This window comes from Rathayibacter sp. AY1C7, from assembly GCF_002931865.1.
Classification (GTDB): Bacteria; Actinomycetota; Actinomycetes; order Actinomycetales; family Microbacteriaceae; genus Rathayibacter.
This window is the reverse complement of the sequence record NZ_PSWB01000005.1, coordinates 1-111,823: the sequence shown is the minus strand read 5'-3', so window position 1 is coordinate 111,823 and position 111,823 is coordinate 1. Positions and strand designations below refer to the sequence as shown.

The following is a 111,823-nucleotide window of genomic DNA, read 5'->3' as shown; positions in this document are numbered from 1 at the left end:
CCTGCTCTGGGACTACCTGGAGCGCGCCGCCCACGCGATGGTGAACACCTTCGAGGAGTAGCCGCTCAGCCCGGGGTGCGGACCAGCACGTGTCCGCGCCGTGAGGTGAGGCGGCGCCAGGCGCCGCTCTCGAGCAGGGCGACCGGGTCGTCGGCGCCGAGGAACCCGAGCGCGAAGAGGGCGAACGCCGCTCCCGCCGGGACGTCCTCGAGGCCGTCGAGCGGGCGGCCCCAGACGCTCGACCGCACGCGGCCGACGATCTGCTCGCCCGTCTCGGAGCCGACGGCCGCCGCGATCTCGTCGATCCCCTCGCGCGCGACGCGCTCCAGGAAGCCCGGGTCCACGGGCTCGCGCCGGGTCCAGCCGCCGCGGGGCGGGGAGACGCCCGCCCAGGGCCCCGCCGTCGCGTCGTCGCCGTCGGGCAGGACGACCGGCTTGCCGTCCGCTCCGCCCGGCTCCCACTGCAGGCGGGCGAGGCGGTCCGACAGCGCACGGATCGGCACGACCCGGTCGAAGCCGGCGGGCTCGTCGAGCGCGAAGACGCGCAGGCCCAGCACGGTCGCGGAGCGGTCGAGCAGACCGCGGGGCTGGAGGATCGGCGTGTAGGCGGCCAGCACGTGGTCGTCGGCGAGGAGCCGGACCGCACCGTCCTCGACCCGGGCCGAACGGCCGAGGAAGACGCGCAGATCCGACAGGCTGGGCGGATCCGCCAGGGAGAAGGACGAACTCATCGCGTCGATAAACTTACCCGAGGCCGCTCGCCCGACCGCCCGACACCCCGGAGGTACCGTGCCCGATCCCCTGTCCTCGTTCCTCACCGCGCTCGACCTGACGGACACCGGCGCCCGCACCAGCGAGGACATCTCGACGGGTCCCTCGCAGTGGATGCCCGAGGGGCGGGTCTTCGGCGGCCAGGTCCTCGCGCAGTCGCTCATCGCGGCCGGTCGCACCGTCGAGGGGCGCTCCGTGCACTCGATGCACGGGTACTTCCTCCGCCCCGGGGACGTCTCCCTGCCGATCACGTTCTCGGTCGACCGGATCCACGACGGCCGCTCCTTCTGCACCCGTCGGACGCAGGCCTACCAGAACGGACGCCCCATCCTCTCGATGATCGCCTCGTTCCAGACCGAGGACGAGGGCCTCGATCACCAGGCGCCGATGCCGGAGGGGATCCCCGACCCGGAGTCGCTGCCGAGCACCGCTGAGATCCTCGCGGGGGTCGACCACCCGGTCGGCAGCTTCTGGGCCACGCAGCGCCCCTTCGACGTGCGGCACGTCGAGCAGCCGGTGTACCTCCGGGCCGACCCCGAGCGGGTCGCGCACCAGAGCGTGTGGATGCGCTCGCTCGGACCGCTGCCGGACGATCCGATGCTGCACCGCGCCGCCCTCGCCTACGCGAGCGACTACACGATCCTCGAATCCACGCTCCGCCGGCACGGTGCGGCGTGGACGACGCCGGGCCTGCGGATCGCGAGCCTCGACCACGCGATGTGGTGGCACCGCGCCGCGCGCGTGGACCAGTGGCTCCTCTACGTGCAGGAGGCGCCGAGCGCGTCCGGCGGACGCGGGCTCTCGCTCGGGCGCATCTACACGCAGGAGGGCGTGCTCGTGGCGAGCGTCGCCCAGGAGGGCATGGTCCGCGTCCCCCTGGGCTGAGCTCAGCCCCGCTTCGAGAAGGTGATGGGCTCCTCGACGTAGGGGCCCCACGCCTCGCGGAGCTCCTCCGGGATTCGCTGGGGCCTGCCCGTCGCGGCCGTGACCAGCACCAGAGTGGTGGCCGCCCTCGTGAAGAGCACCCGCGGGACGACGCCGGCGGGCGAGTAGAGCTCGTAGCAGACCTCGAGGCTCGCCCCGCCGATCCGCCCGATCCACAGCTCCACGTCGATCGGCGCGCGCATGTACGGGATCGGCGCGAGGTACTCGATCTCCTGCCGGGCGATGAGGCTGATCGACTCGGCGCCCGGGCGTGCGTCGAGTACCGCCGTCGCCATCCCGCCGGGCTGCGGCGAGTCCGGCTTCCAGAACGCCTGGATGCGCGCCTCCTCGAGCAGGCGCAGCATCTCGGCGTTGTTCACGTGCGCGTAGGCGTCGAAGTCCGACCAGCGCAGCGGGATGGCGACGTGCAGGCGCATCAGTCGCGGGTGAGCTTGCGGTACGCGGAGCGGTGCGGCTTCGCCGCGTCCGGGCCGAGGCGCTCGATCTTGTTCTCCTCGTACGCCTCGAAGTTGCCCTCGAACCAGTACCAGTTGGCCGGATCCTCCTCGGTGCCCTCGTAGGCGAGGATGTGGGTCGCGATGCGGTCGAGGAACCACCGGTCGTGCGTGATCACCACGGCGCAGCCCGGGAACTCGAGGAGCGCGTTCTCGAGGCTGCCCAGGGTCTCGACGTCCAGGTCGTTGGTGGGCTCGTCGAGCAGGAGCAGGTTGCCGCCCTGCTTGAGCGTCAGCGCGAGGTTGAGGCGGTTCCGCTCGCCACCGGAGAGGACGCCGGCCTTCTTCTGCTGGTCCGGGCCCTTGAAGCCGAACTGCGAGACGTAGGCGCGGGAGGGGATCTCGGTCTTCCCGACGGTGATGTAGTCGTGCCCGTCGGAGACGACCTCCCACAGGTTCTTCTGCGGGTCGATGCCGCCGCGGCTCTGGTCGACGTAGGAGATGTCGACCGTCTCGCCGATCTTCAGGTCGCCCGAGTCGAGCGGCTCGAAGCCCACGATCGTCTTGAAGAGCGTTGTCTTGCCGACGCCGTTCGGGCCGATGACGCCGACGATGCCGTTGCGGGGCAGCGTGAAGCTGAGGTCGTCGATGAGGACGCGCTCGCCGAACTGCTTGTGCAGCTTCTTCGCGTCGATGACCTGGGAGCCGAGACGTGGGCCCACCGGGATGACGATCTCCTCGAAGTCGAGCACGCGCGTCTTCTCGGCCTCGGCCGCCATCTCCTCGTAGCGCGCCAGGCGCGCCTTCGACTTGGCCTGACGGCCCTTGGCGTTGCTGCGCACCCAGTCGAGCTCGGTGGTGAGCCGCTTGGCGAGCTTGGCGTCCTTCTTGCCCTGGACCTCCAGGCGGGCGCTCTTCTTCTCGAGGTACGTCGAGTAGTTGCCCTCGTAGGGGTAGAGGTGGCCGCGGTCGACCTCGGCGATCCACTCCGCGACGTTGTCGAGGAAGTACCGGTCGTGGGTGACGGCGAGCACGGCGCCGGGGTACTTCGAGAGGAACTGCTCGAGCCAGAGCACGCTCTCGGCGTCGAGGTGGTTGGTGGGCTCGTCGAGCAGCAGCAGGTCGGGCTTCTGCAGGAGGAGCTTGGTGAGCGCCACGCGGCGCTTCTCGCCACCCGAGAGGTTGGTGACGAGGGAGTCCCCCGGCGGGGTGCGCAGCGCGTCCATCGCCTGCTCCAGCTGCGAGTCCAGGTCCCAGGCGTCGGCGGCGTCGATCGCCTCCTGCAGGGTCCCCATCTCGGCGAGGAGACTGTCGAAGTCGGCGTCCGGGTCGGCCATCGCGAGGGAGATCTCGTTGAAGCGGTCGATCTTGCCCTTGATCTCGCCCACGCCCTCCTGGACGTTCTCGAGTACCGTCTTGGTCTCGTCGAGCTCGGGCTCCTGCATAAGGATGCCGACGGTGTAGCCCGGGCTGAGCCGCGCCTCGCCGTTGCTCGGCGTGTCCAGCCCCGCCATGATCTTCAGGATCGTCGACTTGCCGGCGCCGTTGGGCCCGACCACGCCGATCTTCGCTCCCGGCAGGAACGACATGGTGACGTCGTCCAGGATCAGCTTGTCGCCGACCGCCTTCCGCGCGCGCACCATCGAGTAGATGTATTCAGCCATGCCCAGTCCTCAAGTCCGTCGGTCTGCGCGGAGTCGGGTCGCCCGCCGGTCCCCTGCTCCGCGCGGAGGCGCTGACGGAGGCTCGGACCGGGGCGGGACGCCGGGCCCCGGCCGACGCGGAGCGCAGGCCGCGGGACCGTCCGCACCAGTCGAGGATAACGGGAACTCGCCGGTCCGCGTCGGAGGGAGCGCCTGAACGCGGACCGCCCTCCGCTCCGGCCGGGCCGGTGGGGAGGGCGGATCGCGTCAGCGGACGACGGTGCGGATCAGCTGCAGGGCGTCAGGCGCTCCACCGCCTCGGACAGCGTGTCCGTGCTGCCGAGCAGGATCACCTGCGTCGCCTTGGACGCGGTGATGTCGGCGAGGACCGCCCGGGGCACGCAGGTGGGCTGGACCGCGAAGAGCGGGCTCCGGGTGTAGCCCGCCGCCGTGGCTCCGGCCAGGGCGTCGGGGAACTTCTCACCGGTCGCGAGGTAGACGGTCGTCGCCGAGGTGAAGGCCGCCTTGTTCAGCTTCTCCGAGGTGTCGTACCGGTCGGTCCCGCCGATGCGGGTGATCACGGGGCCCGTGATCGAGCGCTCGATGCCGGCGCTGACCGAGAGCGTCGAGCCCGCGATCGTCAAGCTACTGACCTTGAGGCCGCTGATGATCTGCTGGGTGAGGGGGTCCACCGTGGAGCCGGTTCCATTGGTCAGCACCACCGGAGCGCGATTCGCGCCGGCTGCGGCGCTGGCGCTCAGGGCGTCGGGGAACTTCTCGCCCGTGGCCAGCCAGGCCATCGGGGAGCCGCCCCTGAAGGCGTCCTGGAGGATCAGCTTCGAGGTGTCGTAGCGGTCGACTCCGCCGATGCGCGTGGTCTTCCCCTTCGGCGCATACGCGGCCAGGTCGTTGTAGACCTGGCTGCCGACGCTGAGCTCGGAGCCGACGACGACGATCTTCGCGGGCTTGAGACGCGTCAGCTCGGTGCGGACGACCTGGCTCATCGAGTCGCGGTCGACCAGGAGCAGCGGCCCGCCCGCCTTGGCCGCGGCGGGTCCGGCGCTGAGCGCGTCCGGGAAGTTCTGCCCGGTGGCGACGTAGACGACGGGGACGTTCGCCGGGAAGGTGCGCTTGGACACCTCGACCGCGGTGCCCTGACGGTCGGTGCCCGAGATGCGCGAGACGACCGGCGAGCCGGCGGGCGGGGCGGTCGGCGTTGCGGTCGGCGTGGGCGTGACCGGAGGAGTGGTCGGGGTCGGCGTGACCGGCGGGGTGGTCGCGGTGGCCGTCGGGGTCGGCGTGACCGGCGGGGTGGTGGCTCCGCTTCCCGTGACGCGGACTGCGGCGTCCGACGTGATGGTCGCTCCGCGGGGCTGCTCCACCCTGCCGTTGCTGATGCCGGTGACCTGGAGCAGGCTGCTCACGCGGTCCTTGTAGGCGTCGTAGGCGCTGGACGGGATCGTCACGGTGACCTTGGACTGATCGTTGTCCGCGACCACCTGGGCGGGGATCCGCTCGGTCCTGCTGGGACCGACGTAGGCGGCGAGCCCCTGGAGGTCGTAGAAGCCGTCCCGGTTGGACTCGAGGACGACGGTGTCGCCGCCCTTGACCTCCACGACGTCGACGTCCTTCTTGTACGCGAAGTACGCGGCGCTCCGCTGCAGCGTCTGCGCGGTCCCGCTGAGGTCGACCCCGCCGACGCCGCCGCTGCCGGAGGCTTCGGCGACGGAGAGGGTGGCCGACGTGGTCAGCTCGTAGCCGCTGTCGACCGGCTGGCCGATCGGCTCCTCGGGGTTCTTGATCGGCTGCTTCTGCGCAGTGATCTGCAGAGCGACGGTTCCACTGCCGAACGAGGCGAGGGGCTGCTTCAGGTCGATGCGGAAGCTGCGACTTCCGGACGCGAGGGTCGCCGACCCGGCGAGGTCGTAGTCCCCGATGGCCCAGTTGTAGGTCGTGAACGCCGGGTACGGTCCCGTCGGCCGAGCGGAGTCGGAGAGCGTGACGTCGAGCCCGGTGACGTCGCCCGCGACGGCAGCGGTCTGGGCGGCCGAGAAGGTCTCCGTCGTCGACCAGTTATAGGGACTGACCTGCGCGGACAGACGCTCCTGCTCGGCGGCGGCCGCTCCGGCTCCTGTCGTCACTCCGAGGACGACGGCTGCCGTGCTCGCGACCGCGATGGCGGCGCGCCTCCACCTCGCTCGCGTCGTCGTCTGCGGTCGGGATGTGGTCATGGCGAGTTCCCCCTCGTCGTGGTCCTCGTGCCGAGCACTCCCGTCGGCACGTCCGTCGCGGTGCCCGCGCTGGGGCCCACGTGTCGGTCAGGGCAGCCTAACCGTGCGGAGCGGCGTCCCGGGGAGGGGAGGGCGCCGCCGACCACCGGGATCGTCGACCGGTCCGCCCGCACGAGGCTGTGCTCACGCTCGGATCCGCACCGGTCGGAGTGGTCCTGCAGGAGCGTCGGGCCAACACCGGGCGCTCTCGGACTCGACGGGCGAGGGGCCCTGTCGAGGATCCTTTCGTCCTTTCCGACCCCGACGGGGGCGCATGGCGGAGCGGACCCCGGTCGAGGCGAGCGCGTCAGCGCTGGATCGGTACGGTCCGGCCGACCAGGCACGCGCCGGTCGCGATCGGTGCCGCGATCACCGCCCGCACCCCGCCGCTCTTCGGGCCGTACTGGCCGATGAGGCACGACTCCCCGAGCTTGACGGAGACCTGCACCGAGTCCGCGTCGAGTCCGACCGAGGTCTCGTCCGCTGTCAGCTGCATCGACTCGCGGGAGAACCCCGCCGCGACGAGCGCGTCGACCACGCTGGAGCCGCTCACCTCCGGATCGGGCTCGGCCGCCGCGCGAAGGGTCTGCTCGAACACGGGGAGGTTCTGCTCCGTCGTCCCGCCCGGCACGAAGGCGACGGGTGCGGCGGACTCCGCCGGTGCCGGCGCCTCGGCCGCGGAGGAGGACACCACGGCGTCCGGCGCCGACGGCGACGTGCAACCGGAGAGGCAGACGGCGAGACCGCCGAGCACGAGCGCGATGCGGGCCGCTCGGTTCCGTGTCACGCCCGGCTCCTCCCGACCGGGACGGCTCTCGCTCCGGTCCCCCGGATCAGAACGGGGTCTCCCCGGATCCTACCGAGAGACCGGGAGCGCCTCCGCCGACGCCCGCCGCCACCGGCGGCTCGGGCACGGCATCACCGCGGTCATGGCCCGACGCGCTCCAGTCCCCCGCCGCGGCGCCCTCGCGCGGCGCCTCCTCGCTCCACGCGGGCTCGGCGGCGGGGGCGGGAGCAGAGGCGCGCCCGACGGTCTTCGTGAAGCTGCTGGTCCCCCAGGCGAGGTCGTGCCCGATGCCCTCGGCCGTGAGGACCACATCGGTACCGGCCTTGCCTCCCGCCTCCCAGGCCCTCACCCCGAGCCGCCCGGTGACCAGGATCCGGTCGCCGCGCGACAGGGAGGACAGCGCGTTGCCGGCCAGGCCGTTGAACGCGGTGACGGTGTACCAATTGGTCGAGACGTCGACCCAGCGCTGCTCCGAGCGGTCGTAGCGCCGCTGCGTCGAGGCGAGCCGGAAGCTGGTCATCGCGGTGCCGCTGGAGGTGTCGATGCTCCGGGGCTCGGTGCCGATGGTCCCGATGACGGTCAGCGTGTCGGTCATGGTCGTGTCCTCTCTACTCCTGCCCCGCCACGGCTGCGACGGGCACGGCGCCCGGGCGGAGGGGGCTGGTACCGCTCGGGCGCCGCAGGGCCAGTGTCGCGACGAAGGGCCCGCCTCCGAGGTGGAGGCGGGCCCTTCTGGGGAGAGGACGAGCGATCGTCCCCTGTGGAGGAGCGTTACGACGCGGTGATGTACCTCGAGTAGGACTTGCGGATCTTGTTCACCTTGGGCAGTGCGACCGCCATGCAGTAGCCCTGGCCCGGGTTCTTCGCGAAGAAGTCCTGGTGGTAGTCCTCGGCGGGGTAGTAGACGCCCAGCGGCGAGATCTCGGTGACGATCGGGCCGTCCCACCACTCGGACGCACGGTCGCGCGCGGTCTCGAACAGCTCCTTCTCCTCGTCGGAGGAGTAGAACATCGCCGAGCGGTACTGCGTGCCGACGTCGTTGCCCTGGCGGTTCAGCTGTCGCGGGTCGTGCAGGGTGAAGAAGACGTCGAGGACGACCTGCTCGGGGATGACCTCGGGGTCGAAGGTGACGGCGACGGCCTCGGCGTGGCCGGTGCGCCCGGAGCAGACGTCCTCGTAGTCGGGCTCGGTCGTGCGGCCGCCGGTGTAGCCGGAGACGACGTCGGTCACGCCGTCGAGGACGCGGTAGACGGCGTCCAGACACCAGAAGCATCCTCCGGCGAGTACGAATGTGCGCATTGCGTGTGACTCACTTCCTGTCGCGTCGACGCGTCCGGGGTGCCGGAGGCGTCAGTCGGTCCAACACGCTCACCGCCCCCTGCATTCCGCGGATCCGCCCCCTGCAATAGAGTCGCGGCGTGAGCTACGACGCCGCCCCCGCCCGCTACGACCGCATGGACTACCGACGCACCGGACGGAGCGGCCTGCTGCTGCCCGCCCTGTCGCTGGGCCTCTGGCACAACTTCGGATCCGACCGCTCCCTCGACACGCAGCGCGCGATCCTCCGCCGCGCGTTCGACCTGGGCGTCACCCACTTCGACCTCGCGAACAACTACGGACCGCCCTACGGCGCCGCCGAGACGGCCTTCGGCCGCATCCTCGCGGAGGACCTCCGCCCGTACCGCGACGAGATCGTCATCTCGTCCAAGGCCGGATACGACATGTGGCCCGGCCCGTACGGGGACGGCGGCTCGCGCAAGTACCTGCTCTCCTCGCTCGACCAGAGCCTGCAGCGGATCGGCGTCGACTACGTGGACGTCTTCTACTCGCACCGGCCGGACCCGGAGACTCCGATCGAGGAGACCATGGGCGCTCTCGTCTCGGCGGTGGAGTCGGGCAAGGCGCTCTACGCCGGCATCTCGAACTACTCGCCCGAGCAGACCCGGGCCGCGCAGGCGGCACTGGCGGGCAGCGGAGTGCCGCTCCTCCTGCACCAGCCCCGCTACTCGCTCTTCGACCGCGGACCCGAGGACGGCCTCTTCCCCGTGCTCGACGAGCTCGGCACCGGCTGCATCGTCTTCTCGCCGCTGGCGCAGGGGCTCCTGACGGACCGCTACCTCGACGGCACCGTGCCGGAGGGGTCCCGTGCGGCGACGTCGCGCTTCCTCTCCTCCGACCGGATCGACGAGGCGTACCTGACGCGCGCCCGCGGCCTGAACGCGATCGCGCAGCAGCGCGGCCAGTCGCTGGCCCAGCTCGCCCTGAGCTGGGTGCTCCGGGTGCCCACCGTCACGAGCGCCATCATCGGAGCGTCGAGCGTCGCGCAGCTCGAGCAGAACGTCGCCGCGCTGGACGCCGGCCCCCTCTCGCAGGAGGAGATCGACGCGATCGAGGAGTTCGCGGTGCACGGCACGACCCTGCGCTGACGCCCCGGCGGGGATGTCGGTGGTCGGCCGTAGTCTGCGACAGCACTCGGCCGGTGGGTGCTCCGAGACTCGAGCAGGAGGAACCGATGTCCCTGTCCACGCTGCACGCCACCCGCACCCCGCCGACGCTCACCCGGGTCAACGCCCGGCTGTGGCGCGTGAGCACCGGCTCGGGTGCCGTCGTCGGCCACATCGAGCTGGTCGAGGATCCGCTCGGCGAGCGGTACCGCGCCCGGCTGCTGCGGGCGGGCATGCCCGCCGGCGCTGAGCTCGGCGAGTTCTGGAGCGTCGACGACGCGATCGAGGTCTTCCGCGTCGCCTGACGCGCCGATCCGCCCGGTCGGCGGCGTGCCGACCGGGCCGCGGCGACCGCCCCGGATAGCGTTCGCCCCATGCAGTGGTGGAACGAGTTCATGTCCTGGATCCGCACGAGCGACGGACACCAGGCGGTCTTCACGGCCGCTGTGGTCCTGCTGGCCGTGGTGGTCGGAGCGATCGTGATCGCCTCCGTCTTCCGAGCGTCCATCGCGCGCCTCATCCGTCAGCAGGATCACGAGCGGAAGAACGCGGTCATCGCGACGCTCGTCGACGCCGCGGTCGACGCCTCGGCCTGGAACGTCCTCAGCAGCCCGGAGCGCGTCCTCAGCGACCGCGCTTCCGCGCAGGCCGAGACGCACCTGCGCCTCCTGCCCGTCAAGGGCTCCGGAGTCGCGGCCAACTGGGTCGCTCACGAGCTCGCCGAGCTGAAGCACACGTCGAGCACCGGCGGCTACCAGACGCAGGCGAGCGTGGGCGAGTTCCGCGACCGCCTCGTGCAGTGGCGGGACAAGCCCGGGCGCGCCCGGAAGGCCTTCCTCGCCGACCTCGAGCGCTGGCGCTTCTCGGAGACGGGTCGAGACCGCTCCGCCGAGTCCGCTCCGTCGTCCGATCGGGCCGCGAGCACCGCCGAGGCCGCTCCCCAGCGCACCGCTCCCCCGGCCGCCGCACCGACCGCCGTCGCACCGGTCGTCGTCGGCGCGGGCTCCGCCTCCGGCTCTGCAGCCCCGCAGACGCCCACGATCGTCCTCCCCGCGTCGGCCGGGGACGCCTCGCAGGAGGAGACCCGCCGCCTGCTCGCCGACGTCGACCGCCTGGAGGTGCCGTCGCGCGGGCGTCCCGTGGAGGAGCTGCCGCCCGTCGACCCGCAGCGCTCGGCTCCTGCCGCCCAGCCGCAGCCGGACGCGGAGCACGACGCGACGCCGTCGGCTCCGGCCGACGGAGACCGCGACGGCGTGCCGGTCGACGACGAGGCGGTCGTCCGGGCGGACGAGGCCCGGTTCGAGCGGTCCGCCTCGGACGACGACCGAGGCCAGGAGCGCAGCTCGGTCTGAGTGCTCCCGACCACGAGAAGAAGGCCCCGATCGCGAGTGCGATCGGGGCCTTCTCCGTGGTGCGGGCGGTGCGTGTACTGACTAGCTGTGTGCATCACGTGCACGGGCGACTCGGCCGACCAGTACGGCGAGGGGCGCCGCGACGATCGTCCACGCGACGGCGATTCCACCGAGGATGGCGAGGAGCAGCATGGTCGTACCTCCGTTCGTTACGTCGTTGTAATTCCGGACACCCCAAGACTAGGTGCCTGAATGACACTCAAACGACTTCGGGTGGGAAACACGCCGGTGTTGCCTCCGATTTGCCGGTGTGTTACTGGTGGAGCGACCGCGAGTCCTCGTCCGAGGGTCACCGGAGCGGAGGAAAACCCCGTGAGTGCCGGGCGTCACTCCTCGGAGGAGCGCAGCGCCGCCCGAGGAGAGGCCGCGACGCGGTCGAAGGACGGGCGCGAGGCGTCGACGCTGATCCGCACGCCACCGGGACAAGACTAGGGACGGCGACCGGCGCGCTCCCGATCCGATGGTGCCCCCGGCAGGAATCGAACCTGCGACCAAGAGATTAGAAGGCTCCTGCTCTATCCGCTGAGCTACGGGGGCGGACTGCGACCACGATACCGAAGCGCAGAGGCCGCGCCCGCCGGGGCCTAGGCGCCCCGGACGAGTCCCAGCACTCCCACGACCAGGGAGACCACGGCGAGGGCGAGCGACACGCCGATGAGCACCGTGTGCACGCGGAGGAAGGTCGTCGCGCGGCCGTCCGCGTCGCGCGCCCGCGGGTCCTTGCGGACGCGGCGGAGGAAGGGCGGCCAGACGATCGCGTTCCACACGGCGTTGACGATCAGGAGGCAGCAGGCGAGCGTGATCACGAGGGTCCAGTGTAGGAGGAGCGGGACGGCCGGACCGGGTGTCGGCGGCCGCCGATAGACTGCCCCGCATGAGTAGCGCCCCCGACCGTCTTGTCTGGATCGACTGCGAGATGACGGGGCTCGACCTCTCCGTCGACGAGCTCGTCGAGATCGCCGTCGTCGTCACCGACTTCGAGCTGAACCCGCTCGACGAGGGGCTCTCCCTCGTCATCCGGCCCGACGCGACCGCGCTCGAGAACATGGGCGACTTCGTCCGGTCGATGCACGAGACCTCCGGGCTGCTGGTCGAGATCCCCTCCGGCGTCAGCGTCGCGGAGGCCGAGTACGAGGTGCTGGAGTACGTGCTGAAGCACGTCCCGGCGGACCAGCAGGCCCCCCTCGCCGGCAACTCGATCGGCACCGACCGCGCCTTCCTCGCGAAGTTCATGCCGCGCCTCGACGGCCACCTGCACTACCGCAACGTCGATGTCAGCACGATCAAGGAGCTGGCACGGCGCTGGTTCCCGCGCATCTACTTCAACGCGCCCAAGAAGCACGGCGGACACCGCGCTCTCGCCGACATCCTCGAGAGCATCCGAGAGCTGCAGTACTACCGCCGTGCCGTGTTCGTGGAGCAGCCGGGGCCGAGCACCGCCGAGGTGCAGGCCGTGTCGGCCGCCGTCGTGGACGAGTTCGCCTCGCGGATGTAGTACTCTCGTACAGTTGCTTCGGCGGGTCACCCCGCCGGAACACGCTCCTGGTGGGTATAGCTCAGTTGGCAGAGCGCCTGGTTGTGGTCTAGGAGGTCGCGGGTTCGAGCCCCGTTACTCACCCCAGTGGCTGTGCATGCAGCGGAAGAGGCCCGGAGTTCCGACTCCGGGCCTCTTCGCACATCCGGCGACCGGCAGCGATCGCCGACGCAGAGAGGTCCCGGATGCTCGAGCTGGACGAGGACGCCTTCGAAGCCCTGGTGATCTCCGAGCTCGACGCGCTCCCGGACGACATGGTCGACGGGCTCGACAACGTCGTGTTCGTCGTGGAGGACCGGCCCGAGGACGGGACCCTGGATCTGCTCGGCTACTACGACGGCGTCGCCCTCACCGAGCGCGAGCGCTACGGCTTCGGCGAGATGCCCGACCGCATCGTGCTGTTCCGCGAGCCGCACCTCGCCGCGTGCGACGATCTGGACGCGCTGCGCGACGAGATCCACGTCACGCTCGTCCACGAGATCGCCCACTTCTACGGCATCGACGACGACCGGCTGCACGAGCTCGGCTGGGCCTGATCACCGCCGAGGGCGAGCCTCTCACCGGCATCCGCGCGTCGCAGCGCTCGGAGTGGACCCCTCAGCCGCGCACCGCTCCCCCGCCGCCCGTGTCCAGCACGAGGTCGGCGTTCTCCCGGGGCCGCTCCCGAGCGCAGTAGGAGCGGAAGTCGCGGTCCCAGGCGTCCCAGTGCGGAGCGAAGAGCTCGCCGTCGCGCTCGAGCGCGCGCACGCGCCGCACCTCGTCGTCGGCCTCGAGCCAGACCACCAGATCGGCGTAGCGACGCGCGGCGGCGCCGGCCGACCCGCAGCCCTCCAGCACCAGAAGCGTCTCGCGGACGACGCGGCGCCCGGCCGTCGTCCCCGCGGCCCAGTTCCAGGGCCGCCAGTGCGCCGCGAGGCCGAGGCCGTGGGGGCGGACGAGCGTCGCGGCCGTCTCCCGCGACGCCCGGTCCAGGCCCGTCCAGCCGGGGTAGAGGTCGTCCATCCGCACGAGCGCGACCGACGATGCCGCCGGCGCGAGACGGAGCTGCTCGACCAGCGCGCGCGCGAACGTCGACTTGCCGGAGCCGCTCGGTCCGTCCAGCAGCACCGTCCGACGACGCCGCGCGATCACGGAGCGGGCGAGGTCGCCCGCCGTCCGATCCGTCAGCGGCAGGATCCGCTCAGCCATGCAGGACGAAGCTCCAGGAGCCGGTGACGACGGCGGCGGTCACGGCGACGGCAGCGATCAGCACTCCGCCCGCGAGCAGCAGGAGGTCGCCGGCTCCGAGGCGCGACTGCCGCGCCCAGGTGCGCGGGACGCCGGAGCCGAAGCCCTTCGCCTCCATCGCCGTCGCGAGCCTGCTCCCCCGCCGGATGGCCAGCACGAGCAGCGAGAACGTGCGGGCCGCGAGGCTGCGGAGCGCCTCGATGGGCCCGCGGCCGTCGGCGACCCCGCGGGCCCGGCGGGCCATCGACAGGGTGCGCCAGTCGTCGACGAGCAGACCGACGAGCCGCATGCCGGCGAGAGCGCCGAGCACGAAGCGCGAGGGCAGGCGCAGGATCTGCGCCAGGCCGTCCGCCAGGTCCGTCGGGTCGGTGGTGGCGATGAGGACCACGCTCGGCAGTCCGATCGCCAGGACGCGCAGCGCGATGGCCAGCCCGAGGGCGACGGATCCCTCTGTGACCGAGACGATGAGGAACTCCGCGAAGACGGCGCCGGTGTCGCGACCGTAGAGAACAGTCGAGAGGCCGGCGAGCGGAGCCGCGATCCAGACGGGAGCCGTCCGCCGCACGAGCTCGCCCGCCCGGAGCCCCGCGAAGGGCAGAACCAGCAGCTCGAGCGCCAGCGCCGTCGCCGCGGAGACCGCATCGACCGTGAGGAGGAGCGCGAACGCGATGACCAGGCTGGCGAGGAGCTTGGCGACCGGGTTGGCTCGGGCGATCCGGCTGCGCGCGGGAACGGAGTCGAGGAGCGTCATCCCGACACCGCCTCGCGGGCGCCGAGGGTGACGACCGAGTCGGCGAGGGCGGCGACCAGCGCCTCGTCGTGGGTGACGGCGAGCACCGCCGTGCCCGCGTCGCGCTGCTCGGCGAGGAGCTCGACGAGCACCTCCCAGGTCAGGCGGTCCTGCCCGAACGTCGGCTCGTCGAGGACGAGCACGGACGGCGACCGGGTGAGGGCGGACGCGACGGCCAGGCGCCGCTTCTCGCCTCCGGAGAGGGTGAACGGGTTGGCGTCGGCGAGGTGCGCGAGGCCGAGGCGCTCCAGGAGCTCCTCCGCCCGATGCCGCTCCGCCTCGTCGCGGGCGCCTAGCGCGAGCTCGGCGCGCACGCGAGCGGTGAGGAACTGGTGCTCCGGCTCCTGGAACACCATCGCGATCCGTCCGGCGAGCTGAGCCGAGGTCCAGCGGATCGGCTCGGGGCCCGCACCGGCGCGGAGCGACTCGGAGGCGGTCACCCGCCCCGCGACCGGCGGCAGGAGACCGGCCAGCGTGAGCGCGAGGGTCGACTTCCCCGCGCCGTTGGGTCCCAGCACGGCCGTGGCCCGCGCGGAGTCGACGGCGAGCTCGAGCCCCGAGGCCACGATGGTCGAGCGGCGGCGCCCGAGGACGGGCCGGCCGATGGCGAGGTCGTGCGCGCTCAGGGCGGCGGGCGAGGGCAGCACGCTCGCCCCGCGCCGGGCGGGGGTGTCACCGGGCAGCCAGACGCCGGAGGCGCGGAGCACGTCGTGCGTTCGATCGAGGACCTCGACCGGAGCGCCGTCGGCGACGACCGCGCCGTCCCGCCCGAGCACCACGACCCGGTCGACGAGGCCGACCCACACGTCGACCCGGTGCTCGACGACGATCAGCGTCGCCCCCGTGCGGGCGGCCGTGCGCTCCACCGCCGCCCGCACCTCGCGTACACCGTCCGGATCGAGGTTGGCGGTGGGCTCGTCGAGGAGCAGGAGCCGCGGACGCATGGCGAGCACACCCGCCAGGGCGAGCCTCTGCTTCTGCCCGCCCGAGAGCGCCGAGGTGGAGTGGTCCAACGGCACGTCGAGACCGACGTCGCCGAGCGCCTCCCGCACCCGCGCGGGGATCTCCTCGCGCGGCACGCCGAGGTTCTCGCAGGCGAACGCGACGTCGTCGCCGACCCGCGCCAGGACCGCCTGAGTGTCCGGATCCTGCAGCACGAGCCCCGCGACACCGCGCCGGGTGAGCGGCGCGGCTCCGTCGATCTCGAGCTCGCCCGCCGCGGAGCCGTCCTCCTCCCCGCCGAGGACGCCGGCCAGGGCGTGCAGCAGCGTGCTCTTTCCCGCGCCGGAGGGGCCGAGGAGCAGCACGCGCTCCCCCGGCTCCAGCGCGAGATCGAGGCCGGAGAGGGCGTCGCGGGAGCGTCCCGCGTGCCGCCAGCTCCAGCCCCGCGCCCGGACGGAAGCGCCGCTCATCGAGCGCCCGCGCCGGCTCCCTCGACCGTCCGGCCCTCGCGCCCGGAGGCGAAGCGGTCCAGCGCTCCCGAGGCCGCGAGCCCCCGCACCGCGAACCAGGACAGCAGCCCGGCCAGGAGCGCGCCCGAGACGATCGAGGAGGCGACGTAGACGGTCTTGAAGAGCGCGTCGTTGACGGCGTAGTACGACAGCAGGTCGTTGATCGCGAGGGCCAGCCCGGCACCGGCACCGGCCAGCATCGCGACGAGCGGACGGCCGCTGCGGTAGAGGAAGAGCGCCAGGACGATCTCCGCGCCAAGTCCCTGCACGAGTCCGGAGATCAGCACGGTGAAGCCCCACTGGGTGCCGATCAGAGCCGACACGGCCGCGGCGACCAGCTCGGTGTAGAGCGCGGCTCCGGGCTTGCGGATGATCAGGCCGCCGAGGACGCCGGCGAAGAGCCAGCCGCCGCCGAGGAGCCCGCCGAGCCCGGGCAGGAACTCGAAGGCGAGGCCGAGGACGTTCGTCGCCAGGCCCCAGGCCCAGAAGACGATCCCGCTCGCGACGGCGACGACGCTCGCCACCACGATGTCGACGACCCGCCAGCGCAGATCGCGCCGAGCCGGGGCGGAGGAGGTGAGGTTCTGCGCGTTCGTGTTCTGCGCGTTCGTGTTCTGCGCGTTCGTGTTCTGCGCGTTCGTGTTCTGCACTGACGTGCCCTTTCGTGGAAGCGAATGGAGGGCACGGGTTGGTAAGAGGAGATCGAAACGTTCCTTCGCTGGCATGACCCAGATCAGGTTCGACGGTCGAAGGCTGCTGCCTTCCTCTCAGCCCGGTGCACCGGACTCCCGTGTTCGTCGGCAATCATAGACGTCATGTCGTGGTCGGTGGTCGTCGTCCTGGCCGTGCTGCTGATCGTCCTGCTGCAGGCCCTGCTCTGGCAGCGCCGTGCGCGGATCCGCCGCGAGCTGCTCAGCTACGGCACGCGGGTGCCGGCGCGCGTCGTCGGGCCGGATCCGGCACGCGGCGATCGCGATTCGGCACGGGATCTGGGCAGGCTCCTGGTCGTCTACCGGACCGCCGAGGGTGTGGAGAAGCGCGCGCAGAAGTACCCGCTGAAGCGGGGGGACGCGTGGATGGCCGGTGAGCCCGCCGCGGTGATCTACGACCCCCGCCGGCCGGACGACGCCGAGCGTCTGATCGTCGGCTTCGGCCGGACGAAGAAGAAGTGGTACCCCGCGCGCCAGCAGCGCGCCAGCTGACGCGGGGCCGTTCCGGCTACTTCTTGAGGGCGCGGATGATGCGCGCGAGGGCCTTGCCGGTCACCCACACGAAGGGGATGCCGACGGCGAGGACCGAGATAACGTTCGGCTGGAACCGCAGGCCGAGGTCGTCCTTGATGTACGCGCCGATCGGGATGACCGTGGCGCCGCCGCCTCCGCCGCCGCCCTCCTGGCCGTCCTCGGAGCCGCTTCCTCCGCCGAAGCCGAACCAGCGGAGGGCGACGGGGACGAGCGAGACGCCGTCGACGGTGACGGGCTCGCCGTAGATCGTCGCGGTACCCGCGGTGGTGACGGTGTCGGCCAGGGAGACTGCGATGTTGGGCATGGTGCGACGGTACTCCGCGGCTCTCCGCGGCGACAAGCGGCCCGCCGGGGCGCACAGGACTCGTCCATGGACCTCCGGGCACCTGCTGTCATGATCGACGGATGTCCGCCCGCACCCGCCGCCGCCCCGTGCGCTCGGCCGCGGTGGCGGTCGCGAGCCTCGTGCTCGCCGCCTTCCTCGCCTTCCACCGCGCACTGCCCGATCCGATCGGCTGGCTGTCGGTCCTCGAGGTCGGGATCCCCTGGACGGGGCTGCTCGTGCTGCTCCTCATCGCGGCCGCGGCGGCCCTCCGGTCGCGCCGGACGGCGGCCGCGGTCACCGTGCTGGCGATGGTCTACGGCGTGCTGGTGCTGCCGGTCGCGCTTCCGGCGCCGGCCGTGCGCTCCGGCTCGTTCACCGTCGTCAGCCAGAACATCGAGACGAGCGGCGACGCCGGTGGGCTCGCCGCCTCGCTCGCCGCCCGCGGCCCCGACGTGATCGCGCTGCAGGAGCTCGACGGAGACGCCGTGGACGCGGTCGACGCCGAGCTGGCCGACGAGTACCCGTACTCGTCCGTCTCGAGCACCGTCGGCGTCTGGAGCCGGACCGAGCTGACCGACGAGCAGCCGCTCGACCTCGGTCTCGGCTGGGAGCGCGCGCTCGCCGTCGACGTCGACACACCGGTCGGCAGCGCTCGCCTGTTCGTGGTGCACCTGGCCTCGTTCCGGCCGGGCGACCACGATGAGCGGGACACCATGCTCTCGAACCTCGCCACCGCTCTTCGAGACGACGCGTCGGAGCGGACACTGGTCATCGGCGATTTCAACACGCCGACGGACGACCACCTGCTCGCTCCCGTGCTGGCGGAGGCGGGCCTCGTCCGCACGGGCGGAGTCGGCTTCCCGGCGACCTGGCCGTCCCTGCTGCCGCTCGTCTCGCTCGACCACGCGCTCGCCGACGGCGTCACCGCCGCGACCGTCGCGGTCCTGCCGCCGAACGGCTCCGACCACCGCCCGATCAGTCTGACGATCGGTTCCGCGTAGCGAGCGTGTCGCTGAGGTCGATCCCCTTGGCCGACTCGGGAGCCGACCGGGACAGGAGCGAGGCGGGACGCACGGCCCCGGAGCCGAAGCGGGCGGCCACGCCGTCGACCGCGAGCTCCGCGTCGCGCCAGTCGTCGGAGTCGCTCCACAGGGAGAACGCGACGTCGTCGCCCTCGACCAGCTGCTCGCCGCGCACGCCGATCAGCCGCACGGGCCGCCGCATCGGGTTGGCCGCCTCGAGGAGCGCGGAGGAGGCCTCGTAGAGGACCCGGGCCACGTCCGTCGCCTCGACGAGCGTGCGGGAGCGGGTGAGGGTGCTGAAGTCGCCGAAGCGCACCTTCACCGCGACGGTGCGGCAGCGCACTCCCGAGCGGCGCATCCGCACGGCGACCTTGTCGCAGAGCCGCAGCAGCTCACGACGGACGAGCTCGGGGTCGGCCACGTCGTCGGCGAACGTGATCTCGTGTCCGGCGCTCTTCTCGATCTGGCGGGTGTCGACCGGCCGCGGATCCACCCCGTTCGCCAGGGCGTGCAGGCGCCTCCCGGTCGCCTCGCCGAGGGCGGACACCAGCGACGGCAGCGGGGTGGTCGCGACGTCGGCGACGGTGCGCAGACCGCGGCGGACGAGCGCCTCCTCCGTGCTCGCGCCGACTCCCCACAGCGCGCTCACGGGCAGCGGATCGAGGAACTCGCGGACGCCGTCGGCGGGGACGACCAGCAGACCGTCGGGCTTGGAGCGGCCGGAGGCGAGCTTGGCGACGAACTTGGTGCTGGCGATCCCGACCGAGCAGGTCAGCCCGAGCTCGGCGTGCACCCGGCGGCGGATCTCGGTGCCGATCGCGAACGGCGAGCCCGAGATGCGGCGGGCACCCGCGACGTCGAGGAACGCCTCGTCGATGCTCAGGCGCTCGACCAGCGGCGTGAAGGAGTCGAAGATCGCCATGACGCGGCGAGAGGCCTCGCGGTAGCGCTCCATGTGCGGCTCGAGGACCACGGCCTGCGGGCAGCGGCGGAGGGCGACCGCCATGGGCATCGCCGAGTTGACGCCGTAGCGGCGCGCCTCGTACGTCGCCGCTGTGACGACGGAGCGCGCTCCGTGGTGGCCCACGATGACCGGCCTCCCGCGCAGATCCGGCCGGTCGAGCAGCTCGACGGAGGCGAAGAACGCGTCCATGTCGATGTGCATGATGCTCGCGCGCGGGTCGTCGAAGGGCTCGGTCGTGACCTGCCGCCCCGTGCCGTCCTGCTTGCTCATGCGGTGCCGTCCTGCTCGCTCACGCCGCGCCGTCCTGCCTGCTCACGCCGCTCCGTCCTGCTCGCCCACGCCTCGGGACATGCTCGCACGCACCACCGACATCGGCCGCTCGACCGCTGCGCGCGGGCCGGCCGGGAATGAGCGCCGACCACTCGCGGTTGACCCGAGCACCACGACGCTCCGGAGAGACCATGACGCACGAGCAGCCCGACTCCCCCACCGCCACCGAGACCGGCCCCGGCGCCGAGATGAGCCGCTGGCTCGATCTGCAGGACCGCGCCCACCGCGCCTTCGAGCTCCGGCTGAGCGCCGTCGAGGACTGGTCGGCCCCCACGCCCGACACCGAGTGGGACACGCGCGCGCTCGTGCTGCACGTCGTCCGCGAGCAGCAGCGCGCGCACACGCTCCTCTCGGGCGGCGACGAGTCGGCGCTGCGACTCGAGTCCGTCGCCACCGATCTGAGGAGCGAGTGGCGCCGCGTGACCGACCGCCTGCGCGTCGCTGTCCGCACCGTCGACCCGGCGGCGACCGTGCAGCTGGGGCGCGACACCGTCAGCGCCGTCGAGCTGCTGCAGGAGCAGACGGCCGATGTGACCGTCCACGCGTGGGACCTCGCCCGCGCGACCGGCAGCGACGAGCGGCTGGACGAGGAGCTCGTCGCAGCGGTCTGGGAGCTCTTCGCACCCCAGGAGGAGACCCTGCGCGCGAGCGGCCTCTACGCCGCGCCCGTGCCGGTCGACGACGCCGCCTCCCTCCAGAGCCGCCTGCTCGCCATCACCGGACGCGACGACAGCCTCGCCGCCTGACGGCCCGGCGCCCGGACGCCGTCAAGGCCTGGGGGCGTCCAGGGACGCCGCGGCAGGATGGAGGGGACCACGAACACGGGGCGACCCGCCCCGACGAGGAAAGGAACGTCCATGACACGCATCGCCGTCATCGGAGCCCACGGCAAGGTGGGGCAGCAGATCCTGCACCTGCTCTACGACGCCGGCCACGAGTCGGTCGGAGTGATCCGCAACCCCGATCACGCCGAGGACATCGTCCGGCTGGGCGGCGAGCCGCTCGTGCACGACCTCGAGGACACGACGCCCGAGGCCTTCGCCGAGGCGCTGGGCCACGTCGACGGCATGGTCTTCACCGCCGGAGCCGGACCCGACTCGGGCCCGGAGCGCAAGCGCACCGTCGACCTGGGGGCGTCCGTCCTCAGCCAGAAGGCCGCCGCGATCGTCGGGGTCCAGCACTTCGTGCAGGTCAGCGCGATCGGTGTGGACGAGCCGCTCCCCGAGGACACGGAGGAGGGCTGGAAGGCCTACGTCGAGGCCAAGCGCGACGCCGACGCGGCACTGCGCGACTCCGGCCTCGACTACACGATCCTCCGTCCGGGCGGGCTGACGGACGACGAGGGCACCGGCACGATCACGCTCGGCACCTCCGTCGAGAAGGGGAGCATCCCCCGAGCGGACGTCGCCGCCACGGTGATCGCCGCCCTGGCGCAGCCGACCTCCATCGCGAAGACGTGGGAGATCGTCTCCGGTCCCACCCCGATCGAGGACGCGGTGGCTCAGGGAGCCTGAGCCCCGGCACCTCCTCCTAGAGTGGGGCGGGTGAGCACCCACCCGCCCCGCCCCTGGATCCGCAGCTACGCGCCCGGCGTGCCGACGGAGCTCGAGCTCCCGACCGGCTCGCTCGTCGACATCGTCACCGAGTCGGCCGAGCGCTATCCCCACCAGGTCGCGCTCGAGTTCTTCGGCCGTTCGACCAGCTACTCCCAGCTCGCCGACGAGGTGGAGCGGGCCGCCGAGGGCCTCCGCCGCCTGGGCGTCCGCGCGGGCGATCCTGTCGCCCTCGTCCTCCCGAACTGCCCGCAGCACGTCGTCGCCTTCTACGCCGTCCTCCGGCTCGGCGCCGTGGTGGTCGAGCACAACCCGCTCTACACCCCGCGCGAGCTGCGCCACCAGTTCGAGGACCACGGTGCTCGTGTCGCGATCGCCTGGAACCGCGTCGTGCCGACGGTGCAGGACCTCCCGGCCGACCTCGGCGTCGAGACAGTCGTCGCCGTCGACCTCACCCGCGCGATGCCCGCCTCGATGCGCGCAGCCCTCCGCCTGCCGCTGAAGAAGGCCCGGGAGTCGCGCGCCGCGCTGACCGGGCCGGTCCGCGGCGCGATCGAGTGGGAGACGCTGCTGCGCCGGCGGATCGACCCGGCGCACCCGCGCCCGGTCGCGGAGGACCTCGCGGTCATCCAGTACACGAGCGGCACGACCGGCACGCCCAAGGGCGCCGAGCTGACCCACGCGAACCTGACGGCGAACGCCGCCCAGTCGCGCGCCTGGGTGCCGACGATCCGCCGCGGCGACTGCGTGGTCTACGCGGTGCTCCCCATGTTCCACGCCTACGGGCTGACGCTCTGCCTCACCTTCGCGATGAGCATGGGCGCGCGCCTGGTGCTGTTCCCGAAGTTCGACCCGGAGCTGGTGCTGAAGGTCGTCAAGAAGCACCCCGCCACCTTCCTCCCGGCCGTTCCGCCGATCGCGGAGCGCCTGGCGCGCAGCGCGCAGCAGCGGGGCGTCTCCCTCCGCGGCATCGAGATCGCCATCTCGGGTGCGATGCCGCTCGACCCGGCGCTGGTCGAGTCGTTCGAGGCGCTGACCGGAGGCACGCTCGTCGAGGGCTACGGCCTCTCGGAGACCTCTCCGGTCCTGATGGCCAATCCGGTCGGTCCGACGCGACGCGCCGGGACGGTCGGGCTCCCGCTGCCCGGCACGGACGTGCGGATCGTCGACCCCGAGGATCCCGACACGGAGGTGGCGACCGGCGAGCAGGGCGAGCTGGTCGTGCGAGGTCCGCAGGTGTTCCGGGGCTACCACCGCAAGCCCGACGAGACGGCGGCGACCTTCACCGGCGACGGCTGGTTCCGCACCGGCGACATCGCGACGATCGACGAGGACGGCTTCGTGCGCATCGTCGACCGGATCAAGGAGCTCGTGATCACGGGCGGCTTCAACGTCTCGCCGTCCGAGGTGGAGGAGGTGCTGCTCCGCCTGCCCGAGATCAAGGAGGTGGCGGTGGTCGGCCTGCCCGATCCGCGCAGCGGCGAGTCCGTGGCGGCGGCGGTCGTCCTGGAGCCGGGCGCGCAGCTCGACGTCGCAGCCGCCCGCAAGGCCGTCCGGGAGGCGCTGACGCCCTACAAGGTGCCCAAGCGGATCACCGTCGTCGACGAGCTGCCGCGGAGCATGATCGGCAAGGTCCTCCGCCGCCAGGTGAAGGCGATGCTGATCGACGAGGACTAGCCCGGAACGAGCGAGGGCCCCCGACCACTGTCCGTGATCGGGGGCCCTCTGCAACGAGGCTAGAAGCCGAAGTCGCCGCCTCCGAAGTCGCCGCCCCCGCCGAAGTCGCCTCCGCCACCGAAGTCGCCGCCGCCGGAGTCGCCCCAGCCGCCGCCGTCTCCGGCGTCCGCACCGGAGGCGTCCGCACCTCCCGCATCCGCTCCGCCGTCGGCCGAGGCGTCTCCCCCGCCGTCACCGCCGGCGTAGTCGCCTCCCGCATCGGGGAGGAACGCGCCCGCGATGGCCGAGCCGATCGCGAACCCGGCGATCGTGCCGAGCATCGAGGAGGCGAGGACGCCGCCGAAGCCCATGCCTCCGCCGCCGGAGAAGCGCCGCTCCATGAATCCGGGCTGGCGCAGCTCGCTCCGCGTGGCGGACTGGGCGAGCGTGCGGGGGTCGTCGTCCTTCGGCGCGTCGCCGACGGGGGCCCCCTCGCTGAGCTCTCGGAAGACCTGCTGGCGCTGCTCCGGGGTCAGCTGCTCGAAGGCCTCGCGGTGCACCTGCTCGATCGCCTCGGGCGGCGCGGTGCGGAGGAGGTAGCGGTAGCGCTCGATGGCACGCTCATCGTCGGTGCGCGGAGACGTCGCCGGAGGGGAGCCGTACTCGGGCCTGCGGTCCGCGGCCTGCGGCGGCGCGTACGTCGAGCGGCGTGCGCTCTCGGGCTGCTCGTCGCGGCCCAGCAGTCGGTCCAGGAATCCCATGATCTCCTCCTCGGCGCCCGACGGACGCACACCGCCACCGTAGGCCTCCCACCGCTCCGGGTGCTGAGCGTTCTCTCAGAGGCTGCTCGGAGCGGGGGCCTCGGTCACTTCTGCTTCGGGATGACCACCCACATCACGAGGTAGGCGATGATCTGCGGCCCCGGGAGGAGGCACGAGAGCACGAACAGGAGACGCACCACGAAGGGGCTCCAGCCGAATCGGCGGGCGAGACCGGCACAGACGCCGGCGATGATCCTGCCCCGACGGGGGCGCACGAGAGTAGCCATGACTCCACTCTGGCGCAGGGCGCCTGAGCGGGGCATCCGGGAAACCCCCTAGGTCTGCGCGGGAGTCCCGTCGAGCTCCTCGGGCCGGAACGCTCCGACCGAGCGGGCGAAGGCGGCGGCGCGCTCGGCGTCGGCCTCCGGCCAGACCACGTGGAAGCGCTCGAAGACCACGTCGCCGGGTCCGCCCGGTGAGACGCGGGCGAAGTAGCGCCGGTGGCCGTCGAGCCAGGAGGCGCGCGTGCGGTCCCCCTCGCCCTCGGCCCAGGCGAACGCGTCGTCGACGGAGTCGAGCGGACCGGTCCGAACCTCGTCCGTCACGAGGACGACACGCGCCGCTCCCGCGCCGTCGCAGACGATCCAGTGGTCGCCCGCGACGGGTGCCCCCTCCTCGGCGAGGGACGCCGTGGCCGTCTTCACTCCGCGCCGCACGAGGCCCAGCAGCTCGTCCGCCATCGCCGTGCTGTCGCCGAACGCCTCGACCGGCGGGAGCGCCTCGTCGACTCCCGGATGTGCGGAGCGGTACTCCGCCCAGAGGAGCGCCGCCGAGGCGGCGTCGGTGTCGGGGAGGGCGGTGCGCTCCGGCGCGGCGGGCACGAGCGCCACGATGTTCGCCCCGGCCAGGGAGGCGGGATCGTCGGGGTGGTTGTCGGGCGTGGTGACCGTGGCGAAGGGCCAGTGCTGCTGGAGCCAGCGGCGCGCGTAGGCGTCGAGCTCCTCCTCGAGCCGCGAGCCCCGGACGGCGGGGACGACCCACCAGGAGGCCTCGGCGGAGTCGCCGCCGCCGGGCCGGACGCTCAGAGCGCCCAGCGCCTCGGTGCGGTCCGGGCCGACGAGCAGGAACGCGTGCGCTCTGCCCGCACGCGACTCCTCCTCGAGGCGCAGGAGACCGCGTACGTCGTCGCCGAGGGACGCCGACGGCAGGGCGGCCGGATCGTCCCCGCGGAGGAGAGCCGCGAGCCACGGTCGCTGCTCGCCGATCACCGCGTGCAGGAGGTCCGCGTCGCTCGAGACGAGAGGACGCAGGAGGGCGCCCGCCGGCAGCTCGAGCCGCGCGGGAAGGGGCGTGTCGCCGGTTCCACCGCTCATGACCGCACCTCCCCGCGCAGCGGCTCAGCCGGCCGCGCGCTCCAGGACGAGCTCGCGGACGCGGGCGGCGTCGGCCTGCCCCTTCATGGCCTTCATCACGGCACCGATCACGGCACCGGCGGCCTGCACCTTGCCGTCGCGGATCTTCGCGAGCACGTCGGGCTGCGAGGCCAGTGCCGCGTCGATCGCCTCGATGAGCGCTCCGTCGTCCGAGACGACCGCGAGTCCACGGGCGTCGACGACCTCCTGCGGGGTGCCCTCCCCGGCGATGACGCCCTGGAGGACCTCGCGGGCGAGGCGGTCGGTCAGCGTGCCGCTCTCGATCAGACCGGCGAGCTCGGCGACCTGGGCCGGGGTGACCAGGGACGCCGGGTCCTCGCCCGCCGCGTTCGCGACGCGCGCGATCTCCCCGGTCCACCACTTGCGGGCCGCCTGCGGAGCGGCTCCCGCGGAGACGGTCTCGGTGATCTCGACCAGCAGGCCGCTGTTGGCGACGTCCTGGAACTCGAGGTCGGTGAAGCCCCACTCCTGCTTGAGGCGGCGACGGCGGTCGGCGGGCTTCTCGGGGAGCGCGGCGCGCAGCTCCTCGATCAGCTCGGGGCTCGGCACGACCGGGAGCAGGTCGGGCTCCGGGAAGTAGCGGTAGTCGTCGGCGTCGCTCTTGGGCCGGCCCGCGGAGGTGCGGCCGGTGTCCTCGTGCCAGTGGCGCGTCTCCTGCGTGATCGTGCCGCCCGCGGCGAGGATCGCCGCCTGGCGCTGGATCTCGTAGCGGACGGCGCGCTCGACCGAGCGGAGCGAGTTGACGTTCTTGGTCTCGGTGCGGGTGCCGAGCTTCTCCTGGCCGATCGGGCGGAGCGAGACGTTCGCGTCGCAGCGCAGGTTGCCGCGCTCCATCTTGGCGTCCGAGATGCCGAGCGCCAGCACGATGTCGCGGATCGTCGCGACGTAGGCCTTCGCGTACTCGGGCGCGCTCTTCCCCGCGCCGTAGATCGGCTTCGTGACGATCTCGACGAGCGGGACCCCCGCGCGGTTGTAGTCCACGAGCGAGTACTCGGCGCCCTGGATGCGGCCGGTGGCGCCACCGACGTGCGTGAGCTTGCCGGCGTCCTCCTCCATGTGCGCGCGCTCGATCGGGATCTGCACGAGCGAGCCGTCGGCCAGCTCGATCTCGACCGAGCCCTCGAAGGCGATCGGCTCGTCGAACTGCGAGATCTGGTAGTTCTTCGCCAGGTCCGGGTAGAAGTAGTTCTTGCGCGCGAAGCGGCTGGACGGGGCGATCGAGCAGCCCAGGGCGAGGCCGAGGCTGATCGAGTAGCGGACGGCCTGCTCGTTCACGACCGGCAGCGAGCCCGGGAGGCCGAGGTCGACCGGGGTCACGTTCGTGTTGGGCTCGGACCCGAACTCGTTCGGCGCGTCCGAGAACATCTTGGTCTTCGTGTTGAGCTCGACGTGCACCTCGAAGCCGAGCACCGGCTCGAAGGTCTCGAAGACCTCGTCGTAGTCCATCAGCTCGGGAGCGGACGTGTGCGCGGAGGCCATCAGACGGCACCTTCCTCGGTCGCGGAGAGCACGGAGTGGGTCAGATCGGGGGCCTGCGCGAGGAGCGGGCGGCCCCACTTCTCCTCGAGCAGCGCCTCGAGCGCGGCGCCCACGGTGTAGAGGCGCACGTCCTCCCGGGCGGGAGCGAGGAACTGGATGCCGACGGGCAGCCCGTCCTCGTCGGCGAGGCCGGCGGGGACGGAGATGCCGGGGATGCCGGCCAGGTTCGCCGGGATGGTCGCGACGTCGCCGCGGTACATCGCCAGCGGGTCGTCGAGCTTCTCGCCGAGGCGGTAGGCGGTCGTCGGTGCCGTCGGCGAGGCGATCACGTCGACGTCCGCGAAGGCCGCGTCGAAGTCCCGCTGCACCAGGGTCCGGACCTTCTGCGCGCTGCCGTAGTAGGCGTCGTAGTAGCCGGCCGAGAGGGCGTAGGTGCCGAGGATGATCCGGCGCTTGACCTCGGGGCCGAAGCCCTGCTCGCGGGTCGCGGACATGACCTGCTCGACCGTGCCGCCGCCCTCCGGCGTGACCCGGAGGCCGAACCGGACCGAGTCGAACTTGGCGAGGTTGCTGGAGGCCTCCGCGGGGAGGATCAGGTAGTAGGCGGCGACCGCGTGCTCGACGCTCGGGAGGCTCACCTCGACGACCTCGGCTCCGGCGCCCTGAAGGATCTCGAGCGCCTCGTGGAAGCGCGCCAGCACGCCGGACTGGAAGCCCTCGCCGCCGTCGAGCTCCTTGACCACGCCGATCCGGAGGCCCGTCACGTCGGCGCGGCGCACCGCGTCGGCGAAGGAGGGCCAGGAGTCGCGCAGCGACGTCGAGTCGCGCGGGTCGTGGCCCGCGATGACGTCGTGCAGCAGCGCGGAGTCGAGGACCGTCCGGGAGACGGGCCCGATCTGGTCGAGGCTCGAGGCGAGCGCGATCGCTCCGTAGCGGGACACGCCGCCGTAGGTCGGCTTCACGCCGACGGTGCCGGTCACGTGCGCGGGCTGACGGATCGATCCCCCGGTGTCGGAGCCGAGGGCCAGGGGCGCCTCGTAGCTCGCGACGGCCGCGGCGGACCCGCCGCCGGAGCCGCCGGGGATGCGGTCGAGGTCCCACGGGTTGTGGGTGGGGCCGTAGGCGCTGCGCTCGGTGGTCGAGCCCATCGCGAACTCGTCCATGTTGGTCTTGCCGATCGGGACCAGCCCGGCCTCGCGCACCTTGCGCATGACGGTCGCGTCGTAGGGCGGGCGCCAGCCCTCGAGGATGCGGGAGCCGCTCGTGGTCGGCATGTCGTTCGTGACGATGACGTCCTTGACCGCGAGAGGCACCCCGGCGAGGGGGTGCAGCGACTCGCCGTCAGCCCGCCGGCGGTCGATCGCCTCGGCGGACGCGACCGCGCCCTCGCGCGCGACGTGGAGGAAGGCGTGGACCGCTCCGTCGACCGCGTCGATGCGCTCGAGGTGGGCGCGGGTGGCCTCGACCGAGGAGACCGAGCCGTCGGCCAGCTTCTCGGAGAGGGCGGACGCGCTGAGGCGGACGAGCTCGTCGCCGTGCGCGCTCACTGCTCCTCCCCCAGGATCGCGGAGACCTGGAAGCGGCTGCCGTCGTGCTCGGGCGCGCCGGAGAGCGCCTGCTCGAGCGTGAGGGTCTCGCCGACCACGTCGGGCCGGAAGACGTTCTCGAGCGGGATCGGGTGGCTGGTCGCCGGCACGTCGGGCGTGGCGACGGCCTGGACCGCGCGCACGGAGTCGACGATCTGGCCGAGCTCCCTGGTGAGGCTCCCGATCTCGTCGGAAGTGAGGTCGATCCTGGCCAGCTGGGCCAGATGGGCGACCGTGTCGGCCGTGATCTCGGACATGCGTCTCCGTCTGGTGGTTCGGGGGGATTTCCGGCCGCCAGTCTACTCGGCGCGCCCGCACCGCCTCCGCCCGTGCCGCCCGCCCGTCAGGAGCCGCCGAAGAGGCTGGCGCCGTGCTTCAGGAGTGCGTTGTACGCCCCCTCGTAGGTGGTCGGCAGGTCCTCGCCGGGCTCGCCGTACCGGGCCAGCAGCAGGCCCATCAGGCCGACGGCGGGCGGGCTCAGCGGCTTGTCGCGGTTCACGTGCGCCGGATGCGCGGGCGCCGCCTCGGGGTTCGGGGGCAGGTACTGCGGCACCGTGGTCGGCCAGTCGCCGATCTGCCGCGGCTCGTCGAGGGTCAGCACCCCGAAGAGGTCGGGGGCGGAGGCGTCGCGAGCGGTCAGCGGCTCGAGGCCGTGCAGGGCGCTGAGGGTCCGGATCACGGCGCCGTGGTGCAGCTCGTCGTGCACGATCGTGCCGGCCCTCGTGTACGCCGAGACGGCGATCGTCGGCACGCGGCAGCCGAGCCGGTCGAAGGCGAAGCCCATCTCGCCCTCGCGGCCGTCGCCCGGCGGAGTCGCCGACGGCGGGGGGACGTGGTCGTAGAGGCCGCCGTGCTCGTCGAAGGTCGCCAGCAGGAGCGTGTTCACCGCGTTCGAGCCGGTCGTGCTCGCGCTCTCCCGGATCGCCGAGTACACCTGGTGCAGCAGCAGCTCGCCGGCGCGGACGTCGGACAGCGCGCTGTCGTAGACGGGCGTGCCGTCGACCTCGTCCTCGTGCAGGACGCCGGTCGGCGGGTGCATGTCGTTGTGGTCGAAGACGAGCCGCGGCTCGAGGAAGGCGTAGTCGGGCAGCTCGCCGTTCTCCACGTCGGCGTAGAAGCGGTCCATCGTCGAGAAGTGGGTCTTCCAGTACTTCTCGAGCACCGGCGCGTGCAGGAACCCGGTGTAGGAGACCACCTGCAGCGCGTCGAAGTAGACGCGCCAGGTCCTCCCCGCCTCCTCGAGGCGGTTGAACACCGTCGGCGCGTCGGCCAGGTCGTCCGCGAGCCACTTCTCGTAGCCGCCGCCCTGCTTGTTGGTGACGAAGCCGTGCGAGGTCGACGCGTGCAGGAAGGACCGGTTGCAGAAGGTCTGGGAGGGGACGGCGCAGAACCACTGGTCGAAGACGGCGAACTCGCGGGCGAGGGTGGAGAAGACGGGCAGCATCTCCGGTGAGAAGCCGCCCATGATCGTCCGCGCCTCCTCCGCAGTGGGCTCCTGCCCCTTCTTCATCACCCTCAGGTGCTGGACGTAGTCCTCGAGGAAGCCGCTCATCGTCGGGGCGGAGGCGTCGGCAGGCGCGTTGAAGGGCGCGGTCATGGCGCCGACGGTGCGGCCGGCGTTCTCGGGCGGATCCACCGTGCCGAAGAGCTGGGTGTTGACGTGCGGGTACTCCTCGCCCGGGTCCGGGTCGGGCTGGCGCATCACGGAGTCGGTGGCGCCCTCGTAGACGTGCGTGCCGACGGTCAGTCCCCCGGCGCTGGTGTTCGTCCGCTCGTCGGGGAGGAGGCCCTCGAAGCTCTCGCCCGCGGGCAGATCGTCCGGTCCGTAGAGGCGGCCGAGGACGTTGTCGAAGGAGCGGTTCTCGAACATGATCACGACGACGTGGTCGAATCCCGGCTCCGTGCGGGCGGGCAGTCGCGGCTCCTCCTCGCGGCGGGGGCCGGAGGCGACGGCCGCGCCGATCGCGCCGCCGGCGAGGGCTCCGGCTCCGACTCCGGCGGCGGCGGTGCCGGCCAGGAAGCGGCGGCGCGAGCGGGAGCGGGGAGCTCCGTCGTCGTGCTCCGAGGGAGTCCGCTCGCTGATCATCTCCGCCGCCTCTCCTGCGCCGCCTGCGCCTGCTCGGAGTGTAGCGACGCGCCCGGGACGGCGGCTCGAACGCGGGCGAGCAGTCCGGCCTCCGGCTCGGGGTCGACGTGCGCGCGGCGGGCCGCGTCGCGGAGGCGCCGCCCGACCGGCGCGGGCGGCGCGAAAGCCGGCGCCGTGCGGGGCCAGCGCGCGAGGGGGCGGTCGGGACCGCTGAGGAGTGCGGCCAGCTCTCGGACCTGCGGATCGACGAGCGCTCGGCGCACGCCCGCCCGGGCGCGGACGAGCTGCGCGGGAGTCTCCGGACCGAGCGGCACGCCGATCCGTGCACCCGAGGGGACGGCCGAGGCGAGCACGAGCGCCGGCACCGTGCCGGGCCGCCCTGCGCTCCCCCGCGCGGTGGCGAGGAGCAGCATCCGCCGCCCCGCCCGCTCCCCGTCGCGGACGGCGTCGAACACGACGTGCAGCAGCTGCTCCGCGAGGCGCGCATCAGCGGATCGATCGGTGCCGGCGGCTGCGGCGTCGGCGAAGTCGGCCGGATCGACGAGGGACCGCGGCTCGACCAGGACGAGCGGAGGCAGGGTGCCGGCTGCGGCCTCGGCGGCCAGCGCGTCGATGGGAAGGAGGCGCCCGCCGCGGGAGCCGGCGGCGCCCGGGTCGCGGTGGGGCCACTCCGGATCGGCGAGGAGCGTGGTCGAGACGCCCTGCCGCTCGTCGACCGCGAGAGCCCAGCCGGTGCCGGTCTCCCGGGCCGCGCGCAGGGCCGCCGGCAGCGGATCGCGGCCGTCGGCGCGCCAGTGGTCGGCCCGGGCGAAGGCCGTGGCGAGGAGCGCGTGCACCGGCAGCATCTCGGGGGCGAAGCGCGCGCCCGGAGGATCGTCCGGGCCGGGCGCGGTCATCACGGCGTCCGTGCCGCCGGTGAACACCGGGCCGTCCGTGTCGTCGAGCGCGCCGAGGACCTGGTCGCGGCTGCGGCCGGCGAAGGAGAGCACGACCACGTGGTCGATCCGCCCGAGCACCTCGGCGGTCCGACGCTCGGCGGTGGTGGGCCGAGCCGCGGCGTCGAGCGCGAGCGACGCTGCGTCGGCGAGGGAGCGGCGCAGGAACGCACGCCGCTCCCCGCCGCCCGCGTCAGGCATCGGGCCCGGTCGGCTCCTCCGTGCTCGGGGCGGCCGCGTCCGGGACGGCGTCGGTCTCCGGCACGGCGTCGTCCTCCGGCGAGGCGTCGGAGCGCGATGCGCCGGCGACGTCCCCGTCCGGGCCGGCGGAGGCCTCCTCCGGAGCGTCGGCGGACGCCTCCTCCGGCAGCGCGATCGCGTCCGGTCCCTCCGTCACCAGGAGGTGGAACTCGGCCGCGGTGATGATCCGGAGCCCCAGGGCCTCGGCCTTGCCGAGCTTGCTGCCGGCGCCGGGACCGGCGGCGACGTAGTCGGTCTTCTTGGAGACGCTCGAGCCGGCCTTGCCGCCGGCCGCGAGGATGGCCTCCTGCGCCCCCTCGCGGGAGTACCCCTCCAGGCTGCCGGTCGCCACGACCGTGAGACCCGCGAGCACCCCGCCGGCGGCGTCCGCGGCACCGGGACCGGGGTGGCCGGGCGTGGCGAAGCGCACTCCGGCCGCGGCCCAGCGGTCGACGATCTCGACGTGCCAGTCGACCTCGAACCAGGCGATCAGGGCGTCGGCGATGATCCCGCCCACCCCGTCGACCGCGGCGAGCTCGTCGCGGCTCGCCCCGCGGATCGCGTCGAGCGAGCCGAAGTAGCCCGCCAGCGCGCGCGCGGCGACCGGGCCGACGTGCCGGATGCTGAGCGAGACCAGCAGGCGCCACAGCTCCTTGGTCTTCGCCCGCTCGATGTTCTCGATCAGCCGGAGGGCGTTGGTGGAGGGCACGGAGGCGGCGTCCCCCGCGAAGGCTCCCGCCTCCGGGTCGAAGGCGCCGTCCTTGGCGAGCTGCCGCTTGCGCTTGAAGGGCGTGACGACCTTCGGATCGCCCTTCGCGTCGAGCTTCTGCAGACCCGTCTCGGAGTCGCGGACGACGACCTCGATCGGGAAGAGATCGGCCACCGTGAGCTCGAACAGGCCGGCCTCGGTCCGCAGCGGCGGCTCGGCGGGCACCAGGGGCTGGGTCAGGGCGGCGGCGCTGACCTCGCCGAGCGCCTCGATGTCGAGCGCGCCGCGGCTGCCGATGTGCTCGACGCGCCCGCGGACCTGCGCGGGGCAGGACTCCGCGTTGGGGCAGCGCAGGTCGACGTCGCCCTCCTTGGCCGGAGCGAGCGTGGTGCCGCACTCGGGGCACTGCGTCGGCATCACGAACTCGCGCTCGGAGCCGTCGCGGAGCTCCACCACCGGGCCGAGCACCTCGGGGATGACGTCCCCGGCCTTCCGCAGCACGACCGTGTCGCCGATGAGCACGCCCTTGGCCTTGACCACGTCGGCATTGTGCAGCGTGGCCTGGCGCACCTCGGACCCCGCGACCTTCACCTTGGTCATCTGGGCGAACGGCGTCGCGCGGCCGGTCCGCCCGACGCTCACCACGATGTCGAGGAGCTTCGTGTGCACCTCCTCGGGCGGGTACTTGTAGGCGATCGCCCAGCGCGGCGCCCGGCTGGTGGCGCCGAGCTCGTCGTGCAGCTCGAGCTCGTCCACCTTGACGACCACGCCGTCGATCTCGTGCTCGACCGAGTGCCGCTCGCGGCCGTAGCGCTCGACGAAGGCGAGCACCTCCTCCACCGAGGCCGAGACGCGGTTGTGGCCGCTCACCGGCAGTCCCCAGGAGGAGAGGAGCCCGTAGACCTCGGACTGGGTCGCGACCGGCGGGTCCGGCCAGGCGCCGATGCCGTGCACGTAGAGCGCGAGGGAGCCGACGCGCGCCTCGCCGGCGCGCAGGTCGAGACCCGACTTCTTGTCGAGCTGCTGGCGGAGGCCGCCGCTCGCCGCGTTCCGCGGGTTGGCGAAGGTCGGGAAGCGCCGCAACGCGCTCGTGCGCGCCTTCTCCTCCTCGAAGACGCCGCGGGTGGCGGCCGGGCGGGTCGACCAGCGGGTCCGCGCCTCCTCGACCGCCTCGTCGCGCAGCGTCTCCTGGAGGGCGTTCAGCTCGGCGAAGGCGGCCACGGGGATGAAGACCTCGCCGCGGACCTCGACGAGTGCCGGGTGGCCCTCACCGGAGAGGTGCTCGGGGATGCCCGCGACGCGGAGGGCGTTGACGGTGACGTCCTCGCCGGTGCGGCCGTCGCCGCGGGTCGCCGCCGTGACGAGGAGGCCGTTCTCGTAGTGGAGGGAGATCGCGAGCCCGTCGATCTTGAGCTCCGTGAGCCAGGCGACGGGGCGGTCGGCCGAGGCCACCGTCTTCTCGCACCACTCGCGCAGCTCCTCGGCCGAGAACACGTTGTCGAGGGAGAGCATCCGCTCGGCGTGGTCGATCGGGGCGAGGCCCGCTCCGACGACCCCGCCGACGGTCCGCGTCGGCGAGTCCTCGGCGGCGAGCTCGGGGTGCTCGGCCTCGAGCGCGGCGAGCTCGCGCACCAGGGCGTCGTACTCGGCGTCGGACAGCGGCGAGGAGTCGGCCGCGTAGTAGTCGTCGCTCGCCGACCGGATCCGCGCCCGCAGCTCCTCGACGCGGGCGGCGGGCTCGACGGCGCTCATCGGAGCACCGCGGCGTCGGCCGCGACCGTGCGGTCGATCGTGCACTGGCCCAGCACGCGGGTGCCGAGGTAGACGACGGCCGTCTGGCCGGGGGCGACGCCGTCGAGCGGCGAGTCCGGAGTGATCACGAGCTCCACCCTGCCATCGACGTGCGACACCATCGCGGAGGCGGGGACCGGGTCGGCGTGCGCGCGGATCTGGACGTCGCAGCGGAAGGGCGCGTCCGCGTCCTCGGGAGCGGCGCCCGCCCAGGTGAACCGCTCGCCGGCGATCTCGCCGATGCGCAGCGCTTCGCGCGGACCGACGACGACCTCGTTGCTCACCGGCCGCACCTCCAGGACGAAGCGGGGCCGTCCGTCGGGCGCGGGGACACCGAGGTGCAGGCCCCGGCGCTGGCCCACCGTGTACCCGTGAGCGCCCTCGTGGGAGCCGACCACCGCGCCGTCACGATCGACGACCGCTCCGGTCTCGGGGGCGACGCGCTCGGCGAGCCAGCCGCGGGTGTCGCCGTCGGGGATGAAGCAGATGTCGTAGCTGTCGGGCTTGCTCGCGACGCTGAGTCCCCGCTCGGCCGCCTCCGCGCGCACGATCGCCTTGGACGGCGTGGAGCCGAGCGGGAACATCGAGTGCCGCAGCTGCTGCTCAGTCAGCACGCCGAGGACGTAGGACTGGTCCTTCGCCTCGTCGCTCGCGCGGTGGAGCTCCGGGGAGCCGTCGGCGGCGGTGCGGAGGGAGGCGTAGTGGCCGGTGCAGACGGCGTCGAAGCCGAGGTCGAGAGCCTTCTCGAGCAGGGCGGCGAACTTGATCCGCTCGTTGCAGCGCATGCAGGGGTTCGGGGTGCGGCCCGCCGAGTACTCGGCGACGAAGTCGTCGACGACGTCCAGCTTGAACCGCTCGGAGAAGTCCCACACGTAGTACGGGATGCCGAGGACGTTCGCGGCGCGCTGCGCGTCCATCGAGTCCTCGATCGTGCAGCACCCCCGGCTGCCGGTGCGCAGCGTGCCGGGCATCCTGCTCAGGGCGAGGTGCACGCCCACCACGTCGTGCCCCGCCTCCACCGCGCGGGCCGCGGCCACCGCCGAGTCCACTCCACCGCTCATCGCCGCCAGAACCTTCACCGTGCGAGTCTACGTTTCCCGCGGGCGCGTCCGGCAGGGGTTCAGGCGGGCAGCACCGCGCGGTTCGAGAGTCCGGCTCGGGCGGCGCGGGCGTAGGCGCCGGGCAGCGCGGCCAGGAGGGCGTCGACGTCCGCGTCGGTCGAGGTGTGGCCGAGCGTCATCCGGAGCACCCCGCGGGCCTCGTCCTCGCTCCGGCCGAGCGCGAGGACCACGTGCGAGGGCTCCGGGATCCCCGCCGTGCAGGCGGACCCGGTCGAGACGGAGACGCCCGCGGTGTCGAGGAGGAAGAGGAGGGAGTCGCCCTGCGCACCGGGGAAGGCGAGGTGCGCGTTGTTGGCGACCCGGCGTCCGGAGTCGAGGGCGGGCCCGGTCAGGGTCGCCCCCGGCACGGCGGCGAGGACGCCCGCGACGAGCCGGTCCCGCAGGGCTGTCAGGCGCCGCGCCTCCGCCGACAACTCGGCGTCCGCCTCGACCGCGGCGGCGGCGAAGGCCGCGGCGCCCGGCACGTCCTGAGTGCCGGAGCGGACGCCCCGCTGCTGTCCGCCTCCGTGGAGCACCGGGACCACGCGGGCGTCGCGGGCTAGCACGAGCGCACCGGTCGCGATCGGCCCGCCGACCTTGTGACCCGAGACGCTGACGGCGGCCAGTCCCGCGCCGCGCCCGGAGCCGGAGGCGCGGCGGATCTCGGCGATCCGCAGCGGCACGTGCCCGAGGGCGGCGACCGCGTCGACGTGGAGGGGGACGCCGGCGCGGGCGCACACCGCCGCCAGCTCGGCGATCGGGTTGATCGTCCCGATCTCGTTGTTGACCCAGAGCACCGTGACCAGGGCGACCGAGCCGGGGTCCTCCTCCAGCGCCGCGGCGAGCGCCTCCGGCCGCAGGGTGCCCTCGTCGTCGAGAGGCAGCCACTCGAGGACGGCGCCCTCGTGCTCGGCGAGCCAGGCGGCCGAGTCGAGCGTCGCGTGGTGCTCCCCCTCGGCGACCAGGACCCGGACGCGAGCCGGGTCCTCGCTCCGGCGCTGCCAGTAGAGGCCCTTGATCCCGAGGTTGACCGCCTCGGTGCCGCCGGCGGTGAGGATCACCTCGATCGGCTCGCAGCCGAGCACCCCGGCGAGCGCCGACCGGGCGTCCTCCAGCCGGCGGCGCGCCTCCTGGCCGGAGCCGTGGACGGAGGAGGGATTGCCGGCGTGGGCGGACGCCTCCGCGAACGCGGCGAGCGCCGAGGCGCGCAGCGGGGTGGTCGCAGCGTGGTCGAGGTAGATCACAGCAGCCCTTCGTCCCGCGTCGGGGGCACGGAGGGAGCCGGTGCCCGTCACTACTGTAAGTCGCATGACCTCTCACGATCCCCTGGCCCGGCTCGGCGTGACCGTGGACGATCAGGGCGGTGAGCTGCGGGTCTGGTCCCAGAGCGCGAGCGCCGTCGATCTGCTGCTGTACGACGAGAAGGATCCGACCTGGGTGACCCGCACGGTCCCGCTGGCGCGCGACGACGCCGCGGTCTGGTCCGCGCGCTCCGATCTGCTGGCCCCCGGCCGCCGCTACGCCCTGCGCGTCGACGGGCCGACGGGCCCCCGGCACCGCTTCGACCCCCGCCGGGCCCTGCTGGAGCCGTACTCCCGGGGCCTGCACCGGGTGGCGGAGAACGAGTGGCGCTCGGTCGTCGTGGACGACGCGTTCGACTGGAGCTCCTCCTCCCGGCCCGGCACCCCGATGGACCGCACCGTGATCTACGAGGCGCATGTGAAGGGGCTGACCCGGCTGAACCCGGCGCTGCCCGTGGAGCTGCGCGGCACCTACGCCGGCCTGGCGCACGAGTCGACGGTCTCGGCGCTGCTCGATCTGGGCGTGACGGCGGTCGAGCTGCTGCCCGTGCACGCGTTCGTGTCGGAGCAGCGCCTGCTGCGGCAGGGGCTGACCAACTACTGGGGCTACAACACGCTGAACTTCTTCGCCCCGCACGCCGCGTACGCCTCCTCCACCGCGCAGCGCGGCGGACCGACCGCGGTGCTCCGCGAGTTCAAGGGGATGGTGAAGCTCCTGCACGAGGCCGGCCTCGAGGTGATCCTGGACGTGGTCTACAACCACACCGCCGAGGAGGGGCCGGGCGGGCCGATGTCGAGCCTGCGCGGGATCGACGACGCCGGCTGGTACCGCCAGACGCCCGAGGGCCACTACGTGGACGTCACCGGCTGCGGGAACACGATCGACTTCGGCCGGCCCGCGGCGCAGCGCCTCGCGCTGGACTCGATGCGCTACTGGTCGGGCGAGGTCGGGATCGACGGCTTCCGGCTCGACCTGGCCGCGACCCTCGGCCGGGACGAGATCGCGCACTTCCGGAGCGACCACCCGCTGCTGCGGGCCGCGGTCGAGGATCCGGCGCTGGCCGGCGTGAAGATGATCGCCGAGCCCTGGGACGTGGGAATGGGCGGCTGGCAGACGGGAAACTTCCCGGCCGGGTGGTCGGAGTGGAACGACCGCTACCGCGACCGCGCCCGCAACTTCTGGCTCTCGGACATCGACTACGCCCGCCGCGCAGGCACGGCCCCCGTCGGCATCGGCGGCTTCGCAACCCGGCTCTCGGGCTCCTCCAACACCTTCTCGGCGGAGCGGGGCCCCCTCGCGTCGGTCAACTTCGTCACCGCGCACGACGGCTTCACGCTGGCGGACCTCGTCTCGTACAACGTCAAGCACAACATCGGCAACGGCGAGTCGAACCGCGACGGAGCCGACACCAACCGCTCCTTCAACCACGGCTTCGAGGGCCCCACCACCGACGAGCGGATCACGCTGGCGCGGCGCAAGGCGATGCGGAACCTCCTCGGCACCCTGCTGCTGTCGGCCGGCGTGCCGATGATCACGGCGGGCGACGAGACCGGGCGCAGCCAGCGCGGCAACAACAACGCCTACTGCCAGGACTCGGACCTGACCTGGGTGCGCTGGGAGGGCCTGGCCGACTGGCAGCTCGCGCTCCGCGCGCACACGCGCACCCTGCTGCGCCTGCGGCGCGAGCACCCGGCGCTGCGTCCCTCCCGCTACGGCAGCGGCGACGCGAGCGAGCCGGGCGCCACGACCATGACGTGGTTCGACGCCCACGGGCGCGGGATGAGCGAGCACGACTGGACCTCCGCCGCCAACCGGACGCTGCAGTACCTCGCGGCCTCGACGTCGGTCGAGGGCGAGCCGGACCGTGTCCTGCTGGTGGTGCACGGCGTCGAGCAGGACACCACGGTCGTGCTCGCCGACGGCGAAGGGGTCACCGGCTACACGCGCCTGTGGAACAGCGAGGAGCCGGAGCCGCTGGAGCACGGCGAGTCGTTCGAGCCGGGGCAGGTCATCCGCGTGGCCGGCACCTCGATGCAGCTCTTCGCCGCGCACGGGCCGGCGGCCGAGCAGGACGCCTGATGGCGCGGAGCGGGCCGGGGACCCCGGCGACCGTCGCGCTGACGGCGGCGGGTGTCCCCTTCACTCCCCGCCAGTACCGGCACGACCCGGCCACGACGCGCTACGGGCTCGAGGCGGCCGAGGCGCTCGGCGTCGAGCCGGAGCGCATGTTCAAGACCCTGATGGTCGATGTGGACGGCGAGCTCGTGGTGGGCGTCGTGCCCGTCACCGGCTCGCTCGGGCTGAAGGAGCTCGCGGCCGCGGTCGGAGGCAGGCGGGCGGCGATGGCCGACCCCGTGCTGGCCCAGCGCCGGACCGGCTACGTGCTCGGCGGCATCTCGCCGCTCGGGCAGAGGACGCGGCACCGCACCGTGATCGACGAGACCGTCGAGCTCCACGACACGGTGCTCGTGTCGGGCGGGCGCCGGGGCTTCGACATCGAGCTCGCCCCCGCCGACCTCGTCGCCGCGACGGCCGCCCTCCTCGCCGACATCGCGCGCTGACCCCTGCTCCCCCGCCGTCCTCCTCCGGGCGCCGTTTCGCTCGATGCGCCGTCCTCCTCCCGCGAGATCCCACTCCGGTCCGCGAGACGCCGAGGAAGGCGCACCGGAGCGGCATCTCGCGGAGAGGGACCGGGCGGGGTCAGCCGGCGGCGGCGGCCAGTCCCAGCTCGGCGGAGCGGGCCAGGAGGGGATGCCGCGGCACGACGCGGACGGTGTAGCCGAAGGAGCCGCTGCGGTCGAGCGTGACCACTCCGGCGTAGGGCACGCGCCCGACCGCGTCGGCCGGCACTACGGCACCCGACTCCTCGACCACCTCGAGCTCGTGGTGGCGGACCTCGGTGAGCGAGCCGTCAGCGGCCGTCGTCCCGTACACGACCTCGACCGAGACGTCCGCCGGCGAGAGCTCGCCCAGGCGCACGCCCGCCCGCACGGCGAGCCGGTCCCCGCGCTGGGGCACCGCGTCGATCCCGCCGGACTCGACGGACGCGACCGCGACCCCGGGCCAGCCGGCGCGGACCCGCCGCTTCCAGGTCGCCAGCTCCTTGGCCGGCTCGAAGTGGTCGGCGGCGACGGCGCGCCCGGCCTCGGCGGCCGGCGAGTAGAGCGCCTCGACGTACTGGCGCACCATCCGCTCGGCGGAGAGCTCGGGCGAGAGGGTCGCGAGGGTGTGCCGGATCGAGCGCACCCACCGCCGGGGTACGCCGTCGTGATCGCGCTCGTAGTAGCGCGGCACGACCTCGGTCTCGAGCAGCTCGTAGAGCGCCTCGGCCTCGAGCGTGTCGCGGGCCTCCGGGTCGAGCGCGCGGTCGGAGGAGGGGATCGCCCAGCCGTTCTCGCCGTCGAAGTACTCGTTCCACCAGCCGTCGAGGATCGAGAGGTTGAGCGAGCCGTTGAGCGCCGCCTTCATCCCGGAGGTGCCGCACGCCTCGAGCGGGCGCAGCGGGTTGTTGAGCCAGACGTCGGTGCCCGGGTAGAGCAGCTGCGCCATCGCGATGTCGTAGTCCGGCAGGAAGACGATCCTGCGGCGCACGTCCGGCTCCTGCGCGAAGCGGACGAGCCGCTGGATCAGGCGCTTCCCCTCCTCGTCGGCCGGGTGCGACTTGCCCGCGATGACGATCTGGATCGGGTGCTGCGGGTGGGTGAGCAGCGCCCGCAGACGCTCGGGGTCGTGGAGCATCAGGGTCAGCCGCTTGTAGGTCGGCACCCGCCGTGCGAAGCCGATGGTGAGCACGTCCCGGTCCAGCAGCTCGTCGAGCCAGGCCGGCGGGAGGCCGCCCGGGTTCTGCTCGCGCCAGGAGCGGGCGGCCCGGCGGCGGGCATCCCGCACCAGCTGCTCCCGCATCGCGCGGCGCGCGGCCCACAGCTCGGTGTCGCCGAGCGCACCCGAGGCCCAGTCGGCCCGCGTCGTGTCGTCGGTGCCGAGCCGCTCCTCCGCGAGCCGCCGGAGGATCGGATCGGTCCAGGTGGCCGCGTGGACGCCGTTCGTCACCGAGCCGATCGGCACCTCCGCCGTCTCGAAGCCGGGCCAGAGGCTCGAGAACATCGAGCGGCTGACCTCGCCGTGCAGCGTCGAGACGCCGTTGGAGCGCTGCGCGAGCCTCAGGCCCATGTACGCCATGTTGAACGCCGTCCCGGAGTCCCCCGGCTCGGCGCCCAGCGCGAGCACGTCCTCGACCTGCACGCCCGGGAGCAGCTCCGTGGAGAAGTACTCCTCGATCATCCCGCGGTCGAAGCGGTCGATGCCCGCCGGCACCGGAGTGTGCGTCGTGAAGACCGTGCTCGCCCGCACCACCTGGAGAGCCTGGTCGAAGTCCAGGCCCGCGCCGATCAGGCCGGAGATGCGCTCGAGCCCCTGGAAGCCGGCGTGCCCCTCGTTGGTGTGGAACACCTCCGGGAGGACGCCGCCCGAGACCTCGGCCCAGAGCTCGAGCGCGCGGACCCCGCCGATGCCCAGCAGCAGCTCCTGCAGCAGGCGGTGCTCGCCCCCGCCGCCGTAGAGGCGGTCGGTGACGGAACGGAGCGAGTCCTCGTTCTCGGGGATGTCGGTGTCGAGCAGGAGGAGGGTCACCCGGCCGACCTCCGCGCGCCAGACCCGGGCGTAGAGCGCGCGTCCCTCGGGGAGCGCCAGCACGATGCGGGCGGGCGAGCCGTCGGCGAGACGGACGACGCGCAGCGGCAGCCCGTCGGGATCGAGCGAGGGGTAGGACTCGAGCTGCCAGCCGTCGGCGGAGAGCTTCTGCGAGAAGTAGCCCGACCGGTAGAAGAGGCCCACGCCGGTGAGCGGCACGCCCAGGTCCGAGGAGGCCTTCAGGTGGTCGCCGGCGAGGATGCCGAGTCCGCCGGAGTACTGGGGCAGCGCCGCCGCGATCCCGAACTCCGGCGAGAAGTAGGCGATCGAGCGCGGGGCGGACTCCGGCAGCGACTGGTACCACCGCGGCTCGGTGCGGTAGCGCTCCAGCTCGTCGCGGAGGCGCCACGCCTCGTCGACGAAGCCCTGGTCCCCCGCCAGCTCGGCGAGGCGCTCGGGGCTCACCGCTCCGAGCAGAGCGGTGGGGTCCGCTCCCCCGCTCCGCCACAGCTCCGGATCGACCCGCTCGAACAAGCGCCGGGCGGGCTCGTGCCAGGCCCAGCGGAGATTGCCCGCCAGATCGCCCAGAGCCGAGAGCTCGGGCGGGAGGACGGAGCGGACGATGAAGCGGCGGATCGCCTTCACGGCACCCCTCGACTCTCTGCGGACCCCGGAGCGCCCGGTCGCGGAGCACCGGGGCGGTCGCGCTCGGTCACCCTAGCGGACCCCTCGGCCGCCGCGGATCGGCCGGACGCGGACCCGCCCCGACGCTCCGGCACGCGCTCCCCGGATCCGTTTGCACAGGCCCGAGCGCGGGCGCAACCGTCGTGTGCGAGCCGCCGCCGGTCGCTACTGTCGTGACGTGGCTCAGATACCTTTCGGCAAGGCTCAGAACGGCAAGGACGCACGGCGAGCGGGTCGCGGACGCGCACCCCAGGAGGCGTCGGCGCCTCCCGAGACGGCCGCTCCGGCGCCCGCCGCCGCCCCCGAGGCGACTCCTGCTCCCCCCGCGGCCGACAGTGCTCCGGCCGCCCCGGTGACTGCGGACGCACCCGATGCGTCGCCGGCGCCCGCGACGACCGGGAGCGGCTACCGCGTCCGCGCCGAGCGCCTGCCGATCGTCGACCCGCAGCCCCGGCTCGAGGACGACCGCTGGCCCGCGAAGGCGTTCGTCGGCGAGGTCGTCCCCTTCGCCGCCACGGCCTTCCGCGAGGGGCACGACCTCATCGGCGTCGACCTCCTGCTGAGCTCGCCGTCCGGGGCCGAGTCGGAGCACCGCATGTCGCTCCTCGCGACCGGCACCGACCGCTACGGCCGTCTCGTGGCCCTCGACGAGGAGGGCGACTGGAGCTACCGCATCCGCGCCTACGCCGACGACTGGGCGACCTGGCTCCACACGGCCGAGGTCAAGATCCCGGCCGGCCTGGACATCGACGTCACCTTCGCCATCGGCGAGGGCCTGCTGCGCCGCGGCGCCGACGACTCCTCGCGGCCCGAGGGCGAGCGCAGCCTGCTCTTCGACACCGCCGCCCGAGTCGGCGACACCACGCTGAGCGCCGAGGAGCGCCTCGCCGCGGCGACCGATCCCGCCGTCCACGGCGCGCTCGACGCCCGCCCGGTGATGAGCCTCACCAGCGTCTCGGAGCCGCGCACCGTCCACGTCGAGCGCACCCGCGCCGGCGTCGGCGCCTGGTACGAGTTCTTCCCCCGCTCCGAGGGCGCCGTGCGCCACGAGGACGGGACCGTGACCAGCGGATCCTTCCGCACCGCGATCGACCGCCTTCCCGCGGTGGCCGCGATGGGCTTCGACGTGCTCTACCTGCCGCCGATCCACCCCATCGGCCGCTCCTTCCGCAAGGGCCCGAACAACACGCTCGACGCCGGCGAGAACGACCCCGGCTCGCCGTGGGCGATCGGCTCGGCCGAGGGCGGCCACGACGCGATCCACCCGGACCTCGGCACCGAGGACGACTTCCGCGCCTTCCACGCCGCGGTCGAGGCCGCGGGCCTCGAGCTCGCCCTCGACTTCGCCCTGCAGGCCTCGCCCGATCATCCCTGGGTCACCAGCCACCCCGAGTGGTTCACGACGCTCCCCGACGGCTCGATCGCCTACGCCGAGAACCCGCCGAAGAAGTACCAGGACATCTACCCGATCAACTTCGACAACGACCCCGAGGGCATCCGTCAGGAGTCGCTGCGGGTCCTGCGGCACTGGATCGATCTGGGCGTACGGATCTTCCGCGTCGACAACCCCCACACGAAGCCGCTCGACTTCTGGGAGTGGATCATCCACGAGGTCAACGCCGAGCACCCCGAGGTCGTCTTCCTCGCGGAGGCGTTCACCCGTCCCGCGATCATGCGCGCACTCGGCAAGGTCGGCTTCCAGCAGTCGTACTCGTACTTCACCTGGCGCAACACCAAGGAGGAGCTCGGCGAGTTCTTCACGAGCATCTCCCACGAGACGGCCGACTACATGCGGCCGAACCTCTTCGTGAACACTCCGGACATCCTCACCGAGTACCTCCAGTACGGCGGCCGCTCGGCGTACAAGGTGCGGGCGGCCCTGGCCGCGACCGCGTCGCCGCTGTGGGGGGTCTACGCCGGCTACGAACTGGTCGAGAACGTCGCTCGCCCGGGCGCCGAGGAGAACATCGACAACGAGAAGTACGAGTACAAGACGCGCGACTGGGCCGGCGCCGAGGAGTCGGGCCGCTCGCTGGCGCCGTACATCACGCGCCTCAACGAGATCCGGCGCTCGCACCCCGCGCTCGGGCAGCTGCGGAACCTGCACGTGCACGGCAGCGACGACGACGCGATCCTCGTCTACTCCAAGCACCTGCAGGCCGCGTTCACGGGCACCGGGACCGACGACACGATCATCGTCGTCGTCAACACCGACCCGCACTCGGCCCGCGAGACCACGGTCCACCTCGACCTGCCCGCGATCGGGCTCGACTGGAGCGCGACCTTCGAGGTCGAGGACCTGATCACCGGCGCCGTCTGGACCTGGGGCAGCGACGACTACGTGCGGCTCGACTCGTTCGTCGAGCCCGTGCACATCCTGAGCGTGAAGGCGGACGAGCGATGAGCGGAACCACCCCCGAGGGCACGAGCCCGGCCGAGGAGGCGGGCTTCGGCGCGCACGCCGAGACGGTCCCCACGACGGGCACCAGCTCGGCGACCACCTCCGGCCACGGCGCGCACGTCGCCGACGCGGCACCCGACGCACGACAGCACCCCGGAGCGGAGGGCGAGAACGCGCGCAGCTACGCCGTCGAGACGGTCCCGGAGGCGCCTCAGCCGGTCGCGGCCGACGACGCCGTGACCGTCGAGCCCGACGCCGACGACGCGGAGTCCGCTCCGGTCGGCAGCGGGGCCGAGGGCGACCTGCCCGACGACACGGACGCCGCCGATTCGGTCGCAGCCGACAGCGCCGCGCCCTTCGAGACGACCGCCGGCCCCGCCGAGACGACCGCGGACCCCGCATCCGCTTCGGGCCCCGTCGACGGCACCGCTGCGATCGCGCTGCCCGACATCCCGGAGTGGGTGCTGCAGCAGCTCGCCACCGGCAGCAACGCGCTCCCCCACGACGTCCTGGGCCAGCACCTCGTCGCGGCCCCCGGCGTCTCCGACCCGGTGACGGTCGTCCGCGTGCGCCGCCCGCTCGCCGAGAAGGTCGCCGTGGTGCTCGCCACCGGCGCCCGCGTCGAGCTCAGCCACCTCAGCGACGGGATCTGGCAGGGCTTCCACGTCCTCGGTCCGCAGGCGTACACCGTCGAGGCCCGCTACGGCGGCGGTGGCGAATGGACCGCGGAGGACCCCTACCGCTTCTCGAAGACGGTCGGCGACTTCGACCTCTACCTCATCGGCGAGGGCCGCCACGAGCGCCTCTGGGAGGCGCTCGGTGCCCGCCACCGCGAGCACGAGGGGGTCTGGGGCACGAGCTTCGCCGTCTGGGCCCCGCACGCCCAGGCCGCTCGGGTCGTCGGCGACTTCAACGACTGGAACGGCGAGGGCCACTCCCTCCGCAACCTCGGGACGACCGGGGTCTGGGAGATCTTCGTCCCGGGCGTCGAGCCCGGAGCCTCCTACAAGTTCGACCTGCTCTCGCGCGACGGCCACTGGGTCCGCAAGGCCGACCCGATGGCCCGCGCCACGGAGGTGCCGCCTGCGACCGCCTCGAAGGTCCCCGTCTCGCACCACCAGTGGGGCGACTCCGGCTGGATGGAGAAGCGAGCCTCGGTCGATCCGCACACGCAGCCGCTCAGCGTCTACGAGATGCACCTCGGCTCCTGGCGTCCGGGACTGGGCTACCGCGACCTCGCGGACCCGCTGATCGAGTACGTCACCGAGCTCGGCTTCACGCACGTGGAGTTCATGCCGCTCGCCGAGCACCCGTTCGGCGGCTCCTGGGGCTACCAGGTCACCGGCTACTACGCCGCCTCGAGCCGCTTCGGCACGGCCGACGACCTCAAGTACCTGATCGACCGTCTGCACCAGGCCGGCATCGGCGTCATCGTCGACTGGGTGCCCGGGCACTTCCCCAAGGACGACTTCGCCCTCGCCCGCTTCGACGGCGAGCCGCTCTACGAGCACCCGGACTGGCGCCGCGGCGAGCAGATGGACTGGGGCACCTACGTCTTCGACTTCGGGCACACCCAGGTGCGCAACTTCCTCGTCGCGAACGCCCTGTTCTGGCTCGAGGAGTTCCACGTCGACGCCCTGCGGGTGGACGCCGTCGCCTCGATGCTCTACCTCGACTACTCCCGCAAGGAGGGCGAGTGGCTGCCGAACCAGTACGGCGGACGCGAGCACCTCGAGGCGATCAGCTTCCTCCAGGAGGTCAACGCCACGGCCTACAAGCTGCACCCCGGCATCATGATGATCGCCGAGGAGTCGACGAGCTGGCCCGGCGTCACCCAGCCCACCAGCTCCGGCGGCCTCGGCTTCGGGCTCAAGTGGAACATGGGCTGGATGCACGACTCGCTCGACTACATGGCGAACGACCCGCTCTGGCGCCAGTACCACCTGGGCGAGATCACCTTCTCGTTCGTCTACGCCTTCAGCGAGAAGTTCGTCCTGCCGATCAGCCACGACGAGGTCGTGCACGGCAAGGGCTCGCTGATCCAGAAGATGCCGGGCGACCACTGGCAGCAGCTCGCGAACGTGCGCGCCTACCTCGCCTTCATGTGGGCCCACCCCGGCAAGCAGCTGCTCTTCATGGGCCAGGAGTTCGGCCAGTACTCCGAGTGGAGCGAGGAGCGGGGTCTGGACTGGTGGATCCTCGATCAGCCGAGCCACCGCGGTCTCTGGAGCCTCGTCGGTCAGCTGAACCGCGTGTACCGCGACTCGCCGTCGCTCTGGGAGCTCGACCACGAGCAGTCGGGCTTCGAGTGGATCGACGGCGGCGCGGCGGCGGCCAACGTCGTCTCGTTCCTGCGCAAGGACAGCGAGGGTCGCCCGATCGCCGTCATCGCCAACTTCTCGGGCTCGCCCGTGCACGGCTACCGCGTGAGCCTGCCCACGGCCGGCCGCTGGGAGGAGCTCGTCAACACGGACGCCGAGATCTACGGCGGCAGCGGAGTCGGGAACTTCGGAGCGGTCGAGGCTCGCGAGGAGCCGTGGGCCGGCCGCCCGGCTTCCGCCGAGCTGGTCCTGCCCCCGCTGGCCGTGCTCTACCTGCGACCCGCCGACTGATCGGTCCCCGCACGGAAGAGGCCGCCCGCCGCGACGATCGTCGCGAGCGGGCGGCCTCTCGGCGTTCCGGCCGGCGTCAGTAGAGCAGGCCGGTGAGCCGGGCCCGAGCCTTGTTGACGCGCGGGTCGGTCTGACCGACGATCTCGAAGAGCTCCAGGAGACGAGCCCGGACGGCGGCCTTCCCCTCGGCGTCGAGCCGCGGGAACATCGAGAGCAGCCGGTCGAAGGCGTCCTCGACGTGTCCGCCGGAGACGTCCAGGTCGGCGACGGCGAGCTGTGCGTCGAGGTTCGACGGCTCCGCCGCGGCGGTCGAGCGGATGTCGTCGAGCGTGCGGCCCTGGAGGCGGGCCAGCAGCCGCACCTGAGCGAGACCGGCGACCGCGAGGTCGTCGCGCGGGTTCTGCGCGATGGCGGTCTCGTACTCGGTGATCGCCGCGGCGTAGTCGCCCCGGTCGATCGCGTCGTAGGCCTCCTGGTGGTGCGGCGGCAGCGGCTCCGGCTCGGGCTCCGCGCCCTCGGCGGGAGCGGCTCCCTCCACCGGCACCGTGCCCGTCACACCGTTCTGAGCGGCGAGCTGGAGGACCTGCTCGAGCAGGTCGCGCAGCTGCTCCTCGGCGACGAGGCCGCTGAACAGGGGCACCGGGCGGCCGCCGATGATCGCGGCGACCGTCGGCACGGACTGCACCTGGAACGCCTGCGCCAGCTGCGGGCTCGACTCCACGTCGACCCCGACGAGCACGAACGCGCCGGCGTACGAGACGACGACCTTCTCGAGCAGCGCGGTCATGCTCTGGCTCTGGTCCGACCAGGAGCCGCGCAGGTCGACGATCACCGGCACGCGCGAAGAGAGCTGGACCACCTGGTCGAACTCGGCGTCGCCGGCGGTCAGCAGCAGCGGATTCGCGCCGGGCGCGCCTCCGGGAGCGGCGGGCGCGGCCGGGGCGCCGGCGGAGGCGGCGGGCGGGGTGCGGCGGTTCACCAGCGACGAGAGGTCGACGGCGCCGCGGAGGTTTCCGGGCAGGGGCGGGACGGTGCTCACGGCAGCTGCACCACCGAGACGAGTCCCTGGCTCCATCCGAGCATCACGATCTTCTCCTCCGATCCGACGGGCGGTACGTAGAACAGCAGTTGGTATCCGTAGGTGGTCTCGATGCCGGTCGTCGACTTGTCCGTGCCCAGCAGGGTCTGCGAGGCGCCGGAGGTCGAGACGGTCGAGCCCTCGGCAGTGGGGCGGACGGTCGACGTCTCGGCGATGCTCGCCGCGACGAGCGCCCCCGAGTCGTTCGTCGCGAGCGCGATCGTCGGCGACGTGCCGGCGGCGTTCGAGAACTCGATCGAGGCGGTGTCCGGCAGCGCCTCGCGGTCGGCGTTCTTCTTGTCGACGCCGACCTGCCCCCGGAGGGTGTCGCCGTCGGCCGCGAAGAGCTCGGCGTACTGGCTCGAGTCGCCGTTGGCGAGCACGTCCGCGTACGCGGAGCCGACGGTCTGCGGGGCGAGCTTCATCAGGCGCGAGTCGGGCGCCACGATCGACGTGCCGACGGTGACGGGCGCGACGTCGGGGATGCGCGCGTTGGCCTCGAGCGAGATGGCGTAGTCGACCTTGTAGTCGACGCGCGGGCTCGCCTGGCTCATCATCAGCGCGATCGGGGCCTGGGTGGTGTCCGTCGAGTTCTGCACGACGGCGGTGACCAGGCGCGGCCACGACTCCGTGTCCTGCGGGAGCACCAGGCTCACCGGGGAGGCCGGGATCGTCTGCGGCGGGTCGATCGTCCCGCCCTTGGCGACGACGTCGTAGTTCGTGGTGCGCTCGGTGAGCGCCTCGCCCTGGAAGCGCTCGGCGAGGATCCCGGCGTCCCGGGCGGCGTCGGCGCGCGACGCGACATCGGCGACCTCGGCGACGACGGCCTCCGCCTGCTGCGTGGTGACCACGGGGGTCGGCTCGGCCGAGACCGGCTCTGCCCCCGCGGTCGCCGTGGCGGACGCGGTCGGCGCCTCGCTCGCGCCCGCGGCGAGATCAGGCCAGTAGTCGGAGCTGCAGCCGGAGAGGAGGACGGTCGTCCCGAGGACGACGGGCAGCACCAGGGCGGCCCGGCGGCGCGAGGGCGCCGGCGACGCCGTGGAGGCCTGGATCCCGGCACGCGGCCGGGGGCGGCGGGCACCGCGGGGGATCCGACCCTGCGGTCCCTTCCGGCGCGGGCCGTGCTGGCGGCGCAGGTGGACGAAGGCCCAGATGTAGAGGACGAGGCCGAGGAGGAGGAACACGGCTCCTCCGAGCAGCAGCGGGCCGGCGAGGGGCGTCGCGGTGTCCACGGGCCAGCTGACGCGCACGGAGTCGGCTGCCGGCGCGGTGCCGTCGCTCGCGATGAGGATGGAGACGTCCTCCGGCACGTCGAGCGCCAGGGTCACGCTGCCGCTCCCCTCGAACTCCTCGAGCCAGAGGTCGGAGCCGCGAGGATCGACGACCGCCGCGTCGGCGGTCTCGACGTCGGAGGAGAGCTGGACGCGCTCCCCCGTCTCCTCCGCGGAGGTGAGGGTGTCGTCGGCGCGCTCGTAGCCGATGGCGTCGTAGCTCGAGCCGCCCACCCAGCCCAGCACGTCGGAGGTCGGTGCGTAGGCGACGACGAGGTCGCCGCTGCCCTCGACCGTGATCGTCTGGCGGCCCGGGTTGGCGCCCAGGGTGCTGCCGTCGATCACCGCGTAGGGAGCGGAGGAGTCGAGCGCGGTCTCGGCGGTGAGGGACTCCGGAGGAGCCCAGACCGTCCGCTGACCGATGCCGAGCACGATCATCGCGGCAGCGATGACGGTGGCGATGATGGCGAAGACGAACCGCACGAAAGTACTCCTCCTGCGTTGCCGGATCGGGGTGACGGCCGGGGCCGGCTCGGGGTACGCAGCCGGACCGGGGCGCGACGGCAACAGACAAAGACAGTCCACGATAGCCGATGCCCTCGCTCCGATGCCCGGGAGAAGCCGAGAGTGCGGCCCGGGCGGCGCGCGGTGCGGGTGTCGCCCCGGCCGCGGCCTCCCTGCTGAATACACTTTCCCAGTGCCGCGAGCCCCACCGCGGTCCTGCTCTGAAGGAGACGACGTGGCGAACGACGAGGCCGAATTCACCCAGGTGTTCCGTGGCTACGACCGGGACGAGGTCGACAAGGCCGTCCAGGGCCTGCGCCGCGAGCTCATCCACTCGAACACCCAGGCGGCCGAGAGCGGCCGCGAGGTGAAGCGCCTGTCCTCCCGGATCGAGGGCCTCGAGAAGGAGCTGCAGCAGGTCGGCACTCCCACCTACGCCGGCCTGGGCGCCAAGCTCGAGCACACCCTGCGCGTGGCCGAGGAGCAGTCCGAGCGGATCATCGCCCAGGCCGAGAACGACGCCTCCGCCCTCCGCCGATCCACCCGCGACGACGGCGACCGCATCCTCCAGGAGGCGCGCGACGAGGCCGAGCGCCTGGTGACCGAGGCGCGCCGCCGTGCTGACCGGACCCGCGACGAGTCCGAGGCGCAGGCCGCGGCGACGCTCGGCAAGGCCGCCGACGACCGCGACGTGATGACGCAGGACGCCGTCCGCGAGGCCGCCGCGATCCGCGGCACCGTGGCGACCGAGGCCGCCGAGACCCGCGCCACCGCGAAGCGCGAGGCCGCCGCGATCCGCTCCGAAGCCGAGCGCGAGGCCGCGGAGATGCGCGCCGTCGCCGCCCGCGAGATCGAGGTCGCCCGCGCCGAGGCCGCCCGCCTCGCCCAGGCCAACGAGCTCCTGCGGGCCGAGGTCGCCTCCGAGGTGGACCGGCTCCGGGCGGCCGTCGAGGCCGAGGTCGCCCAGGCGCGCGCGGCGGTCGAGGCCGAGGTGCTCTCGACCCGCGCCGCGCTCGACGCCGAGGTCGCCGCAGTCCGCGCCGAGGGCGCGCGCGAGATCGCCGACCAGCGCACCCGGCTCACCCAGGAGCGCGCCGAGGCCGTCGCCGTGCTCGACGCCGAGCTGGCGGGCCTGCGCGCCGCGTCCGCCGACGAGGCCGCTGCGCTCTCGCGCGAGGTCGAGCAGGCCCGGATCGACCTGGTGGTCGAGCTCGCCGCGCGCCGCGAGGAGGCCGACCGCGACGACCTGCTCCGCCACCAGGAGGCCGTCGCGCAGACCCAGCGCTACCTCGACGAGTCGAACCTGCAGCTCGCCGACGCCATCCGACGCGCGAACGACAAGCGCCTCGAGGCGGACGCCCTCCGCAGCGACGCCCTCGACGACACGACGCGACTGCGCCGGAAGGCCCAGGACGACTCCGACGCCCTCCTCGACGACGCGCGCGACCAGGCGCAGAAGCTCGTCGCGGACGCGGAGCGCCGCAGCCGCGAGCTGATGGACACCGCCGAGCGGCGCCTCGACGAGATCCGCACCGAGCGCGACGCGATCGCCGGCTACGTGTCGGGACTGCGCGGGCTCATCGGCCACATCGACGGACTCGCGGACGACAGCGACGGCGACGGCTCCGACGGCAGCAGCCCTGACGGCAGCGGCTCCGACGGCGGCTCGTCCGGCCGCTAGGCGGTCGCTGGGCGGGCGGGCTCAGCCGAGCTCGCCCGCCCACTCCGTCGGCAGCGGGGACGAGGCGGGCGCGACCACGCGCACGATCTCGTCGAGGACGCGCCGGGTCTGCGCCTCGCCGACCCAGAGGTGCTTCCCGCCCTCCACAGCGACGAGGTCCAGCTGCGGCACGCTCGCGAAGCGCTCGGCGGCCGCCTCCGGCCGCAGGTAGTCGTCGAACTCCGGGACGAGCGCTACGAGCGGTCGGCCGTCCTCGCCCCAGGCGGCGACCTCCTCCGCGCTCGTGCGGTGCAGCGGCGGCGAGAGCAGGATCGCTCCCTCGACGGAGTGCTCCCTCCCCCACTTCAGCGCGAGCTCGGTGCCGAAGGACCAGCCGACCAGCCAGGGGTGCGGCAGTCCGCGCTCCGCGACGAGCGCCAGGGCTGCGGCGACGTCGGCGCGCTCCTCGGTGCCGTGTCCGAACGCGCCCTCGCTCGTGCCGCGCGGCGACGCGGTGCCGCGGGTGTTGAAGCGGAGGACCGCCAGGTCGGCGAGCGCGGGCAGGCGGGCGGCGGCCTTCCGCAGGATGTGCGAGTCCATGAAGCCGCCGTGTGTGGGCAGCGGATGCAGGGTGACCAGGGTCGCGACCGGCTCGCGCTCCAGGGGCAGCGCGAGCTCCCCGACAAGGGTCAGCCCGTCGGCCGTGTGCAGCTCGATGTCCTCGCGACGGGCGGGGAGGACGACGCCTCCGCGGATCTCGTGGGTCATCGTGCTCCTCGGATTCTCCAGCAGTGCGTGTGCCAGTGGCGGCGGCCGGCCAGATCGGCCGCGTCGCCGAGCGCGCCGTCGGCCCGCCAGGTGACCAGGTGCGGCTGGCCGATGTCGATGGTGAGCCCGCAGCCCGGGCAGAGGTAGTTCTTCACGGCCCGCGCTGCGGAGACGGGCTGGACGTTCCACTCCCGGCCGGCGTGGGACTCGGTGCGCCGGAAGCCGGCGAGCATCTGCGAGAGGTCGCGCTGCTCGTCGTCGTCGTCACGGCGGCCGCCCCGGGGTCTGTTGCTGCGCGGCATCCCCCCAGTCTAGGAGGCCGCCGCCGTGCCCCTTCCGTCAGTGGGAGCTGTCGTCCATCTCGAGCCGGGTCTCCTCGGCGTCGAGCATCAGCTGCGCCCGCCGCAGCGTCCGCGAGGAGTAGACCCCGCGCCCCCGGGCGTCCAGCAGTGCCTCCCGCTCGGCGAGCAGGACCGCTCGGCGCAGCCGCAGGTACTGCGCGTGCGGGCCGAGGGGCGCATCCTCCGCGCGGCCGACCTGTTCCCACGCCACCTGCGAGCGGGTCAGAGTGTCGCGGCGCACGCGCTCGAGGACGCGCTCGCCCGCCTCGCCGTCGGGCAGCTCCGCCACCGCCTCGGGGAGGGCCTGGATGCCCGTGGCCACGACCTCGTCGAGCAGCGTCGCGAGCTCGCGGCGGTCGGCCTCTCCGTCGGTGCCCTGGATGCCGGTGAGCCGGATCAGCGCGGGGAGCGTCGCACCCTGCAGGAGCAGCGTCATGACGGCGACGGTGAAGGCGATCAGGATCAGCTGGGAGCGGTAGGGAGTCTCGTCCGGCAGCGACTGGGCCGCGGCGAGCGTGACCACGCCGCGCATCCCGGACCAGGACAGGACGACTCCTCCGCGCCAGCCGAACGCCTCGCTCGTGGTCGCGGCCAGATCGGTCTCGCGCCGGAGGTAGAGCCGCTCCGCTCTCACCTGCCGCCGCCGGAAGCGCTCGTCGCTGGTGGCGCTGTTGCGCAGTCGCATGAGGCCCACCGCCAGCCGCCGGTTGATCCGCTCCGCCCGCCGACCGGAGCTGCGCAGCCACAGGAGCAGCGGCCACACGAAGAGGGCCCGCAGCACGATCAGGATGACCACGGTGGCCAGACCCAGCAGCACCGCGGTGCCCACTCCGAACTCGCCCGGGTCCACGACCCCGGAGACGATCGCCTTGATCTCGGCGCCCATGAGCAGGAAGACGCCGTTCTCGAGCAGGAACTGCGCCGTCCGCCAGTTCACCCGCTCGCTGATCCGCGACTGCGGCGAGAGGAAGCGCGCGCTGTTGTGCCCCGTGTAGATCCCGGTGACCACGACGGCGAGCACCCCGGACGCGCCCAGCTCCTCGGCCGGGATGTAGGCCAGGAACGGCACGGCGAAGGACACGGCGGTGTCGAGCACCGGGTCCCGCAGCTTCGAGCGCACGAAGACGGTGAGCACGCCCATCACCAGTCCGAGGACGATCGCCATCAGGACGGAGTAGACGAAGAGGACCCCCACCTCGCCCACGTCGATCGCGTCGGTCGTGACGGAGGCGCCGACCACGGCCGCCGCAGCCGTCGCGGCGCGCAGCAGCACCAGCGCCGACGCGTCGTTCACGAGGCTCTCGCCCTCGAGCACCGTCACCAGGCGGGGCGGGAGTCCGAGCTTCTTGCCGATCGAGGTCGCGGCCACCGCGTCGGTCGGGCTCACGACGGCGCCCAGAGCGATCGCCGCGGGCAGGCTCAGATCGGGGAACACGAGGTAGAGGAAGCCGCCGACCACGAGGGCGGTCACGACGACCAGGAGGACCGAGAGCCCGAAGATCGAGCGCAGGTTCCGCCGGAAGTCGGTGAGGGGCACCTGGATCGCGGCCGAGTACAGCAGCGGCGGCAGCACGCCCGCGAGGATCAGCTCAGGCTCGACCTCGATGTCCGGGACCCCGGGGAGGTAGGACGCGCCGATCCCGATGACGACCAGGAGCAGCGGTGCGGCGATCCCGAGGCGGCTCGAGAACCGCGCGACGGTGACGACCGTGATGATCCCGACGACCCCGAGCAGCGCGTAATCCACGGCACCAGGGTAGCGAGAGCCTCAGCCCGCCGGACGCGGTGCCGAGCGGAGGGGAACGATCAGTACCAGCCGACCGATTCGGAGTGGGCCCAGGCACCGCAGGGCGAGCCGTAGCGGCCGGAGATGTAGCCGAGGCCCCAGGTGATCTGGGTGCTCGCGTTGGTCGCCCAGTCGGAGCCGGCCGACGCCATCTTGCTGCCGGGGAGTGCCTGCGGGATGCCGTAGGCACCGCTGGACTTGTTCTCGGCGTAGACGTTCCAGCCGGACTCGCGGTTCCAGAGGAGGACGAGGCAGTCGTACTCGCTGTCGGCCCAGCCGCGCTGCACGATCATGTCGTAGGCGATCGCCTTCGCGGATCCGGGATCCGGAGCGGCGGCGCGCTGGACGGGAGCGGCGGTCTCGGCCTCGGCGGAGCCCGACTCCTCCTCGTCGACGGTCGCGGAAGCGGTCTGAGTCTCGGTCGGAGTGGGCGTCGGGGTCGGGGTCGGAGTGGGCGTCGGCTTCGCCTCGGCGCCGAACGAGTCGCGCTGGACGGTCCGCTCGACGGCGTCCGCGACGACGAGCCGCTGCGCGGAGTCGCCGTTGAAGCGCGCCGGGGCCTGGTAGTAGGGGGAGGCGACCGCGCCGCTGGACGGATCGACGACGTTCACCATTGCGAACGCGATCGACGCCGTGAAGGCCAGCACCGTCACCGGGATCCGAGCCCAGGAGCGCCGCACCGGGGTCTGGTGCGGGACCGCCGGGCGACCGCTGGTGCGGTTCGCGGGCGTGTGGGCGACGGAGGTCTGAGGATGCTGAGCCACGATTACGAAAGCATAACGGACGATGACCTGATCGGCCAGCAGATCCGGCTCCGGTCAGCGGACCGCCAGCATCACGTCGACGACCGTGTCGAGCAGCAGGTCGACCTGCGCCTCGGCGTACCCGCCGCGCTGCGGGGCGAAGGAGACGGTGCGCACGTCGTCCACGGTCAGCACCGATCCGTCGCGGAAGTACCCGGAGATCCGGTCGGCGAAGGCGTCGACCTGGCGGATGTTGTAGCCCGTCGTGAGAGCGCCGGCCCGGGTGAACCGCTCGCGGGGAGCGCGGGCCAGCCGGTTCACGATCTCCTGGGCGGTCGACCGCGCGTCCGCGAGCCACGCCTCCTCGCCCCGGGCCGCGATCGCGTACTGGCGCTCCCGCAGGGCGAAGGCGTCCTCGAGGCGCTCGAGCGCCGCATCGACATGGGGCGCGGAGTAGCCGCCCTTGCGCAGGGTGAACGCGGTGTGGCGCAGGTCGGCGGCGCGGAGGTCCGCCGGTCCCCCGGAGAGCTGCGAGTAGGCCTCGCGCGCCGACGCGAGGAAGGAGTCGACCTCGGCCGTGTCGTAGCCGGGACGGGACTCGCGGGCTCGGGGGAAGGGAGCGGTCATCCCGACATCATGCCAAGCCGCGCGCCGGGAGCGGAATCGGCACGCCCCGGTGAGGCGTGCGCTCAGTGGGCGAAGAGGAAGTACAGCACGTAGGCAGCTGCGGCCGACGGCAGGATCGAGTCCAGCCGGTCGAGGACTCCCCCGTGGCCGGGCAGCCAGGAACTCATGTCCTTGATGCCGATGTCGCGCTTGATCAGCGACTCGGCGAGGTCGCCGAGCGTCGCGGTGAGCAGCACCACCGCCCCGAACACCGCGCCGACCCACCAGGGCTGGCCGAGCATCAGCAGGGCGAGCAGGACACCGACGCCGATCCCCGCGACGGCAGCACCGGCGAACCCCTCCCAGGTCTTCTTCGGGCTGATCCGCGGTGCCATCGGGTGCTTGCCCCAGGTGAGTCCGCTCACGTAGGCGCCGGTGTCGACGACGATCACGAGCACCAGGAACGCGAACGCCCAGAGCTGGCCGCCGGGCTCGGCGACGAGACGGATCGCGAAGGCACCGAGGAAGGTCGTGTAGCCCTGGACGAACGCGCCGAGGCCGATGTCGAGGGCGAGGTCCCTCCGGCTGGAGGCGGTGCGCCGGAAGAGCTGCTCCCCCAGCCGCCAGAGGCCGACGAGGACGGATCCGCCGAGGACCGTGGCCCACGCGGCGCCGAGGCCGCCGTAGTAGGCGGCCGGCACGGCGACGACCGCCACGATCCCGGTCGGGATGCGCGGGATGTCGCGACCGGCGTGGCGCAGGGCGTTCGAGAGCTCCAGCGCCGCGAGCAGCACCACCACCCCCGCGAGCACCATGAAAAGCTCCTTGACCAGCAGGAGGCTGACGACCATCGCACCGCCGCCGAGGAGTCCGATCGCGGTCGCCGACACGAGGTTCCGGCCCGAGCGCGCGGTCAGGCGGTCGTTCGTCGCCTCGAGCTGGGCGCGGGTCGCCTCGAGCTGGCGCTCGACGTCGGCCCGGCCCTGCTGGGCGCGCGCACGCAGCGCGTCGCGGGTGACCATCCGGGATCCCCGGGCACCCGGGACGTGCGGAGACGGTCTCTTCTCGCCGCCCTCGGGTCCTTCGGGGATCTCGGGCACCGCTACACCTCGAGCAGTTCGGATTCCTTGCGCTTGAGCGCCTCGTCGATCGCGTCGACGTGCTGCTTCGTGAGCGCCTCGAGCTCCTTCTCGCCGCGGGCGAGCTCGTCGTCGCCGATGTCGCCCTTCAGCGCGTCGAGGTCGTCCTTGCCCTTGCGGCGGATGTTGCGCACCGCGATCTTGGCGTCCTCGGCCTTGGTGCGGACGATCTTGACGAACTCCTTGCGGCGCTCGGCGGTGAGCTCCGGCAGGGTCACGCGGATGATCGTGCCGTCGTTGGTCGGGTTCGCGCCGAGGTTCGGCATGTCCCGGATGGCCTGCTCGATGTCGCGCAGCGAGCCCTTGTCGTAGGGCGTCAGGACGAGCGTGCGGGCCTCCTGGTTCTGCATCGAGGCGAGCTGCGACAGCGGCGTCGGGGTGCCGTAGTAGCTCACCAGCACCTTCTGGAACATGCCGGGGTTCGCGCGTCCGGTGCGGACCGTGGAGAAGTCCTCCTTGGCGACCTCGACGGCCTTGCCCATCTTGGTCTTCGCGTCGGCCAGTACATCCGAGATCACAGGGAGCTCCTTAAGAGAGGGAAGTGGTCAGTCTAGTTCGAGACGAGCGTGCCGAGCTCGGCGCCGCGGATGGCCTTCGCGACGTTGCCCGAGGGCTCCATGCCGAAGACCTGCATCGGCATGCCGTTGTCCATGCAGAGGCTGAACGCGGTGGAGTCGACCACCTTGAGGCCCCGCTGGAGCGCCTCCTGGTAGGTCAGCGCGTCGAGCTTCTTCGCGTCGGGGTTCGTCCGCGGGTCGGCGTCGTACACGCCGTCCACGCCGTTCTTGGCGACGAGGACCACGTCGGCGTGCGTCTCGAGCGCGCGCTGCGCGGCGACCGTGTCGGTCGAGAAGTACGGGAGTCCGGCGCCGGCGCCGAAGATGACGACGCGGCCCTTCTCCATGTGCCGGATCGCCCGGCGGGGGATGTAGGGCTCCGCGACCTGCGTCATCGCGATCGCGGACTGCACGCGCGTCTCGGCGCCCGCCTGCTCGAGGAAGTCCTGGAGGGCGAGGGCGTTCATCACGGTGCCCAGCATGCCCATGTAGTCGGCCCGGCCGCGGTCCATGCCGCGCTGCGAGAGCTCGGCTCCGCGGAAGAAGTTGCCGCCGCCGACGACCACCGAGATCTCCACCTCGGTCGCGGCATCGGCGATCTCGCGCGCCAGTGCGCTGATCACGTCAGGGTTCACGCCGAGCGTGCCGGCTCCGAACGCCTCCCCTGACAGCTTCAGAAGCACCCTGCGGCGCTTGCCCGTCGTCATCGCATCCGTCTCCGTCATGGACGTTTCCTCCCGTAGACCCGTACAAACCTATCCCGCGCGGAGCGGGCCCCGCGACCACGCCAGGGACCGCCCGGGCAGAGCGAAGGGAGCCCGGGTCGACTGAACGACCCGGACTCCCTCCTGCAGTGCTGTTAGGCGCCGACCTTGAAGCGGGCGAAGCCCGACACGGTCAGGCCCGCGTCGCTCAGGACCTTGCTGACGGACAGCTTGTTGTCCTTCGCGTAGTCCTGGTCGAGCAGGGCGACCTGCTTGAAGTACGCGTTCACGCGTCCCTCGATGATCTTCGGCAGGGCGGCCTCGGGCTTGCCCTCGCCGCGCGAGATCTCCTCGACGATGCGGCGCTCGTTGTCGACCTCGGACTGCGGCACGTCCTCGCGAGAGAGGTAGGACGGGTTCGCGAACGAGATGTGCTGGGCGACGGAGCGCGCGGTCTCGGCGTCCTCACCCGCGTAGCCGACGACCACGCCGACCTGCGGGGGCAGGTCCTTGTTCGTCTTGTGGAGGTAGATCGCGAAGTGCTCGCCCGAGACGGAGGCCACGCGGCGCAGCTCCACCTTCTCGCCGAGGATCGCGGCCTCGTCGTTGATGAGGTCGGCGACGGTCTTGCCGTCGGCGGGGGCCGCGAGGGCCTCCTCGACCGTGGTGGAGCCGGCGGCGACCACCGCGGCGAGCACGGCGTCGGCGAGGGCGATGAACTTCGTGCCCTTTGCGACGAAGTCGGTCTCGCAGGCGAGCTCGATCATCGTGGCGACGCCGTCCTTCTCGGCGGCGGCGACGAGGCCCTCGCTCGTCGAGCGGTCGGCGCGCTTCGCGTTGCCCTTGGCGCCCTTGAGGCGGAGGATCTCTACCGCCTTGTCCAGGTCGCCGTCGGCCTCGACCAGCGCGTTCTTCGTGTCGACCATGCCGGTACCGAGCTGCTCGCGCAGCGTCTTGACGTCAGCGAGGCTGAAATTTGCCATGTTCTCGGAACTCCTCTTGGTTCGGAAACCCTGTGGCGCCGTCACTCGCGGCGGGCTCACGGGAGGAGCCCAGCACGCCGAGGTGACGGCGGTTCTTACTCGTGGTGAACGTGCACCGACCGAGCGGGGGCCGGACGACCGCGGGTGCGGCGTCCGACCCCCGTCACGGAACGGGGTGTCAGGCGGTGGCGGTCTCGTCGGTCGAGGTCGCGGCGGCGTCGGCCTCGGGGGCCTCCTCCGCGGCGGGGGTCTCGGCCTCGACGACGGCCTCGTCGGCGGTCTCGGCCTCGGCGTCGGCGACCTTCTCGGTCTCCGCGCCGGCCTGCTCGTTCGGCTCCTGCACGTCGGCGGCGGGCGCACCGGTGGAGAGCAGCTCCTGCTCCCACTCGGCCAGCGGCTCGACGGCGGAGACGTTGCCCTCGGCCTCGGGCTTCTGGTGGCGCTGGATGAGGCCCTCGGCCGCGGCGTCGGCGACGATGCGGGTGAGCAGGCTCACCGAGCGGATCGCGTCGTCGTTGCCCGGGATCGGGTACTGGACCTCGTCCGGGTCGCAGTTCGTGTCGAGGATGCCGATGACCGGGATGCCCAGCTTCTTGGCCTCGTCGATCGCGAGGTGCTCCTTCTTGGTGTCGACGACCCAGAGGGCCGACGGCGTCTTCGAGAGGTTGCGGATGCCGCCGAGCGACTTGTGCAGCTTGTCGAGCTCGCGCTTCTTGATGAGGAGCTCCTTCTTGGTGAAGCCGCTCTTCGACGTGTCGTCGAAGTCGAGCTCCTCCAGCTCCTTCATGCGGGCGAGGCGCTTCGAGACCGTCTGGAAGTTGGTCAGGAGGCCGCCGAGCCAGCGCTGGTTCACGTAGGGCTGGCCGACGCGGGTCGCCTGCTCCGAGATCGCGTTCTGCGCCTGCTTCTTGGTGCCGACGAAGAGGATGGTGCCGCCGTGGGCGACCGTCTCCTTGACGAAGTCGTAGGTCTTGTCGATGTAGGCCAGCGACTGCTGGAGGTCGATGATGTAGCTGCCCGAGCGCTCGGTCAGGATGAAGCGCTTCATCTTCGGGTTCCAGCGACGGGTCTGGTGCCCGAAGTGGACGCCGCTGTCGAGCAGCTGGCGCATGGTGACGACTGCCATGAGTCGTTCTCCTTGTCTCGGGGCCCGGGCGCACGACGGCGCCGAACTCCCGTTCGGTTGTCTGCGACGGCCGGTCGGCACGTCGCCCTGGCGCCCGGCGCACTCCCGCCCCGGCCGCGTGAGCGGAGAGGGACCGTGGGGAGCGGAGGCCGAATGGGCGCGCGTAGTCACCCCGACGAGCGAGGTGCTCCGTGGAGTCTAGCACCAGGACGGCCGCCTCCCCCGCTGCTGCGGGAGGGCGGCCGTCGGGGCTCGGAAGACCGGTGCTACTTGCGCGCCGACTTCATCACGGTGCGGATGTGCAGGGTGTCCATCTCCTCCAGCGAGCGGCCCTTGGTCTCGGGCACGAACATGAAGACGAACACGAACGAGATCGCCGCGAAGGCGGCGTAGAGGCCGTAGGCCAGGGTGAGCGACACGTCCTGAGAGAGGATCGGGAACGTCACCGTGATGGCGAAGTTCGCGATCCACTGGGCCGAGGCCGCCAGGCCGAGCGCGGCCGCTCGGATCCGGTTGGGGAAGATCTCGCCGAGGAGGACCCACACCAGCGGGCCCCAGGTCGCGCCGAAGAAGACGACGAACGCGTTCGCCGAGACGAGGGCTATCGGCCCCCACGCGCCGGGCAGCGAGACGTCCTCTCCGCTGATCGTCGACTGGCTGAAGGCGATGGCCATCAGCGCGAGCGAGACGGCCATGCCGGCCGAGCCGACCAGCAGCAGCGGCTTCCGGCCGACCTTGTCGACCAGGAAGATCGCCACGAAGGTGACGACGACGTTCACGACCGAGGTGAAGACCGAGATCGCGAAGGAGTTGGACTCGTCGAATCCGACCGCGCTCCAGAGCGAGGTGGAGTAGTAGAAGATCACGTTGATGCCCACGAACTGCTGGAACACCGACAGCAGGATGCCGACCCAGACCACGGGGAGCAGGCCGAGGGCGGGACCGCGGAGGCTGGAGCGCTTCGCGTTCTCGGAGTCCTCGTCGATCTTCTTCTGAATGTCCGCGAGCGCCTCGTCGACCTCGTCGCGCGGCGTGACCGTCGCGAGCACCGCCCGGGCGTCCTCGGAGCGGCCGCGGGTCGCGAGGTAGCGGGGCGACTCCGGCAGGGTCAGGGCCAGGAGGCCGTAGATGACGGCCGGCACGGCGCAGGCGATGAACATCCAGCGCCAGGCGGCGACGCCGAACCAGAAGGGCTCGGAGGCGCCGTCCGCGCCGTTCGCGATGAGGGTGTCCGAGAGCAGGGCGGCGAAGATGCCGAGCGTGATCGCCAGCTGCTGCAGCGACGCGAGGGCTCCGCGGATGGCCTTGGGCGCGATCTCCGAGATGTAGGTCGGAGCGATCACGGAGGCGATGCCGATGCCGAGGCCGCCGACCACGCGCCAGAGCACGAGGTCCCAGACCGCGAACGCTGCGCCGGCGCCGATGGAGGAGATGAAGAAGAGCCCGGCGCCGAGCAGCATGACCTTGATGCGGCCCCAGCGGTCGGCGAGGCGGCCCGCGAGGTACGCGCCGAGTGCGCAGCCGAGCAGCGCGGAGGCGACGGCGAAGCCGATCAGCGCGGCCGAGAGCTGGAACTCGCCCTGCACCGCCTCCACGGCACCGTTCACCACCGACGAGTCGAAGCCGAAGAGGAAGCCGCCGACCGCCGCCGCGATCGCGAGGCCGATCACCTTCCTCTTCAGCTTCGCCGCCGAGGGGTTCGGGATGTCCGCTCTCCCGCTGGTCGTGTCAGATCGTCCGCTGGTCATGGTCGTCTCCGATTCTCGCCGCCGGTGGGGGCGGGGTGCCGCTCCCGAGCCGGATCACCGGCACGTTACTCCTCGCCGCGGCACCGCCGGGACGGGTTGCGCTCTCCCCCGGCCGATGTCCTCCCTCCACAGCCGGGCCCGTCGCGCTCTCCTCCCCTGATCCGCTCGGCCGACCACCGGTCCCAGACCGGCTCCAGGAGGGTGGCCGCATGCTCCGATCCCGACTCCTGCGCCCGGGCGTGTTCGCCCTCGCCGCTCTGCTCGTCGGGGCGCCTCTCGGCCCCTCGCCCTCCGGCACCTCGTCCCCCGGCCGGTCCGACCCGCGGTGGATCTCACCCGTCCCGGAGTTCTCCGTCGTGGAGCCGTGGGGCGCGCCGGCCCACCGCTACGCCCCCGGGCACCGCGGGATCGACCTCGCCGCAGCGGCCGGGCAGCCCGTGGTCGCCGTCGCTGCGGGCACCGTGTCGTTCTCGGGCAGGGTGGTCGACCGGTCCGTGGTGAGCATCGTGCACGCGGACGGTCTGGTCTCGACGGTCGAGCCGGTCGACGGATCGGTGACGGCGGGGCAGGTCCTCACCGCGGGCCAGCCCGTCGGAGCAGTGGGTGCGGGCGGCCACTGCGACGGGAGGTGCGTGCACCTCGGCGTCCGCGAGGGTGGCGACTACGTCTCGCCGATGCGGTTCTTCGGCGGGATCCCCCGGGCGGTGCTTCTGCCGATGGACGACGTGTCGCAGGGTGTTGAGCGAGTGGCGCGGAAGGGTGCGTCCGGTGACTGGCGCGTCCGGTCAGGCGCGGGGGTGGGCGAGGCGGTAGGCGTCGCGGATCCGCTCGGTCGAGACGTGGGTGTAGATCTGCGTGGTGCCCAGGCTCGCGTGGCCGAGCAGCTCCTGGACGGCGCGGAGGTCGGCTCCGCCGTCGAGCAGATGGGTCGCCGCGGTGTGGCGGAGGGTGTGCGGACCGGACGGTCCGGAGCCCTGCCCGCCGTCGAGGAGCCTCGCCACCACGCCGTAGACCGTGCGCGGGGTGAGGCGCGCGCCCCGCCGTCCCAGCAGCAGGGCCCCGCTCCCGTCGCCGGTGGCGAGAGAGGGTCGGGCGCGCTCCAGGTAGTCGACGAGCGCCTCCTTCGCGGGGACGCCGAACGGGACGACCCGCTGCTTGGCGCCCTTGCCGGTGACGAGCACGGTGAGCCTGCCGAGATCGACGTCGCCCAGGTCGACGGCGACCAGCTCGGAGACGCGGATGCCGGAGGCGTAGAGCAGCTCGACGATCGCGAGGTCCCGCAGCGCCACCGGGTCCTCGGTCGCGCCTCGCGCCGCGACCGTGTCGAGCACCTGTTCCGCCTGCGGGAGCGTGAGCACCCGCGGCAGTGTCCGTCCCGACTTGGGCGTCTTGAGGCGTGCGGCGACGTCGACGGGGAGCCGCTCGGTCCGATGCGCCCAGGAGGAGAAGGAGCGGACGGCCGCGGTGCGCCGGGCGAGGGTCGCGCGGGCGATCCCCGACTCCGACTCTCGCCAGAGCCAGTCGCGCAGCAGCTCGAGGTCGAGCTCGGCGGTGAGGAGCCGCCCCTTCTCCTCCGTGTGGGCGATCAGGCGCGCCAGGTCGGAGCGGTAGCCCTTCGCGGTGGCGGGCGAGAGGGACCGCTCGTCGAGGACGTACCGGAGGAAGTGCTCGACCGAGTCGGCGAGCGTCTCGCCGGTCATGATCCGTCCGGCATCCGCGACCAGAGGTCGATGCGCCCCTGCTCGTCGAGCCCCTCGAGCCGTTCGATCAGGTCGGTGCCGAACCGCGTCGCGATCGGGGCCGGTGCCGTCGGCACGAACGAGGCGGCCACCGTCTCCGGGTGGACGTGGACGAGCGAGAGGCTCTGCGCTCCGTCGACGCCGGCGAGTTCCCGCTCGGGCGCTCCGAGGTCCATCGTGTAGCTGGTGGCGCCGGCGACGAGCACGGGCACGCCCGCGAAGGTCGCAGCCGTGGGGTAGTGCAGGTGGCCGCCGAGGATCGCGCGGACGTCGGTTCCGCGCACCACCTCCTCGAGGCGGTCGATCCCCCGCAGCTCGAGCACGGTCATCGCGCCGAGCGGCGTGGGCAGCGGAGGGTGGTGCAGGGCGAGGATCGTCCCCAGCGGGGCCGGTGCGGCGAGCTCGTCCTTCAGCCAGGCCAGCTGGGCGTCGGTGAGGTCGCCGTGGTGGAAGCCGGGCACCGCGCTGTCGAGCGCGATGAGCCGGAGCCCGCCGAGGTCGACGACCTGGTCCACGGGTCCCGCGCCCGCCGGGTCCTGCTCGAGGAGCACCCGCCGGAACGCTCCGCGCTCGTCGTGGTTGCCCATCACCCAGACGATCGGGCAGCCGAACCGCTCGCCGACCGGGTCGAGCTGCTCGCGCACGCGCCGGTAGGCGTCCTCCTCGCCGCGGTCCGCGACGTCCCCGGTCACCACGATCGCGTCCAGGCGTCCGCCGCGCTCGGCCAGCCGGCCGACCGCCTGGGCGAGGCGGGCGGCCGTGTCGACCTTCCCGTAGAGCGGAGCGCCGTCGGCCAGCAGGTGCGTGTCGCTCAGATGCGCGATGACCCTGTCGGCGGCGCGGAAGTGCCCGAGCTGCGGGCGCTCTCCGCCGTGTCCTGCTGCCGTGGCGTCCATGCCGCTCCCCTCGCCGATGCACCTTCAGCGTAGGGCGGACCGCCGACAGCGCCGCGGCGGCGGGGCCGCTCACCCGGGTGCCCGCTCCCAGTCCCCGTCCTCGGAACGGTGGACGCGTCCGTCTGCGAGGAGCGCACCCAGCGCCGACAGTGCCGAGTCGAGCGAATCCCCGGAGAGCCGGGCGACGGTCGCGGCGTCACAGCCTCCTTCGGATTCGACGACGGCCAGGACTCGCGCCTCAGCCGCGGTCAGCGCTCGGCACGATCCGTCGGTGTCGCCGACGGCGAGCAGTTCGAGCACATCCGCCGGCGACGTGACGCAGGTCGCCGCGAACTCGCGGAGGAGCCGGTGGCAGCCGGCGGAGGAGGCACTGGTGACCGGGCCCGGGACCGCGCCGAGGGGGCGGCCCAGGGCGGCCGCGTGGCCGGCGGTGTTGAGGGAGCCGGAGCGGGCGCCGGCCTCGACGACGACGGTGCCCGCGGTGGAGGCGGCGATGAGGCGGTTGCGCTGCAGGAAGCGCCAGCGAGTGGGCGTGGTGCCCGGCGGGACCTCCGTTGCGACGGCGCAGCCGGGGGTGGCGATGATGCGGTGGAGGAGTTCGGTGTGAGCCGTCGGATAGAGGCGGTCCGCTCCCCCGGCGAGGAAGGCGACCGTCCGACCTCCGGAGCCGAGGGCGGCACGGTGGGCGACCGCGTCGATCCCGAAGGCACCGCCCGAGACGACGGAGACGCCTCGCGCCGCGACGCCCGCGGCGAGCTCGCCGGCGACGTGCTCGCCGTAGCCGGTGGCAGCGCGGGCGCCGACGAGGGCGAGGCGGTGCGGCGGATCGAAGGCGACGGGATCACCGCGCAGCCAGAGCAGGAGTGGCGCGTGCGGCCCGAGGTCGTCGAGCGACTCGGGCCACACGGGAGCCCAGGGCAGGAGCAGCCGGGCGCCGAGTCGCTCGGCGATCTCGAGACGTCGGAACAGGAGCCTGCGGTCCAGGCGCGGTCGCCAGCGCGCCAGCCCCGACTGGAGGGCGGCGACCTCGGAGTCGAGGGGCGCGGGTGCCGGGCCTTCTTCGTCGGAGGGAGCGCGATGCGGGGGCGCGAGGATCTCCTCCGCGGACGACGAGGACACGACGTGGGCGAAGGCCTCGGCCGCGCCGACCCTCGCGATGAGGAGGGCTGCGACGGAGTCGCCGGGCTCGGTCAGAGAGTTCCAGCCGCACCGGGCAGCAGCGTCGACGAGTGCGCTCCGAGCGCAGCCGGACTCACCCGAAGGCTCGCCGTCGGCAGCCGAGTCCGGCTCGGCTGCACCGCTCGGCAGCAGTCGGCGAACAGCGTCGAGCTCCGCGCCGTCGAAGAGCGCGTCGGGCCGGATCACGCGGCACCTCCACGGAGGACGAGCGCGCGCGCGAGGTGGGCGGCACTCGGCCGGTCGGCCGCGTCGAGGTCCGCGAGCGTCCAGGCCAGGCGCAGGACCCGGTCGTAGCCGCGCATGGTCACCAGACCTCGCTCCAGAGCCCGGTCGAGCGTGCGGGACTCGGCACTGGTCGGGCGCACCGCGTCCGAGCGCAGCCAGGCGCCGGAGACCTCCGAGTTGAGCGTCCACGGAGTGGAGGCGAGGCGAGCCGCTGTGAGGGACCGCGCCGCGGCGACACGGGCGCGGGCCTCAGCCGTCGACATTCCGGACGTGTCTCGACGTGCGGCCAGCTGAGCCGCGCTGATCCGGCGGACCGTCAGGCGGATGTCGACGCGGTCGAGCAGCGGTCCGCTGAGCCGCGCGAGGTAGCGGCGGCGGACCGAGGGAGCACAGGTGCAGGTCTCTCCGGGGATGCCGAAGCGGCCGCACGGGCACGGGTTCGCCGCGAGGACGAGCTGCACCCGCGCGGGGAACTCGGCGACGGCGTTCGCGCGGTGGATGCGGATCACGCCGGATTCGAGCGGCTGGCGCAACGCATCGAGGGCGACGGACGAGAACTCGGGGGCCTCGTCGAGGAACAGCACTCCCCGGGTGGCGCGGGCGACCGCGCCGGGCCGGATGCGGCCGCTGCCCCCGCCGACGATCGCTGCGGACGAGGCGGAGTGGTGCGGACTCTCGAACGGCGGTCTGCGCACCAGCGCGCCACCGGTCGGCGCTCCGACGAGCGAGCGCATGCAGGTGGCCTCGAGCGCTGCATCGTCGTCGAGGTCGGGGAGGATGCCCGGCAAGCGCGAGGCGAGCATCGTCTTCCCGGCGCCGGGAGGCCCGAGCAGGAACACGTGGTGCCCGCCCGCCGCCGCGACGACCATCGCCTCGGCCGCCTCCTCGTTCCCCACCACGTCGGAGAGGTCGAGGCGGGCCTCCGGCTCGGACACCGTCTCAGACGGCGGCGCGGCCTCGGGGAGCACCGGCACTTCCCACTCGGCTCCGTGCCAGACGGCGGCCGCCGCCAGCGAGGAGACCGCGATCACCTCGACGCCGTCGACCAGCTCCGCCTCGAGCCGGTCCTCGACGGGGACCATCACGCGGCGCCTGCCCTCGCGGGCGGCCGCGAGCACCGCGGGCAGCACGCCCGGGACGGAGCGCAGCCGGCCGTCCAGCCCGAGCTCCCCGATGTGGACGACCGCGGCGACCGACTCCGCATCGACCTCGCGGAGCGACGCGAGCGCGGCCAGCCCGATGGCGAGATCGAAGGCGGAGCCGTGCTTGGGCATCGCGGCCGGCGAGAGGTTCACGGTGATCTTGTATTCGGCGATGGTGCTGCCGGAGTTGATCGCCGCCGAGCGCACCCGCTCCTTCGCCTGGGCGAGCGCGGCGTCGGGCAGGCCGATGATCACCATGCCCGGGGTGCCGTCGGCCGAGTGGGCCTCCACCCCGACCACGGCTCCCGCGAAGCCGACGAGACCGACCGCGGAGGTCCTCCCCAGGCCCATCAGGCCACCGCCCGCAGGTGCCGGATCTGCGACGGGACTCCCCCGGGAGCGACGATGCCGACCGCGTCGATCCGCAGATGCCGGGAGCGCTCGTGGTGCTCGTCGGCCCAGGCGTAGGCGAGTCGGCGCAGGCGCTGCGCCTTGGCCCGCGTGATGGCCTCGACCGGCAGTCCGAAGCGCGTCGATGAGCGCGTCTTCACCTCCACCACGACCAGTGCCGACCCGTCGCGGGCCACGATGTCGAGCTCGCCCTCGCGGACCCGCCAGTTGCGGTCGAGGATCTCGAATCCGTTGTCTCTCAGGTGCGCCGCCGCGATCTCCTCGCCGCGCCGCCCCAGTTCGTCCTTGTCCATGCGTCCTCCTGCCGGAAGCGTGCCGGAGCAGGGAGGAGCGTCGGACGGCCGGGAGGGGATCCGGGGAGAAGAGGGCCGAGGAGGCGGGTGGGGAGGGACGTCGGGCCGGGGTCTTCGGACGCCGCCGGGGGCGGCTATGCGACCAGCAGGAGGAACCCGCGTTGCCTGAAGACGAGACCCGCGGAGCCGCGGATCCGAGAGAGCTCCGGAGCGGGGTGGGGCTCCGGGCACCGGGTCTCGATGGGTCGTCGGAGGCGGCTACGCGACCAGCAAGGGGTCCGGAGCCTGCCGCGACAGCGCCCTACTCGTCGAGCGCGAGCTCCTTGGGGAGCTCGAACTCCTTGCGGGAGAGCTCCTCGACGTTGACGTCCTTGAAGGTCAGCACGCGCACCGACTTCACGAAGCGGTCGGAGCGGTAGACGTCCCAGACCCACACGTCGCGCATGGTGAGCTCGAAGTAGAAGTCGTGCTCGGTGTCGCGACGGACCAGGTCGACCTCGTTCGCCAGGTAGAACCGGCGCTCGGTCTCGACGACGTACGAGAACTGCGAGACGACGTCGCGGTACTCCCGGTACAGTGCCAGCTCGACCTCGCGGTCGTAGTCCTCGAATTCGTCCTCATCCATCGTTGGACAATCCTACGCCGAGCCGACGGGCCCGAGCGCCGGGAGCGGCTCCTCGACGCTCTCCCGCGACTTCGACAGCCAGGTCACCCGGTGCAGCGGGGACGGGCCGACCCGCTCGATCCCCGCCCAGTGCGCGGCGCTGCCGTAGCCCTTGTTGCTGTCCCAGGCGTAGTCGGCGAAATCGTCGTGGTGGCGCACCATCTGACCGTCCCTGCCCACCTTCGCGAGCACGGAGGCGGCGGAGACGGCCGCGCAGTCGCGGTCGGCCTTCACGCGGGTGACGATCGTCAGCTCGGCCGCCCACTCGCCCAGCGCGGGCGTCAGCCAGTCGTGAGCGCCGTCGAGGAGGACGACGGCGGTGGCGAGGTCGACGCCCTGGTCGGCGAGGCGCTCGATGCCCCTCGACGCGGCGCGGCCGAGGCCGGCGATGATCCCGGTCTCGTCGATCTCGTCCGCCGAGGACTCGCCGATCGCCCAGGCCGAGACCCACTTCGCTACTCCCGGCAGGAGCGCCTCGCGGCGGGCGGGAGCGAGCATCTTGGAGTCGCGGAGCCCCTCGGGGAAGCGCCCGCAGCGGCTGCCGATCGACACAACGCCGACTGAGACCGGACCGGCGATCGCGCCGCGGCCGACCTCGTCGCAGCCGATGACCGTCTCGTAGCCCTGCCGGAAGAGGCGCCGCTCCTGGGTCAGCGTCGGCTCGGCGACGACCATCTAGCCCTGCCCGCTCTGCGCGTCGTCCGAGCCCTCCTCGGAGGCCTCGGTGTCGACTCCGCGGAACACCGACGGGTAGTCGTCGAGCCACGCCCACTGCTGCACGGGCCAGGTCACGAGGATCGCGCGGCCCACGACGTTGTCGATCGGCACGAAGCCGCCGCCCGGCTTGTCGGTGTTGTAGCGGGAGTCGGCGGAGTTGTAGCGGTTGTCGCCCATCACCCAGAGCGAGCCCTCGGGCACGACGACGTCGAAGGGGGTGGCCGAGACGGCCTGCACCCCGTCGGGCAGCTTCACGTAGGGCTCGTCGATCGGGTTGCCGTTGATCTCGACCTGGCCGAGCGGCGTGCAGCAGGTCACGTGATCGCCGGGCAGGCCGATGACGCGCTTGATGAGGTGGTCGTTGCTGTCGGGAGCGGTCAGGCCGACGAGCGCGAGGGCGGAGTCGACCGCGGCCTGGAACGGCGGCACGTTGGGCTCGGAGCTCGGCGAGAGCCATCCGCCGGGATCGCGGAAGACGACGACGTCGCCGCGCGAGATCTTCACCACTCCGGGTACGAGCTCGTTCACGAGGATCCGGTCGTTCTCGACGAGCGTCTGCTCCATCGAGGAGGAGGGGATGTAGAAGGAGCGGATCAGGAAGGTCTTCACGAGGAAGGAGACGAGCACCGCGACCACGAAGATGATCAGCACGTCGCGGAGGAAGAGCAGGACACCCCGGCGCTTGCGCGGGCGCTTCTCGGACGGATCCGCCGAGTGGCGGGCGTGGTCCTCGCCTCCGGGGAGGCGGACCGGGGCCGTGCTGTCTGTCATCGCTCGCCGTCGCCCCTACTGTGCATCACCGGGTGGACTCCCCGGACGGATCGCCCCCGAGAAAGGGAGGAACCCCGGTCCATCATAGGTGGACCGGGGTTCCCGAGAAGTCGTGCGGAAGCCGCTCAGGCGTCGCGCTTCTCCTTGATCTTGGCCTTCTTGCCGCGGAGGTTGCGCAGGTAGTAGAGCTTCGCGCGACGGACGTCACCGCGGGTGACGACCTCGATGTGGTCGATGACCGGCGAGTGCACGGGGAATGTGCGCTCGACGCCGACCTGGAAGCTCACCTTGCGGACGGTGAAGGTCTCGCGGACGCCCTCGTTGGAGCGGCCGATGACGACGCCCTGGAAGACCTGGATGCGCGAGCGGGAGCCCTCGACGATGTTGACGTGGACCTTGACGGTGTCGCCGGCGCGGAAATCCGGGACATCGCTGCGGAGGGACGCCGCATCGACGGAATCGAGGATGTGCATGCTGTATCGCTCTCCGTGCCCGCCACAGGTCGAACACCGTTTCGTTGATGGAAGTCGGTCGTGCCCACGTCGTCGCGGCTCCCCTGTGGCAGAGCCTGCGCGAGGCACAAGCGCTCATTCTGCCATGCCGCGTCGATCCGAGTCAAAGCAGGGTCATGAGGAGGGCAAGGTCACCCGGAGGCAGAGCTGCGTAGAGGGCGGATCCGTCGAGAGGGCCGAGCCGTGGAGCAGGGCGGGGCCTCGCAGGGGACAGCGCCTCTCGGGACGCCCGACCCCTCAGAGGACGATGGTCTGCCCGTCCTGCGGGCGCTCCGGGTCGAAGCCCTCGCCGGAAACGGGGCGATGAGCGCCCTCGGCCTGCACGGACGCCGCCTCCGAGGAGGCGAGGAGAGTGGCCCTCGCGTCGGCGAGGAACCGCCACGCCGAGTGCCAGAAGGCCGCCACTCCGAGGACCACCGAGAGCAGGCCCAGCGCCCAGGCGCCGGGCGGGAAGAAGCCGAAGGCGATCAGGGAGAGGTGCCAGGCGCCGACCACGGCCACGTCGCCCCACGCGGGAGTGCGCGTGGGCCGAACGGTCACCCGGAATGCGACGATCGCGGCCACAGCCGCCAGCGCGACCGCCAGAATGGGGAGGGCGATCACCAGGCCGAGCACGGTCCAGCCGCTCGATCCTCCGAAGACCCCGTAGCCGAGGAGGATCCACAAGGGCAGCACGATCGCCGCCGGGAACTGCCAGGAACCGAATGCCCGTCGCGTGCGCATGCACCGACCGTACCCACCACCGCTGAGCGACGGCTCAGCGGACCCCGAGAGGATCAGGATGATCGAGCTACGCACCCCCGCCGAGATCGAGGAGATGCGTCCCGCCGGCCGCTTCGTCGGCGAGGTACTGAAGGCCACCTCCGCCGCTGCCGCGGTCGGCGTGAACCTGCTCGAGCTCGACCGGCTCGCCCACGACATGATCCGCACGGCCGGCGCCGAGTCCTGCTACATCGACTACCACCCCTCCTTCGGCGCGAGTCCCTTCGGCAAGGTCATCTGCACCTCCGTCAACGACGCGGTGCTGCACGGCCTGCCCTTCGACTACCGGCTGAGGGACGGCGACCTGCTCACCCTCGACTTCGCCGCCTCCGTGAACGGCTGGGTCGCCGACTCGGCCATCAGCGTCGTGGTCGGGACGCCGCGCGAGGAGGACCTCGCCCTCATCGACACCACCACCCGCGCGCTCGAGGCCGGCATCGCCGCCGCGCAGCCCGGGAAGAAGATCGGCGACATATCCGCGGCCATCGCGGCCGTCGCACACGCCGCGGGCCTGTCCATCAACACCGACTTCGGCGGCCACGGCGTCGGCCGCACGATGCACGGCGATCCGCACATCCCCAACGACGGACGCGCCGGCCGCGGCTACCCGCTCCGCCCGGGCCTCGTCGTCGCGATCGAGCCGTGGTTCCTGCAGACGACCGACGAGATCTACACGGACAAGGACGGCTGGACCCTCCGCAGCCGTGACGGCTCTCGCGGCGCCCACATGGAGCACACGATCGCCATCACCGAGACGGGGAACATCGTCCTGTCCGCGCGGGACTGACCAAGCGGTGGACAGTACTGCTATCCGATAGCGATACTGTCCACGTGCGAATCTCGGAGCTCAGCCGCAGCAGCGGCGTCAGCCTGCCCACGATCAAGTACTACATCCGGGAGGGGCTGCTGCCGCCGGGCGACGCCGCCGGCCCCCAGCGGGCGGAGTACGGGGACGCCCATGTCGCCCGCCTGACGCTGCTCCGGGCGCTCATCGAGAGCGGCGGCGTCGGTATCGCCGGCGCGAAGCGGATCACGGCCGCGCTCGACGCGGGCGTCGGTCCGACAGCAGCGTTCGAGGTGGCGCAGGACGTGGTCTCCGTGAGCGCCGACTCGACCGCGTCCGCCACCGAGGCGTCGACGCGGCGGATCGCCGAGGCCGCGGGCTCCGACCACTGCGGCCACCCTGCCGTCGCGACGGCGGCACGGGCGCTCGACGCGCTCGAGCTCTCCACCGGACCGATGAGCGCCGGCTGGCTCGAGACCTACGCCCGCGCCGCCGCCCTCGTCGCCTCCGCCGACCTCGACGAGCTGCAGGCCCGCGAGAGCGTGAGCGAGCAGGCCGCCGTCGCCGCCGTCGGCACCGCGCTCGGAGACGTGGTGCTGCAGTCGCTCCGGCGCGTCGCCCAGGCGCGCGAGACGCAGACCCGCTTCGGCCCGACGGAGGTGCCCCGATGAGCGCCGCGACCGAGACGCCCGCGCCCACGGCCTCCGCTGCTCCGCACCGGCCGCTCCTGGTGCTCGCTGCCGCGATGGCGGTCGGCGCCCTCCTCAGCGCGATCGCGCTGGTCGTCGATCCCCGCGAGCTCGGCGGGCAGCCGCTCTGGGGCAAGCCGCTGAAGTTCTGCCTCTCGATCGCACTGTACGCCGTGACGCTCGCCTGGCTGATCGGGCTCGTGCCCCGCCGGCGCCGCCTCGCCCGAGCGCTGGGCACGGTCGCGGCAGTCGGCCTGGCGGTCGAGATGGTCGTGATCGGAGGCGCCGCCCTGGTCGGCGAGCGCAGCCACTTCGACGTCTCCACTCCCCTGCACGCCGCGCTCTGGGCCTCGATGGCCGTCTCGATCGTGGTGGTCTGGCTGGCGACGCTGGTCCTCGCCGCCCTCCTGGCGCGGGTGCCGCTCGGCGACCCTGCGCTGACGCTCGCCGTCCGTGCCGGACTCGTGATCGGGCTCGTCGGGATGGCCCTCGCGTTCCTGATGACGGGGCCCTCGCCCGGCCAGATCAGCGACTACCAGGGCGTCGTCGGTGCGCACGCCGTCGGAGTCGCGGACGGCGGACCCGGCCTCCCCCTCCTGGGCTGGAGCACCACGGGGGGCGATCTGCGCATCCCGCACTTCGTCGGGATGCACGCTCTGCAGGGGCTCCCGCTGCTCGCGCTGCTGCTCGGACGGCTGGCACCCCGGATCCCCGTGCTGCGCCCCGGATGCACCCGGCTGCGGCTCGTCGCACTGGCCTCGGCGGGATGGGCGTCCGCGGTCGCCCTCACCTGCTGGCAGGCGCTGCGCGGACAGGCGCTGACCGCACCGGACGCGCTGACCCTCGCCGTCGCTACTGTGGCCGTGATCGCTCTCGCCGGAGGGATGATCCTCACCCTCGCACGAACGGAGGCCCGCGCATGAGCCGGCTGCACCGCGGCTGGACGCCGCTCGGGATCGTCTACCTCGTCCTCGCCCTCGCCGGGCTGATCGGGACCTGGACCTGGAACGTGCGGGCGATGCAGGAGGGCGCGGACGTGCTCGCCGGCCTCGCCGCGGGCGGGCCGTGGGTGTCGTCGTTCTCGACCGACCTGCTGGTCGTCGCGATCGCAGCCGTCGCCTTCATGGTGGTGGAGGGCCGCCGGATCGGGATGCGCCGCGTGTGGATCCTGGTGCTGCTCGCGCCGCTGGTCGCCCTCGCGTTCGCGTTCCCCCTCTTCCTCGCCCTCCGCGAACGGCACCTGGCCCTCGCGGCCCGGTGACCGTGCGGCTAGGGGCTAGGGAAGCAGTTCGGGGCGGACGCGGCGCGTGCGCTCGACGCTCTGCTCGTGGCGCCAGGCGGCGATCGCCCCGTGGTTGCCGCTGAGGAGCACCGGAGGGACGTCGAGGCCCCGCCAGGAGGCGGGCTTGGTGTAGCTCGGGTACTCGAGCAGCCCGTCGGAGTGGCTCTCCTCGACCAGGCTCGCCGGGTTGCCGACGACGCCCGGGACCAAGCGTCCGACGGCCTCGATCATCGCCATCACGGCGACCTCTCCTCCGTTGAGGACGTAGTCGCCGAGGCTGATCAGCCGGACCCGCGCGCGCTCGGCGGTGTGGTCCACGACGCGCTGGTCGATGCCCTCGTAGCGGCCGCAGCCGAAGACGAGGGAGGACTCCTCCGCGAGCTCGCGGGCGGTCGCCTGGGTGAACAGCTCGCCCGCGGGCGACGGGAAGATCACGACGGGGTCGTCCGCGCCGTCGAGGATCGTGTCGAGCGCCTCGCCCCACGGCTCCGGTCGCATCACCATGCCGGCGCCGCCGCCGTAGGGCGTGTCGTCGACGGTGCGGTGGCGGTCGTGGGTGAAGTCGCGCAGGTCGTGCACGCCGAGCTCGATCAGCCCGCTCTGCCGAGCACGGCCGAGCAGGCTGATGTCGAGCACGCCGAAGAACTCCGGGAAGATCGTGACGATGTCGATCCTCACGACCGGGGCTCCTCCTCGGAGGCGGCGTCGGAGGCGGCCGGGGGCTCGTCGTCGGCGGGCTCCTCGAGAGCGGCGTCCGCGTCATCGGAGGCGTCCGGCTCGTCGGCGTCCGCAGGCGCGCTCAGCGCCGGGTCCGCCAGGTCGACGCCGCTGAGGTCGACCGCGGCGGGCTCCTCCTCGGGAGCCTCCTCGAACAGGCCGATCGGAGGCGTGACCGTGACGATCCCGGCCGCGGCGTCGACGGAGGGGACGATCGCGTTCACGAACGGCACCATCACCTCGCCGGAGGGGGTACCGACGATGAGCAGGTCCTGCGCGGGGAAGTGGTCGACGCGGCGGACGGTGCCGACCTCGACGCCGTCGCGGACGACCTTCATGCCGACCAGCTGGTAGTCGTACCAGGAGTCGTCCTCGCCCGGCTGGGTCTGCACCTCCTCGTCGATCCAGAGGATCGCCTTCAGGAGGGTCTCAGCGGCGTTGCGGTCGTCGACGCCTCGGAAGAACGCGACGGGGTGGCTGTTGTACCAGCGCAGCTCGACGAGCTCGAGCTTCTTGCCGTGCCACTCGGAGGTGCGCGGCACCTGCAGCGTGAACGTGGATCCGGGGGTGAAGCGCTTGTCGGGCTCGTCCGTGTAGAGCTCGAGCTTGATGGCGCCCTTGAGCCCGTGGGCCTTGGTGAGTCGGGCGACGCGGAGCTGCGTCGTGCCCGGTCCGGTGACCGACACCTCTACTTGTCGGTGTCGACGACGTCGACGCGCACGCGGCGCCCGTCGGCGAGCGCGGCGACGAGAGTGCGGACGGCCTTGGCGGTGCGACCGGAGCGTCCGATCACGCGGCCGAGGTCCTCGGGGTGCACGCGCACCTCGAGGACCTCTCCGCGCGGGGAGCTCGTGGCCACGACACTGACCTCATCGGGGTTCTCGACGATCCCCTTGACGAGGTGTTCGACGGCGGGAGCGAGCACTGACTACGCCTCGGTGGAGGTCTCGTCGGCGGTGTCCTCGACCGGGGCGGCCTTGGCCGGAGCCTCGGACTTCGGCTTGAGGACGGGCTTCTTCTTCGCGTCGACGACGAACGGAGCCTTGGGCTCCTTCACCTGGACGGTGCTGACGGCGTCGGCGTCGCCCTTGAAGCGGCCCCAGTCGCCGGTCAGCTTGAGGATCGCGGCGACCTGCTCGGTCGGCTGCGCGCCGACTCCGAGCCAGTACTGCGCGCGCTCCGAGTCGACCTGGATGAACGAGGGCTGCTCGGTCGGGTGGTACTTGCCGATCTCCTCGATCACGCGGCCGTCGCGCTTGGTGCGCGAGTCGGCGACGACGATGCGGTAGTAGGGCGCCCGGATCTTGCCGAGGCGCTTCAGACGAATCTTGACAGCCACAATTCTCCTGTGTGGTCGTTGACCGGTGTCCGGTCGATGATGGATGAACTGAGCCGTGAGCGTGGGGGCACACCCGGCGGAAGCTCGAGGGGGTTTCGTCGGCGGTGAGTAGAGGGTCGACCGCCTCGGACCCGACGGATCATTCTGCCAGAAAAACCGCCCCGGTGCGGGCCCGGCACGCCGCCGCCCAGCGGCACCCTCGCGGGAGCGGGCCGCGCGGGACCGGGAAGGCCTCCGCCGGGGCTCGGCGTCCGCCCCGGCCGCAGGTGGCAGGATGGCGAGGCGCGTCCCGATCGGCGGACGCCCGGATCCGATGAGGACCACGCCATGGAGATCAGCTTCGCCGCATCAGACCGCTCCACGCTCGGGATCGAGTGGGAGGTCGCGATCGTCGACCGGCAGACGGGCGATCTCGCCAACGTCGCCGATGTGGTGCTGGAGGCGCTCCGCAGCGACGACGGCGCCCCGCACCCGCACATCACCGGCGAGCTCCTGCGCAACACGGTCGAGCTGGTCTCCGGCGTGCACACCTCCGTCCGCGACGCGGTCGCCGACCTGCAGGATCAGCTGCGGCAGGTGCGCGAGATCACCGACCCCATGGGACTCGACCTCGTGTGCTCGGGCACGCACCCGTTCGCGCAGTGGTTCGACCAGGCCATCACGGACAAGGAGCGGTACCACCGCCTCATCGACCGGACCCAGTGGTGGGGCCGGAACATGATGATCTGGGGCATTCACGTGCACGTCGGCATCGAGCACCGCGACAAGGTGCTGCCGATCCTCAACTCCCTGCTCGACTACTACCCGCACCTGCAGGCGCTCTCGGCGTCGAGCCCGTTCTGGGGCGGGGTCGACACGGGCTACGCCTCGAACCGCGCGCTGATGTTCCAGCAGCTGCCGACGGCGGGCCTGCCTCCGCAGTTCGGTGCCTGGGCGAACTACGAGGAGTACGTCGACGACATGATGCGCACCGGCGTCATCGACGACCACACGGAGGTCCGCTGGGACATCCGCCCCTCGCCGCAGTGGGGCACTCTCGAGATGCGCGCGTGCGACGGCCTCTCCTCCGCGGAGGAGATCGGAGCAGTCGCCGCGCTGATCCAGTGCCTCGTCGAGCACCTCTCGTCGCGGCTGGACGCGGGCGAGGACCTTCCGACGATGCAGCCCTGGTACGTGCGCGAGAACAAGTGGCGCGCGGCCCGCTACGGACTCGACGCCGAGATCATCCTCGACGCCGCTGGAGCGGAGCGGCTGGTCACCGACGACATCCGCGACCTGCTCGTCACCCTCGCACCGGTCGCCGAGCGTCTCGACTGCGTGAAGGAGCTCGGCGACGTCGAGCTGATCCTGGTCGCGGGAGCGAGCTACCAGCGCCAGCTGCGGACGGCGGCGGCGAACGACGGCGACCTCAAGGCGGTGGTCCGGGCGCTCGCGGGCGAGCTGCGCGACGGGCTCCAGGATCCCCGCTCATGACGCGTCCCGTCCTCCTCGCCGCAGCCGCGATCGGCGCGCTGGCCCTCGGCCTCGCCGGCTGCTCGTCCTCGACGACGACCGGCCCGGCGACCGCGTCCCCCGCCGGCACCGCCACTTCCTTCCCGACCGTCACCGCCGATCCGCTGCCGCTCTCGATCGGCGGCTCTCTTCCCGCCGGCTCCCGGGTGACGATCGTCGGCGACAGCATCGTGCGCGGTCTGACGGTCGACCCGGAGCAGGCCTGGCCCGCTCTCGTCGGCGACGACCTCGGCTGGGAGGTCACGAACCTGGGCTGCGACGGCGGCGGCTTCATCGAGCCGGGCGACTGCGGCGTCGCGATCGGCGACCGCGCGCAGGAGATCGCCGACACCCGGCCCGATGCGATCGTGCTGATCGCCAGCAGCAACGACCTGGGCTGGGATCCGGAGGACGTGGACGCCGCGATCGGGCCGGCGGTGGACGCGATCGTGTCCGCCTCGCCCTCGGCCCGGCTCATCGCGCTCGACTCGGTGTGGGGCCCCGACCCGCGCCCCTCCGATCTCGACGAGTACGACGCGGCGCTGGTCGAGGCCGTGACGGCCGCCGGCGGCGGTGCGCTCGAGTACCCGGACCCCCTCCGCGAGGACGGGCTGCTCGGCGAGGACGGCGTGCATCCCACCGTCGAGGGCCAGCGCGCCCTGGCCGACGCGTTCGAGGTGGCGGCCGAGAAGTCCGGCCTCGCCCGGGCGGTGCCGACCGGCCAGAAGGCGACGGACGCGCCGCCGGCCTGACTCCGACGCGGGGCGCCGCCCTGACGGCGCCCCGCCGGGTCAGCGCGCGGTGCTGTTCCGGCCGTCGCGCCAGCCGAGCAGGTCGCGCACGGGAGCGAGGTCGATGTCCGGACCGGTGATGCCGAGCGTGAACAGGCGGGCGCCCAGGTCGTACTGCTGGTCGAGCACGTCGAAGGAGGCGTCGCCGACACCGCCGCGCACGCTCGCGCCGGTCGAGATCTCGATCGCCGCCGGGTCGCGGTCGACGCGGCTGCACCACTCCGAGAGCACGCCGAGCTTGCGCTCGAGCGTCGGGACGTCCGAGAAGCTGTGCCAGATGTCGGCGTGCTCGGCGACGATCCGCAGCGTCTTCTTCTCGCCGCCGCCGCCGATCATCACCGGGATGTCGCGGGTGGGCGCCGGGTTGAGCATCGACCACCGGCTGCGGATGCGCGGCATCGCCTCGGAGAGCTCGTCGAGGCGGGAGCCGGGAGTGCCGAACTCGTAGCCGTACTCCTCGTAGTCGCGCTCGAACCAGCCCGAGCCGATGCCGAAGATCAGACGGCCCTCGGCGCCCTTGGCGCTGATGTGGTCGACCGTGCGCGCCATGTCGGCGAGGAGGTCGGGGTTCCGGTAGCTGTTGCAGGTGACCAGCGGGCCGAACTCGATGCGGCTGGTCTGCTCGGCCCAGGCCGCGAGCATGCTCCAGCCCTCGAAGTGCAGGCCGTTCGGCTCTCCCGAGAGCGGGAAGAAGTGGTCCCAGTTGAAGGCGATGTCGACGCCGAGGTCCTCGAGCTCGGCGAGCGTGTCGCGGATGACCTCGTAGGGGACGTGCTGCGGTGCGATCTGGACGCCGATGCGGACGGGGCGCGCGTGTGCGGTTGTCATGCCCTCACGCTAGCGAGCGGTGCGCCTCACGGGGATCCCCGCTGCGGCCCCCGGAGGGACGGCGCGCTACTCCCCCGCCGGGTCCGGCGACGCCGAGGGCGCCTCGTCGCTCGTGGAGCGGGCGAGCTTGACGACGGTGGCCCCCTCGTCGTCGAACAGGCGGAGCCGTCCGCCGTCGATCGAGGCCATCGCCGCCTCCGAGAAGATCATCGGCAGTGCGACGCCGTCGCAGGCGATCAGCGTGCTCGGCCCGGCCGAGACAGTGAGGGCGCCCTCCTGGTCGATCGACCACTCGCCCTGCGCGCCGTTGCAGCCGTCGGAGCCCGTCCAGGTCCCGTCCTCCGCGATCAGGAGGAACGGCACGTCGGGCGCGTCGTAGGAGACGCCCGTCACCCAGCGGCCGACCAGGTCCTCCGGGGAGGGCGCCGTCATCGCGTCGACCCCGGAGCCCTCGGCGCAGCCGGTGAGCCCGAGCACGGCCGCGAGGACGAGGACCCCGCCCGCGCGTCCGGCCGCGACCCGCCTCATCGCCCGAGGAGCTTCTGCAGCTGCTCGAGCTCCTCCGGCGTGGGCTGGGCGCCCTTGCCGGCGCCGCCGCCCAGGCCGAAGCCGGAGCCGCCCGCATCGCCCGGGCGGGGCCCGGAGGTGATCGCCGCGTTCTCGGCCGCGCGCTTGGCGGGGTTGCCGGACTTGCTGCTCTTCTTCTTCTGCGGCTTCGGGCGGCCCTGGTAGCCGGCGCCGGGCACCGGGCCCATCCCGGGGACCGAGGGCATGCCGCCCTTGGCGACCGTTTTCATCATCTTGGCGGCCTGCTCGAAGCGCTGGACGAGCTGGTTGACGTCCGTGACCGTCATGCCGGAGCCGCGGGCGATGCGCAGGCGCCGCGAGCCGTTGAGCAGCTTCGGGTTGACCCGCTCCGCCTTCGTCATCGACTGGATGATCGCCTCGGTGCGCACGATCTCGCGCTCGTCGAACTGGTCGAGCTGCTCGCGCATGCCCTTCGCGCCGGGCAGCATGCCGATCATCTTCTTGATCGAGCCCATGTTGCGCAGCTGCTGCATCTGGCCGAGGAAGTCGTCGAGGGTGAACGTGTCCCCCATGATCTTCTCGGCGATCTTGCGCGCCTCGTCCTCGTCGAACGCGGACTGGGCCTGCTCGATGAGCGTCAGCACGTCGCCGAGGTCGAGGATGCGGCTCGCCATGCGGTCGGGGTGGAACTGCTCGAAGTCGTCGAGCGACTCACCCGTGGAGGCGAAGAGGATCGGGCGGCCGGTGAGCGAGGCGACCGAGAGCGCCGCGCCTCCGCGGGCGTCGCCGTCGAGCTTGGAGAGGACGACGCCGGTGAAGTCGACGCCCTCCTGGAAGGCCTTGGCGGTCGCGACCGCGTCCTGGCCGATCATCGCGTCGATGACGAACAGGACCTCGTCGGGGTTCGTGACGCGGCGGATGTCGGCGGCCTGCTTCATCATGTCGGCGTCGACGCCGAGGCGTCCGGCCGTGTCGATGATGACCGTGTCGTACTGCTTGTCGGTCGCGAAGCGGATCGCGTTCTGGGCGACCTTGACCGGGTTGCCGACGCCGTTGCCCGGCTCCGGCGCGTAGACCGCGACTCCGGCCTGCTCGCCGACGACCTGCAGCTGCTGCACGGCGTTGGGGCGCTGGAGGTCGGCCGCGACGAGCAGCGGGGTGTGGCCGTCCTTGCCGAGGTACTTGCCGAGCTTGCCCGCGAGGGTCGTCTTACCCGCGCCCTGGAGGCCGGCGAGCATGATGACGGTCGGCGGGCGCTTGGCGAACTCGAGCCGGCGCGACTGTCCGCCGAGGATCGCGACGAGCTCCTCGTTGACGATCTGGACGACCTGCTGGGCCGGGTTGAGCGCCTTGTTGACCTCGTCGCCGAGGGCGCGCTCGCGCACCTTGCCGGTGAACTCCTTCACGACCTCCAGCGCCACGTCGGCGTCGAGGAGGGCCCGCCGGATCTCGCGGACGGTGCCGTCGACGTCCGACGCGGAGAGCTTGCCCTTCGTGCGGAGGTTCTTGAAGGTCTCGACGAGTCGATCGGAGAGGGTGCCGAAAGTAGCCATGATGCCCGGAATTCTACCGGAGGCCCGGAGGGTCGGCGGGCGGGGCCGCCGACCGGCTCGCGATCGGCGCGATCATCGCTGAGCGGATTAACTGGTCCGGGTCCAAGAACAGGGTTAGGGTGGCCCGGTGATCGAGACACTGGTGGCGGGCGACTCCGCGGAACCCCTGGACTACGCCGACGGCTGGGAGCTGCAGCGCCGCCTGCACGCCGAGGTGGTGGCGGGCTCGAGGCCGGACACCCTCGTGCTCTGCGAGCACTCCTCCGTCTACACCGCCGGCAAGCGCACCGAGGCGCACGAGCGCCCGGACGACGGCTCGCCCGTGGTCGACGTCGACCGCGGAGGGCGGATCACCTGGCACGGCCCGGGCCAGCTCGTCGGCTACCCGATCGTGCGGCTCGGCGAGCCCGTCGACGTGGTCGCCTACGTCCGCTCGCTGGAGGGCGTGCTGATCGCCGCTCTCGACGACCTGGGCGTGCAGGGGCGGCGCGTCGACGGGCGCTCGGGAGTGTGGATCCCGAGGGACGGCGGCGCCGACAAGATCGCCGCGATCGGCATCCGCGTCGCCTCGGGCGTGACGATGCACGGCTTCGCCCTCAACGTCTCGAACAGCCTCGAGCCCTACGCCCGCATCGTCGCCTGCGGCATCGCCGACGCCGGGGTGACCACGCTCGAGCGCGAGCGCGGCGGGGCTGCGCCCATGGAGGCGGTGCGGGCGCGGGTGGCGGCGCGCTTCTCGGAGGCGGCCCCCGCCTTCTCCGCCCGCATCGAGGAGGTCGCCGCGTGAGCGCCGAGGCCGGCGGCCGCAAGCTCCTGCGGCTGGAGATCCGCAACGCCGAGACGCCGATCGAGCGCAAGCCCGAGTGGATACGCACGAAGGCCTCGATGGGTCCGGAGTACCTGCAGCTGCAGTCGCTGGTGAAGAGCGAGGAGCTGCACACCGTCTGCCAGGAGGCGGGCTGCCCCAACATCTTCGAGTGCTGGGAGGACCGAGAGGCGACCTTCCTCATCGGGGGCGCCCAGTGCACCCGCCGCTGCGACTTCTGCCAGATCGACACCGGGAAGCCCGCGGACTACGACGCCGACGAGCCCCGGCGCGTCGGCGAGTCCGTGGCGCGGATGAACCTCCGCTACGCGACCGTCACCGGAGTCGCCCGCGACGACCTGCCGGACGAGGGCTCCTGGCTCTACGCCGAGACCATCCGCCAGATCCACGCCCAGGCTCCGGGCACGGGGGTCGAGATCCTGGTCCCGGACTTCACCGGCCGCGCCGAGCACCTGCAGAGGGTGTTCGACGCGGAGCCGGAGGTGTTCGCCCACAACGTCGAGACGGTGCCGCGGATCTTCAAGCGCATCCGGCCGGCCTTCCGCTACGAGCGCTCGCTCGACGTGCTCACCCAGGGCCGGGAGGCGGGGCTGATCACGAAGTCGAACCTCATCCTCGGCATGGGCGAGGAGCGGGAGGAGATCTCGCAGGCGCTGCAGGACCTCCACGACGCCGGCACCGACATCGTGACCATCACGCAGTACCTCCGCCCGACGCCGCGGCATCTGCCGGTGGACCGCTGGGTGCACCCGGAGGAGTTCGTGGCGATCAAGGAGGAGGCCGAGGACATCGGCTTCCTCGGCGTCCTCGCGGGGCCCCTGGTCCGCTCCTCCTACCGGGCCGGCCGGCTCTGGGCGCGCTCGATGGAGTCGAAGGGGCTGCCGGTTCCGGAGCACCTGCGCCACCTCGCCGACGCGGCACTGGGCTTCTCGCAGGCCGTGTAGCCCGCCACCGGGACGGCGCCGGCGCGTCGTCCCGGGCTGGGCCGCTCAGCTGACGAGCTGCTGGGCGAAGACGTGGGGGGTGAAGCCGGTGAGGTCGCCGATGCCCTCGCCCTGGCCGACGAGCTTGATCGGGATGCCGGTGCGCTCCTGGACCGCGAGGACGAAGCCGCCCTTCGCGGAGCCGTCGAGCTTGGTGATGACCAGGCCGGTGACGCCCGCGTGCTCGATGAACGCCTCGGCCTGGCTCAGCCCGTTCTGACCGGTCGTCGCGTCGAGCACGAGCAGGATCTCGGAGATCGGGGCCTGCTTCTCGATGACGCGCTTGATCTTCGTGAGCTCGTCCATCAGCCCGCCCTTGGTGTGCAGGCGGCCGGCCGTGTCGATGATGACCATCTCGACGCCGGTGTCCTTCGCGAACTGCACGGTCTGGAAGGCGACGGACGCCGGATCCTGGCGCTCCTGCTGAGGGCGGACGATCTGGGCGTCGGCGCGCTGCGCCCAGGTGGCGAGCTGGTCGACCGCCGCCGCGCGGAAGGTGTCGGCCGCGCCGACCACGACGCTCCGGCCGTAGTTGCGGAGGAACTTGGCGAACTTGCCGATGGTCGTGGTCTTGCCGACGCCGTTCACGCCGACCACGAGGATCACGGCGGGGCGCTCGCTGAGCTTGAGGGTCGTGTCGTACTTCGACAGGCGCTCCTCGAGGGACTCGCGGAGCATCCGCTGCAGGTCGCGCGGGTCGGTGGTGGAGTAGCGGGCGACCTTGGAGCGGAGGTCGTCGACGATCTCCTCGGTGATGTCGGGGCCGAAGTCGGCGGTGATCAGCGCCGTCTCGAGGTCGTCCCAGGTCTGGTCGTCGATCGTGCGCTTCTCGAACAGGCCGCGCAGTGCGCGGCCGAGCGACCAGGAGGTGCGTTCTGCCATGGGTCCAGGCTACCGGCGGGCGCGCCTCCGAGCGGTCGGGGAGGCGGGTTCAGGCCGGGGGCGCGGCGACGCGCTGGCCGACGACGGCCGAGACGCCGTCCTGCCGCATCGACACGCCGTAGAGGGCGTCCGCGATCTCCATGGTCCGCTTCTGGTGGGTGATGACGATCAGCTGGCTCGAGGTGCGCAGGTCCTCGAAGATGCTGAGCAGTCGGCCGAGATTCGCGTCGTCGAGGGCGGCCTCCACCTCGTCCATGATGTAGAAGGGGCTCGGCCGCGACTTGAAGATGGCGACCATGAACGCCACGGCCGCGAGCGAGCGCTCCCCTCCGGAGAGGAGCGACAGCCGCTCGATCTTCTTGCCGGCCGGCCGCACCGCGACCTCGATGCCGGTGGTGAGCAGGTTCTCCGGGTCGGTCAGCCGGATGCTGCCGGTGCCGCCGGGGAAGAGGACGGGGAACACGTCCGCGAACGCCGCCTGCGTGTCGTCGAACGCGGAGGCGAACACGGTCTGCATCGTCTCGTCGAGCTCCTCGATGATGGTGAGCAGGTCGCGCCGGGTCCCGGTGAGGTCGGCCAGCTGCTCGGTCAGGAACGCGTGCCGCTGCTCCAGCGCGGCGAACTCCTCCAGCGCGAGCGGATTGACGCGGCCCAGCTGCCCCAGCTGCTTCTCGGCCTTCTCGAGGCGGCGGCGCTGCTCCTCGCGGACGTAGGGCCGCGGCTCCTGCTCCACGTCCGTCTCGTCGGGGACGCCGACTCCAGGACCGTACTCCTCCACCAGCATGTCCTCGGTGAGCCCGAGCTCGGACGCGGCGCGCTCGAGCAGACCGGTGAGCTGCAGCCTCTTCTCGTAGATCTGCAGCTCGAGGCCGTGGACGCTCTCGGTGACGGACTGGAGCCGGTCGCGCACGTTCCCCTCCTCGCGGCGGAGCCCCTGCAGCTCGGCGTTCTGCTGCGAGCGCGCCGCCTCGGCCGCGACGAGCTCGGCCCGGGCCTGCTGGACGGAGCGGTCGACGGAGGCGAGGACGGCGGGGAGCGCGGCGGTCACCTCGGCCGCCGCGTCGCGCTGGCGACGGCGGATCACGGCGCGGCGCGCGGCCTCGTCGGCGGCGGCGCGGTCGGCGGCCAGCTGGCGGGCCAGCGCCTCCCCGCGGGACTGCTCCGCCCGCACCCGCTCCTTGGCGGTCTCGACGCCGAGTCGCGCCTCGATCTCGCGCTCGCGTGCGGTGTCGACGTCGCGCTGCAGACCGTCGCGGGCGCTCGCGTCGAGCACCGGCCGGGGCCGGGCGCGCGCGGCGTCGAGCGCCGACCTCGCCTCCTGGGCCGCGCGCTCGGCGTCGCCGACCCGGTCCGAGGCGACGGCCAGCGCCCTCGAGCCCCGGCCGTGCTCGGCGGTGGCCGCCTCGAGCTGGGCGCGCACGCCGCCGAGCCGCTCGGTGTGGGCGGCACGGGCGGCGTCGTGCTCGCGGAGGGCCGAGAGCGCGCTCGCGGCCTGCTCCTTCGCGCCGCGGAGCGCTCCGGTCTGCTCGGCGAGCTCGAAGCGGAGCCGGTCGATCCCGCCCTCGACCTCCTCCAGCCGGGCGGCGGCCGAGTCGCGCTCGGAGACGAGCTCGATCCGGCTGCGCTGCCCGCCGGAGCCGGCGCTCTGCACGGCGTCGGAGACGGTCGCGCCGTCGCGGGTGACCAGGACGGTGCCCGGATCGATGCGCTCCCTCAGCCGCCGCGCCGCGGCGAGGTCCTCGACCACGAGCACGCGCTCGAGGAGCGAGAGCACCCCGGCCGGCGCCGTGACGAGGTCACCCGCGCGTTCCGCCCCCTCGGGAACGGCGAGAGCGACGTGCGGCCGGGCGGCGTCGGCGACCAGCAGCTCGACGCGTCCGAGGTCGCGCTCCAGCGCGGCGTCCAGAGCCGCGTCGGCCCGGGTGGTCGACTCGACCAGCACGGCGTCGGCGACCGCGCCGAGGGCGGCGGCGATCGCGGCCTCGGAGCCCGGCCGCACCTGGATCCGCTCGGCGACCCGGCCGCGCACCCCCTCGATCCGGGCGGCGATCAGCTCGGCCGAGCCGTCCGAGACGTCGAGGGCCAGCGACAGGGCACCCGTGCGGGCGGCCAGCGCCTCGCGCTCGCGCTCCAGGGCGTGCAGCTCCTCGCGCAGCCGCTCGATCCCGCCCTCGGCGGCCGAGACCGCGGACTGGGCGAGCTCGTAGCCCTCGTCGAGGCCGCCGTCGGGGCCGCGGCCGGCGTCGTCCAGCTCGGCCTCCAGAGCGTCGAGCGCCCGCCGCGCCGCCTCCTTCCGCCGGTCGGCCGCGTCGAGGGTGTTCTGCGCGCGCAGGACCTCGCCCCGGACGGACGCGAGACGGGAGGCGGCGGTGTCGGCCTGCCCCGAGAGGGTGGAGAGCTCGAGGTCGTAGCGCGAGACGAGGGCCGCCTGCGCGGCGATCTCCTCGTCGACCGCGTCGAGGGCGGAGCGGGCGGCGACGGTCGTGCCCTGCGCCTGGACCCACGCCGACTCCGCGTCGAGGACGGCCTGCCGCAGGCGCTCCAGCTCGACCCGCGCCTCCTCCACCTGCGCCGGCGTCACGCGCGGCTGGATCTGCGGCTGCTCGGACTCGAGCTCGAGCATCGCGAGCCGCTGCCCGGCGAGGGCCGAGAGGTTGCGCAGCCGCTCCTGCACCGACTCCAGCTCGAACGAGGTGCGCCGGGCGTCGTCGACCGCGTCGCCGACCACCTCCGCCTCGATCCGCGCTCGCCGGAGCGTCGCCTGCTCGAGCCGCTGCTGCAGGACCACCCGCTCGCTGTGCCGCTCGCTCTCGGTGCGGGCGAAGCCGTCCAGGGCGGTCCGGAGCGCGACCACGTCGTCGGCGAGCAGGCGCGCCCGGGCGTCGCGCACCACGGCGGCGATCGTCTGCGCCTGCCGTGCGACCTCGGCCTGGCGCCCGAGGGGCTTGAGCTGGCGCCGGATCTCGCCCGCGAGGTCGGAGAGGCGGGTCAGGTTCGCCTGCATCGCCTCGAGCTTGCGGAGCGTCTTCTCCTTGCGGCGGCGGTGCTTGAGGATCCCGGCGGCCTCCTCGATGAACCCGCGCCGCTCCTCGGGGGTCGCGTGCAGCACGGCGTCGAGCTGTCCCTGCCCCACGATGACGTGCATCTCGCGCCCGAGACCGGAGTCGCTCAACAGCTCCTGCACGTCGAGCAGCCGGCAGCCGCGTCCGTTGATCGCGTACTCGCTGCCGCCGTTGCGGAAGAGGGTCCGGGTGATCGTCACCTCGGTGTACTCGATCGGCAGGGCGCCGTCCGAGTTGTCGATGGTGAGCGCCACCTCGGCGCGGCCGAGGGGTCCGCGGGTGGAGGTGCCCGCGAAGATGACGTCCTCCATCTTGCCGCCGCGGAGCGTCTTCGCCCCCTGCTCCCCCATCACCCAGGCGAGCGCGTCGACGACGTTGCTCTTGCCCGAGCCGTTGGGGCCGACGACGCAGGTGACCCCCGGCTCGAAGGCGAACGTGGTCGGCTGAGCGAAGGACTTGAAGCCCTTGAGGGTCAGGCTCTTCAGGTACACCCGGCCGCCTCGCTCCCGTCCACAACGCCTCCACGGTAGCCGACGGCCGCGGCCGGGCCGGGAGGCGGAGCCCCGACCGGCCGACGGACCGCCGCGATCCCGCACCGGAACAGGCGCAGGAGGCCGCCGCGGGCGCCGGGACGTGCACACTGGGGTGGTGAACCGCACCTCCGACCCGGCGCTCCGGATCCGCGAGCTCGCGATCCCCGAGGCCGTGGGCGCCGACGGCTGGAGCGACTTCCTCGCCCTGACCGCGATCGGCGATGCGGTGGGGACCGCCCCGGACTGCCGGGCCGTCTACATCTGGAACGCCGAGGAGAACCGACCGATGCTCGCCGTGAACGAGGCCGTCGGCTTCACCCCCGTCGCCCACGAGGGCCAGTGGAGGAAGGAGCTCTCATGACCCCGCTCGTCGAGCCCGGACCGCCGCTGACCGCCGCCGAGCGCGAGCGGTTCGCCCGGCAGATCCGCCTGGCGCCCCTCGGGGAGCTCGGACAGCGGCGCCTCCGGAACGCGCGCGTGCTGATCCTCGGCGCGGGCGGCATCGGCTCGCCGGTGATCACGGCGCTCGCCGCGGCCGGGATCGGGCGGCTCGGCATCGTGGACGGCGACGTCGTCGAGCTCTCGAACCTGGCGCGGCAGACGGCGCACGACGACTCCTCGGTGGGCCGGTCGAAGGCGGAGTCGGCGGCGGCGACCGCGCGGCGGCTCTCCCCCGGCATCGACGCCCGGGCCTTCCCGGTGTCGCTGACCTCGGCCAACGTCGACGCCCTGGTGGCGGGCTGGGACGTCGTGGTCGACGGCTTCGACACCTTCGGCGCGCGCTACCTCGCCTCGGACGCGACGACGCGCGCCGGGATCCCGCACGTGTGGGGGTCGGCGCTCGGCTTCGACGGGCAGCTCTCGACCTTCTGGGCCGGCGCTCCGGGCGGAGGGGTGACCCTGCGCGCGCTGCACCCCGAGGCCGAGGACGCGGGCGACAGCTGCTCGACGGTGGGCGTGCTGGGCGCGCTCTGCGCGCTGATCGGCTCGGCCATGGCGGCCGAGGTCGTGAAGCTCGTGACCGGGGCGGGCGAGCCGCTGTTCGGTCGCGTCCTCGTGCACGACGCTCTCGACTCCTCCTGGGCCGAGCTCCCTCTCGAGCGGCGGGTGCCGCCGGTCCCGGAGCGGCGGGCCGCGGCGGGATCGATCACGGCGGCCGAGCTGCGGGAGCGGCTGGCCGGGCCGACGCCCCCGACCGTCGTCGACCTCCGCGAGGACGACGAGGACCGGACCGTCGCGGTGCCCGGTGCCGTGCGGATGCCGATGTCGCGCTTCGACCCCGTCGCTCTGCCGGCCGGTCCGCTCGTGCTGCACTGCGCCTCCGGGGTCCGATCGCGTCTCGCGGCGGAGCGCGCGGCGGCGGCGGGCGTGGCGTCCGACTCGCTCGACGGCGGGATGGCGTCGTGGCGGGAGCGGTGACCCGTGCCGCGGCCGCGTGCGCCGCGGTACGGGTGGGGTGAGGCGCACCCAGCGCCCTGCCGATCGGCGACCCGGGATGTTCGGTGCTCGCAGCGGAGAGGATCCGTCCTTCTCCGCGGATCAGGGCGGAGCAGTGTCCGAAGCTGATCGGCGGTGGCGTGCTCGCGGCCACCGTTCCGAGGAGAGCACCCATGCCGACGCCTTCACCGCACTCCGCGCGGCAGGCGGCGCTGCTCGATCCTCCCGACCCGCTCGACCCCGGCGCGGAGGCGTGATGCCCGAGGTCTGGAGTCCCGCCGAGAGGCGGCTGCGTCGGCTCGGCTGGATTCCGCGGCGCCCCCTGCCGCGAGGTGCCGTCTGCGACGCGATCGTCTCGCCGCGCCTCAGCCTCAGCCGCGCCTGGCTGCAGACCGGGGAGTTCGAGGTCCTCCCCCATCCCGGAAGGCTCCGCGTGCTCTTCAGCCTCGACGGGACCGGCCGCCTCTCCGCCCGGGGCCGCGACCACCGGCTCCCGGCCGGCAGCGCTCTCGTGACCCGCGCCTCGACGGTGCAGTACGCGGCGGCGCTCAGTCCGTGGGCGCGCTTCGAGTGGCAGCTGCGCCCCTCGGTGCTCCGCGCGAGCGAGTTCGCCTCGCTCACGGACCGGGTCCTCGCCCTCCCCGAGGCCTACTGGCGCGCACTCACCGGTGCGGCGAACACCGTCCTCACTTTCGGCGTCGAGCCCTCGGACGCGGCCTTCGAGCACTTCGAGATCGCGAGCGAGCACCTCCTGGCCTCGGCCTTCTCGGCGCTGCTGCCCTCCTCTGACCGGGAGGACCGGTCCCCCGCCGCCGTGTACGCGAACGGCACGCGCCTGATCGAGCGGCACTACCGCGACCGCTCCTTCACGGTGGAGACGCTCGCGGAGAGTCTCGGCGTGTCGGTCAGCCACCTGCACCGGGCGTTCTCGGCCGCCGGCACCACCCCTCGTCAGCGGATCGAGCGCGCGCGGGCCTTCGAGGCGCAGCGCCTCCTCGACGAGCTCGGCCCGCGGGCGGCGACGGACCTGGACCGCGTGGCGCGGTCGGCCGGCTTCAGCTCGCGGATCCACATGCAGCGGACCCTCCGCCGGATCGACGACGCGGGCTGACGTGCGCCGCCGCGTCCCCCGCGCCGGACGGGCTCCCGGCGAGGAGGCGCCCTGAGAGGCTCCCCCGGCCCGGCGGCGCGACGGAACGTCCACGGTCGGGCATGGAATCTCGTCGCGGCCCGTTCCGCGTCGACCGGAGGCCGGACGTTCGGCAGGATCGGCGCGTCCACCACCCCTCGCAGGAAAGAAAGAAAAGGAACACCATGACGGACACCAACTCCCTGGACCCGACGGCAGCGCACTCGCGCTCCCTCCCCCCGCGGATCGACTCGACCCGCGGGGGGCCCGCCCGGCGGACGATCATGTCGGGTGCGGCCTGGTCCGTCCCCGTCGTCGCCGCGGCGGTCGCGACCCCCGCGGCCGCCGCGTCCACCGGCCTCACCCTCGCCTTCGACGCCCCGGCGTACTCCTTCCCCGCCTGCACCACGAGAACGGTCTCCGTCCTCGCCACGACCAACGGCGCTCCCGCTGCCGGCGACACGGTCACCATCACTCTCCCCGCCGGCCTGACCAGCGGCGGCGCGCAGACCGTCAGGGCGACGACCGGCGCGGACGGACGCGTGAGCATCCCGGTCACGGCCGGGAACGTGGCGCAGAACGGCATCACCCTCTCCGCCGTCTCCGGCGCCGCGGGCGCGACGGCGACCGCGAGCACCACCGCGACCACGGGGACCGCCGTCCGGTACGTCACCGACGGCGGACGGACGACGACGGAGTCGAACGGCAACGTGCCCTCGGGAGCCAAGACCGTCGGACCCCGGTACTACCTGACGGAGTCGGGCGAGCTCTATCACGGCGGGGGGCGGATCGCGCGCGGCGTCACGAGCGTCCAGGGCTTCCGCGACGAGCAGAACCGCGACGTCGCCGACTTCGTCGTCGACGGCGTCTTCTACCGCTTCGTCACCGGAGACGCCGCGCCGAAGGCCATCGGGAGCGGCGTGCCGGCCGGATCGACGGTCCATGCGCCCGCCTTCTACGTCACACCGAACGGCGAGCTGCGGCGCGCCGGCGGAGCCCTCGTGACCACCGGAGTGACGAGCGCGGACTCCTTCCGCGACCAGAGCAACAACGACGTCATCGACGTGATCGTCGGCTCGGAGCTCGTCCGCTACATCTCCTCCACGAAGAACCAGGTCTACGCCAGGAACGTTCCGGCAGGATCGACGGCCTTGGCGCCCTCGTACCACCTGACGCCGGACGGGCGCCTCTTCAACAGCAGCATCCTGGTCGCCACCGGGGTGACCAGTGCCGACGCCTACCGCGATCGACAGAACCGTGACGTCGTGGACGTGATCCAGAACGGCGCTCTCGTCCGGTACGGCGCGTTCGCGGACAGGACGCAGCCGCAGATCCGCGTCGCCTCCGGTGTGCCCTCCGACGCCACCATCTTCGCGCCGGACGCCTACGTGACCCGGGACGGCAGGGCCTTCGTCAGCGGCGTGCTGGTCGCCACCGGAGTCTCCTCGGCGTTCGGATTCCTCGACGTGCAGAACCGCAACGTGCTCGACACGATGACCAACGTCCTGTGCCCGTGACGCACGGGATCGGCCGCTGATCCGGTCCTGCCCCGCCGCACGCGGGTCCGAGGGAGGCGTCCCACGGGTCCCTGTGCGGCGGGACAGGACCAGTCCGTCCTCGGGATGCAGCGTCCTCCAGAAGCGCGGACGCACCTGCCGCGAACCGCGCGGAGCGGACGCACCGGTCCGGTCGAGGACGGCTCGTCACGGAGGGCTCGTCGGGGTCAGCCGCCGGCGAACGGCGGCAGGACGTCGACCGCGGCATCGGGACGCAGCGGCGTGGCCCTGTCCGCGGTCGACACGCCGTCGACCAGGTAGGTGCACCGTGCGAGCACGTCGGCGGCCGAGGGCGCGGAGGCGACGAGTCTCTCCTCGAGAGCGCCCAGGTCGGGCACCTCGTCGAGCTCGTCGGAACCACGGCCGAGGGCGGCCTTGGCCGCCGCGAAGTAGCGGACCCGCATGCTCATCCGCCGATCGCGCTCATCGTGCGCTCGGGCTGCACGAAGCCCGCCCGGTTCATCTCGTGTCCCGCGGGCTTGGCCCACATCGCCCCGCGCCAGAGCTGGGCGACCTCGTGGTCGTCCGCGCCCGCGCGCATCGGGCCGAGCAGGTCCGTCTCCTCGTTCGAGAAGAGGCAGCTGCGGACACCGCCCTCGGCGGTGAGCCGGGTGCGGCGGCAGTCGTCGCAGAAGTTCTCGGTGACTGACGCGATGATCCCCACCTGGCCGAGCACCTCGGACCCCCCGGCCTCGCGGACGTCGAAGAGCTCGGCGGGGGCGCCGTCACGGGGGGCCGCGTGCGGGCTGAGCGAGAAGCGCTCCGAGAGCAGCGCCCGGATGTCCGCGGCGGTGATCATGGTCGCGCGGTCCCAGCCGTGGTCGGCGTCGAGCGCCATCTGCTCGATGAAGCGGAGCTGGTGGCCTCCCGCGAGGGCCCAGGCGAGCAGCTCCGGGGCCTCGTGGTCGTTGATCCCGGGCAGGAGCACCGCGTTGATCTTGGTCTGGTCCAGGCCGGCGGGACCGAGCGCGTCGATGCCCGCGAGCACGCGGTCGAGGAACGGGCGACGGGTGACCTTCGCGAAGGTCTCGGCGCAGATGGAGTCGAGCGAGACGTTGACGCGGTTCAGACCGGCGTCGGCGAGCGCCGCCGCCCGACCCGACAGGCCGATCGCGTTCGTGGTGAGCGAGATCTCGGGGCGCGGGTCGAGGGAGGCGACGTCGCGGATGATGTCGACGAGGTCCTTGCGCAGGAGCGGCTCGCCGCCGGTGAAGCGGATCTGGCGGACGCCGAACTGCTCCACGGCGATGCGCGCGAGGCGGAGGATCTCCTCGCGGCTGAGGAGGGACGCGGGCGGCTGGAACGGCAGGCCCTCCGCCGGCATGCAGTAGGTGCAGCGCAGATTGCACTTGTCCGTCAGCGAGATCCGCAGATCGTCCGCGACGCGCCCGTAGGTGTCCAGGAGGAGCGGGGTGGCGGGGCGGTCGGCCGGGAGGACCGCGCTGCGCTGTCGGGGCCGGAAGCCCGGGATCCCCAGTGCTGTGCTCATCCGCTCACACTACGCCGCGGAACCGGGCGCGACCCGGCAAGATGGACTCGGTCCCGCCGCCGGTCGGGCTCCGCCGCTCGCGAGAGGACACGATGACCTCGATCGACCTGCACGCCGCCCGGGTGCGGGCGCTGCTCGCGCCGCTGGCCACGCGGGGCGCCCGCGAGACGCTGAGCCTGGAGCCGGCCGCCGTCGCCGCCGATCCGGGCGCGTACGACCGGCGGGTCCTCGCCCTCTCCGTCGACTCCCCGCTCGACCTGCCGCGCTTCGACAACTCGCAGATGGACGGCTTCGCGGTGCGGGCGGCCGACCTCGACGCGGCGGCGCCGGAGCATCCCGTCGCCCTGCCCGTCTCGGCGCCGATCCCGGCGGGCGACCGGGCGCCGCGGCACGAGCCCGGCACGGCGACACCGATCATGACCGGCTCGCCGCTGCCGGAGGGGGCCGACGCCGTCGTCCCGGTCGAGCGCGTCGATCCTCCGCGCTTCCCCGCGGAGGGCAGCGTCGCCTTCGCGCACCCGGTGGTGCCGGCGACCTTCGTCCGAGCCCGGGGCAGCGACGCCCGCCGCGGCGAGCTCGCCCTCCCGGCCGGCACTGTCCTCCGCGCGGCCCACTACGGACTCCTCGCCTCCCTCGGGCTGACCGAGGCGGAGGTGCTGCCGCGACTCCGGGTGCTCGTCGTCCCCACCGGCAACGAGATCCGTCCCGCAGGCGCCGTCCTCGAGGAGGCGCAGATCCACGACGCGAACGGCGCCCTGCTGGCCGAGGCCGTCCGCGAGGCGGGCGCGCTGCCCGTCGTCGCCGCCTGCACGAGCGACCGGGCCGAGGACCTCCTGGCGCTGCTCGAGGAGCACGCGGGCGCGGCCGACCTGGTGATCACGGTCGGCGGCGTCAGCGCGGGCGCCTACGAGGTCGTCCGCGACGCGCTCGGCCCGGCGGGCTCGGAGTTCGGCCACGTCGAGATGCAGCCGGGCGGCCCGCAGGGCCTCGGTCTCGTGCGCGTGGCCGAGGGGCTGCACCTGCCGGTGGTCTCGCTTCCCGGGAACCCGGTGAGCGCCCTGGTCTCGTTCGAGGTGTTCCTCCGGCCTGTGCTGCGCTCGCTCGCGGGACGGACGCCCGCCGAGCGGCCGCGGCTCCGTGCGCGCCTCGGCACGGCGCTCGACTCGCCCGCGCACCTGCACCAGATCCGCCGCGGAGTCCTCGACGACGAGGGCCTCGTGCACCCGGTGGGCGGGCCCGGCTCGCACCTGCTGGCGTCCTACGCCCGCTCCACCGTGCTCATCCACGTCCCCGTCGGGACGGACCACGCAGCGACCGGCGACACGGTCGAGATCTGGAGGATCGATGACTGAGAGCGATCGTCTCACCCATGTGCGCGGCGACGGAGCCGTGCACATGGTCGATGTGAGCGCGAAAGAGGTCACGGCGCGCACCGCCGTCGCCGAGGGCTACGTCGAGACCTCGCCCGAGGTGGTGCGGCTCCTCGAGCAGGGCGAGCTGCCCAAGGGCGAAGCGCTCGGCGTGGCGCGGATCGCCGGGATCCTCGGCGCGAAGGCGACCTCGACCCTCATCCCGCTCTGCCACCCGCTGGCGCTGGACGGCGTCGACGTGGACCTCGAGCCGCAGGACGGCCGTGTCCGGATCGAGGCGCGCGTGCGCACGACCGGGCGCACCGGCGTCGAGATGGAGGCGCTGACCGCGGTCAGCGTGGCCGCCCTCACGGTCTACGACATGATCAAGGCGGTCGATCGCGGTGCCGCGATCACCGGTATCCGTGTGCTCGCGAAGGCGGGCGGGAGGAGCGGCTCGTGGACGAGCGGAGGAACCCCGTGACGCGGCGGGCGGTGGCGGTCGTCGCCTCCACCCGTGCCGCCTCCGGCGTGTACGAGGACCGGACGGGACCGGCGCTCGAGGCCTGGTTCACCACCCGCGGCTGGGAGTCCCGGGTGGTCGTCGTGGCCGACGGCGACGCGGTGGGCGAGGCGATCGCCGACGCGATCGCCAGCGGAGTCGACGTGGTCGTGACCACCGGCGGGACGGGCGTCGCCCCGAGCGACGTCACCCCGGAGCAGACCGCTCCCCTCCTGGAGCGGCCCCTGCCAGGCCTCGCCGAGGCGGTGCGCGCCAAGGGCGCCGCCCACGTCCCGACCGCCGTGCTCAGCCGCGGGCTCGCCGGCGTCAGCGGCCGCACCGTCGTGGTGAACCTCCCCGGCTCTCCCGGCGGCGTCCGCGACGGGATCGACGTGCTCGACCCGGTGATCGGGCACCTCCTCGATCAGCTCGGAGGCGGCGACCATGCCCGCTGAGCCGGTCGCCCTCGCCCGGCTCGCGGCCGAGGCCATCACCGTCGACGAGTGCGAGCAGGCGGTCGACTCCCCGACGCACGGCGCCGTCGTGACCTTCGCGGGCGTCGTCCGCGACCACGACGAGGGCCGCGGCGTGCTCCGGCTGTCCTACGAGGCGCACCCGGACGCCCCCGCCGCACTCCTCGCCTCCGCCCGCCGCATCGCCGACCGCTGGCCCGACGTCCGAATCGCCGCCGTGCACCGGGTCGGCGACCTCGTGGTCGGCGACCTCGCCCTCGCCTGCGCCGTGGCCTCGGCCCACCGCGCGGCGGCCTTCGAAGCCTGCGCGGCACTGGTCGACGACATCAAGGCGTCGGTGCCGATCTGGAAGGAGCAGTCCTTCGTCGACGGCAGCTCGGAGTGGGTCGCGAGCCTCGGCTGATCTTCCTTCGAGCCCGTCCCCGCCGGGCTCGGCGCGGTCGGCCGGAGAGGGTGGTCACGTTTCGCAGAGCGGGGAGCGATCGCCTAGATCGATCCGCTGGCACGCGGATCGATCGTTCGGCTCGGGGGGAGAGCGAGGGGGTGGAGGGTCGACATCGGGAGGTCGCCCACTGATCCGCAAGGTCGGGGCCCGGAGTGGGACGCAGCGGATGGCGGATCCGCCGGAGGGACGGGGAGCGGAGCCGCGGCAGGACGGGGTGGGGAAACACGGGCGTCACACGGGTGGGGTTCACTGGGGGGAGACGCCCGACGGGCGCGGGACGGAGGCGCGGCATGGACCTGAACACGATCCAGCGCGTCCGGGTGGTGCGCGAGCGCTCCGAGCTGGCGGGCCGCGGGCCGCGCTCAGCGGTCATCGGAGGCGGCTCCTGGGTGTTCTCCCTCCCCCACGACCACCTCGACGAGCTCCTCGATCTGCAGGGATTCGCGTGGGAGCCGATCGTGCGCACGGACGCCGGGCTCTCGATCGCAGCGACCTGCACGCTCAGCGAGCTCGCCGCGATGCCCGACGCGGGCGCCACCGCCCATCCGCTCTTCTTCCAGTGCTGCACGGCCCTGCTGGGCTCCTTCAAGATCTGGAACGTCGCCACTGTCGGCGGCAACATCGCCAACGCCCTGCCCGCAGGACCGATGATCAGCCTCGCCGCCGCGCTCGACGCCACCGCCCTCGTCTGGCGGGCCGACGGCTCGGACGTCGCCGTGCCGGTCGCCGAGCTCGTGACCGGAAACATGACCACCTCCCTGGCCCGGGACGACGTCATCCGCTCGATCGAGTTCCCGCTCTCCTCCCTCCGGGCGCGCACCGCGTTCCGCAAGACGGCGCTCTCCCCTCTCGGACGCTCCGGCGCCGTCGTCATCGGCCGCCTCGACACCGACGGCGCGTTCGTGCTCACGATCACCGCGGCGACCGTCCGGCCGGAGCTGCTCCGCTTCGCCGCCGTTCCCTCCTCGGCCGAGCTCGCCGCGGCCGTCGACGGCGTCGCGACCTGGTTCACCGACCCGCACGGAGCCGCCGACTGGCGCCACGCCGTCGTCCACGTGCTCGCCGAGGAGATCCGCACCGAGCTGACCGGAGGCGCCCGATGAGGTTCACCGTCAACGGGGAGCCGGTCGACGCCTCCCCCCGCCCCGGCCAGGTGCTGCGCACCCTCCTCCGCGACCACGAGCACTTCGAGGTGAAGAAGGGGTGCGACGCCGGCGACTGCGGCGCCTGCTCCGTCCTCGTCGACGGGACGCCGTTCCACTCCTGCCTCTACCCCGCCCACCGCGTCGAGGGCCGCGAGGTGACGACCGCGGCCGGCCTCGGCACGCCCGAGGAGCCGAGCGCGGTGCAGGAGGCGTTCGTCGAGGCCGGCGCGTTCCAGTGCGGCTTCTGCACGGCCGGCATGGTGGTCACGGCCACGGCGCTCGACGGAGTCCGCGCCGCGGACGTGCCGCGGCTGATGAAGGGCAACCTCTGCCGGTGCACGGGCTACCGCCCCATCCGCGAGGCCGTGACGGGCGCCTGCGCGTCCGGGCACGGCGCGCACGCGGCCGAGCCGTCCGGCGCGGATCGCACGGAGGCCCCGGCCCGCGGACGGCACGCGGCCCCGCCGTCGGGTCTCACCCCCGTCCGCCGCACCGGTCGCCCGTCGGCCGAGGAGTCCCGGGTCGGCCGCTCGCTCGGCGCGCCCGCCGGCCGGCGGATCGTCCAGGGCCGCGAGCCGTTCACCCTCGACGTCGCCGTGCCCGGCCTGCTGCACCTGAAGGTCGTCCAAAGCCCGCACGCCCACGCGCGCATCCGCTCGATCGACACGTCCGCCGCCTGCGCGATGCGGGGCGTCGTCGCGGTCCTCACCGCCGAGGACGTCCCGGACGTCCTCTACTCCACCGCCCGCCACGAGTCCCGGCTCGACGACCCGGACGACACCCGCATGCTCGACACCGTCGTCCGGTTCCGCGGGCAGCGCGTGGCCGTGGTGGTCGCGGAGTCGGTGGCCGAGGCGGAGGCGGCCTGCCGCGCCGTCGAGGTCGACTACGAGGTGCTGCCCGCCGTCTTCGACCCGGAGGAGGCGCGCTCCCCCGGCGCGCCGCTCCTGCACGCCGACAAGGATCCGATCGCCTCGCGCATCGCCCGGCCGGAGGCGAACGTCGTCGCGGAGCTCCACGGAGAGTACGGCGACGTGGCCGCCGGACTCGCGGAGGCCGACGTGATCGTCGAGGGCCGGTACTCGACCTCCCGGGTCGCGCACACGGCGCTCGAGACCCACGGCACCATCGGCTGGCTCGAGGGCGGAGACCTGGTGCTGCGGACCTCGACGCAGGTGCCCTTCCTCGTGCGCGACGAGATCGCGCGCCTGTTCGACCGCGATCCGTCGACCGTCCGCGTCTTCACGGCACGGGTGGGCGGCGGCTTCGGCGGCAAGCAGGAGATCCTGACGGAGGACGTCGTCGCCCTCGCCGTGCTCGCCACCGGCCGGCCCGTGCAGTTCGAGTTCACCCGGAGCGACGAGTTCACGATGGCCCCCTGCCGACACCCGATGCGGGTCGGCGTCACGCTCGGCGCCCGGCGCGACGGACGGCTGACCGCCCTCGCCGTGGACGTGCTCTCGGACACCGGCGCCTACGGCAACCACGGACCCGGCGTGATGTTCCACGGCACCTCGGAGTCGGTCGCCGTCTACAGCGCGCCCAGCAAGCGCGTCGACGCGCAGGCCGTCTACACGAACAACCTCCCCTCGGGGGCGTTCCGCGGCTACGGCCTCGGGCAGGTGGTCTTCGGCATCGAGTCGGCGATGGACGATCTCGCCCGCGAGCTCGGGATCGACCCGTTCGAGCTGCGGCGGATCAACGCGGTGCGCCCGGGCGAGCCGCTGGTGGTCACGCACGTCGAGGGCGACGACATCGGCTTCGCCTCCTACGGGCTCGACCAGTGCCTCGACCTCACCGAGGCGGCACTGGCCGGCGGCGGCGGCTCCCCCGCCCCCGACGGACCGGGGTGGCGGACCGGGCAGGGCGCGGCACTGGCGATGATCGCCACCATCCCACCGCGGGGCCACTTCTCGGAGGCGACCGTCACCGTCGACGCCGCGGGCGTGCTGACCATCGGCGTCGGCACGGCCGAGTTCGGCAACGGGACGACCACCGTGCACACGCAGCTGGTGGCGAGCGCCTTCCGCGCCTCCGCCGACCGGGTGCGGATCCGCCAGTCCGACACGGACGCGGCCCGCTACGACACCGGAGCGTTCGGCAGCGCCGGCACGGTCGTCGCGGGCAAGGCCGTCCACTCGGCCGCGACGCGCCTCCTCGCGGAGCTGCAGGCGCTCGCCAAGCGGCTGACCGGGCACGACGAGACCTTCGAGCCCGACGACGAGGGCCTGCTCGCTCCGGACGGCACCCGGGTCGCGTTCGCCGATCTGGTCCGCGCGGCCGGCGGACCGGTCACCGCGACCGGGAGCGAGGACGGCGCTCAGCGCTCGCTCGCGTTCAACGTCCAGGGCTTCCGCGTCGCGGTGCACGAGCCGACGGGCGAGGTGCGGATCCTGCAGTCGGTCCAGGCGGCCGACGCCGGCTTCGTGATCAACCCGGCGCAGTGCCGCGGGCAGGTCGAGGGCGGAGTGGCGCAGGCGATCGGCTCGGCGCTCTACGAGGAGGTGATCCTCGACGGCGAGGGCACCGTGACCACGGCGATCCTCCGGAACTACCACATCCCGCAGATGGCGGACGTGCCCGAGACCGAGGTGCTCTTCGCAGACACCGCCGACGAGCTCGGGCCGTTCGGCGCGAAGTCGATGAGCGAGGCGCCCTACAACCCGGTCGCCCCCGCACTCGCCAACGCCGTCCGCGACGCGATCGGCGTGAGGCCGACCGAGCTGCCGCTCTCCCGCGACCGGATCTGGAGGCTCCTGCACCCGGACGCCGCCCCGGTCGCTACCGTCGACGCGGAGGCGCCGCCCGGTTGAACGACGACGAGCTGAGCGCCGATCGGCTGCCGCAGCTCAGACGCGCGAGGCCAGCTCCGTGCTCGCCCGGGCGACCTCGCGGGCGATCGCGTCCTCGTCCGCGTTCACCAGCCGTCCCTCCCGCACCGTCGGGCGACCCTGCACCAGGAGCAGGCTCAGCGGGGGCTGCGCTCCGAGCGCGAGGGCCGCGACCGGGTCCGCGATGCCCGCGTGCTCGATCCCGTCGATCCGCCAGAGCGCGAGGTCGGCGAGCTTGCCGACCTCGATCGAGCCGATCTCGTCCTGCCGGCCGAGCACCCGGGCCCCGCCGATGGTGGCGACCGAGAGCGCCTGCCGGGCGCTCATCCGGTCGGCGCCGGCGCGCAGGCGGTTCATCAGCACCGCGGCGCGGATCTCGGAGCCGAGCTGACCGGACTCGTTCGACGCCGCGCCGTCCACGCCGAGGCCGACCGGGGCTCCCGCCGCCAGCAGCTGCGGGATCGGCGCGATGCCCGCCGCGAGCCGGCCGTTCGAGGACGGGCAGTGCGCGACTCCGGTGCCCGTGGCCGCGAACTTCGCGATCGCGTCGGCGTCGAGGTGGACGCAGTGCGCCATCCAGACGTCGTCGCCGAGCCAGCCGAGCGACTCCAGGTGGTCGGTGGGCGAGAGTCCGAACGCCTCCTGCGTGTAGGCGTCCTCCTCCACGGTCTCGGAGCCGTGGGTGTGCAGCCGGACCCCGAGCTGACGGGCGAGGACGGCCGACTCTCGCAGCAGGTCGGTGGTCACCGAGAAGGGCGAGCACGGGGCGATCGCGACCCGCACCATCGCGTCGGCGGAGGCGTCGTGGTACCGCTGGACCGCCTCTCCGCTGGCCTGGAGCGCGGCCGCCGTGGTCTCGACGGCGAAGTCCGGCGGGAGGCCGCCCCGGGACTCGCCGAGGTCCATCGACCCGCGGGTCGCGTGCAGCCGGAGGCCGAGGGCGCCGGCCGCGTCGACGATGCCGCCGACGATGTCGCCGGAGCCCCGCGGGAAGACGTAGTGGTGGTCGGCGACGGTGCTGCAGCCGGACCGGGCGAGGACGCCCATCGCGCCGAGGGCGGCGGAGCGGGTCAGGTCGGCGTCGATGCGGGACCAGGCGGGGTAGAGCGCGACGAGCCAGTCGAAGAGGATCGAGTCCTGCGCCCAGCCGCGGGTGAGCCACTGGTAGAGGTGGTGGTGCGTGTTGACGAGCCCGGGAGTGAGCAGGTGGCCGCGGCCGTCGACCCGCGTGAGCGCGATCGCCTCCTGCGCCGGCAGGCCCGTCGGGGACCGTCCGTCGAGGGCCCACGCCGGAGGGTCGCCGGCTCCGACGGCGACGATGCGGGAGTCGTCGACGACGACGTGGCCGACGGGGTGCTCGGTCCCGTGCGCGTCGACGGTGGCGACGTGGGCTCCGGTGAGGACGTGGCGCTGCATGCCCCGAGCATGGCAGCGCGGTGTTTCGCGGCCGTTTCCCGCCGGAGTGCGATCAGGCCTGCGCGATCACGACGGCGCGTGGTCAGGGAAGGACGTGCGGCTCAGCGCGCCGCGTGGATCGGGCCCGAGCGCCCCGCGAGCGGCTCCCCGGACGTCGCCGTGCGCGCGGCGAGGACCTCCGCGAGGATCGACACGGCCGTCTCCTCCGGCGTCGACGCGCCGATGTCCAGGCCGATCGGCGAGTGCAGGCGGGCGAGCGCCTCCTCCGTCACTCCCGCCTCGCGCAGCAGCCGCAGCCGCCGCTCGTGGGTGCGCCGCGATCCCATCGCGCCGACGTAGGCGACCGGGAGCGCGAGCGCGGTCTCGAGCAGCGGGATGTCGAACTTCTCGTCGTGCGTGAGCACCGCGATCACGGTGCGCGAGTCGACCTCGGCGCGGGCGAGGTGGTCGGACGGCCACTCGACCACGACCTCGTCGGCGCCGGGGAAGCGCTCGGCGGTCGCGAACACCGGACGCGCGTCGCAGACGGTCACGCGGTAGCCGAGCAGGGATCCGGCGGAGCAGAGCGCGGCGGAGAAGTCGACGGCGCCGTAGATCAGCAGGCGCGGCCGCTCCGCGTGCACGATGTAGGCGATCTCGAGCTCGGCGCTCCGGCAGGCGGTCTCGACCGTGGCCGAGCGGCCGGAGGCCAGGCGCGCCTCGCGCTCGGCGAGGATGCGGCGGGCGGTGTCCTCGTTCAGGTGCGGGCCGACGACGTCCTGGAGGCGCGTCGCTCCGGTGAGGACGAGGCCGATCAGCTCCTCCGGGCCGCCGACGACGATCGCCAGCGCGGCCGAGCGGCCGGCGCGGGCGGCGCGCAGCTCGGCGAGGACCGCGGTGGAGCCGGAGTCGACGACCTGGCCGAACACGCGCAGCTGCCCCCCGCAGGACAGGCCCGCGGCGAAGGCCGCCTCGTCGTCGAAGCCGAAGTGCTCGGACGCGCTGCCCGAGGTGCCGAGCACCTCCTGGGCCAGCGCGTACGCCTGCGCCTCGACGCAGCCGCCGGAGATCGAGCCGATCGCGCGCCCCTCCGCGTCCACCGCCATCGAGGAGCCGAGAGCGCGGGGAGCCGAACCGAAGACGTGCGTGACCGTGACGACCGCGACGCTCCCGCCCGCCTCGACGCGCTCGAGCAGGGGGTCGGCGATGTCGAGCACGACGGCCTCCTCTTCTCGGACGGGAGGCGACGGCGCCGGGGCTGCGGGGAGGCCGGGCGGAGCCGCCGACGGGCGCTCACACGCAGGAAACATGCCGAGTATAGGGTCGATCCATGCCTGACGACGCTCCCTTCCTCGACCTCGTGATCCGCGCCTCCGACGTGCTGACCGAGAACGGCCGGCGTCCGGCCAGCATCGCGATCGCCGAGGGCCTGATCGTCGCGGTCGGCGAGCGGGACGCCCCCTGGCGGACCACGGAGGAGATCGTCCTCCCCGAGGGCCAGGTCCTGATCCCGGGGATCGTCGACACCCACGTGCACGTCAACGAACCGGGCCGCACGGAGTGGGAGGGCTTCGCCTCCGCCACCCGCGCGGCCGCCGCCGGGGGCGTCACCACGATCATCGACATGCCGCTGAACTCGATTCCGCCGACCACCACGGTGGCGGGGCTCGAGGCCAAGCGCGCGGCCGCCGGGCCGCAGGCGCAGGTGGACGTCGGCTTCTGGGGCGGGGCGATCCCCTCGAACCTCGGCACGCTGCGCGAGCTCCACGACGCGGGCGTCTTCGGCTTCAAGTGCTTCCTCTCGCCGAGCGGCGTGGACGAGTTCCCGCACCTGAGCCGGGAGCAGCTCGTCGAGGCGATGCGCGAGATCGCCGCCTTCGACGGACTGCTGATCGTGCACGCCGAGGACCCGGCCGAGCTGAAGGCGAGCGCGCTGGAGCCCGGCGCCTCCTACGGCGCGTTCGTCGACTCCCGCCCGCCCGCCTCCGAGCGCAGCGCGATCCTGCACGTGATCGAGGCCGTCCGCGAGACCGGCTGCCGCGCGCACATCCTGCACCTCTCCTCCGCCGACGCGCTGCCGCTCCTGCGCGAGGCGAAGGCCGAGGGGCTGCCGATCACCGCCGAGACCTGCCCGCACTACCTCACCTTCGACGCCGGCTCGATCCCCGACGGCGGCACGCAGTTCAAGTGCTGCCCGCCGATCCGCGACGAGCGCAATCGCGAGCTGCTCTGGAAGGGGCTGCTCGACGGGACGATCGACATCATCGCCTCGGACCACTCCCCCGCCACCGCCGAGCTGAAGCTCCCCGCCGGCGGCGACTTCGGCGTCGCCTGGGGCGGGATCTCGGGACTCGAGCTGAGCTTCCGCGCGGTCTGGACCGGGGCCCGCGAGCGGGGCATCCCGCTCGAGCAGGTCGTCGCCTGGATGTCCACGGCGACCGCCGCGTTCGCCGGGCTCGGCCAGAAGGGCCTGCTGCACGCGGGATCCGACGCCGACCTGGTCGCGTTCGACCCGGAGTCGCAGTGGCGCGTGGACGTCGACGCCCTCTCGCACCGGAACCCCGTCTCGGCCTACGAGGGCCGCGTCCTCCGCGGCGCCGTCGCCGCCACCTGGGTCGGCGGCCGCCGCGTCACCGCCGCGACGGTCCCGCCCGCCGGGCGCCTCCTCAGCCGCCCCTGACCTCGACCCGCCGATGCCCCGCCTCCCTGACGACACCTCGGGGAACTCCCCCGCTCACGCCGAGCGCCGCCGTGTCATCGGCAGGTTTCGAGCGTGTGAACGGAGGCGGGTCGGAGCCGCGGAGCGGGCGGATCGCACAAGACTCGGAGTCCCGGCGGCGGCTCCTCGGGATGCTCCGCCGGTGCGCGGAGCCCCCGGCAGGCGCGAGGCTGGCAGACGGGCTCGCAGGAGCCGCGAGCAGGACGGTCACCACCGCGTGACCGGGCCCGGCCGCACGGAACGGACAGGAGCGGACATGTCGATCATCCTCGGGGACCACCAGTACGGGAAGGCCGAGAACCGCGTCGTGCGGATCTACCGCGAGACCCCGCGGCACGAGATCCACGACGTCAACGTCTCCACGGCCCTCCGCGGCGACTTCGAGGCCGCGCACCGAGAGGGCGACCAGTCGGCCGTCCTGCCCACGGACACGCAGAAGCAGACGGCGTACGCCTTCGCCAAGGAGAAGGGCCTGCGCTCGATCGAGCCCTACGGCCTCGAGCTGGCCCGCCACTTCGTCGACGGCTACGAGCCCGTCCACGGCGCCCGCATCGAGATCGAGGAGTTCGCCTGGGAGCGCGTGCTGGTGGACGGGCGCGAGCACGACCACACCTGGGTCCGGAAGGGCCAGGAGACGCGGATCGCGTCGGTCACGGTCGAGGGCTCGGGCGACGAGCGGCGGATCTGGATCACCGGCGGCTTCAAGGACCTCACGATCCTGAAGTCCACGGGGAGCGAGTTCCACGGCTTCCTCACCGACCCGTACACGGTCCTCCAGCCGACGAACGACCGGGTGATGGCGACCTCGCTGGTCGCGAAGTGGCGCTTCGCCCTGAGCGAGGACGAGATCGCGGCGATGGACTGGGAGGCGGTCTACGCGGGCGTCAAGGCGCTCATGACGAGCCGCTTCGCGACCGTGCACTCCCTCGCCCTCCAGCAGACGCTCTTCGAGATGGGGAAGACGGTCCTGGAGGAGTACCCGCAGATCGTCGAGATCCGTCTCTCCGCGCCGAACAAGCACCACTTCGTCTACGACCTGTCGCCCTTCGGCGTCGAGAACGACAACGAGGTCTTCCACGCCGCCGACCGCCCCTACGGGCTGATCCAGGCGAGCGTCACCCGCGACGACGCGCCGCCCGCGGGATCCGCCTGGACCGCCTACACGGGCCTGGTGTGACCGGCGCCGGGGGCGTCCACCGGGGGCACGTGCTGCACGTCGCCGGGGGTGCGACGCTCACGACCGCGCGGGAGTCGCTGGTGTCGATCCCGGACGGCGCTCTCGCCGTGGACGAGGACGGCACGATCGCCTGGGTCGGTCCGTACCGCGAGCTGCCGGACCGCTTCGCGCTCCTGCCGGTCTCCGGCGACGCCGCGTCGATCCTGCTGCCCGGCTTCGTCGACGCGCACGTGCACTTCCCCCAGACGTTCTCGACCGACGGCTTCGGCGGCGGCCAGCTGCTCGAGTGGCTCGACCGGACGGTGTTCCCCGCGGAGGCGCGGCTCGCCGACCCGGAGTTCGCCGACGTCGTCGCGCGCGCCTTCACCCGGCGGCGGGTGGCCGCGGGCACGACCGCCGCGATGGTCTTCGGCTCCGCGTTCCCGGCCGCGCAGGACGCCCTCTTCGAGCGCAGCCGCGAGGCGGGGCTGCGGATCGTGTCGGGGCGCGGCATCCAGACCACGGGCCCGGCCTCGGCGGCTCCCCTGATCACCTCCGAGGAGGAGGCGCTGACGCTCGCGTCGGAGGAGATCGACCGCTGGCACGGGAGGGACCCGCTCCTGCAGGTCGCGCTCGTCCCGCGGTTCTCGCTGTCCGTCACTCCCCGGACCCTCGGAGCGCTCGGCGACCTCTACGACGACGTCCGCGGACGCGGCGTCTACGTGCACAGCCACCTCAACGAGAACGACCGGCCCGGCGACGGCGAGATCGCCGCCGTGCTCGGCGCGTACGGCACCCGCAGCTACCTCGACACCTACGACGGGCTCTTCCTCCCCGGCTCCGCGCGCGGAGGCTCCTCCCTCCTCGGGCCGCGCACGATCCTCGCCCACGCCGTGCACTGCCAGGACGCGGAGCTGCACCGGATGGAGGAGACCGGCACCTCGATCGCCCACTGCCCGACCTCGCAGCAGTTCCTCGGCTCCGGCACCATGCCCTGGCGCCGGACCGTCGCCTCGGGGGTCACCGTCGCCCTCGGTTCGGACGTGGGCGCGGGCGACGAGTGGCTGCTGGCGCGAGTGGCGAACGACGCCTTCAAGGTGCACCTCTCGGAGCCCGGCGACGCGGCCGTCGCCCTGCATCCGGCCGAGCTCCTGTTCACGGCGACGCTCGCCGGCGCGCGGGCGCTCGACCAGGAGGACCGGTTCGGCAGCCTCGACCCCGGGAAGGACGCGGACTTCCTCCGCATCGAGCCCGACCGGTGGGAGCCGCTCGCCGACGTCCTCGCCCACGGGGTCCGCGCGGACGACGAGGAGGAGGCGACGGCCCAGCTGCTCTTCGCCCTGCTGATGACCCTGCGCGAGCCGGCGATCGCCGCGGTGCACGTCCGGGGCAGGCGGATCGTGGCTCCGGAGTGACGGGGCCGGCCCGGGAAGCGCGGTGCGGACCGCGCGCACCCGGCCGTCAGCGCAGGCGCAGCGCCAGGAACAGGTCGGCGCGGTCCGCGGTGTCCGACAGGTCGCGCTGCGTCAGCTCCTCCACCCTCGCGATGCGGTACCGCACCGTGTTCAGGTGCAGGTGCGTCTGCTCCGCCGTGCGCACCCACGAGCCGCCGCAGTCGAGGAACGCCGCGAGCGTGGCGACCAGCTGCGAGCCGTAGCGCGCGTCGTGCTCGACGAGCCGCCCGAGCACCAGCTCGACGAACACCGAGCGCAGGTGGTCGGGGACCGCGCTCAGCAGCTGCACGGCGGAGGTGACCTCCCCGGAGTCGCTGACCCGCACCGGAGCGTCGTCGCCCGGAGAGCCCGGCAGCAGCATCCCGTAGCGTGCCGAGCGGAGGGCGCCGCCGAGCGCGGGCAGCGGAGTCGCGGCGCTCGTCCCGACGCGCAGCACGGCGCCCGGCCACGCGGCTCCCGCTCGTCGCAGCGCCGAGGTGACGACGGCGAGCGGATCCGCGCCGGTGGGGATCGCATCGGTCGCCTCGGTGGGCAGCACCGCCACCGCGCAGCCCTCGGCGTCGCGTCCGACCACGGCGCGGCCCAGGTGCGCGGCGGCGTCGACCAGGACACGGCGCGCCAGGTCCGGGGGCGCGTCGCCCTCGAACTCGGCGGCGACCACGGCGCACCGCCCGGCGCCGCCGAGTCCGAGCTGCCGCAGGTACACCGCGGCCTCGGGCTGCTCGCTGTCCTCCTCCACGAGCTCGAGCAGGCGGTCGGCGAGAGCGGAGTCGGCCGAGAGCGCCGCCTCCCGCTGCAGCCGGTAGACCCCCACGACTCCGGCGAGCTCCGTCACGGCGTCGAGTACTGCGGCGGGCCAGTCGTTCCAGTCGCCCCCGACGACGACCAGCCAGGAGGTGGCGCGGTGCTCGCCCGCGCCTGCGACGGTGAGGACCGACAGGGCGCCGCCGCGGGCGTCCGCGACCACGACCGGGCTGCGCCGGGCCGTGAGCGCCGCGTGCACGACCCGCTCGATCTCCCCCAGCCCCAGGGGCGAGGCGGAGGCCGCGGTCCGGCCGGTCGCGGTCAGCACCGACACGGGGAGTCCGAGCTCGCGCGAGGTGCGCGTAACGAGCTCGTCGAGCTGCTGCCCCCGGTAGACCTCGGTCAGCAGCTCCCGCTGGCGGGCGAGGGCGGCCGTCAGCCGGGCCACGCGGTCGCCGGCGAGGGCGTTCGACAGGTGCGCCGTGATCGCGCCGAACGACACATCGGCCGGCACGGCGATCAGCGGGACGTCGTGCTCGCGGCAGGCGACGACGAGGTCGTCCGGCACGAAGCCCAGCAGCCCCTCGCCGGCGAGCAGAGCGCTGGCACCCGAGTCCGCGACCGCGGCGACGAAGGCCGCGCTGTCCTGGGCGTCCCGACGCCAGACCAGACCTGTCAGCACCAGCTGGTCGCGCGAGATGTAGCGGCGCGGATCGAGGAGGTCGGTCGTGAAGATGCCGTCGACCGGCCGGGCGAGCGCCCCGTCGCCGGCGACCAGCACGCGCAGCCGCAGCTGCGGCGCGTCGAGGACGTCCTGCAGCTGCATCAGCTGCCCCGGTAGGTCGAGTAGGCGAAGGGACTGAGCAGGAGCGGGATGTGGAAGTGCGCCTCCTCGTCGTCGAGGCGGAAGGCGACGACGACCTCGGGGTAGAACGACTCGGTGCCCGAGGCGGCGAACCAGGCGCCGGTGTCGAAGACGACCCGGTGGACCCCGGCGGCCAGGCGCTCCGGCCCGAAGGCCGCCACGCGGCCGTCGTCGTCGGTGCGGGCCTCGGCGAGGCGCTCCCAGCCGGAGCCGACACGGGCGTCGAGAGCCACCGGGACGCCGCGTGCGGGGCGGCCGCGGACGGCGTCGAGCACGTGGGTGGTGACGCGGCTGGCGTGCCCGCTCATCGTGCGGCCTCCGCCCGGACGAGGCGCCCGTCGTCGAGGCCGCGGACGCGCAGCACCGTGATCTCCCGCAGCTGCTCCGCGACGATGCGGGCCTCCGTCTCGTCGTCGAGCCCGAGCCTCCGCTCCAGCTCCGCGACGACCTCGGCCCGGTCGCGGCCGGCCGCGCGGAGGAGGAACACGCGCCCGAACCGCTCCTCGTAGGCGCGGTTGCCGGCCAGCAGCCGCCGGGTCAGCTCCTCGTCGCCCGTGCGGCTCGCCGCCTGCTCCGCGGCCGAGAACGCGGAGGAGCGCCCCGCGCCCGCGTGCCGCTCGCCGATCCGGGGGTGGTCGGCCAGCGCCGCCTCCACCTCCTCCTCGGTGAGCGTGCGCGCGGCCCGCTCGGCCGCGTCGGCGAGCGCGTCGGCCGACGGGTAGGGCGCGCCGGAGGCGACCTCGTCGGCCCAGCGGGGGACGGCGAGGCACGCGAGCAGCACGTCGCGGGCGGTCTCGGATCGGGTGTCGGTCATGCGGTCTCCTTCGTCCGGCGGAGCAGGGGCTCGGCCTGCGGCACGATGGTCGGATGGATCTGGTCGGGAGTCGGGACCTCGTCGGGCTGGTGCTCGCGGCGGGTGCGGGGCGCCGGGCGGGCGGCCCGAAGGCGCTGCGGTGCGACGCGGCGGGAGTTCCCTGGGTGGAGCGGGCCGTCGAGAGGCTCCGCGCGGTGGGCTGCGAGCGGGTGCTCGTGGTCCTGGGCGCGGAGGCCGGACGGGCGCGCCTCCTGGTGCCGCCGTCCGCGGACGTGGTCGTCGCGGCGGAGTGGGAGAGCGGCCTCTCGGCGTCGCTCCGCGCGGGTCTCGCCGCGGCCGAGGGCGTCGCCGCGCTGGTCGCCCTGGTCGACCTGCCCGAGGAGCCGCCGAGCGTGGGGGCCCGGCTGCTCGCGGAGGCGCCGGTCGCGCCGGACGTGCTCGCCCGCGCGGTCTTCCGCGGTCGGCCCGGTCATCCGGTGCTGGTGGGACGGGACCACTGGCCGGAGCTCCTCGAGGGCGTGCACGGCGACTCCGGCGCGCGCGACCTGCTCCGCGCGAGGGGCGCGCGCGGGGTGGAGTGCGGCGATCTGTGGTCGGGAGCCGACCGCGACGGGCCGGACTGAGCGGTTCACGCCAGGCCCGCGTCGTCGAGGGCGGCGGCCAGCGCCCGCCAGGCCAGCGTCGCGCAGACGGAGCGGACGGGGTTGCCCGCCACCGCGAGCAGCGCCTGCTCCTCGCCGGCGAGTGCACCCTCCCGGTGCGCCATCGCCGCGAGGAACGCGTCGATCCGCTCCCGCATGTCCGACGCCGGCAGCCCGTCGAGACCGTCCGCGAGCAGCGACGCGGATCCCCGCGAGACCTCGCACCCCCGCCCGCTCCAGGCGAGGCGCACCTGCTCCGCGCCGCCGTCGACGCGCAGCTCGATCCGGTCGCCGCAGGTGGGGGTGATCAGCTCGGCCCGGCCGAGGGCCGGAGTCGGGTCGGCCTGCCCGACGGGGTCCTTGGCGTGCGCGCGGATCAGCTCCGCCGCCTCGCTCACGGCCGGTCCTCCAGCTCGGCGAGCTCCGCGTAGGCCGTGCTGATCCCGGCGATCCGCTCGCGCGACTCCCTCGGCGACGCCCCGAGCACTCCGGAGGCCACGAGCGCGACCGCGCTCATCGCCGATGCGTAGCTGTCCAGCGCCGTGCCGCTGTCGACCGGGCACTCCAGCCAGACCGCCGCGTGCTCCGCGTAGCGCCGGGCGGGCGGATCCGCGAGGAGCACCACGGGCACCTCGCGCGCGGCGAGCGTCCCGATCAGGGCCGTGAAGGAGGCGGGGCGGCGGCGGAAGCCGACCAGCACCACGACGTCCTCGGCTCCGAGCCCCTCGAGCTCCTCACCGAGCGACTGGCCGGGCTGCGGGGCGATCCGGACGCGTCCGCGCGCCTGCGCGAGCTGCTGGCGCAGGTGCAGCGCCACCGGGTAGCTGTTGCGCAGTCCGATCACGACGACCTCGCGTGCTCCCGCGATCAGCCGCACCGCCTCCTCCAGCCGCCCGTCGCCGAACGCGGCGGCCAGCCGGGCCAGGTTCGCCCGCTCGCTCTCGAGGTGCGCGGCGAGCGGATCCCCCTGTCCCTGCGCGGGACCGACCGGCACACCGGAGGACCGCAGCGCCCGGGCGTGCTCGCGCACCTCCTGCGAGTTCGAGAACCCCAGGCGGCGGAACAGCCGCGAGACCGTGGCCTTGGACACTCCGCTGTGCTGGGCGAGCTCGGTCGCCGTGTAGACGGCCAGGTCGCCGAGGTGGTCGAGGATGAAGTCGGCCGCCCGCTGCTCCTGCCGCGACAGCGCGGCGTAGCCGGCATCGATGCGGTGACCGATGCTCGTCGAGGGGGCCGGGGCGGGGGTCACGCGGTCGGCGTCCCGTCGGCGAGCGCCAGCACGGCCGCCTCGAACGCGTCGAGCGCGGTCGCGACGTCGGCCTCGGTCACGTTCTCGTCCGGGTGGTGGCTGACGCCGCCCTCGCAGCGGAGGAAGAGCATCGCGTACTCGGCGAGGTCGGCGACCGCCATCGCGTCGTGGCCGGCCTTGGAGAACAGCACCATCGGCTCCGCGTCCCCGGTCGCGCGGATGCCCGCGCGCACGACGTCCTGCAGCCGAGAGGAGGCGACGACCGCGGGGGCCGAATGGGTCTCCTCCACCGTCAGCGCGAGACGGCGGCGCGACGCCGACTCCGACATCGCGTGCTCGATGGCGTCCCACGCCGTGTCGCGCTGGGCGTCGGTCTCGGCGCGGAGGTCGAGGCTGAACTCGACCCGGCCGGGGATGACGTTGACCGCGCCCGGGAAGGTCTCGAGCCGGCCGACCGTGGCGATCACGCCCTGCTCCCGCGCGATGCGCTCCACCGCGAGCACGGCCTCGGCCGCCCCGGTGAGCGCGTCGCGGCGGCGGTCGAGCGGAACTCCGCCCGCGTGCCCGGCCTTGCCGGTGAGGGTGAGCGCGAAGCGGCGGGCGCCCGCTATCGAGGAGACCACGGCGAGGGCGCGGTCAGCCTCCTCCAGGTAGGGGCCCTGCTCGATGTGCGCCTCGAGGTAGGCGAGAACGTCCTGCGCGTCGCGCGCGGCGGTGCGGATGCGCGAGGGGTCCAGCCCGAACTCATGGAACGCCTCGACGAGCGTCGTCCCGTCGGCGTCCTCGAGCTCCCACCAGTGCTCGTCCCAGGTGCCGGCGAGGGCGCGGGAGCCGAGGAGCGCTGTGCCGAAGCGGGTGCCCTCCTCGTCGCCGAACGCGACGACCTCGACGGCGAACGGCAGGCGCCGGCCCGCCCCCTGCAGGCGCGACACCACGGCGATCGCGAGCATCACGCCGAGGATCCCGTCGTAGCGGCCCGCGTCGGGCACCGTGTCGAGGTGCGAGCCGAGCAGGAGCGCCGGGAGTCCCGGAGTCGCGCCCTCGTAGCGGCCGCACTGGTTGCCGGCCGCGTCCTGCCAGGTGCGCATACCCGCCTCGGTCATCCAACGCGCGGCCATCGCGTTCACCCGGGCGTGCTCGGGCGAGAGGTAGACCCGCTCGATGCCGTCGCGGCTGGAGGAGACCGCGGCGAGCTCGTCGCAGCGGGCCATGATCGCGGCGGCGTCGAGCGGGTCTACCTCTCGCCCGAGCACGCCCGGGTGAACGC

General features: G+C 73.2%; 107 protein-coding genes, 2 tRNA genes, 1 pseudogene and 1 riboswitch (1 of these 111 cut by a window edge). Of the genes and pseudogenes, 41 read left to right on the top strand and 69 right to left on the bottom strand.

The features are described 5' to 3' along the window. Positions 1–61 carry the end of a globin gene (locus C5C69_RS04315; RefSeq protein WP_279630823.1) on the top strand. 350 nt of this gene lie to the left of the window's left edge, so 61 of the gene's 411 nt are visible here — the last part of the coding sequence; its start codon lies off the left edge, out of view; it ends in the stop codon at positions 59–61. 4 nt (positions 62–65) lie between these two features. Here C5C69_RS04315 and C5C69_RS04310 read toward each other — a convergent pair whose 3' ends face one another. Beyond that, on the bottom strand, positions 66–731 hold the full coding sequence (locus tag C5C69_RS04310) for a hypothetical protein (protein WP_104247302.1): 666 nt from the start codon (positions 729–731) through the stop codon (positions 66–68). A gap of 58 nt (positions 732–789) precedes the next feature. Here C5C69_RS04310 and C5C69_RS04305 point away from each other — a divergent pair, with 58 nt between their 5' ends. Next, on the top strand, positions 790–1,656 hold the full coding sequence (locus C5C69_RS04305) for an acyl-CoA thioesterase II (protein WP_258062880.1): 867 nt from the start codon (positions 790–792) through the stop codon (positions 1,654–1,656). Between the two features lie 2 nt (positions 1,657–1,658). Here C5C69_RS04305 and C5C69_RS04300 read toward each other — a convergent pair whose 3' ends face one another. The 6 genes from C5C69_RS04300 to msrA form a co-directional block, all read right to left on the bottom strand. Beyond that, positions 1,659–2,132 (bottom strand): thioesterase family protein, encoded by a 474-nt coding sequence (locus tag C5C69_RS04300; protein WP_104257376.1) that lies wholly within the window; start codon positions 2,130–2,132, stop codon positions 1,659–1,661. Further along, complete coding sequence (gene ettA / locus C5C69_RS04295; RefSeq protein ID WP_104223708.1) at positions 2,132–3,814, bottom strand: energy-dependent translational throttle protein EttA; 1,683 nt, start codon at positions 3,812–3,814, stop codon at positions 2,132–2,134. Before ettA ends, C5C69_RS04300 begins: the two co-directional genes overlap by 1 nt. A 266-nt stretch (positions 3,815–4,080) precedes the next feature. Next, positions 4,081–6,024 carry a cell wall-binding repeat-containing protein gene (locus tag C5C69_RS04290; protein WP_104257375.1) on the bottom strand — a complete coding sequence of 648 codons (1,944 nt, stop codon included), beginning with the start codon at positions 6,022–6,024 and terminating at the stop codon, positions 4,081–4,083. A 346-nt stretch (positions 6,025–6,370) separates the two neighbouring features. Next, positions 6,371–6,850 carry a DUF6993 domain-containing protein gene (locus C5C69_RS04285; RefSeq protein WP_104257374.1) on the bottom strand — a complete coding sequence of 160 codons (480 nt, stop codon included), beginning with the start codon at positions 6,848–6,850 and terminating at the stop codon, positions 6,371–6,373. 46 nt (positions 6,851–6,896) lie between these two features. Next, the gene (locus C5C69_RS04280; protein WP_104257373.1) at positions 6,897–7,445 is read right to left on the bottom strand and encodes a single-stranded DNA-binding protein; all 549 of its coding nucleotides are present in this window, start codon (positions 7,443–7,445) and stop codon (positions 6,897–6,899) included. Positions 7,446–7,621: 176 nt separating this feature from the next. Next, positions 7,622–8,149 (bottom strand): peptide-methionine (S)-S-oxide reductase MsrA, encoded by a 528-nt coding sequence (msrA, locus tag C5C69_RS04275; RefSeq protein WP_104223713.1) that lies wholly within the window; start codon positions 8,147–8,149, stop codon positions 7,622–7,624. Between the two features lie 119 nt (positions 8,150–8,268). Between msrA and C5C69_RS04270 the strand changes: the two genes are divergently transcribed. The 3 genes from C5C69_RS04270 (at position 8,269) to C5C69_RS04260 (ending at position 10,646) form a co-directional block, all read left to right on the top strand. Beyond that, the gene (locus tag C5C69_RS04270) at positions 8,269–9,276 is read left to right on the top strand and encodes an aldo/keto reductase (protein ID WP_104223714.1); all 1,008 of its coding nucleotides are present in this window, start codon (positions 8,269–8,271) and stop codon (positions 9,274–9,276) included. 86 nt (positions 9,277–9,362) lie between these two features. After that, positions 9,363–9,599, top strand: coding sequence for a hypothetical protein (locus C5C69_RS04265; protein WP_104223715.1), 237 nt, complete (start codon positions 9,363–9,365; stop codon positions 9,597–9,599). 69 nt (positions 9,600–9,668) lie between these two features. Further along, positions 9,669–10,646 (top strand): hypothetical protein, encoded by a 978-nt coding sequence (locus tag C5C69_RS04260; RefSeq protein ID WP_104257372.1) that lies wholly within the window; start codon positions 9,669–9,671, stop codon positions 10,644–10,646. A 521-nt stretch (positions 10,647–11,167) separates the two neighbouring features. On the opposite strand, the gene C5C69_RS04255 is transcribed toward C5C69_RS04260, so the two are convergent. Continuing rightward, positions 11,168–11,243: transfer RNA gene (locus C5C69_RS04255), tRNA-Arg, on the bottom strand. 47 nt (positions 11,244–11,290) lie between these two features. Next, positions 11,291–11,512 carry an SCO4848 family membrane protein gene (locus C5C69_RS04250; protein WP_104223717.1) on the bottom strand — a complete coding sequence of 74 codons (222 nt, stop codon included), beginning with the start codon at positions 11,510–11,512 and terminating at the stop codon, positions 11,291–11,293. 68 nt (positions 11,513–11,580) lie between these two features. On the opposite strand from C5C69_RS04250, the gene orn reads away from it, so the two are divergent. The 3 genes from orn (at position 11,581) to C5C69_RS04235 (ending at position 12,776) form a co-directional block, all read left to right on the top strand. Further along, positions 11,581–12,201, top strand: coding sequence for an oligoribonuclease (orn, locus tag C5C69_RS04245; RefSeq protein WP_104257371.1), 621 nt, complete (start codon positions 11,581–11,583; stop codon positions 12,199–12,201). A 50-nt stretch (positions 12,202–12,251) separates the two neighbouring features. Then, positions 12,252–12,327: transfer RNA gene (locus C5C69_RS04240), tRNA-His, on the top strand. 98 nt (positions 12,328–12,425) lie between these two features. Then, positions 12,426–12,776: a metallopeptidase family protein gene (locus C5C69_RS04235; RefSeq protein WP_104223719.1), complete on the top strand. Its 351-nt coding sequence runs from the start codon at positions 12,426–12,428 to the stop codon at positions 12,774–12,776. A 61-nt stretch (positions 12,777–12,837) separates the two neighbouring features. Here the strand turns inward: C5C69_RS04235 and C5C69_RS04230 are convergent, their stop codons facing one another. Genes C5C69_RS04230 through C5C69_RS04215 form a run of 4 tightly spaced genes read right to left on the bottom strand, consistent with a single transcriptional unit; the run spans position 12,838 to position 16,358 of the window. Further along, positions 12,838–13,428 carry an AAA family ATPase gene (locus C5C69_RS04230; protein WP_219812338.1) on the bottom strand — a complete coding sequence of 197 codons (591 nt, stop codon included), beginning with the start codon at positions 13,426–13,428 and terminating at the stop codon, positions 12,838–12,840. After that, on the bottom strand, positions 13,421–14,218 hold the full coding sequence (locus C5C69_RS04225) for an energy-coupling factor transporter transmembrane protein EcfT (RefSeq protein WP_104257370.1): 798 nt from the start codon (positions 14,216–14,218) through the stop codon (positions 13,421–13,423). Before C5C69_RS04225 ends, C5C69_RS04230 begins: the two co-directional genes overlap by 8 nt. After that, positions 14,215–15,669 carry an ABC transporter ATP-binding protein gene (locus C5C69_RS04220; RefSeq protein ID WP_104257369.1) on the bottom strand — a complete coding sequence of 485 codons (1,455 nt, stop codon included), beginning with the start codon at positions 15,667–15,669 and terminating at the stop codon, positions 14,215–14,217. Before C5C69_RS04220 ends, C5C69_RS04225 begins: the two co-directional genes overlap by 4 nt. Next, on the bottom strand, positions 15,666–16,358 hold the full coding sequence (locus C5C69_RS04215; protein WP_374953318.1) for an ECF transporter S component: 693 nt from the start codon (positions 16,356–16,358) through the stop codon (positions 15,666–15,668). The genes C5C69_RS04220 and C5C69_RS04215 overlap by 4 nt, the downstream gene beginning before the upstream one ends. Positions 16,359–16,401: 43 nt before the next feature. Further along, positions 16,402–16,509: riboswitch (TPP riboswitch) on the bottom strand. Positions 16,510–16,523: 14 nt separating this feature from the next. Between C5C69_RS04215 and C5C69_RS04210 the strand changes: the two genes are divergently transcribed. Further along, complete coding sequence (locus tag C5C69_RS04210) at positions 16,524–16,910, top strand: DUF3592 domain-containing protein (RefSeq protein ID WP_104223723.1); 387 nt, start codon at positions 16,524–16,526, stop codon at positions 16,908–16,910. A gap of 16 nt (positions 16,911–16,926) precedes the next feature. On the opposite strand, the gene C5C69_RS04205 is transcribed toward C5C69_RS04210, so the two are convergent. Then, complete coding sequence (locus tag C5C69_RS04205; protein WP_104223724.1) at positions 16,927–17,256, bottom strand: hypothetical protein; 330 nt, start codon at positions 17,254–17,256, stop codon at positions 16,927–16,929. A gap of 101 nt (positions 17,257–17,357) precedes the next feature. Here C5C69_RS04205 and C5C69_RS04200 point away from each other — a divergent pair, with 101 nt between their 5' ends. Then, a complete protein-coding gene (locus tag C5C69_RS04200) occupies positions 17,358–18,278 on the top strand; it encodes an endonuclease/exonuclease/phosphatase family protein (protein ID WP_104232518.1) in 921 nt (306 codons plus the stop codon). On the opposite strand, the gene dinB is transcribed toward C5C69_RS04200, so the two are convergent. Continuing rightward, positions 18,253–19,533 carry a DNA polymerase IV gene (gene dinB / locus C5C69_RS04195; protein WP_104223726.1) on the bottom strand — a complete coding sequence of 427 codons (1,281 nt, stop codon included), beginning with the start codon at positions 19,531–19,533 and terminating at the stop codon, positions 18,253–18,255. The genes C5C69_RS04200 and dinB overlap by 26 nt on opposite strands. Before the next feature lie 191 nt (positions 19,534–19,724). Between dinB and C5C69_RS04190 the strand changes: the two genes are divergently transcribed. The 3 genes from C5C69_RS04190 to C5C69_RS04180 all read left to right on the top strand — a co-directional run bounded on the left by C5C69_RS04190 (position 19,725) and on the right by C5C69_RS04180 (position 22,823). Then, positions 19,725–20,339 carry a TIGR03086 family metal-binding protein gene (locus C5C69_RS04190; protein WP_258065262.1) on the top strand — a complete coding sequence of 205 codons (615 nt, stop codon included), beginning with the start codon at positions 19,725–19,727 and terminating at the stop codon, positions 20,337–20,339. 111 nt (positions 20,340–20,450) lie between these two features. Continuing rightward, the gene (locus C5C69_RS04185; RefSeq protein WP_104223727.1) at positions 20,451–21,107 is read left to right on the top strand and encodes an SDR family oxidoreductase; all 657 of its coding nucleotides are present in this window, start codon (positions 20,451–20,453) and stop codon (positions 21,105–21,107) included. A 30-nt stretch (positions 21,108–21,137) separates the two neighbouring features. Next, positions 21,138–22,823 carry a long-chain-fatty-acid--CoA ligase gene (locus C5C69_RS04180; protein ID WP_104232517.1) on the top strand — a complete coding sequence of 562 codons (1,686 nt, stop codon included), beginning with the start codon at positions 21,138–21,140 and terminating at the stop codon, positions 22,821–22,823. Positions 22,824–22,882: 59 nt separating this feature from the next. Here C5C69_RS04180 and C5C69_RS04175 read toward each other — a convergent pair whose 3' ends face one another. The 11 genes from C5C69_RS04175 to C5C69_RS04125 all read right to left on the bottom strand — a co-directional run bounded on the left by C5C69_RS04175 (position 22,883) and on the right by C5C69_RS04125 (position 36,166). After that, positions 22,883–23,563: a hypothetical protein gene (locus tag C5C69_RS04175; RefSeq protein WP_104232676.1), complete on the bottom strand. Its 681-nt coding sequence runs from the start codon at positions 23,561–23,563 to the stop codon at positions 22,883–22,885. A gap of 104 nt (positions 23,564–23,667) precedes the next feature. Then, entirely contained in the window at positions 23,668–23,850 is a 183-nt protein-coding gene (locus C5C69_RS04170) for a PspC domain-containing protein (RefSeq protein WP_104223873.1), read from the bottom strand. 48 nt (positions 23,851–23,898) lie between these two features. Next, on the bottom strand, positions 23,899–24,936 hold the full coding sequence (locus tag C5C69_RS16875) for an ASCH domain-containing protein (RefSeq protein ID WP_104232516.1): 1,038 nt from the start codon (positions 24,934–24,936) through the stop codon (positions 23,899–23,901). A 24-nt stretch (positions 24,937–24,960) separates the two neighbouring features. Next, entirely contained in the window at positions 24,961–26,475 is a 1,515-nt protein-coding gene (gatB, locus tag C5C69_RS04160) for an Asp-tRNA(Asn)/Glu-tRNA(Gln) amidotransferase subunit GatB (protein WP_104232515.1), read from the bottom strand. Then, entirely contained in the window at positions 26,475–28,022 is a 1,548-nt protein-coding gene (gene gatA / locus C5C69_RS04155; protein ID WP_104232514.1) for an Asp-tRNA(Asn)/Glu-tRNA(Gln) amidotransferase subunit GatA, read from the bottom strand. The genes gatB and gatA overlap by 1 nt, the downstream gene beginning before the upstream one ends. After that, complete coding sequence (gene gatC / locus C5C69_RS04150) at positions 28,019–28,318, bottom strand: Asp-tRNA(Asn)/Glu-tRNA(Gln) amidotransferase subunit GatC (RefSeq protein WP_104223877.1); 300 nt, start codon at positions 28,316–28,318, stop codon at positions 28,019–28,021. Before gatC ends, gatA begins: the two co-directional genes overlap by 4 nt. A gap of 86 nt (positions 28,319–28,404) precedes the next feature. Beyond that, positions 28,405–30,147, bottom strand: coding sequence for an alkaline phosphatase family protein (locus tag C5C69_RS04145; protein ID WP_104257368.1), 1,743 nt, complete (start codon positions 30,145–30,147; stop codon positions 28,405–28,407). After that, entirely contained in the window at positions 30,144–31,283 is a 1,140-nt protein-coding gene (locus C5C69_RS04140; protein WP_104232512.1) for a hypothetical protein, read from the bottom strand. The genes C5C69_RS04145 and C5C69_RS04140 overlap by 4 nt, the downstream gene beginning before the upstream one ends. Then, on the bottom strand, positions 31,276–33,783 hold the full coding sequence (gene ligA / locus C5C69_RS04135; RefSeq protein WP_146083589.1) for an NAD-dependent DNA ligase LigA: 2,508 nt from the start codon (positions 33,781–33,783) through the stop codon (positions 31,276–31,278). Before ligA ends, C5C69_RS04140 begins: the two co-directional genes overlap by 8 nt. Next, complete coding sequence (gene mnmA / locus C5C69_RS04130; RefSeq protein WP_181065512.1) at positions 33,780–34,901, bottom strand: tRNA 2-thiouridine(34) synthase MnmA; 1,122 nt, start codon at positions 34,899–34,901, stop codon at positions 33,780–33,782. The genes ligA and mnmA overlap by 4 nt, the downstream gene beginning before the upstream one ends. A 41-nt stretch (positions 34,902–34,942) precedes the next feature. Continuing rightward, positions 34,943–36,166, bottom strand: coding sequence for a cysteine desulfurase family protein (locus C5C69_RS04125; protein WP_308471105.1), 1,224 nt, complete (start codon positions 36,164–36,166; stop codon positions 34,943–34,945). A 64-nt stretch (positions 36,167–36,230) separates the two neighbouring features. Here C5C69_RS04125 and glgX point away from each other — a divergent pair, with 64 nt between their 5' ends. Together glgX and ybaK are read left to right on the top strand one after the other, a co-directional pair. Then, positions 36,231–38,303: a glycogen debranching protein GlgX gene (glgX, locus tag C5C69_RS04120; RefSeq protein ID WP_104232509.1), complete on the top strand. Its 2,073-nt coding sequence runs from the start codon at positions 36,231–36,233 to the stop codon at positions 38,301–38,303. Then, complete coding sequence (gene ybaK, locus C5C69_RS04115; RefSeq protein WP_104232508.1) at positions 38,303–38,785, top strand: Cys-tRNA(Pro) deacylase; 483 nt, start codon at positions 38,303–38,305, stop codon at positions 38,783–38,785. Before glgX ends, ybaK begins: the two co-directional genes overlap by 1 nt. 139 nt (positions 38,786–38,924) lie before the next feature. On the opposite strand, the gene glgP is transcribed toward ybaK, so the two are convergent. Then, positions 38,925–41,498 (bottom strand): alpha-glucan family phosphorylase, encoded by a 2,574-nt coding sequence (gene glgP, locus C5C69_RS04110; protein WP_104232507.1) that lies wholly within the window; start codon positions 41,496–41,498, stop codon positions 38,925–38,927. A 472-nt stretch (positions 41,499–41,970) separates the two neighbouring features. Here glgP and C5C69_RS04105 point away from each other — a divergent pair, with 472 nt between their 5' ends. Continuing rightward, entirely contained in the window at positions 41,971–43,941 is a 1,971-nt protein-coding gene (locus C5C69_RS04105) for an alpha-1,4-glucan--maltose-1-phosphate maltosyltransferase (protein WP_308471107.1), read from the top strand. Then, the gene (glgB, locus tag C5C69_RS04100) at positions 43,938–46,550 is read left to right on the top strand and encodes a 1,4-alpha-glucan branching protein GlgB (RefSeq protein ID WP_104232505.1); all 2,613 of its coding nucleotides are present in this window, start codon (positions 43,938–43,940) and stop codon (positions 46,548–46,550) included. The genes C5C69_RS04105 and glgB overlap by 4 nt, the downstream gene beginning before the upstream one ends. A gap of 76 nt (positions 46,551–46,626) precedes the next feature. Here glgB and C5C69_RS04095 read toward each other — a convergent pair whose 3' ends face one another. Beyond that, positions 46,627–47,589 (bottom strand): tetratricopeptide repeat protein, encoded by a 963-nt coding sequence (locus C5C69_RS04095; protein WP_104232504.1) that lies wholly within the window; start codon positions 47,587–47,589, stop codon positions 46,627–46,629. Then, positions 47,586–49,382 carry a hypothetical protein gene (locus C5C69_RS04090; protein WP_104223886.1) on the bottom strand — a complete coding sequence of 599 codons (1,797 nt, stop codon included), beginning with the start codon at positions 49,380–49,382 and terminating at the stop codon, positions 47,586–47,588. Before C5C69_RS04090 ends, C5C69_RS04095 begins: the two co-directional genes overlap by 4 nt. 256 nt (positions 49,383–49,638) lie before the next feature. Here C5C69_RS04090 and C5C69_RS04085 point away from each other — a divergent pair, with 256 nt between their 5' ends. After that, positions 49,639–51,084: a DivIVA domain-containing protein gene (locus tag C5C69_RS04085; protein ID WP_104257367.1), complete on the top strand. Its 1,446-nt coding sequence runs from the start codon at positions 49,639–49,641 to the stop codon at positions 51,082–51,084. Positions 51,085–51,105: 21 nt separating this feature from the next. On the opposite strand, the gene C5C69_RS04080 is transcribed toward C5C69_RS04085, so the two are convergent. From C5C69_RS04080 to C5C69_RS04030, 11 genes are all read right to left on the bottom strand, one after another. Next, entirely contained in the window at positions 51,106–51,831 is a 726-nt protein-coding gene (locus C5C69_RS04080; RefSeq protein WP_104257366.1) for an alpha/beta hydrolase, read from the bottom strand. Next, on the bottom strand, positions 51,828–52,133 hold the full coding sequence (locus C5C69_RS04075) for a hypothetical protein (RefSeq protein ID WP_181027199.1): 306 nt from the start codon (positions 52,131–52,133) through the stop codon (positions 51,828–51,830). Before C5C69_RS04075 ends, C5C69_RS04080 begins: the two co-directional genes overlap by 4 nt. Before the next feature lie 37 nt (positions 52,134–52,170). Then, complete coding sequence (locus C5C69_RS04070) at positions 52,171–53,919, bottom strand: sodium:proton antiporter (RefSeq protein ID WP_104257365.1); 1,749 nt, start codon at positions 53,917–53,919, stop codon at positions 52,171–52,173. A 59-nt stretch (positions 53,920–53,978) separates the two neighbouring features. Further along, the gene (locus C5C69_RS04065) at positions 53,979–54,722 is read right to left on the bottom strand and encodes a lytic transglycosylase domain-containing protein (RefSeq protein WP_258065132.1); all 744 of its coding nucleotides are present in this window, start codon (positions 54,720–54,722) and stop codon (positions 53,979–53,981) included. Positions 54,723–54,776: 54 nt separating this feature from the next. After that, positions 54,777–55,328: a DivIVA domain-containing protein gene (locus tag C5C69_RS04060; protein ID WP_104226865.1), complete on the bottom strand. Its 552-nt coding sequence runs from the start codon at positions 55,326–55,328 to the stop codon at positions 54,777–54,779. Between the two features lie 62 nt (positions 55,329–55,390). Then, on the bottom strand, positions 55,391–56,329 hold the full coding sequence (locus tag C5C69_RS04055) for a phosphatidate cytidylyltransferase (protein WP_104257363.1): 939 nt from the start codon (positions 56,327–56,329) through the stop codon (positions 55,391–55,393). Positions 56,330–56,409: 80 nt separating this feature from the next. Then, complete coding sequence (gene frr / locus C5C69_RS04050; RefSeq protein ID WP_104232499.1) at positions 56,410–56,964, bottom strand: ribosome recycling factor; 555 nt, start codon at positions 56,962–56,964, stop codon at positions 56,410–56,412. Positions 56,965–56,996: 32 nt separating this feature from the next. After that, positions 56,997–57,710: a UMP kinase gene (gene pyrH, locus C5C69_RS04045; RefSeq protein ID WP_374952923.1), complete on the bottom strand. Its 714-nt coding sequence runs from the start codon at positions 57,708–57,710 to the stop codon at positions 56,997–56,999. Positions 57,711–57,862: 152 nt separating this feature from the next. Then, positions 57,863–58,690, bottom strand: coding sequence for a translation elongation factor Ts (gene tsf, locus C5C69_RS04040; protein ID WP_104223895.1), 828 nt, complete (start codon positions 58,688–58,690; stop codon positions 57,863–57,865). 178 nt (positions 58,691–58,868) lie between these two features. Further along, positions 58,869–59,816, bottom strand: coding sequence for a 30S ribosomal protein S2 (gene rpsB / locus C5C69_RS04035; protein WP_104223896.1), 948 nt, complete (start codon positions 59,814–59,816; stop codon positions 58,869–58,871). A gap of 266 nt (positions 59,817–60,082) precedes the next feature. After that, on the bottom strand, positions 60,083–61,564 hold the full coding sequence (locus tag C5C69_RS04030) for a sugar porter family MFS transporter (protein ID WP_104223897.1): 1,482 nt from the start codon (positions 61,562–61,564) through the stop codon (positions 60,083–60,085). 209 nt (positions 61,565–61,773) lie between these two features. Here C5C69_RS04030 and C5C69_RS17435 point away from each other — a divergent pair. Then, positions 61,774–62,226: pseudogene (locus C5C69_RS17435) on the top strand (murein hydrolase activator EnvC family protein); the annotation flags it as partial. 123 nt (positions 62,227–62,349) lie between these two features. On the opposite strand, the gene C5C69_RS04020 reads toward C5C69_RS17435, so the two are convergent. From C5C69_RS04020 to C5C69_RS03975, 10 genes are all read right to left on the bottom strand, one after another. After that, a complete protein-coding gene (locus tag C5C69_RS04020) occupies positions 62,350–63,264 on the bottom strand; it encodes a tyrosine recombinase XerC (RefSeq protein WP_104232497.1) in 915 nt (304 codons plus the stop codon). Continuing rightward, positions 63,261–64,199: a phosphodiesterase gene (locus tag C5C69_RS04015; RefSeq protein ID WP_104257362.1), complete on the bottom strand. Its 939-nt coding sequence runs from the start codon at positions 64,197–64,199 to the stop codon at positions 63,261–63,263. The genes C5C69_RS04020 and C5C69_RS04015 overlap by 4 nt, the downstream gene beginning before the upstream one ends. Positions 64,200–64,268: 69 nt before the next feature. Continuing rightward, positions 64,269–65,564, bottom strand: a complete 1,296-nt coding sequence (dprA, locus tag C5C69_RS04010; RefSeq protein ID WP_258065133.1) for a DNA-processing protein DprA — start codon at positions 65,562–65,564, stop codon at positions 64,269–64,271. Continuing rightward, positions 65,561–67,096: a YifB family Mg chelatase-like AAA ATPase gene (locus tag C5C69_RS04005; RefSeq protein ID WP_104257361.1), complete on the bottom strand. Its 1,536-nt coding sequence runs from the start codon at positions 67,094–67,096 to the stop codon at positions 65,561–65,563. The genes dprA and C5C69_RS04005 overlap by 4 nt, the downstream gene beginning before the upstream one ends. After that, entirely contained in the window at positions 67,096–67,449 is a 354-nt protein-coding gene (locus C5C69_RS04000) for a YraN family protein (protein ID WP_104223901.1), read from the bottom strand. The genes C5C69_RS04005 and C5C69_RS04000 overlap by 1 nt, the downstream gene beginning before the upstream one ends. 301 nt (positions 67,450–67,750) lie before the next feature. Next, positions 67,751–68,074, bottom strand: a complete 324-nt coding sequence (locus tag C5C69_RS03995; protein ID WP_055792576.1) for a DUF2469 domain-containing protein — start codon at positions 68,072–68,074, stop codon at positions 67,751–67,753. 12 nt (positions 68,075–68,086) lie between these two features. Then, positions 68,087–68,788 carry a ribonuclease HII gene (locus C5C69_RS03990; RefSeq protein WP_104226870.1) on the bottom strand — a complete coding sequence of 234 codons (702 nt, stop codon included), beginning with the start codon at positions 68,786–68,788 and terminating at the stop codon, positions 68,087–68,089. Continuing rightward, a complete protein-coding gene (gene lepB, locus C5C69_RS03985) occupies positions 68,789–69,601 on the bottom strand; it encodes a signal peptidase I (protein ID WP_104223903.1) in 813 nt (270 codons plus the stop codon). 125 nt (positions 69,602–69,726) lie between these two features. Continuing rightward, positions 69,727–70,074: a 50S ribosomal protein L19 gene (rplS, locus tag C5C69_RS03980; RefSeq protein ID WP_104223904.1), complete on the bottom strand. Its 348-nt coding sequence runs from the start codon at positions 70,072–70,074 to the stop codon at positions 69,727–69,729. A gap of 276 nt (positions 70,075–70,350) precedes the next feature. Continuing rightward, positions 70,351–70,836, bottom strand: coding sequence for a hypothetical protein (locus tag C5C69_RS03975; protein ID WP_104257360.1), 486 nt, complete (start codon positions 70,834–70,836; stop codon positions 70,351–70,353). A 58-nt stretch (positions 70,837–70,894) separates the two neighbouring features. Between C5C69_RS03975 and map the strand changes: the two genes are divergently transcribed. The 4 genes from map to C5C69_RS03955 are packed head-to-tail and all read left to right on the top strand — an operon-like array spanning position 70,895 to position 73,609. After that, positions 70,895–71,662, top strand: coding sequence for a type I methionyl aminopeptidase (map, locus tag C5C69_RS03970; RefSeq protein ID WP_104257359.1), 768 nt, complete (start codon positions 70,895–70,897; stop codon positions 71,660–71,662). Positions 71,663–71,706: 44 nt separating this feature from the next. Next, entirely contained in the window at positions 71,707–72,330 is a 624-nt protein-coding gene (locus tag C5C69_RS03965; RefSeq protein ID WP_104257358.1) for a MerR family transcriptional regulator, read from the top strand. Then, positions 72,327–73,271: a hypothetical protein gene (locus C5C69_RS03960; RefSeq protein WP_104257357.1), complete on the top strand. Its 945-nt coding sequence runs from the start codon at positions 72,327–72,329 to the stop codon at positions 73,269–73,271. The genes C5C69_RS03965 and C5C69_RS03960 overlap by 4 nt, the downstream gene beginning before the upstream one ends. Then, a complete protein-coding gene (locus C5C69_RS03955; protein ID WP_104257356.1) occupies positions 73,268–73,609 on the top strand; it encodes a DUF2834 domain-containing protein in 342 nt (113 codons plus the stop codon). Before C5C69_RS03960 ends, C5C69_RS03955 begins: the two co-directional genes overlap by 4 nt. Before the next feature lie 15 nt (positions 73,610–73,624). On the opposite strand, the gene trmD is transcribed toward C5C69_RS03955, so the two are convergent. The 4 genes from trmD to rpsP are packed head-to-tail and all read right to left on the bottom strand — an operon-like array spanning position 73,625 to position 75,686. Further along, positions 73,625–74,308 carry a tRNA (guanosine(37)-N1)-methyltransferase TrmD gene (gene trmD / locus C5C69_RS03950; RefSeq protein WP_104256310.1) on the bottom strand — a complete coding sequence of 228 codons (684 nt, stop codon included), beginning with the start codon at positions 74,306–74,308 and terminating at the stop codon, positions 73,625–73,627. Further along, positions 74,305–75,033 carry a ribosome maturation factor RimM gene (gene rimM, locus C5C69_RS03945; protein WP_104257355.1) on the bottom strand — a complete coding sequence of 243 codons (729 nt, stop codon included), beginning with the start codon at positions 75,031–75,033 and terminating at the stop codon, positions 74,305–74,307. The genes trmD and rimM overlap by 4 nt, the downstream gene beginning before the upstream one ends. A gap of 2 nt (positions 75,034–75,035) precedes the next feature. After that, complete coding sequence (locus C5C69_RS03940; protein ID WP_068210678.1) at positions 75,036–75,272, bottom strand: RNA-binding protein; 237 nt, start codon at positions 75,270–75,272, stop codon at positions 75,036–75,038. Positions 75,273–75,275: 3 nt separating this feature from the next. Beyond that, positions 75,276–75,686 carry a 30S ribosomal protein S16 gene (gene rpsP / locus C5C69_RS03935; protein WP_104223912.1) on the bottom strand — a complete coding sequence of 137 codons (411 nt, stop codon included), beginning with the start codon at positions 75,684–75,686 and terminating at the stop codon, positions 75,276–75,278. A gap of 327 nt (positions 75,687–76,013) precedes the next feature. On the opposite strand from rpsP, the gene C5C69_RS03930 reads away from it, so the two are divergent. Together C5C69_RS03930 and C5C69_RS03925 are read left to right on the top strand one after the other, a co-directional pair. Beyond that, positions 76,014–77,159, top strand: a complete 1,146-nt coding sequence (locus C5C69_RS03930) for a glutamate--cysteine ligase (protein ID WP_104223913.1) — start codon at positions 76,014–76,016, stop codon at positions 77,157–77,159. Then, the gene (locus C5C69_RS03925) at positions 77,156–77,929 is read left to right on the top strand and encodes an SGNH/GDSL hydrolase family protein (RefSeq protein WP_104232490.1); all 774 of its coding nucleotides are present in this window, start codon (positions 77,156–77,158) and stop codon (positions 77,927–77,929) included. The genes C5C69_RS03930 and C5C69_RS03925 overlap by 4 nt, the downstream gene beginning before the upstream one ends. Before the next feature lie 39 nt (positions 77,930–77,968). On the opposite strand, the gene C5C69_RS03920 is transcribed toward C5C69_RS03925, so the two are convergent. The 3 genes from C5C69_RS03920 to ffh form a co-directional block, all read right to left on the bottom strand. Continuing rightward, positions 77,969–78,796, bottom strand: a complete 828-nt coding sequence (locus C5C69_RS03920) for an LLM class F420-dependent oxidoreductase (RefSeq protein ID WP_104232489.1) — start codon at positions 78,794–78,796, stop codon at positions 77,969–77,971. 66 nt (positions 78,797–78,862) lie between these two features. Beyond that, entirely contained in the window at positions 78,863–79,324 is a 462-nt protein-coding gene (locus tag C5C69_RS03915) for an META domain-containing protein (protein ID WP_104257354.1), read from the bottom strand. Then, positions 79,321–80,877, bottom strand: coding sequence for a signal recognition particle protein (ffh, locus tag C5C69_RS03910; protein ID WP_104226882.1), 1,557 nt, complete (start codon positions 80,875–80,877; stop codon positions 79,321–79,323). The genes C5C69_RS03915 and ffh overlap by 4 nt, the downstream gene beginning before the upstream one ends. 127 nt (positions 80,878–81,004) lie before the next feature. Between ffh and lipB the strand changes: the two genes are divergently transcribed. Together lipB and lipA are read left to right on the top strand one after the other, a co-directional pair. Further along, positions 81,005–81,664 carry a lipoyl(octanoyl) transferase LipB gene (gene lipB / locus C5C69_RS03905; protein ID WP_104257353.1) on the top strand — a complete coding sequence of 220 codons (660 nt, stop codon included), beginning with the start codon at positions 81,005–81,007 and terminating at the stop codon, positions 81,662–81,664. Continuing rightward, positions 81,661–82,647 (top strand): lipoyl synthase, encoded by a 987-nt coding sequence (gene lipA, locus C5C69_RS03900; RefSeq protein WP_104247634.1) that lies wholly within the window; start codon positions 81,661–81,663, stop codon positions 82,645–82,647. Before lipB ends, lipA begins: the two co-directional genes overlap by 4 nt. Positions 82,648–82,692: 45 nt before the next feature. Here the strand turns inward: lipA and ftsY are convergent, their stop codons facing one another. Both ftsY and smc read right to left on the bottom strand, forming a co-directional pair. Continuing rightward, positions 82,693–83,568: a signal recognition particle-docking protein FtsY gene (ftsY, locus tag C5C69_RS03895; protein WP_104257352.1), complete on the bottom strand. Its 876-nt coding sequence runs from the start codon at positions 83,566–83,568 to the stop codon at positions 82,693–82,695. Positions 83,569–83,617: 49 nt separating this feature from the next. Next, entirely contained in the window at positions 83,618–87,121 is a 3,504-nt protein-coding gene (smc, locus tag C5C69_RS03890; protein WP_104257351.1) for a chromosome segregation protein SMC, read from the bottom strand. A gap of 157 nt (positions 87,122–87,278) precedes the next feature. Between smc and C5C69_RS17375 the strand changes: the two genes are divergently transcribed. The 4 genes from C5C69_RS17375 to C5C69_RS03870 all read left to right on the top strand — a co-directional run bounded on the left by C5C69_RS17375 (position 87,279) and on the right by C5C69_RS03870 (position 91,246). Beyond that, on the top strand, positions 87,279–87,524 hold the full coding sequence (locus C5C69_RS17375) for a hypothetical protein (RefSeq protein ID WP_181068360.1): 246 nt from the start codon (positions 87,279–87,281) through the stop codon (positions 87,522–87,524). Then, entirely contained in the window at positions 87,521–88,582 is a 1,062-nt protein-coding gene (locus C5C69_RS03880; RefSeq protein ID WP_104226886.1) for a ThiF family adenylyltransferase, read from the top strand. Before C5C69_RS17375 ends, C5C69_RS03880 begins: the two co-directional genes overlap by 4 nt. 274 nt (positions 88,583–88,856) lie before the next feature. Beyond that, on the top strand, positions 88,857–89,711 hold the full coding sequence (locus C5C69_RS03875; protein ID WP_104226887.1) for an AraC family transcriptional regulator: 855 nt from the start codon (positions 88,857–88,859) through the stop codon (positions 89,709–89,711). Positions 89,712–89,914: 203 nt separating this feature from the next. Then, a complete protein-coding gene (locus C5C69_RS03870) occupies positions 89,915–91,246 on the top strand; it encodes a hypothetical protein (RefSeq protein WP_104257350.1) in 1,332 nt (443 codons plus the stop codon). 206 nt (positions 91,247–91,452) lie between these two features. Here the strand turns inward: C5C69_RS03870 and C5C69_RS03865 are convergent, their stop codons facing one another. Together C5C69_RS03865 and moaA are read right to left on the bottom strand one after the other, a co-directional pair. After that, a complete protein-coding gene (locus C5C69_RS03865) occupies positions 91,453–91,695 on the bottom strand; it encodes a MoaD/ThiS family protein (protein ID WP_104223924.1) in 243 nt (80 codons plus the stop codon). Beyond that, positions 91,692–92,774, bottom strand: coding sequence for a GTP 3',8-cyclase MoaA (gene moaA, locus C5C69_RS03860; RefSeq protein WP_104226889.1), 1,083 nt, complete (start codon positions 92,772–92,774; stop codon positions 91,692–91,694). Before moaA ends, C5C69_RS03865 begins: the two co-directional genes overlap by 4 nt. Positions 92,775–92,866: 92 nt before the next feature. Here moaA and glp point away from each other — a divergent pair, with 92 nt between their 5' ends. The 6 genes from glp (at position 92,867) to C5C69_RS03830 (ending at position 99,501) form a co-directional block, all read left to right on the top strand. Beyond that, positions 92,867–94,126, top strand: coding sequence for a gephyrin-like molybdotransferase Glp (glp, locus tag C5C69_RS03855; protein WP_104257399.1), 1,260 nt, complete (start codon positions 92,867–92,869; stop codon positions 94,124–94,126). Then, a complete protein-coding gene (gene moaC / locus C5C69_RS03850) occupies positions 94,119–94,607 on the top strand; it encodes a cyclic pyranopterin monophosphate synthase MoaC (RefSeq protein WP_104232482.1) in 489 nt (162 codons plus the stop codon). The genes glp and moaC overlap by 8 nt, the downstream gene beginning before the upstream one ends. Continuing rightward, entirely contained in the window at positions 94,583–95,080 is a 498-nt protein-coding gene (locus tag C5C69_RS03845; RefSeq protein WP_258062296.1) for a molybdenum cofactor biosynthesis protein B, read from the top strand. The genes moaC and C5C69_RS03845 overlap by 25 nt, the downstream gene beginning before the upstream one ends. After that, positions 95,070–95,501, top strand: coding sequence for a molybdenum cofactor biosynthesis protein MoaE (locus tag C5C69_RS03840; protein ID WP_104247639.1), 432 nt, complete (start codon positions 95,070–95,072; stop codon positions 95,499–95,501). The genes C5C69_RS03845 and C5C69_RS03840 overlap by 11 nt, the downstream gene beginning before the upstream one ends. A 332-nt stretch (positions 95,502–95,833) precedes the next feature. Next, positions 95,834–96,646: an FAD binding domain-containing protein gene (locus C5C69_RS03835; protein ID WP_104257349.1), complete on the top strand. Its 813-nt coding sequence runs from the start codon at positions 95,834–95,836 to the stop codon at positions 96,644–96,646. Further along, entirely contained in the window at positions 96,643–99,501 is a 2,859-nt protein-coding gene (locus C5C69_RS03830; protein WP_104257348.1) for a molybdopterin cofactor-binding domain-containing protein, read from the top strand. Before C5C69_RS03835 ends, C5C69_RS03830 begins: the two co-directional genes overlap by 4 nt. A gap of 36 nt (positions 99,502–99,537) precedes the next feature. Here C5C69_RS03830 and C5C69_RS03825 read toward each other — a convergent pair whose 3' ends face one another. Both C5C69_RS03825 and C5C69_RS03820 read right to left on the bottom strand, forming a co-directional pair. After that, positions 99,538–100,935, bottom strand: a complete 1,398-nt coding sequence (locus C5C69_RS03825) for an 8-oxoguanine deaminase (protein WP_104257347.1) — start codon at positions 100,933–100,935, stop codon at positions 99,538–99,540. Positions 100,936–101,036: 101 nt separating this feature from the next. Beyond that, on the bottom strand, positions 101,037–102,131 hold the full coding sequence (locus tag C5C69_RS03820) for an XdhC family protein (protein ID WP_104257346.1): 1,095 nt from the start codon (positions 102,129–102,131) through the stop codon (positions 101,037–101,039). A 113-nt stretch (positions 102,132–102,244) separates the two neighbouring features. Between C5C69_RS03820 and allB the strand changes: the two genes are divergently transcribed. The 3 genes from allB to C5C69_RS03805 all read left to right on the top strand — a co-directional run bounded on the left by allB (position 102,245) and on the right by C5C69_RS03805 (position 106,204). Then, complete coding sequence (gene allB, locus C5C69_RS03815; RefSeq protein WP_104257345.1) at positions 102,245–103,594, top strand: allantoinase AllB; 1,350 nt, start codon at positions 102,245–102,247, stop codon at positions 103,592–103,594. 295 nt (positions 103,595–103,889) lie between these two features. Then, positions 103,890–104,810 carry a factor-independent urate hydroxylase gene (gene pucL / locus C5C69_RS03810; protein WP_104257344.1) on the top strand — a complete coding sequence of 307 codons (921 nt, stop codon included), beginning with the start codon at positions 103,890–103,892 and terminating at the stop codon, positions 104,808–104,810. After that, positions 104,807–106,204 (top strand): amidohydrolase family protein, encoded by a 1,398-nt coding sequence (locus tag C5C69_RS03805; RefSeq protein ID WP_104257343.1) that lies wholly within the window; start codon positions 104,807–104,809, stop codon positions 106,202–106,204. The genes pucL and C5C69_RS03805 overlap by 4 nt, the downstream gene beginning before the upstream one ends. A 46-nt stretch (positions 106,205–106,250) precedes the next feature. On the opposite strand, the gene C5C69_RS03800 is transcribed toward C5C69_RS03805, so the two are convergent. Genes C5C69_RS03800 through uraD form a run of 3 tightly spaced genes read right to left on the bottom strand, consistent with a single transcriptional unit; the run spans position 106,251 to position 108,666 of the window. Then, complete coding sequence (locus C5C69_RS03800) at positions 106,251–107,813, bottom strand: PucR family transcriptional regulator (RefSeq protein ID WP_104257342.1); 1,563 nt, start codon at positions 107,811–107,813, stop codon at positions 106,251–106,253. Next, positions 107,813–108,160 carry a hydroxyisourate hydrolase gene (gene uraH / locus C5C69_RS03795; protein WP_104223494.1) on the bottom strand — a complete coding sequence of 116 codons (348 nt, stop codon included), beginning with the start codon at positions 108,158–108,160 and terminating at the stop codon, positions 107,813–107,815. Before uraH ends, C5C69_RS03800 begins: the two co-directional genes overlap by 1 nt. Then, complete coding sequence (gene uraD, locus C5C69_RS03790) at positions 108,157–108,666, bottom strand: 2-oxo-4-hydroxy-4-carboxy-5-ureidoimidazoline decarboxylase (protein WP_104234584.1); 510 nt, start codon at positions 108,664–108,666, stop codon at positions 108,157–108,159. The genes uraH and uraD overlap by 4 nt, the downstream gene beginning before the upstream one ends. 53 nt (positions 108,667–108,719) lie before the next feature. Between uraD and C5C69_RS03785 the strand changes: the two genes are divergently transcribed. Continuing rightward, positions 108,720–109,289, top strand: a complete 570-nt coding sequence (locus C5C69_RS03785) for an NTP transferase domain-containing protein (RefSeq protein WP_104257341.1) — start codon at positions 108,720–108,722, stop codon at positions 109,287–109,289. Positions 109,290–109,294: 5 nt separating this feature from the next. Here the strand turns inward: C5C69_RS03785 and C5C69_RS03780 are convergent, their stop codons facing one another. The 3 genes from C5C69_RS03780 to C5C69_RS03770 are packed head-to-tail and all read right to left on the bottom strand — an operon-like array spanning position 109,295 to position 111,767. Beyond that, entirely contained in the window at positions 109,295–109,705 is a 411-nt protein-coding gene (locus tag C5C69_RS03780) for an iron-sulfur cluster assembly scaffold protein (protein ID WP_104223491.1), read from the bottom strand. Further along, entirely contained in the window at positions 109,702–110,556 is an 855-nt protein-coding gene (locus C5C69_RS03775; RefSeq protein WP_219812337.1) for a MurR/RpiR family transcriptional regulator, read from the bottom strand. The genes C5C69_RS03780 and C5C69_RS03775 overlap by 4 nt, the downstream gene beginning before the upstream one ends. Beyond that, positions 110,553–111,767: an allantoate amidohydrolase gene (locus C5C69_RS03770; RefSeq protein ID WP_258067489.1), complete on the bottom strand. Its 1,215-nt coding sequence runs from the start codon at positions 111,765–111,767 to the stop codon at positions 110,553–110,555. Before C5C69_RS03770 ends, C5C69_RS03775 begins: the two co-directional genes overlap by 4 nt. Between the last annotated feature and the right edge of the window lie 56 nt (positions 111,768–111,823).

Bases quoted from the DNA above. Each gene is read 5' to 3' on its own strand.
- C5C69_RS04310 (WP_104247302.1), bottom strand. From the start codon at position 731: ATGAGTTCGTCCTTCTCCCTGGCGGATCCGCCCAGCCTGTCGGATCTG.
- C5C69_RS04300 (WP_104257376.1), bottom strand. From the start codon at position 2,132: ATGCGCCTGCACGTCGCCATCCCGCTGCGCTGGTCGGACTTCGACGCC.
- ettA (WP_104223708.1), bottom strand. From the start codon at position 3,814: ATGGCTGAATACATCTACTCGATGGTGCGCGCGCGGAAGGCGGTCGGC.
- C5C69_RS04290 (WP_104257375.1), bottom strand. From the start codon at position 6,024: ATGACCACATCCCGACCGCAGACGACGACGCGAGCGAGGTGGAGGCGC.
- C5C69_RS04280 (WP_104257373.1), bottom strand. From the start codon at position 7,445: ATGACCGACACGCTGACCGTCATCGGGACCATCGGCACCGAGCCCCGG.
- msrA (WP_104223713.1), bottom strand. From the start codon at position 8,149: ATGCGCACATTCGTACTCGCCGGAGGATGCTTCTGGTGTCTGGACGCC.
- C5C69_RS04265 (WP_104223715.1), top strand. From the start codon at position 9,363: ATGTCCCTGTCCACGCTGCACGCCACCCGCACCCCGCCGACGCTCACC.
- C5C69_RS04260 (WP_104257372.1), top strand. From the start codon at position 9,669: ATGCAGTGGTGGAACGAGTTCATGTCCTGGATCCGCACGAGCGACGGA.
- orn (WP_104257371.1), top strand. From the start codon at position 11,581: ATGAGTAGCGCCCCCGACCGTCTTGTCTGGATCGACTGCGAGATGACG.
- C5C69_RS04235 (WP_104223719.1), top strand. From the start codon at position 12,426: ATGCTCGAGCTGGACGAGGACGCCTTCGAAGCCCTGGTGATCTCCGAG.
- C5C69_RS04230 (WP_219812338.1), bottom strand. From the start codon at position 13,428: ATGGCTGAGCGGATCCTGCCGCTGACGGATCGGACGGCGGGCGACCTC.
- C5C69_RS04225 (WP_104257370.1), bottom strand. From the start codon at position 14,218: ATGACGCTCCTCGACTCCGTTCCCGCGCGCAGCCGGATCGCCCGAGCC.
- C5C69_RS04220 (WP_104257369.1), bottom strand. From the start codon at position 15,669: ATGAGCGGCGCTTCCGTCCGGGCGCGGGGCTGGAGCTGGCGGCACGCG.
- C5C69_RS04210 (WP_104223723.1), top strand. From the start codon at position 16,524: ATGTCGTGGTCGGTGGTCGTCGTCCTGGCCGTGCTGCTGATCGTCCTG.
- C5C69_RS04205 (WP_104223724.1), bottom strand. From the start codon at position 17,256: ATGCCCAACATCGCAGTCTCCCTGGCCGACACCGTCACCACCGCGGGT.
- C5C69_RS04200 (WP_104232518.1), top strand. From the start codon at position 17,358: ATGTCCGCCCGCACCCGCCGCCGCCCCGTGCGCTCGGCCGCGGTGGCG.
- dinB (WP_104223726.1), bottom strand. From the start codon at position 19,533: ATGAGCAAGCAGGACGGCACGGGGCGGCAGGTCACGACCGAGCCCTTC.
- C5C69_RS04190 (WP_258065262.1), top strand. From the start codon at position 19,725: ATGACGCACGAGCAGCCCGACTCCCCCACCGCCACCGAGACCGGCCCC.
- C5C69_RS04185 (WP_104223727.1), top strand. From the start codon at position 20,451: ATGACACGCATCGCCGTCATCGGAGCCCACGGCAAGGTGGGGCAGCAG.
- C5C69_RS04175 (WP_104232676.1), bottom strand. From the start codon at position 23,563: ATGGGATTCCTGGACCGACTGCTGGGCCGCGACGAGCAGCCCGAGAGC.
- C5C69_RS04170 (WP_104223873.1), bottom strand. From the start codon at position 23,850: ATGGCTACTCTCGTGCGCCCCCGTCGGGGCAGGATCATCGCCGGCGTC.
- C5C69_RS16875 (WP_104232516.1), bottom strand. From the start codon at position 24,936: ATGAGCGGTGGAACCGGCGACACGCCCCTTCCCGCGCGGCTCGAGCTG.
- gatB (WP_104232515.1), bottom strand. From the start codon at position 26,475: ATGGCCTCCGCGCACACGTCCGCTCCCGAGCTGATGGACTACGACGAG.
- gatC (WP_104223877.1), bottom strand. From the start codon at position 28,318: ATGTCCGAGATCACGGCCGACACGGTCGCCCATCTGGCCCAGCTGGCC.
- C5C69_RS04145 (WP_104257368.1), bottom strand. From the start codon at position 30,147: ATGATCAGCGAGCGGACTCCCTCGGAGCACGACGACGGAGCTCCCCGC.
- C5C69_RS04140 (WP_104232512.1), bottom strand. From the start codon at position 31,283: ATGCCTGACGCGGGCGGCGGGGAGCGGCGTGCGTTCCTGCGCCGCTCC.
- ligA (WP_146083589.1), bottom strand. From the start codon at position 33,783: ATGAGCGCCGTCGAGCCCGCCGCCCGCGTCGAGGAGCTGCGGGCGCGG.
- glgX (WP_104232509.1), top strand. From the start codon at position 36,231: ATGACCTCTCACGATCCCCTGGCCCGGCTCGGCGTGACCGTGGACGAT.
- ybaK (WP_104232508.1), top strand. From the start codon at position 38,303: ATGGCGCGGAGCGGGCCGGGGACCCCGGCGACCGTCGCGCTGACGGCG.
- glgB (WP_104232505.1), top strand. From the start codon at position 43,938: ATGAGCGGAACCACCCCCGAGGGCACGAGCCCGGCCGAGGAGGCGGGC.
- C5C69_RS04080 (WP_104257366.1), bottom strand. From the start codon at position 51,831: ATGACCCACGAGATCCGCGGAGGCGTCGTCCTCCCCGCCCGTCGCGAG.
- C5C69_RS04075 (WP_181027199.1), bottom strand. From the start codon at position 52,133: ATGCCGCGCAGCAACAGACCCCGGGGCGGCCGCCGTGACGACGACGAC.
- C5C69_RS04060 (WP_104226865.1), bottom strand. From the start codon at position 55,328: ATGACCGCTCCCTTCCCCCGAGCCCGCGAGTCCCGTCCCGGCTACGAC.
- C5C69_RS04055 (WP_104257363.1), bottom strand. From the start codon at position 56,329: ATGGTCACCCGCGACGCGCTGCGTGCGCGCGCCCAGCAGGGCCGGGCC.
- pyrH (WP_374952923.1), bottom strand. From the start codon at position 57,710: ATGACGACGGGCAAGCGCCGCAGGGTGCTTCTGAAGCTGTCAGGGGAG.
- tsf (WP_104223895.1), bottom strand. From the start codon at position 58,690: ATGGCAAATTTCAGCCTCGCTGACGTCAAGACGCTGCGCGAGCAGCTC.
- rpsB (WP_104223896.1), bottom strand. From the start codon at position 59,816: ATGGCAGTCGTCACCATGCGCCAGCTGCTCGACAGCGGCGTCCACTTC.
- C5C69_RS04030 (WP_104223897.1), bottom strand. From the start codon at position 61,564: ATGACCAGCGGACGATCTGACACGACCAGCGGGAGAGCGGACATCCCG.
- C5C69_RS04020 (WP_104232497.1), bottom strand. From the start codon at position 63,264: ATGACCGGCGAGACGCTCGCCGACTCGGTCGAGCACTTCCTCCGGTAC.
- C5C69_RS04015 (WP_104257362.1), bottom strand. From the start codon at position 64,199: ATGGACGCCACGGCAGCAGGACACGGCGGAGAGCGCCCGCAGCTCGGG.
- C5C69_RS04005 (WP_104257361.1), bottom strand. From the start codon at position 67,096: ATGGGCCTGGGGAGGACCTCCGCGGTCGGTCTCGTCGGCTTCGCGGGA.
- C5C69_RS04000 (WP_104223901.1), bottom strand. From the start codon at position 67,449: ATGGACAAGGACGAACTGGGGCGGCGCGGCGAGGAGATCGCGGCGGCG.
- C5C69_RS03995 (WP_055792576.1), bottom strand. From the start codon at position 68,074: ATGGATGAGGACGAATTCGAGGACTACGACCGCGAGGTCGAGCTGGCA.
- C5C69_RS03990 (WP_104226870.1), bottom strand. From the start codon at position 68,788: ATGGTCGTCGCCGAGCCGACGCTGACCCAGGAGCGGCGCCTCTTCCGG.
- lepB (WP_104223903.1), bottom strand. From the start codon at position 69,601: ATGACAGACAGCACGGCCCCGGTCCGCCTCCCCGGAGGCGAGGACCAC.
- rplS (WP_104223904.1), bottom strand. From the start codon at position 70,074: ATGCACATCCTCGATTCCGTCGATGCGGCGTCCCTCCGCAGCGATGTC.
- C5C69_RS03975 (WP_104257360.1), bottom strand. From the start codon at position 70,836: ATGCGCACGCGACGGGCATTCGGTTCCTGGCAGTTCCCGGCGGCGATC.
- map (WP_104257359.1), top strand. From the start codon at position 70,895: ATGATCGAGCTACGCACCCCCGCCGAGATCGAGGAGATGCGTCCCGCC.
- C5C69_RS03960 (WP_104257357.1), top strand. From the start codon at position 72,327: ATGAGCGCCGCGACCGAGACGCCCGCGCCCACGGCCTCCGCTGCTCCG.
- C5C69_RS03955 (WP_104257356.1), top strand. From the start codon at position 73,268: ATGAGCCGGCTGCACCGCGGCTGGACGCCGCTCGGGATCGTCTACCTC.
- C5C69_RS03930 (WP_104223913.1), top strand. From the start codon at position 76,014: ATGGAGATCAGCTTCGCCGCATCAGACCGCTCCACGCTCGGGATCGAG.
- C5C69_RS03925 (WP_104232490.1), top strand. From the start codon at position 77,156: ATGACGCGTCCCGTCCTCCTCGCCGCAGCCGCGATCGGCGCGCTGGCC.
- C5C69_RS03920 (WP_104232489.1), bottom strand. From the start codon at position 78,796: ATGACAACCGCACACGCGCGCCCCGTCCGCATCGGCGTCCAGATCGCA.
- C5C69_RS03915 (WP_104257354.1), bottom strand. From the start codon at position 79,324: ATGAGGCGGGTCGCGGCCGGACGCGCGGGCGGGGTCCTCGTCCTCGCG.
- ffh (WP_104226882.1), bottom strand. From the start codon at position 80,877: ATGGCTACTTTCGGCACCCTCTCCGATCGACTCGTCGAGACCTTCAAG.
- ftsY (WP_104257352.1), bottom strand. From the start codon at position 83,568: ATGGCAGAACGCACCTCCTGGTCGCTCGGCCGCGCACTGCGCGGCCTG.
- C5C69_RS03880 (WP_104226886.1), top strand. From the start codon at position 87,521: ATGACCCCGCTCGTCGAGCCCGGACCGCCGCTGACCGCCGCCGAGCGC.
- C5C69_RS03875 (WP_104226887.1), top strand. From the start codon at position 88,857: ATGCCCGAGGTCTGGAGTCCCGCCGAGAGGCGGCTGCGTCGGCTCGGC.
- C5C69_RS03870 (WP_104257350.1), top strand. From the start codon at position 89,915: ATGACGGACACCAACTCCCTGGACCCGACGGCAGCGCACTCGCGCTCC.
- C5C69_RS03865 (WP_104223924.1), bottom strand. From the start codon at position 91,695: ATGAGCATGCGGGTCCGCTACTTCGCGGCGGCCAAGGCCGCCCTCGGC.
- moaA (WP_104226889.1), bottom strand. From the start codon at position 92,774: ATGAGCACAGCACTGGGGATCCCGGGCTTCCGGCCCCGACAGCGCAGC.
- glp (WP_104257399.1), top strand. From the start codon at position 92,867: ATGACCTCGATCGACCTGCACGCCGCCCGGGTGCGGGCGCTGCTCGCG.
- moaC (WP_104232482.1), top strand. From the start codon at position 94,119: ATGACTGAGAGCGATCGTCTCACCCATGTGCGCGGCGACGGAGCCGTG.
- C5C69_RS03840 (WP_104247639.1), top strand. From the start codon at position 95,070: ATGCCCGCTGAGCCGGTCGCCCTCGCCCGGCTCGCGGCCGAGGCCATC.
- C5C69_RS03835 (WP_104257349.1), top strand. From the start codon at position 95,834: ATGGACCTGAACACGATCCAGCGCGTCCGGGTGGTGCGCGAGCGCTCC.
- C5C69_RS03830 (WP_104257348.1), top strand. From the start codon at position 96,643: ATGAGGTTCACCGTCAACGGGGAGCCGGTCGACGCCTCCCCCCGCCCC.
- C5C69_RS03825 (WP_104257347.1), bottom strand. From the start codon at position 100,935: ATGCAGCGCCACGTCCTCACCGGAGCCCACGTCGCCACCGTCGACGCG.
- allB (WP_104257345.1), top strand. From the start codon at position 102,245: ATGCCTGACGACGCTCCCTTCCTCGACCTCGTGATCCGCGCCTCCGAC.
- pucL (WP_104257344.1), top strand. From the start codon at position 103,890: ATGTCGATCATCCTCGGGGACCACCAGTACGGGAAGGCCGAGAACCGC.
- C5C69_RS03800 (WP_104257342.1), bottom strand. From the start codon at position 107,813: ATGCAGCTGCAGGACGTCCTCGACGCGCCGCAGCTGCGGCTGCGCGTG.
- uraH (WP_104223494.1), bottom strand. From the start codon at position 108,160: ATGAGCGGGCACGCCAGCCGCGTCACCACCCACGTGCTCGACGCCGTC.
- uraD (WP_104234584.1), bottom strand. From the start codon at position 108,666: ATGACCGACACCCGATCCGAGACCGCCCGCGACGTGCTGCTCGCGTGC.
- C5C69_RS03785 (WP_104257341.1), top strand. From the start codon at position 108,720: ATGGATCTGGTCGGGAGTCGGGACCTCGTCGGGCTGGTGCTCGCGGCG.
- C5C69_RS03770 (WP_258067489.1), bottom strand. From the start codon at position 111,767: ATGGCCCGCTGCGACGAGCTCGCCGCGGTCTCCTCCAGCCGCGACGGC.